The sequence below is a fragment of the Natrialba sp. INN-245 genome, assembly GCF_009807105.1.
Taxonomy (GTDB): domain Archaea; phylum Halobacteriota; class Halobacteria; order Halobacteriales; family Natrialbaceae; genus Natrarchaeobius; species Natrarchaeobius swarupiae.
Genome location: NZ_WUBV01000063.1, coordinates 1 through 112,194 on the forward strand (window position 1 = coordinate 1; position 112,194 = coordinate 112,194).

General features: G+C 64.8%; 113 protein-coding genes, 1 tRNA gene and 4 pseudogenes. 70 read left to right on the forward strand and 48 right to left on the reverse strand.

The window, feature by feature from the left end; all coding sequences use genetic code 11:
* Positions 1–178: 178 nt before the first annotated feature.
* The 3 genes and pseudogenes from GRS80_RS16515 to GRS80_RS16525 form a co-directional block, all read left to right on the forward strand.
* Positions 179–625, forward strand: a pseudogene (locus GRS80_RS16515) (CPBP family intramembrane glutamic endopeptidase); the annotation flags it as partial.
* 152 nt (positions 626–777) lie between these two features.
* Entirely contained in the window at positions 778–2,067 is a 1,290-nt protein-coding gene (locus tag GRS80_RS16520; protein WP_160048521.1) for an O-acetylhomoserine aminocarboxypropyltransferase/cysteine synthase family protein, read from the forward strand.
* Positions 2,068–2,165: 98 nt separating this feature from the next.
* Positions 2,166–2,555, forward strand: a complete 390-nt coding sequence (locus GRS80_RS16525) for a hypothetical protein (protein ID WP_149080642.1) — start codon at positions 2,166–2,168, stop codon at positions 2,553–2,555.
* A 111-nt stretch (positions 2,556–2,666) separates the two neighbouring features.
* Here the strand turns inward: GRS80_RS16525 and GRS80_RS20850 are convergent, their stop codons facing one another.
* Positions 2,667–2,939, reverse strand: coding sequence for a hypothetical protein (locus tag GRS80_RS20850; protein WP_160048522.1), 273 nt, complete (start codon positions 2,937–2,939; stop codon positions 2,667–2,669).
* Positions 2,940–3,116: 177 nt separating this feature from the next.
* Here GRS80_RS20850 and GRS80_RS16535 point away from each other — a divergent pair, with 177 nt between their 5' ends.
* A complete protein-coding gene (locus tag GRS80_RS16535) occupies positions 3,117–3,662 on the forward strand; it encodes a DUF5813 family protein (protein WP_160048523.1) in 546 nt (181 codons plus the stop codon).
* Positions 3,663–4,020: 358 nt separating this feature from the next.
* Here GRS80_RS16535 and GRS80_RS16540 read toward each other — a convergent pair whose 3' ends face one another.
* Together GRS80_RS16540 and GRS80_RS16545 are read right to left on the reverse strand one after the other, a co-directional pair.
* Positions 4,021–4,251 carry an Lrp/AsnC ligand binding domain-containing protein gene (locus GRS80_RS16540; protein ID WP_160048524.1) on the reverse strand — a complete coding sequence of 77 codons (231 nt, stop codon included), beginning with the start codon at positions 4,249–4,251 and terminating at the stop codon, positions 4,021–4,023.
* Positions 4,251–4,952, reverse strand: a complete 702-nt coding sequence (locus tag GRS80_RS16545; protein WP_160048525.1) for a TrkA family potassium uptake protein — start codon at positions 4,950–4,952, stop codon at positions 4,251–4,253. Before GRS80_RS16545 ends, GRS80_RS16540 begins: the two co-directional genes overlap by 1 nt.
* 111 nt (positions 4,953–5,063) lie before the next feature.
* On the opposite strand from GRS80_RS16545, the gene GRS80_RS16550 reads away from it, so the two are divergent.
* A complete protein-coding gene (locus GRS80_RS16550) occupies positions 5,064–5,294 on the forward strand; it encodes an Lrp/AsnC ligand binding domain-containing protein (protein ID WP_149080647.1) in 231 nt (76 codons plus the stop codon).
* Between the two features lie 20 nt (positions 5,295–5,314).
* On the opposite strand, the gene tmk is transcribed toward GRS80_RS16550, so the two are convergent.
* A complete protein-coding gene (gene tmk, locus GRS80_RS16555) occupies positions 5,315–5,929 on the reverse strand; it encodes a dTMP kinase (RefSeq protein WP_160048526.1) in 615 nt (204 codons plus the stop codon).
* Positions 5,930–6,074: 145 nt separating this feature from the next.
* Between tmk and GRS80_RS16560 the strand changes: the two genes are divergently transcribed.
* The 3 genes from GRS80_RS16560 (at position 6,075) to cofC (ending at position 9,387) form a co-directional block, all read left to right on the forward strand.
* A complete protein-coding gene (locus GRS80_RS16560; RefSeq protein ID WP_160048527.1) occupies positions 6,075–6,962 on the forward strand; it encodes a complex I NDUFA9 subunit family protein in 888 nt (295 codons plus the stop codon).
* A 239-nt stretch (positions 6,963–7,201) separates the two neighbouring features.
* Positions 7,202–8,380, forward strand: a complete 1,179-nt coding sequence (locus GRS80_RS16565; protein ID WP_149080650.1) for a tubulin/FtsZ family protein — start codon at positions 7,202–7,204, stop codon at positions 8,378–8,380.
* Between the two features lie 344 nt (positions 8,381–8,724).
* Entirely contained in the window at positions 8,725–9,387 is a 663-nt protein-coding gene (gene cofC / locus GRS80_RS16570; RefSeq protein WP_160048528.1) for a 2-phospho-L-lactate guanylyltransferase, read from the forward strand.
* An 18-nt stretch (positions 9,388–9,405) separates the two neighbouring features.
* On the opposite strand, the gene GRS80_RS16575 is transcribed toward cofC, so the two are convergent.
* The 4 genes from GRS80_RS16575 to GRS80_RS16590 form a co-directional block, all read right to left on the reverse strand.
* A complete protein-coding gene (locus tag GRS80_RS16575; RefSeq protein WP_160048529.1) occupies positions 9,406–10,446 on the reverse strand; it encodes a dipeptide epimerase in 1,041 nt (346 codons plus the stop codon).
* Positions 10,443–11,459 (reverse strand): DUF1611 domain-containing protein, encoded by a 1,017-nt coding sequence (locus GRS80_RS16580; RefSeq protein WP_160048530.1) that lies wholly within the window; start codon positions 11,457–11,459, stop codon positions 10,443–10,445. Before GRS80_RS16580 ends, GRS80_RS16575 begins: the two co-directional genes overlap by 4 nt.
* 93 nt (positions 11,460–11,552) lie before the next feature.
* Positions 11,553–12,488 (reverse strand): Vms1/Ankzf1 family peptidyl-tRNA hydrolase, encoded by a 936-nt coding sequence (locus GRS80_RS16585; RefSeq protein WP_160049048.1) that lies wholly within the window; start codon positions 12,486–12,488, stop codon positions 11,553–11,555.
* Positions 12,489–12,671: 183 nt separating this feature from the next.
* Entirely contained in the window at positions 12,672–13,061 is a 390-nt protein-coding gene (locus GRS80_RS16590; protein WP_160048531.1) for a DUF5802 family protein, read from the reverse strand.
* Positions 13,062–13,416: 355 nt separating this feature from the next.
* Here GRS80_RS16590 and GRS80_RS16595 point away from each other — a divergent pair, with 355 nt between their 5' ends.
* The 3 genes from GRS80_RS16595 (at position 13,417) to GRS80_RS16605 (ending at position 15,769) form a co-directional block, all read left to right on the forward strand.
* Positions 13,417–14,313: a hypothetical protein gene (locus GRS80_RS16595; protein WP_160048532.1), complete on the forward strand. Its 897-nt coding sequence runs from the start codon at positions 13,417–13,419 to the stop codon at positions 14,311–14,313.
* Between the two features lie 68 nt (positions 14,314–14,381).
* A complete protein-coding gene (locus GRS80_RS16600; RefSeq protein ID WP_160048533.1) occupies positions 14,382–15,041 on the forward strand; it encodes a metalloregulator ArsR/SmtB family transcription factor in 660 nt (219 codons plus the stop codon).
* 131 nt (positions 15,042–15,172) lie between these two features.
* Entirely contained in the window at positions 15,173–15,769 is a 597-nt protein-coding gene (locus tag GRS80_RS16605) for a DUF308 domain-containing protein (protein WP_160048534.1), read from the forward strand.
* 25 nt (positions 15,770–15,794) lie between these two features.
* On the opposite strand, the gene GRS80_RS16610 is transcribed toward GRS80_RS16605, so the two are convergent.
* Genes GRS80_RS16610 through GRS80_RS16630 form a run of 5 tightly spaced genes read right to left on the reverse strand, consistent with a single transcriptional unit; the run spans position 15,795 to position 20,725 of the window.
* Entirely contained in the window at positions 15,795–16,529 is a 735-nt protein-coding gene (locus GRS80_RS16610) for an ATP-binding cassette domain-containing protein (protein WP_149080658.1), read from the reverse strand.
* Entirely contained in the window at positions 16,526–17,299 is a 774-nt protein-coding gene (locus GRS80_RS16615; protein ID WP_160048535.1) for an ABC transporter ATP-binding protein, read from the reverse strand. Before GRS80_RS16615 ends, GRS80_RS16610 begins: the two co-directional genes overlap by 4 nt.
* Before the next feature lies 1 nt (position 17,300).
* Complete coding sequence (locus GRS80_RS16620) at positions 17,301–18,452, reverse strand: branched-chain amino acid ABC transporter permease (RefSeq protein ID WP_160048536.1); 1,152 nt, start codon at positions 18,450–18,452, stop codon at positions 17,301–17,303.
* Positions 18,449–19,381 carry a branched-chain amino acid ABC transporter permease gene (locus GRS80_RS16625; RefSeq protein ID WP_160048537.1) on the reverse strand — a complete coding sequence of 311 codons (933 nt, stop codon included), beginning with the start codon at positions 19,379–19,381 and terminating at the stop codon, positions 18,449–18,451. Before GRS80_RS16625 ends, GRS80_RS16620 begins: the two co-directional genes overlap by 4 nt.
* A 9-nt stretch (positions 19,382–19,390) precedes the next feature.
* A complete protein-coding gene (locus GRS80_RS16630; protein ID WP_235019775.1) occupies positions 19,391–20,725 on the reverse strand; it encodes an ABC transporter substrate-binding protein in 1,335 nt (444 codons plus the stop codon).
* 367 nt (positions 20,726–21,092) lie between these two features.
* Here GRS80_RS16630 and GRS80_RS16635 point away from each other — a divergent pair, with 367 nt between their 5' ends.
* The 3 genes from GRS80_RS16635 (at position 21,093) to GRS80_RS16645 (ending at position 26,264) form a co-directional block, all read left to right on the forward strand.
* A complete protein-coding gene (locus GRS80_RS16635; protein WP_160048538.1) occupies positions 21,093–21,395 on the forward strand; it encodes a hypothetical protein in 303 nt (100 codons plus the stop codon).
* Between the two features lie 137 nt (positions 21,396–21,532).
* Positions 21,533–25,105, forward strand: coding sequence for a chromosome segregation protein SMC (gene smc, locus GRS80_RS16640; protein WP_160048539.1), 3,573 nt, complete (start codon positions 21,533–21,535; stop codon positions 25,103–25,105).
* Positions 25,098–26,264 (forward strand): ScpA family protein, encoded by a 1,167-nt coding sequence (locus GRS80_RS16645; RefSeq protein WP_160048540.1) that lies wholly within the window; start codon positions 25,098–25,100, stop codon positions 26,262–26,264. The genes smc and GRS80_RS16645 overlap by 8 nt, the downstream gene beginning before the upstream one ends.
* Before the next feature lie 33 nt (positions 26,265–26,297).
* Here GRS80_RS16645 and GRS80_RS16650 read toward each other — a convergent pair whose 3' ends face one another.
* A complete protein-coding gene (locus tag GRS80_RS16650) occupies positions 26,298–26,846 on the reverse strand; it encodes a hypothetical protein (protein ID WP_160048541.1) in 549 nt (182 codons plus the stop codon).
* Between the two features lie 143 nt (positions 26,847–26,989).
* On the opposite strand from GRS80_RS16650, the gene GRS80_RS16655 reads away from it, so the two are divergent.
* From GRS80_RS16655 to GRS80_RS16665, 3 genes are all read left to right on the forward strand, one after another.
* The gene (locus GRS80_RS16655; RefSeq protein ID WP_160048542.1) at positions 26,990–27,610 is read left to right on the forward strand and encodes a hypothetical protein; all 621 of its coding nucleotides are present in this window, start codon (positions 26,990–26,992) and stop codon (positions 27,608–27,610) included.
* A gap of 148 nt (positions 27,611–27,758) precedes the next feature.
* Positions 27,759–29,201: an MATE family efflux transporter gene (locus GRS80_RS16660; RefSeq protein WP_160048543.1), complete on the forward strand. Its 1,443-nt coding sequence runs from the start codon at positions 27,759–27,761 to the stop codon at positions 29,199–29,201.
* A gap of 60 nt (positions 29,202–29,261) precedes the next feature.
* The gene (locus GRS80_RS16665; protein ID WP_343161615.1) at positions 29,262–31,841 is read left to right on the forward strand and encodes a cation-translocating P-type ATPase; all 2,580 of its coding nucleotides are present in this window, start codon (positions 29,262–29,264) and stop codon (positions 31,839–31,841) included.
* Between the two features lie 43 nt (positions 31,842–31,884).
* On the opposite strand, the gene GRS80_RS16670 is transcribed toward GRS80_RS16665, so the two are convergent.
* Positions 31,885–32,583 carry a phosphoribosyltransferase gene (locus GRS80_RS16670; RefSeq protein WP_343161616.1) on the reverse strand — a complete coding sequence of 233 codons (699 nt, stop codon included), beginning with the start codon at positions 32,581–32,583 and terminating at the stop codon, positions 31,885–31,887.
* Between the two features lie 204 nt (positions 32,584–32,787).
* On the opposite strand from GRS80_RS16670, the gene thiC reads away from it, so the two are divergent.
* From thiC to GRS80_RS16700, 6 genes and pseudogenes are all read left to right on the forward strand, one after another.
* The gene (gene thiC / locus GRS80_RS16675; RefSeq protein WP_160048544.1) at positions 32,788–34,242 is read left to right on the forward strand and encodes a phosphomethylpyrimidine synthase ThiC; all 1,455 of its coding nucleotides are present in this window, start codon (positions 32,788–32,790) and stop codon (positions 34,240–34,242) included.
* Positions 34,243–34,316: 74 nt separating this feature from the next.
* The gene (locus tag GRS80_RS16680; RefSeq protein ID WP_160048545.1) at positions 34,317–35,174 is read left to right on the forward strand and encodes a hypothetical protein; all 858 of its coding nucleotides are present in this window, start codon (positions 34,317–34,319) and stop codon (positions 35,172–35,174) included.
* 69 nt (positions 35,175–35,243) lie between these two features.
* Positions 35,244–36,143: a PhzF family phenazine biosynthesis protein gene (locus GRS80_RS16685; RefSeq protein WP_160048546.1), complete on the forward strand. Its 900-nt coding sequence runs from the start codon at positions 35,244–35,246 to the stop codon at positions 36,141–36,143.
* Positions 36,144–36,393: 250 nt separating this feature from the next.
* A pseudogene (locus GRS80_RS16690) lies at positions 36,394–36,606 on the forward strand (PH domain-containing protein); the annotation flags it as partial.
* Positions 36,607–36,632: 26 nt separating this feature from the next.
* Positions 36,633–37,007: a cyclophilin-like family protein gene (locus GRS80_RS16695; RefSeq protein ID WP_160048547.1), complete on the forward strand. Its 375-nt coding sequence runs from the start codon at positions 36,633–36,635 to the stop codon at positions 37,005–37,007.
* 167 nt (positions 37,008–37,174) lie between these two features.
* On the forward strand, positions 37,175–37,714 hold the full coding sequence (locus tag GRS80_RS16700; RefSeq protein WP_160048548.1) for a hypothetical protein: 540 nt from the start codon (positions 37,175–37,177) through the stop codon (positions 37,712–37,714).
* Between the two features lie 40 nt (positions 37,715–37,754).
* On the opposite strand, the gene infB is transcribed toward GRS80_RS16700, so the two are convergent.
* Positions 37,755–39,560, reverse strand: coding sequence for a translation initiation factor IF-2 (gene infB, locus GRS80_RS16705; RefSeq protein ID WP_160048549.1), 1,806 nt, complete (start codon positions 39,558–39,560; stop codon positions 37,755–37,757).
* Between the two features lie 385 nt (positions 39,561–39,945).
* Between infB and GRS80_RS16710 the strand changes: the two genes are divergently transcribed.
* Genes GRS80_RS16710 through GRS80_RS16720 form a run of 3 tightly spaced genes read left to right on the forward strand, consistent with a single transcriptional unit; the run spans position 39,946 to position 41,030 of the window.
* A complete protein-coding gene (locus GRS80_RS16710) occupies positions 39,946–40,191 on the forward strand; it encodes a PRC-barrel domain-containing protein (protein WP_160048550.1) in 246 nt (81 codons plus the stop codon).
* Positions 40,192–40,195: 4 nt separating this feature from the next.
* Positions 40,196–40,654, forward strand: coding sequence for an NOB1 family endonuclease (locus tag GRS80_RS16715; RefSeq protein WP_149080286.1), 459 nt, complete (start codon positions 40,196–40,198; stop codon positions 40,652–40,654).
* A gap of 58 nt (positions 40,655–40,712) precedes the next feature.
* Complete coding sequence (locus tag GRS80_RS16720; protein WP_160048551.1) at positions 40,713–41,030, forward strand: DNA-directed RNA polymerase subunit M; 318 nt, start codon at positions 40,713–40,715, stop codon at positions 41,028–41,030.
* A 53-nt stretch (positions 41,031–41,083) separates the two neighbouring features.
* Here GRS80_RS16720 and GRS80_RS16725 read toward each other — a convergent pair whose 3' ends face one another.
* A complete protein-coding gene (locus tag GRS80_RS16725; RefSeq protein ID WP_160048552.1) occupies positions 41,084–42,202 on the reverse strand; it encodes a type II CAAX endopeptidase family protein in 1,119 nt (372 codons plus the stop codon).
* Between the two features lie 187 nt (positions 42,203–42,389).
* Entirely contained in the window at positions 42,390–43,694 is a 1,305-nt protein-coding gene (locus GRS80_RS16730) for a glucose-6-phosphate isomerase (protein ID WP_160048553.1), read from the reverse strand.
* Positions 43,695–43,954: 260 nt separating this feature from the next.
* Between GRS80_RS16730 and GRS80_RS16735 the strand changes: the two genes are divergently transcribed.
* Positions 43,955–44,746, forward strand: a complete 792-nt coding sequence (locus tag GRS80_RS16735; RefSeq protein WP_160048554.1) for a helix-turn-helix domain-containing protein — start codon at positions 43,955–43,957, stop codon at positions 44,744–44,746.
* Between the two features lie 140 nt (positions 44,747–44,886).
* Positions 44,887–45,360, forward strand: coding sequence for a DUF5812 family protein (locus GRS80_RS16740; protein ID WP_160048555.1), 474 nt, complete (start codon positions 44,887–44,889; stop codon positions 45,358–45,360).
* Positions 45,361–45,387: 27 nt separating this feature from the next.
* On the opposite strand, the gene GRS80_RS16745 is transcribed toward GRS80_RS16740, so the two are convergent.
* Entirely contained in the window at positions 45,388–45,762 is a 375-nt protein-coding gene (locus tag GRS80_RS16745) for a hypothetical protein (RefSeq protein WP_160048556.1), read from the reverse strand.
* Between the two features lie 118 nt (positions 45,763–45,880).
* Between GRS80_RS16745 and secF the strand changes: the two genes are divergently transcribed.
* Both secF and GRS80_RS16755 read left to right on the forward strand, forming a co-directional pair.
* Positions 45,881–46,777 carry a protein translocase subunit SecF gene (gene secF, locus GRS80_RS16750; RefSeq protein WP_160048557.1) on the forward strand — a complete coding sequence of 299 codons (897 nt, stop codon included), beginning with the start codon at positions 45,881–45,883 and terminating at the stop codon, positions 46,775–46,777.
* Entirely contained in the window at positions 46,777–48,417 is a 1,641-nt protein-coding gene (locus GRS80_RS16755) for a preprotein translocase subunit SecD (RefSeq protein ID WP_160048558.1), read from the forward strand. The genes secF and GRS80_RS16755 overlap by 1 nt, the downstream gene beginning before the upstream one ends.
* Positions 48,418–48,521: 104 nt before the next feature.
* Here the strand turns inward: GRS80_RS16755 and GRS80_RS16760 are convergent, their stop codons facing one another.
* Complete coding sequence (locus GRS80_RS16760; protein WP_149080279.1) at positions 48,522–49,523, reverse strand: sodium:calcium antiporter; 1,002 nt, start codon at positions 49,521–49,523, stop codon at positions 48,522–48,524.
* An 84-nt stretch (positions 49,524–49,607) separates the two neighbouring features.
* Positions 49,608–50,306, reverse strand: a complete 699-nt coding sequence (gene rnhB / locus GRS80_RS16765; RefSeq protein WP_343161617.1) for a ribonuclease HII — start codon at positions 50,304–50,306, stop codon at positions 49,608–49,610.
* Between the two features lie 86 nt (positions 50,307–50,392).
* Here rnhB and GRS80_RS16770 point away from each other — a divergent pair, with 86 nt between their 5' ends.
* Together GRS80_RS16770 and GRS80_RS16775 are read left to right on the forward strand one after the other, a co-directional pair.
* The gene (locus GRS80_RS16770; RefSeq protein ID WP_160048559.1) at positions 50,393–50,695 is read left to right on the forward strand and encodes a hypothetical protein; all 303 of its coding nucleotides are present in this window, start codon (positions 50,393–50,395) and stop codon (positions 50,693–50,695) included.
* Positions 50,696–51,208 (forward strand): hypothetical protein, encoded by a 513-nt coding sequence (locus GRS80_RS16775; protein WP_160048560.1) that lies wholly within the window; start codon positions 50,696–50,698, stop codon positions 51,206–51,208.
* A 51-nt stretch (positions 51,209–51,259) separates the two neighbouring features.
* On the opposite strand, the gene GRS80_RS16780 is transcribed toward GRS80_RS16775, so the two are convergent.
* Positions 51,260–52,606, reverse strand: coding sequence for a tRNA pseudouridine(54/55) synthase Pus10 (locus GRS80_RS16780; protein WP_160048561.1), 1,347 nt, complete (start codon positions 52,604–52,606; stop codon positions 51,260–51,262).
* A gap of 151 nt (positions 52,607–52,757) precedes the next feature.
* Here GRS80_RS16780 and GRS80_RS16785 point away from each other — a divergent pair, with 151 nt between their 5' ends.
* From GRS80_RS16785 to GRS80_RS16805, 5 genes are all read left to right on the forward strand, one after another.
* Positions 52,758–53,864, forward strand: coding sequence for a trypsin-like peptidase domain-containing protein (locus GRS80_RS16785; RefSeq protein WP_160048562.1), 1,107 nt, complete (start codon positions 52,758–52,760; stop codon positions 53,862–53,864).
* Positions 53,865–54,168: 304 nt separating this feature from the next.
* Positions 54,169–54,363 carry a hypothetical protein gene (locus GRS80_RS16790; protein ID WP_160048563.1) on the forward strand — a complete coding sequence of 65 codons (195 nt, stop codon included), beginning with the start codon at positions 54,169–54,171 and terminating at the stop codon, positions 54,361–54,363.
* 8 nt (positions 54,364–54,371) lie between these two features.
* The gene (locus GRS80_RS16795; RefSeq protein ID WP_149080272.1) at positions 54,372–54,560 is read left to right on the forward strand and encodes a hypothetical protein; all 189 of its coding nucleotides are present in this window, start codon (positions 54,372–54,374) and stop codon (positions 54,558–54,560) included.
* Positions 54,561–54,728: 168 nt separating this feature from the next.
* Positions 54,729–55,685, forward strand: a complete 957-nt coding sequence (locus GRS80_RS16800) for a nucleotidyltransferase domain-containing protein (protein WP_160048564.1) — start codon at positions 54,729–54,731, stop codon at positions 55,683–55,685.
* 177 nt (positions 55,686–55,862) lie between these two features.
* On the forward strand, positions 55,863–56,639 hold the full coding sequence (locus GRS80_RS16805) for a DNA-directed RNA polymerase subunit epsilon (protein ID WP_160048565.1): 777 nt from the start codon (positions 55,863–55,865) through the stop codon (positions 56,637–56,639).
* 48 nt (positions 56,640–56,687) lie between these two features.
* Here the strand turns inward: GRS80_RS16805 and GRS80_RS16810 are convergent, their stop codons facing one another.
* Complete coding sequence (locus GRS80_RS16810; RefSeq protein ID WP_160048566.1) at positions 56,688–57,518, reverse strand: NAD(+)/NADH kinase; 831 nt, start codon at positions 57,516–57,518, stop codon at positions 56,688–56,690.
* A 231-nt stretch (positions 57,519–57,749) separates the two neighbouring features.
* Between GRS80_RS16810 and GRS80_RS16815 the strand changes: the two genes are divergently transcribed.
* From GRS80_RS16815 to GRS80_RS16835, 5 genes are all read left to right on the forward strand, one after another.
* Positions 57,750–58,895 carry a KaiC domain-containing protein gene (locus GRS80_RS16815; RefSeq protein WP_343161618.1) on the forward strand — a complete coding sequence of 382 codons (1,146 nt, stop codon included), beginning with the start codon at positions 57,750–57,752 and terminating at the stop codon, positions 58,893–58,895.
* Between the two features lie 87 nt (positions 58,896–58,982).
* The gene (locus GRS80_RS16820; protein ID WP_149080268.1) at positions 58,983–59,222 is read left to right on the forward strand and encodes an amphi-Trp domain-containing protein; all 240 of its coding nucleotides are present in this window, start codon (positions 58,983–58,985) and stop codon (positions 59,220–59,222) included.
* Between the two features lie 115 nt (positions 59,223–59,337).
* Positions 59,338–59,772, forward strand: coding sequence for a universal stress protein (locus tag GRS80_RS16825; protein ID WP_160048567.1), 435 nt, complete (start codon positions 59,338–59,340; stop codon positions 59,770–59,772).
* A gap of 173 nt (positions 59,773–59,945) precedes the next feature.
* Positions 59,946–61,364, forward strand: coding sequence for a hypothetical protein (locus GRS80_RS16830; RefSeq protein ID WP_160048568.1), 1,419 nt, complete (start codon positions 59,946–59,948; stop codon positions 61,362–61,364).
* Positions 61,365–61,965: 601 nt separating this feature from the next.
* The gene (locus GRS80_RS16835; protein WP_160048569.1) at positions 61,966–62,760 is read left to right on the forward strand and encodes an NAD+ synthase; all 795 of its coding nucleotides are present in this window, start codon (positions 61,966–61,968) and stop codon (positions 62,758–62,760) included.
* A 104-nt stretch (positions 62,761–62,864) separates the two neighbouring features.
* Here GRS80_RS16835 and GRS80_RS16840 read toward each other — a convergent pair whose 3' ends face one another.
* Together GRS80_RS16840 and GRS80_RS16845 are read right to left on the reverse strand one after the other, a co-directional pair.
* Positions 62,865–63,404 carry a GNAT family protein gene (locus GRS80_RS16840; protein WP_160048570.1) on the reverse strand — a complete coding sequence of 180 codons (540 nt, stop codon included), beginning with the start codon at positions 63,402–63,404 and terminating at the stop codon, positions 62,865–62,867.
* A 158-nt stretch (positions 63,405–63,562) separates the two neighbouring features.
* Positions 63,563–64,273, reverse strand: coding sequence for an enoyl-CoA hydratase/isomerase family protein (locus tag GRS80_RS16845; protein ID WP_160048571.1), 711 nt, complete (start codon positions 64,271–64,273; stop codon positions 63,563–63,565).
* Between the two features lie 60 nt (positions 64,274–64,333).
* On the opposite strand from GRS80_RS16845, the gene GRS80_RS16850 reads away from it, so the two are divergent.
* Both GRS80_RS16850 and GRS80_RS16855 read left to right on the forward strand, forming a co-directional pair.
* The gene (locus GRS80_RS16850; protein ID WP_160048572.1) at positions 64,334–65,077 is read left to right on the forward strand and encodes a hypothetical protein; all 744 of its coding nucleotides are present in this window, start codon (positions 64,334–64,336) and stop codon (positions 65,075–65,077) included.
* An 83-nt stretch (positions 65,078–65,160) separates the two neighbouring features.
* Positions 65,161–65,232, forward strand: a tRNA-Thr gene (locus GRS80_RS16855).
* 163 nt (positions 65,233–65,395) lie between these two features.
* Here GRS80_RS16855 and GRS80_RS16860 read toward each other — a convergent pair.
* Positions 65,396–65,671 carry a PadR family transcriptional regulator gene (locus GRS80_RS16860; RefSeq protein ID WP_149080254.1) on the reverse strand — a complete coding sequence of 92 codons (276 nt, stop codon included), beginning with the start codon at positions 65,669–65,671 and terminating at the stop codon, positions 65,396–65,398.
* 186 nt (positions 65,672–65,857) lie between these two features.
* On the opposite strand from GRS80_RS16860, the gene GRS80_RS16865 reads away from it, so the two are divergent.
* Positions 65,858–66,406, forward strand: coding sequence for an NUDIX hydrolase (locus GRS80_RS16865; RefSeq protein ID WP_160048573.1), 549 nt, complete (start codon positions 65,858–65,860; stop codon positions 66,404–66,406).
* A gap of 212 nt (positions 66,407–66,618) precedes the next feature.
* Here GRS80_RS16865 and GRS80_RS16870 read toward each other — a convergent pair whose 3' ends face one another.
* Positions 66,619–68,013 carry a hypothetical protein gene (locus GRS80_RS16870; protein ID WP_160048574.1) on the reverse strand — a complete coding sequence of 465 codons (1,395 nt, stop codon included), beginning with the start codon at positions 68,011–68,013 and terminating at the stop codon, positions 66,619–66,621.
* 322 nt (positions 68,014–68,335) lie between these two features.
* On the opposite strand from GRS80_RS16870, the gene tgtA reads away from it, so the two are divergent.
* Both tgtA and GRS80_RS16880 read left to right on the forward strand, forming a co-directional pair.
* Positions 68,336–69,817 carry a tRNA guanosine(15) transglycosylase TgtA gene (gene tgtA, locus GRS80_RS16875; protein ID WP_160048575.1) on the forward strand — a complete coding sequence of 494 codons (1,482 nt, stop codon included), beginning with the start codon at positions 68,336–68,338 and terminating at the stop codon, positions 69,815–69,817.
* Between the two features lie 93 nt (positions 69,818–69,910).
* Complete coding sequence (locus GRS80_RS16880; RefSeq protein ID WP_160048576.1) at positions 69,911–70,273, forward strand: RNA-binding protein; 363 nt, start codon at positions 69,911–69,913, stop codon at positions 70,271–70,273.
* Positions 70,274–70,311: 38 nt separating this feature from the next.
* Here the strand turns inward: GRS80_RS16880 and GRS80_RS16885 are convergent, their stop codons facing one another.
* Positions 70,312–71,226: a DMT family transporter gene (locus tag GRS80_RS16885; protein WP_160048577.1), complete on the reverse strand. Its 915-nt coding sequence runs from the start codon at positions 71,224–71,226 to the stop codon at positions 70,312–70,314.
* A gap of 209 nt (positions 71,227–71,435) precedes the next feature.
* Here GRS80_RS16885 and arcS point away from each other — a divergent pair, with 209 nt between their 5' ends.
* Both arcS and GRS80_RS16895 read left to right on the forward strand, forming a co-directional pair.
* A complete protein-coding gene (arcS, locus tag GRS80_RS16890) occupies positions 71,436–73,208 on the forward strand; it encodes an archaeosine synthase subunit alpha (protein ID WP_160048578.1) in 1,773 nt (590 codons plus the stop codon).
* Positions 73,209–73,324: 116 nt separating this feature from the next.
* A complete protein-coding gene (locus GRS80_RS16895; RefSeq protein ID WP_160048579.1) occupies positions 73,325–73,744 on the forward strand; it encodes a CBS domain-containing protein in 420 nt (139 codons plus the stop codon).
* 112 nt (positions 73,745–73,856) lie between these two features.
* On the opposite strand, the gene GRS80_RS16900 is transcribed toward GRS80_RS16895, so the two are convergent.
* The 4 genes from GRS80_RS16900 to GRS80_RS16915 all read right to left on the reverse strand — a co-directional run bounded on the left by GRS80_RS16900 (position 73,857) and on the right by GRS80_RS16915 (position 77,132).
* On the reverse strand, positions 73,857–74,633 hold the full coding sequence (locus tag GRS80_RS16900) for a methyltransferase domain-containing protein (RefSeq protein WP_160048580.1): 777 nt from the start codon (positions 74,631–74,633) through the stop codon (positions 73,857–73,859).
* Positions 74,626–75,252: an OsmC family protein gene (locus GRS80_RS16905; RefSeq protein ID WP_160048581.1), complete on the reverse strand. Its 627-nt coding sequence runs from the start codon at positions 75,250–75,252 to the stop codon at positions 74,626–74,628. The genes GRS80_RS16900 and GRS80_RS16905 overlap by 8 nt, the downstream gene beginning before the upstream one ends.
* A 191-nt stretch (positions 75,253–75,443) precedes the next feature.
* Entirely contained in the window at positions 75,444–76,253 is an 810-nt protein-coding gene (locus GRS80_RS16910; protein ID WP_160048582.1) for a MarR family transcriptional regulator, read from the reverse strand.
* Positions 76,254–76,487: 234 nt separating this feature from the next.
* Complete coding sequence (locus GRS80_RS16915; protein ID WP_160048583.1) at positions 76,488–77,132, reverse strand: DUF456 domain-containing protein; 645 nt, start codon at positions 77,130–77,132, stop codon at positions 76,488–76,490.
* 133 nt (positions 77,133–77,265) lie between these two features.
* Between GRS80_RS16915 and GRS80_RS16920 the strand changes: the two genes are divergently transcribed.
* The 3 genes from GRS80_RS16920 (at position 77,266) to GRS80_RS16930 (ending at position 79,865) form a co-directional block, all read left to right on the forward strand.
* Complete coding sequence (locus GRS80_RS16920; RefSeq protein ID WP_343161619.1) at positions 77,266–77,463, forward strand: hypothetical protein; 198 nt, start codon at positions 77,266–77,268, stop codon at positions 77,461–77,463.
* Positions 77,464–77,542: 79 nt separating this feature from the next.
* A complete protein-coding gene (gene gatD, locus GRS80_RS16925) occupies positions 77,543–78,814 on the forward strand; it encodes a Glu-tRNA(Gln) amidotransferase subunit GatD (protein ID WP_160048584.1) in 1,272 nt (423 codons plus the stop codon).
* 127 nt (positions 78,815–78,941) lie between these two features.
* A complete protein-coding gene (locus GRS80_RS16930) occupies positions 78,942–79,865 on the forward strand; it encodes a GNAT family N-acetyltransferase (protein WP_160048585.1) in 924 nt (307 codons plus the stop codon).
* A 9-nt stretch (positions 79,866–79,874) separates the two neighbouring features.
* Here GRS80_RS16930 and GRS80_RS16935 read toward each other — a convergent pair whose 3' ends face one another.
* Positions 79,875–80,156, reverse strand: a complete 282-nt coding sequence (locus GRS80_RS16935; protein WP_160048586.1) for a ubiquitin-like small modifier protein 1 — start codon at positions 80,154–80,156, stop codon at positions 79,875–79,877.
* 249 nt (positions 80,157–80,405) lie between these two features.
* Between GRS80_RS16935 and GRS80_RS16940 the strand changes: the two genes are divergently transcribed.
* From GRS80_RS16940 to GRS80_RS16955, 4 genes and pseudogenes are all read left to right on the forward strand, one after another.
* Positions 80,406–81,593 carry an NAD-binding protein gene (locus tag GRS80_RS16940; protein ID WP_160048587.1) on the forward strand — a complete coding sequence of 396 codons (1,188 nt, stop codon included), beginning with the start codon at positions 80,406–80,408 and terminating at the stop codon, positions 81,591–81,593.
* Positions 81,594–81,863: 270 nt separating this feature from the next.
* On the forward strand, positions 81,864–82,388 hold the full coding sequence (locus GRS80_RS16945; RefSeq protein WP_160048588.1) for a helix-turn-helix domain-containing protein: 525 nt from the start codon (positions 81,864–81,866) through the stop codon (positions 82,386–82,388).
* A gap of 167 nt (positions 82,389–82,555) precedes the next feature.
* Positions 82,556–83,400 (forward strand): annotated as a pseudogene (locus tag GRS80_RS16950) (AzlC family ABC transporter permease).
* Positions 83,393–83,710: an AzlD domain-containing protein gene (locus tag GRS80_RS16955; RefSeq protein WP_160048590.1), complete on the forward strand. Its 318-nt coding sequence runs from the start codon at positions 83,393–83,395 to the stop codon at positions 83,708–83,710. Before GRS80_RS16950 ends, GRS80_RS16955 begins: the two are co-directional and overlap by 8 nt.
* A 73-nt stretch (positions 83,711–83,783) precedes the next feature.
* Here GRS80_RS16955 and GRS80_RS16960 read toward each other — a convergent pair whose 3' ends face one another.
* Both GRS80_RS16960 and deoC read right to left on the reverse strand, forming a co-directional pair.
* On the reverse strand, positions 83,784–84,239 hold the full coding sequence (locus tag GRS80_RS16960) for a GNAT family N-acetyltransferase (RefSeq protein WP_160048591.1): 456 nt from the start codon (positions 84,237–84,239) through the stop codon (positions 83,784–83,786).
* A gap of 110 nt (positions 84,240–84,349) precedes the next feature.
* Entirely contained in the window at positions 84,350–84,994 is a 645-nt protein-coding gene (deoC, locus tag GRS80_RS16965) for a deoxyribose-phosphate aldolase (RefSeq protein WP_160048592.1), read from the reverse strand.
* A gap of 71 nt (positions 84,995–85,065) precedes the next feature.
* On the opposite strand from deoC, the gene GRS80_RS16970 reads away from it, so the two are divergent.
* The 5 genes from GRS80_RS16970 to GRS80_RS16990 all read left to right on the forward strand — a co-directional run bounded on the left by GRS80_RS16970 (position 85,066) and on the right by GRS80_RS16990 (position 89,358).
* A complete protein-coding gene (locus GRS80_RS16970; protein WP_160048593.1) occupies positions 85,066–86,094 on the forward strand; it encodes a ribose 1,5-bisphosphate isomerase in 1,029 nt (342 codons plus the stop codon).
* Positions 86,095–86,180: 86 nt separating this feature from the next.
* On the forward strand, positions 86,181–87,002 hold the full coding sequence (locus tag GRS80_RS16975; protein ID WP_160048594.1) for a DUF63 family protein: 822 nt from the start codon (positions 86,181–86,183) through the stop codon (positions 87,000–87,002).
* A gap of 143 nt (positions 87,003–87,145) precedes the next feature.
* Positions 87,146–88,027, forward strand: coding sequence for a PfkB family carbohydrate kinase (locus GRS80_RS16980; RefSeq protein WP_160048595.1), 882 nt, complete (start codon positions 87,146–87,148; stop codon positions 88,025–88,027).
* Between the two features lie 226 nt (positions 88,028–88,253).
* Positions 88,254–88,553, forward strand: coding sequence for a HalOD1 output domain-containing protein (locus GRS80_RS16985; protein WP_160048596.1), 300 nt, complete (start codon positions 88,254–88,256; stop codon positions 88,551–88,553).
* Positions 88,554–88,629: 76 nt separating this feature from the next.
* The gene (locus GRS80_RS16990) at positions 88,630–89,358 is read left to right on the forward strand and encodes a nucleoside phosphorylase (protein ID WP_160048597.1); all 729 of its coding nucleotides are present in this window, start codon (positions 88,630–88,632) and stop codon (positions 89,356–89,358) included.
* A gap of 44 nt (positions 89,359–89,402) precedes the next feature.
* Here GRS80_RS16990 and GRS80_RS16995 read toward each other — a convergent pair whose 3' ends face one another.
* Both GRS80_RS16995 and GRS80_RS17000 read right to left on the reverse strand, forming a co-directional pair.
* Positions 89,403–90,197: an HNH endonuclease gene (locus tag GRS80_RS16995; protein ID WP_343161620.1), complete on the reverse strand. Its 795-nt coding sequence runs from the start codon at positions 90,195–90,197 to the stop codon at positions 89,403–89,405.
* A 38-nt stretch (positions 90,198–90,235) separates the two neighbouring features.
* Positions 90,236–90,970 carry a DUF547 domain-containing protein gene (locus GRS80_RS17000; protein ID WP_160048599.1) on the reverse strand — a complete coding sequence of 245 codons (735 nt, stop codon included), beginning with the start codon at positions 90,968–90,970 and terminating at the stop codon, positions 90,236–90,238.
* A gap of 115 nt (positions 90,971–91,085) precedes the next feature.
* On the opposite strand from GRS80_RS17000, the gene GRS80_RS17005 reads away from it, so the two are divergent.
* Both GRS80_RS17005 and GRS80_RS17010 read left to right on the forward strand, forming a co-directional pair.
* A complete protein-coding gene (locus tag GRS80_RS17005; protein ID WP_343161621.1) occupies positions 91,086–92,105 on the forward strand; it encodes an AI-2E family transporter in 1,020 nt (339 codons plus the stop codon).
* A gap of 240 nt (positions 92,106–92,345) precedes the next feature.
* Positions 92,346–92,762, forward strand: coding sequence for a universal stress protein (locus GRS80_RS17010; protein WP_160048600.1), 417 nt, complete (start codon positions 92,346–92,348; stop codon positions 92,760–92,762).
* A gap of 1,076 nt (positions 92,763–93,838) precedes the next feature.
* On the opposite strand, the gene GRS80_RS20855 is transcribed toward GRS80_RS17010, so the two are convergent.
* On the reverse strand, positions 93,839–94,399 hold the full coding sequence (locus tag GRS80_RS20855) for a hypothetical protein (RefSeq protein ID WP_235019815.1): 561 nt from the start codon (positions 94,397–94,399) through the stop codon (positions 93,839–93,841).
* On the opposite strand from GRS80_RS20855, the gene GRS80_RS20860 reads away from it, so the two are divergent.
* Both GRS80_RS20860 and GRS80_RS17020 read left to right on the forward strand, forming a co-directional pair.
* Entirely contained in the window at positions 94,400–96,088 is a 1,689-nt protein-coding gene (locus GRS80_RS20860) for a PAS domain-containing protein (RefSeq protein ID WP_343161622.1), read from the forward strand.
* A 204-nt stretch (positions 96,089–96,292) separates the two neighbouring features.
* Positions 96,293–97,273, forward strand: coding sequence for a MoxR family ATPase (locus GRS80_RS17020; RefSeq protein ID WP_160048602.1), 981 nt, complete (start codon positions 96,293–96,295; stop codon positions 97,271–97,273).
* Positions 97,274–97,320: 47 nt separating this feature from the next.
* Here GRS80_RS17020 and GRS80_RS17025 read toward each other — a convergent pair whose 3' ends face one another.
* The 5 genes from GRS80_RS17025 to GRS80_RS17045 are packed head-to-tail and all read right to left on the reverse strand — an operon-like array spanning position 97,321 to position 103,538.
* Positions 97,321–98,697 (reverse strand): hypothetical protein, encoded by a 1,377-nt coding sequence (locus GRS80_RS17025; RefSeq protein ID WP_160048603.1) that lies wholly within the window; start codon positions 98,695–98,697, stop codon positions 97,321–97,323.
* Positions 98,694–100,040: a DUF58 domain-containing protein gene (locus tag GRS80_RS17030; RefSeq protein WP_343161623.1), complete on the reverse strand. Its 1,347-nt coding sequence runs from the start codon at positions 100,038–100,040 to the stop codon at positions 98,694–98,696. Before GRS80_RS17030 ends, GRS80_RS17025 begins: the two co-directional genes overlap by 4 nt.
* On the reverse strand, positions 100,037–100,813 hold the full coding sequence (locus GRS80_RS17035) for a hypothetical protein (protein WP_200840414.1): 777 nt from the start codon (positions 100,811–100,813) through the stop codon (positions 100,037–100,039). Before GRS80_RS17035 ends, GRS80_RS17030 begins: the two co-directional genes overlap by 4 nt.
* A complete protein-coding gene (locus GRS80_RS17040; RefSeq protein ID WP_343161624.1) occupies positions 100,810–102,447 on the reverse strand; it encodes a DUF4129 domain-containing protein in 1,638 nt (545 codons plus the stop codon). The genes GRS80_RS17035 and GRS80_RS17040 overlap by 4 nt, the downstream gene beginning before the upstream one ends.
* Positions 102,444–103,538, reverse strand: coding sequence for a M48 family metalloprotease (locus GRS80_RS17045; protein ID WP_160048604.1), 1,095 nt, complete (start codon positions 103,536–103,538; stop codon positions 102,444–102,446). Before GRS80_RS17045 ends, GRS80_RS17040 begins: the two co-directional genes overlap by 4 nt.
* Before the next feature lie 268 nt (positions 103,539–103,806).
* Between GRS80_RS17045 and GRS80_RS17050 the strand changes: the two genes are divergently transcribed.
* Positions 103,807–105,060, forward strand: a complete 1,254-nt coding sequence (locus GRS80_RS17050; RefSeq protein WP_160049057.1) for a tRNA (N(6)-L-threonylcarbamoyladenosine(37)-C(2))-methylthiotransferase — start codon at positions 103,807–103,809, stop codon at positions 105,058–105,060.
* On the opposite strand, the gene GRS80_RS17055 is transcribed toward GRS80_RS17050, so the two are convergent.
* The gene (locus GRS80_RS17055) at positions 105,057–105,617 is read right to left on the reverse strand and encodes an HIT domain-containing protein (RefSeq protein WP_160048605.1); all 561 of its coding nucleotides are present in this window, start codon (positions 105,615–105,617) and stop codon (positions 105,057–105,059) included. The two genes, GRS80_RS17050 and GRS80_RS17055, sit on opposite strands and share 4 nt — an antisense overlap.
* A gap of 262 nt (positions 105,618–105,879) precedes the next feature.
* Here GRS80_RS17055 and GRS80_RS17060 point away from each other — a divergent pair, with 262 nt between their 5' ends.
* Positions 105,880–106,080 (forward strand): hypothetical protein, encoded by a 201-nt coding sequence (locus GRS80_RS17060; protein WP_149080218.1) that lies wholly within the window; start codon positions 105,880–105,882, stop codon positions 106,078–106,080.
* A gap of 136 nt (positions 106,081–106,216) precedes the next feature.
* Here GRS80_RS17060 and map read toward each other — a convergent pair whose 3' ends face one another.
* Positions 106,217–107,113, reverse strand: a complete 897-nt coding sequence (gene map / locus GRS80_RS17065; protein WP_160048606.1) for a type II methionyl aminopeptidase — start codon at positions 107,111–107,113, stop codon at positions 106,217–106,219.
* A 316-nt stretch (positions 107,114–107,429) separates the two neighbouring features.
* Positions 107,430–108,341 carry an isoaspartyl peptidase/L-asparaginase family protein gene (locus tag GRS80_RS17070; RefSeq protein ID WP_160049058.1) on the reverse strand — a complete coding sequence of 304 codons (912 nt, stop codon included), beginning with the start codon at positions 108,339–108,341 and terminating at the stop codon, positions 107,430–107,432.
* Between the two features lie 126 nt (positions 108,342–108,467).
* Between GRS80_RS17070 and GRS80_RS20510 the strand changes: the two genes are divergently transcribed.
* Together GRS80_RS20510 and GRS80_RS17080 are read left to right on the forward strand one after the other, a co-directional pair.
* The gene (locus tag GRS80_RS20510; RefSeq protein ID WP_200840415.1) at positions 108,468–108,926 is read left to right on the forward strand and encodes a hypothetical protein; all 459 of its coding nucleotides are present in this window, start codon (positions 108,468–108,470) and stop codon (positions 108,924–108,926) included.
* A gap of 152 nt (positions 108,927–109,078) precedes the next feature.
* Positions 109,079–111,052 carry a DUF460 domain-containing protein gene (locus GRS80_RS17080; RefSeq protein ID WP_343161625.1) on the forward strand — a complete coding sequence of 658 codons (1,974 nt, stop codon included), beginning with the start codon at positions 109,079–109,081 and terminating at the stop codon, positions 111,050–111,052.
* Positions 111,053–111,076: 24 nt separating this feature from the next.
* Here GRS80_RS17080 and GRS80_RS17085 read toward each other — a convergent pair whose 3' ends face one another.
* Positions 111,077–111,331, reverse strand: a complete 255-nt coding sequence (locus GRS80_RS17085) for a hypothetical protein (RefSeq protein ID WP_160048607.1) — start codon at positions 111,329–111,331, stop codon at positions 111,077–111,079.
* A gap of 78 nt (positions 111,332–111,409) precedes the next feature.
* Entirely contained in the window at positions 111,410–111,589 is a 180-nt protein-coding gene (locus GRS80_RS17090; RefSeq protein WP_160048608.1) for a hypothetical protein, read from the reverse strand.
* 122 nt (positions 111,590–111,711) lie between these two features.
* Between GRS80_RS17090 and eif1A the strand changes: the two are divergent.
* Positions 111,712–112,005 (forward strand): annotated as a pseudogene (eif1A, locus tag GRS80_RS17095) (translation initiation factor eIF-1A); the annotation flags it as partial.
* Positions 112,006–112,194: the final 189 nt, after the last annotated feature.

Below are 112,194 nucleotides of genomic sequence, written 5' to 3' on the forward strand. Positions count from 1 at the left end.
AAGCGGGAGATTTGGGTCATGGACAACTCGACTCTCCCGCTTCAACTCCTTTGATTTAGCGACCTATCCCGATGCTGTCTCGTGATTCAACAGAGCCCTTCGAGCCGACAGTACCACTGGTACTGTATCTCGTGAATTTCCTCGTCGTGCTCTTTCTCGCTGGAGGCTCGAAGAGTTTGGGTGGCGCGGATTCGCTCAGTCCCGACTCCAGGAACGACACAGCGCAGTAGTCGTCACCGCTCTCGTCGGTATCCTCTGGGCGAGTTGGCACCTCCCGCTGTTCCTCTTGTACGACCTGCCTGCGTACGACCCAGCGACGCTTCACAGCTACTATCTGACGACGATTCTCTGGGCGATCGTTCTCGCTTGGTTGTACAACAGCACAGGTGGCGGGCTGTTGGTCGTGATGATCGCACACGCAGCAGGCAATCTTCCGCCGTTTCTCGCAGTTACCGGTGAAACACCTGAACTCGTGGCGACGCTACCGATTAGAGAACTAACCTACCTCGTGGTCGCTCTCGTGATCGTCCGCTATGCCGGATCTCGAACGCTTTCGCGTGACGGAGAACTCCCCCCGGTAGCTGGCCGGAAATCGACCGACTCCGACCGTTCGAGTTCGAGTTGAATTATCTGTATACGTCTACTGGTCAACTGATTCGATAGGTTATGCGTGGAATTACCGAACTAGTCCTCCGCAGACATCTCCTGTCAGTTGATTAAAACCTCCTCAGCGTCTCGCGATAACGTTTTATTACCTCCCGTGAGTGGAACACGAACATGAGTGACGATCCAGCAGATCACGAGTTCGCAACCGACAGCATCCACGCCGGACAAGAGCCCGACCCGACGACGGGCGCACGCGCCCCGCCGCTGTACCAGACGACCTCCTACGAGTTCGATGACACCGGTCACGCGGCTGCTCTGTTCGGATTAGAGGAGTTCGGCAACATCTACTCGCGGATCATGAACCCGACGAACGCGATGTTAGAGGAGCGCATCGCGACCCTCGAGGGCGGGGTCGGGGCCCTCGCGACCTCGTCGGGAATGGCGGCGTTCGACCTCGCGACCTTCATCCTCGCCGACGTGGGCGACAACATCGTCTCCTCGTCGTCGCTGTACGGCGGCACCTACACCTACCTCACCCACACCGTCGCCAAGCGGGGAATCGAGACCAAATTCGTCGACACGCTCGACTACGATGCCTACGCCGAAGCGATCGACGACGACACCGCGTTCGTCCACCTCGAGACGATCGGCAACCCTGCTCTGGTGACGCCCGATATCGAGCGCGTTGCCGATATCGCTCACGACCACGATGTCCCGCTGTTCGTCGACAACACGTTCGCGACACCGTATCTCTGTCGCCCGCTCGAACACGGCGCGGACCTGGTCTGGAACTCGACGACCAAGTGGATCCACGGCGCTGGATCGACCGTCGGCGGCATCCTCGTCGACGGGGGCTCGTTCCCCTGGCCCGACGGCGACTACCCCGAGATAACCGAGCCGAACCCGGCCTATCACGGTGTCAACTTCTATGAAACGTTCGGCGACATGGCCTTCTCCGTCGTCGCCCGAACCCGCGGGCTGCGTGATCTGGGCAACCAGCAGTCGCCGTTCGACGCCTGGGTCACCCTCCAGAAACTCGAGTCACTGCCGCTGCGAATGGAGAAACACTGCGAGAACGCGATGGCCGTCGCGGAGTACCTCGAGGACCACGACGAGGTCGCCTGGGTCAACTACCCCGGCCTCGAGAGCCACGAGACCCACGAGGAAGCAAGCGAGTACCTCGAGGGCGGCTACGGCGGCATGATTACGTTCGGCCTCGAGGGCGGCTACGACGCCGCCGAGACGGTCTGTAACGAGGTCGAACTGTTCAGTCTGCTGGCCAACGTCGGCGACGCGAAGTCGCTGATCATCCATCCCGCGAGTACGACCCACCAGCAGCTCACCGAGGAGGAGAAACTGGCGAGTGGAACCACCGACGACCTCGTTCGCATCTCCATCGGCATCGAGGACGTCGACGACGTGATCGCCGACCTCGAGCAGGCGATCGACGCTGCCAACTGAGACGGATTGCTGGCCCGACACCTCGGTGTCGTCCCCTCGTTCTTACACACCTGACATCTGCCCCCGGCGTTAAGGTCCCAGGGTTCGACCACTTCGATATGGCCACTGGGCTACTCACGTCAGCGGCAGCGGAGCAGATCGTCACGACCTGTCGGACGGCTATCGGCGACAGCCTCCGGTCGGTCACCTACTTCACTCGAGACGACTACGAGCAGGTCTATCTCCGGGAGGACCTCGAGCGCGATGCTGACCTCTCGACGTTTATCGGCCACGAGTGGCGCGGGTTCAAAACGGCCCAGACCGCCTACGAGGGCTCGGAACTCGGCGACTACAACTACACGATCCGCGTCTTCGACAACGGCTTTCTGATCCGGGTCACCTCCGAGAGCGACGGCGTCTTCGTCACGACCGACGGCCTCACCGTCAAGGACTTCGAGGAGGTCGCGACGGCGATCAGTTCGTTCCTCGAGAGCCGAGAGGTTTCGTAGCGACGCCGTTCTCTTGCCGGCGTAGTCAGCGTCTCCGGCGAGGGTCGCGTTTCGGTTCGCCCAGTTCTGATTCACTGGGTTCTCCTCTCGAGCCGGATTCGATCGCTCGTTTCAGTTCCGGTCCAGATTCTGTCCCGTGTAGCGCGTTCGACGCTGTGAACGCGACTGAGAATCTGGGCGGTCGTGGTTGGCGTCAGACAGAGCGTGGTCCTCACGAGGAGCGTTAGACAGATCCTCGTGAGAAATGTGTCGCCCGCCATCGCTCTTCGCGTCGCCGTCTCGACTCGAGACGTCTCCGATCGGAAGGCCGGAACCGAGTTCGTCGTCGGTTCCGAGGAGGCGTGCGAAGCGGCGACGTTCGGCGGCGTATCTATCGATGGACATGCCGACGGAAAACGTCGATATCTGTTGTAGTTATACGGGGCGTTTTCAGTGGAAACGAGTCACTGATCGTCGAAACGATCCGAAATGGAACCGTACTCGCCGTCCCCTCGGCCGATTACCTTCTCGAGTCGGCACGCAACGCAACATCCTTTTTCGTCACGACCGTTCGGACGGATGATGACATCCCTTCCGACGCCCGTCGAACGCGCACTCACGGACCACGACGCGTTCGCACCGTCCGACGACGGCTACGAACTCGAGACGACCGTCTTCGACGCTCACGTAACCGCCACGGCGACTGATGACGAACGCGACGCCCGTTTTTCCGTCGTCGTCACCTTCCCCACGCTCGACGCCGCCGTCGCGAACGAAACCGTCGCGCCCGTCGTCGAAGAGGGCTGGTTCGACCCCCTCGAGCGACGACTCGCGGACGCTTTCACCGTCGCCCACACGAGTGACCACGAGGATCCGATCGTCGAACGCGACGGCGACGACGTTCGCGTGACCCTCGAGTATACCTCTTGGAACGCCCGCGAAGGCGTCGAAGACGCCAAGGCGCTCGTCGAATACGTCGAGGGAACGTTCGCCCAGGGGATCGTCCCCGGCTACGAGTACCGGGGCGCGGCGGCGACGTTGCTCGAGAGCGCCCAGAGCCGCGGCCAGCAAGCGGCCGAAGGGGGCCCCGAGAACGGCAACGGCGGCAGCGGCGGGATGCCGATGTAGCTCGTCGGACGAGTTACGAGAACCCATTTTTCTGGCCGGGAGTGCGTCGCGAGCGTCGCGAGCGGCACACGACCCGGGGGAGGGCAGGGAATCGATCGAACCCCCCGCGAGCGAAGCCGCAGGCTGAGCGAGCGGGCCGACGACCGATGTGGAGAGCGCGCCGCGACGCGCCGCGGATAGGCGAACGGCCGAGGGCCGTGAACCGAGAAGAGTGAGGAGTGCTTTTGATCGAAACTGAGCGGAGCGCAGCTCGGCGATGTGCAAAAGACCGCTTGCGCTCTTTTGACGTTTTTGCCGAGGGACGTCGCGCTGTGCGACAAGCCGCCAGCGCGATAGACCGCAGCGCAAAAGTTCGTTCTTAGTCCATCGCGATGTACGTCTGGGTGTCCTCGATGCCGTCGACTCCCTGGATCTGAGTCGCCGCGATGTCCTTTACCTCCGCGGGGGTTCCCACCCGCGCTTTCGCGATGATATCGACATCGCCGGCGACGATGTGTGCCGACTCGACGCCGTCGATCGCTTCGATTTCCTCCCGTAGTCGATCCGCCTCGCCCGTGTTCGCTTTGATCATGACGAATGCTGTGACCATCAGTTGACACCTCCGGTTCCCGCGTTGGCCGTTGCACGCTCCGGACTCTCGCCGACGAGCAGCTGTCTGACGTCGCTCAACACGTCGAAATCCGCTAGCACGACGATTCTATCACCGTCCTCGAGCGACTCGTCGGCGGAGGGAATCTCGAGGTCGGCCCCTCGTTTGCCGAACGCGAGGATGGTCGCGTTGGCGGGGAGTTCCAGTTCGTCCATCGTGTAGCCGTTGACCGGCGCTGCGTCGCTGACGGTCACCTCGACGACCTGGAGGCTCGGCGCGACGTCAGCGACCGCGCGAATCGTTCCGCCGAGCAAGGCGTTTTTCGCGCCCAGAGCGCCGAGACGCTCGGGATAGATCACCTCGTCGACCTCGTCTGCGTACTTGCGGTAGATCTCCTCGCGATACCCCTCGTCGATGCGCATGACCGTCCGACAGCCGTAGTGTTTGGCGATCATACACGCGGTGAAGTTCACGTTCAGATCGGCCGTCAGCGCACCCAACACGTCGGCGTTCGCGACACCGGCGTCCTCGAGAACCGACTCTCGAGATCCGTCTCCGTCGACGACGGGAAACTCCTGATTACGAGCACGTCTGATCTTCGCTTCGTCGCGTTCGATCAGCGTTACCTCGTGGCCTTCCTCGCGCAGGACGCGTCCCGTCCGCAACCCAACCCGTCCAGCGCCGATAATCACGAACCGCATGGAAGGCGATACGCCGCCCCCCGTCAATAAGTTTGCCCCAGTGTGACACACCTGGCGACGTCTCTCGGGCAAAAGCTTTAGTCGTGTCAGAGAGTACCACACCAGCGACCGATGGTTCACGCGTTCATCATGGTGAAGACGGCCGCCGGAAAGTCCGAGGGACTTCTCGATGCGATCAGGGAGATCGAGGCCGTCTCCACAGCCCATATCGTCGCAGGCAACTACGACATCATCGCCGAGGTCGACGCCGACGAGATCTACGACGTTCTTCAGGCGGTCTCCTCGGGCATTCAGGGACTCGAGGGCGTGACCGACACGAAGACGTACATCGAGATGGGCTAACGCTGCTTGCGGGCGAGTATTTACTCCGTTTCGAGTGCTCCCTCGAGTGCGGTCACCACGCCCTCGAGGACGGCCTCAGGTGTGTCGTTCGCGTCGACCCGGACGAACCGATCCGGATCGCGCTCGAGTAGTCGTTCGTAGTTCTCCTGGACGGACGCGAGATACTCGGCGCGTTCGAACTTGTTCGTTGTCCCCGCTCGCTCGGCGGCCGTCTCGGGATCGAGCTCCAGGTAGATCGTCAGCTCCGGTACGATCGAGATCGGTTCGTGGACATCGACGACGTACTCGAGGGGATCTTCGAGTCCGCGCTCACCGGCGTCGTCGCTCCACGCCTCGAGCGTCGCGCCCTGGTAGGCAAAGCGAGAGTCGGAGTACCGGTCCGAGATCACGAGGTCGCCGCGCTCGAGGGCGGGCTCGACCACTCGGGAGAGGTGGTCGGCGTGGTCGGCGGTGTAGAGAAAGAGCTCCGCCAGCGGGTCGGCCTCGTCGTCTGCGATCGAGCGGTAGACGGCCTCGCCGTACCAGGAGTCGTCGGTCGGCTCCCGCGTAAACGTCGCCTCGGGATACCGGTCTTGCAGGGCCTCCCACACCGTCGTCTTCCCGCTGCCATCCAGCCCCTCGAGCGTGACGAGCATGCTGGCACCTCGTCGGGCCGGGTACATTATCGTACTGTTCCCGAGTTCCACACGTCGTTCGTGCTCACGTCTGTGGTGAGCTTTCTCGCGCTCTCTCGCGCGCTGCTCGATTACCTATTTATCGCTCGAGCGTCAGTTGACGTCTATGAACGTCCTCGTCGCCGGCGGCACCGGCTTCATCGGAACGAACCTGTGTGCGGAACTGAACGACCGGGGACACGAGGTGACGGCGCTCTCTCGAAACCCGGACCGAGGCGGTCTCCCGAGCGAGATCGACCTCGCGATGGGCGACGTCAGCGCCTACGACTCGATCGTCGACGTGGTCGCGGAACACGACGCGGTCGTCAACCTCGTCTCGCTGTCGCCGCTCTTTCAGCCACCCGCGGGGACAAGCCACGAGGAGGTCCACCTCGAGGGGACCGAACATCTCGTCCGCGCATCCGAGGAGAACGACGTCGAACGGTTCGTCCAGATGAGTGCACTCGACGCCGATCCAAACGGCGACACCGCCTACATTCGGGCGAAAGGACGCGCCGAGTCGGTCGTCAGGAACTCGGATCTGGCGTGGACGATTTTCCGTCCGTCGGTCGTCTTCGGCGACGGCGGCGAGTTCGTTGACTTTACGAAGAAACTAACGACGCCGTACGTGACCGGTCTTCCGGGCGGTGGGCGGACCCGGTTCCAGCCGATCTGGATCGACGACCTCGTCCCGATACTGGCCGACGGCCTCGAGGACGAGCACGTCGGCGAGATCTACGAGGTCGCCGGACCGCAGGTACTCACCCTTGCCGACGTAACCGAACTCGCGTACCATGCGGAGGGAACGTCCGTCACCGTACTCCCGATTCCGATGCCGGTCGCGAAGATCGGACTGGCGCTCGCGGATCCCCTCCCGTTCGTCCCGTTCGGTCCGGATCAGGCACGCTCGCTCGAGATGAACAACACCGTCGCGACCAACGACGTGACGGCCTTCGGCGTCGACGAGGCCGAGTTGACGACGCTTGGCTCGTATCTCGGAAGACTGCCTCGCTGACACTCCGTGGCCGTCGTGGCTGCCACCGCGGTCACGACCACCCCCTTCCGGCCGAAACAATAGTATAAAGAGCAGTACTCGGAGCAATATATTATATTTTACATATTGGAGGCGACGTCCGAAAATCGATGCAGTCACCCGATTTCGAGTAATATGGAATTATGCGAGAAATTCACATCATCAAAAGACTTATAGTCTTAATCGCACTGTTCCAATCCAACGGAGCCCCCTGACAAACAATGAAGCTGGCGATGATCGGATTCGGACAGGCCGGTGGCAAGATCGTCGATCGATTTCTCGATTACGACGATCGAACGAACAGCGGGATCGTCCGGGCTGCGATCGCGGTCAACTCCGCGAAAGCAGACCTGATGGGTCTCGAGCGTATCCCGCAGGACAATCGTGTACTGATCGGCCAGGCTCGCGTGAAGGGCCACGGCGTTGGTGCGGACAACGAGCTCGGCGCGGAAATCGCCGAGGAGGACATCGACGAGGTCCAGAACGCGATCGATCAGATCCCGACCCACGAGGTCGACGCGTTTCTGATCGTCGCCGGGATGGGCGGCGGAACGGGCTCCGGTGGCGCGCCGGTGCTCGCGAAACATCTGAAGCGAATCTATACGATTCCCGTCTACGGACTCGGCGTTCTTCCCGGAACGGACGAAGGGGGTATCTACACGCTCAACGCCGCCCGCTCGTTCCAGACGTTCGTCCGCGAGGTCGACAACCTGCTCGTCTTCGACAACGACTCCTGGCGACAGACCGGCGAATCCGTCGAGGGTGGCTACGAGCAGATCAACGAGGAGATCGTCCGTCGGTTCGGCATCCTCTTCGGCGCGGGTGAGGTAACCGGCGACCAGGAGGTAGCCGAGAGCGTCGTCGACTCCTCCGAGATCATCAACACGCTCTCGGGTGGTGGCGTCTCCACCGTCGGCTACGCGAGCGAAGGCGTCGAACTCACGAACGGTGGTGGTCTCCTGTCGCGATTTACGGCCGACGATGGGGGTGACGACGATCTGGACGCTGCGAACACGACCAACCGAATTACGAGCCTCGTTCGAAAGGCCGCACTCGGCCGGCTCACGTTACCGTGTGAGATCGAGGGAACCGAACGCGCGCTACTCGTCCTCGCCGGGCCGTCGGAGTATTTGAATCGGAAAGGAATTGAGCGCGGACGAAAGTGGCTCGAAGAAGAAACCGGGAGCATGGAGGTTCGTGGCGGGGACTACCCCCGTGGCGAACCGGAGGTCGCGGCGGCGATCTTGCTCTCGGGCGTTACGAACGTCCCGCGGATCAAGCGCCTCCAGCAGGTCGCAATCGAGGCACAGGACAACATCGAGGACATCCAGGCCGAAAGCGAGGAGAACCTGGAAGAACTCGTCGAAGACGACGAGGACGAACTCGAGCCGCTGTTCTGATACGGTCTGCTGTTATAGAGATTATCCGAGACGTTCATCACATTCCTGTGACGAATCGAGGGACAGCCACGACAGACGGGGGCGAAACCGTCGGTTGGCGACGATGATCCCTATCAGCCAGTACTGCCACGCCCTGGACCCGATCTCCGGATGCGGCGGTACACCGGTACCGCAATCGTACGACGCTGCGAACTTGTGGTCGCGTTCGTGTCGGGGGACACGATGCTGCGGTCGCTGTGGTGTGCTGTTTCAGACCCGTCTTCGACCGTGCGGTATCGATAACGAACACGTTTTCCGACGCGAGCCGACGCTCTTTTGAGCGCGTACGGGTAACCCCCGCCGAGATGCAGGTCGTCGTCCCGTTCGCCGCCGAAACACCAAAAACCCGCCTCGAGGGCGTACTCACGCGTTCAGAGCGCCTCCGATTCGCTCGAGCGATGCTCGCGGACGTTCTGGCGGCGATCGACGCGGCGGGCCACGAGCCGACGATCGTCTCTACTTCGCCGCTGTCGTTCGACGGCGAACTTGAGTCGGTTCCGTCGTCGGTTTCGGTCGAGATCGACGACCGTGCGCTGACGGACGCGGTCGACGCTCGACTTCCCGATCGAGGCGGTGACCCCGTCGCCGTCGTCATGGCCGACCTCGCGCTCGCGACTCCGGCCGCACTCGAGTCGCTGTTCGCGACCGACGCGGACGTCGCGATCGCACCGGGTCGGGGCGGTGGAACGAACGCGCTCGTCGTTCGCACCCCCGAGTTTCGGGTCGACTACCACGGAACGTCGTATCTCGATCACCGCGAAATCGCACGGGACGTGGGCGCATCGCTCGAGGCGGTCGACTCGTTCCGACTCGGGACCGACGTCGACGAACCGGACGATCTGGTCGAAGTCCTGATTCACGGGCCGGGGCGTGCACCCGACTGTCTCCGAACGTTCGGCTTCGCCCTCGAGTGCGACGGGGGCCGGGTCGGGGCCGAGCGACTCGAGAACGCGCTGAGCGAGACTTGATCGACGGCTCTCGTCCGATCACTCGATGACGGCAGCCGTTCCCGGCCGATCTAGTCCCTCGAGATCGATCCGGCCGTCGGGCATTCCGACTCCCTCGGCTGGGTCGTCGGCGAGCAAGAGCGCGCCGTCGAGGTCGGCGTAATCGAGCGCCGGCGCGAGATGACAGGCCGGGGCGATCGAGGCGTTCGACTCGAGCATACAGCCAAGCATCACCTCGAGACCGTGTGCGCGGGCGGCGTGGATCATCCGCCGTGCCTCCCGGAGGCCGCCACACTTCATCAGCTTCAGGTTCGCGACGTCACAGCGGTCTGCGATCCGCGGGATGTCCGCGACAGTTACGCAGGATTCGTCGGCCGCGATCGGAATCGGCGAGCGCTCGTAGACGAATCGCAACCCGTCAGGATTCTCGGCCGGGACGGGCTGTTCGACGAACGCGAGATCGAACTCCGCGAGGCGATCGATCGTCTCGACTGCCTCGCGGGGCGTCCACGCTTCGTTCGCGTCGACGAACAGCCGGGCGTCGGGCGCTGTCTCTCGGATCGCTCGAACGATCTCGACGTCGCGGTCGGTGCCGAGTTTGACCTTCAGCGTTCCGTACCCCGCATCGACGGCCGCTTCGGTTTTCTCCCGCATCGTCTCGGTGTCGTCGAGTCCAATCGTAAACGACGTCTCGAGCGTTTCCGCCGGATCAAGCCCCCAGTACCGGTACAGCGGGATCTCGAGGCGTTTCGCCACGAGATCGTGTACCGCGATGCTAACCGCCGTCCGCGCCGATGGGTTTCGGTTCACCCGCTCGCGCATTCGACGCTCGATCCGTGCGAGTTGGTGGGGGTCCCCGACGTCTTCGACCACCTCGAGCAGGTCGGGGAGGACTGCCTCGACCGTCGCCGCGGTCTCGCCGTAGTGTGAGGCCGGTGCGGCGGCACCGAGACCGACCGTCCCATCCTCGTCTACGATCTCGACGGTGACGATCTCGGTCTCGGTCGTCGTTCCCCGCGAGATGGTAAACGGACGGTCGAGTGGGAGTGACCGTCGCTTGAACGTGGTCTCGAGACTCATAGCAGGACCTCGAGCAGGTCCTCGGTTCCGAATCGGATCACGTCCGTCGCGGGCGCGTCGAGTTCGGCGGCGTACTCTTCGAGGGCGTCTCGAGCCGCATCGTCGTCGAGTCCGGCGGTGTTGAGTGCGCCGGCGACGATCCGCGCCTCGCTGACCGGCGCGGCGAGGTTCTCGTAGAGGTCGACGTAGCTCCGGATCGGGGGGAGCGGGAACGACTCGTAGCCGTGGATCGCCTCGCGGCCGGCGTCGTGACAGAGGACGAGTCGGTCGGGCATCGCGCCGTGGAGGATACCACAGGTGACAGCCGAGTACGCCGGGTGGACGATACTCCCCTGACCCTCGACGAAGAGGTAGTCGTACTCGTCGCCTTTCTCTACGATCATCTCCTCGACCGCCCCCGCGGTGAAGTCACTGACGACCCGGTCGACCGGATTCCCCCACCCCTCGATCATGATCCCGGTCTGTCCGGTCGGGATTACGGCGGCGTCGTACCCCGCCTCGCGAGCGTCGCGAGCCAGCTCCATCGTCGTCGTCATCTTGCCGACCGAGCAGTCGGTGCCGACGGTCAGGACGACCTCGGCGTCGACGTCGCCAGCGACGCCGTCGCTCACCGACAGACCGTCCGGCGGCCGACGCACGTCTCGCAGTTCACAGTCGCTTTCCGCGGCCAGCCGGGCGAACTCCTCGTCCTCCGCGAGGAAGTAGTGGAGTCCGGAGACGACGTCGCAGCCGTACTCGAGGGCGGTCCTGACGTCCGCACGCCAGCTTTCGTCGAAGCCGCCGCCGATGGGCGCGATACCGATCAGGAGCGTCTCGACCTCGTCGGGCTCGAGGGCGTCCATTCCGGCGACGACAGGCGCGTCCTGAACGTCCGGAACGAACTCCGAGACCCGCGTTCCCGGATTCTCTCGGTCCAGAACCGCGACGACGTCGTCGTCGGCGTACCGGAGGACGCCGAGGGCGGTCTTGGCGCGGTCGGGAAACTGTTCGTGGGCCAAAATTGCAACGCGCATACCCCTCGGTACAGACGGAGCGATCATAAAGAACCAGCAAACCCGGCCAAACCCCTTGTCTGCCTCACACGACCGGTGACCCACTCGTCCGGATTACAGAACCAGCAGATCCGTCGTCCAGAACGAATCCACGGCGTCCTCGAGGGCGGAGTTCGGATCGCCGGTCGCGTCGACGGCGGCGGTTGCGTCGGGTTCGAGGCCCGACTCGTCGACGAGCGTCTCGACGACGCCGCGCTGGCCGACCAGATACAGCGGCTCCTCGGCCGAGGGCTCCCCGACGTACTCCGCGAGGGTTTTCCGACAGCGCTCGAGATGATCGTCGATCTGATCGTCGCGGATTCGTTCGAACCGCGCCTGCGAGAAGCCTCCTTTCGAGTGGCTCCCCTTGACGTCGCTCTCGAACCCCCGGTACTCGACTCGTTCGTCGCCGTCGTAAACGCCGAGGGCGAACAGGTCGGCTCGAACGAGCGCCAGGGTGTGCCGTTCGGTCGGCAGGAACCACTCGCGCTCGAGGCTGAACCGATCGTTCCAGCCCGGTTCGATCGTCGGTTCGACGGGCGGTTTCAGGGCGACCGAGACGAGGCCGGCGTCGTCGACACAGTACAGACACGGCGTGGCGTCCTCCAGAAGGGCGATGCGCTCGCCGAGACGACCCTCCAGATCGAGATCGAGGTCACGAACCGGCTCATCGCCGCCGAGCGTGGCCGTCAGCGCACCTTCCGGTTCGGTTCGAAACGACGAGAGTCGATCGACGACACCGGCGAGTTCCGTCCCACCGATCCGGTCGCGACGTCGAAACTCGAGGCCGCGGTCGTCCTCCCCGGCCTGGTCGAGTTCCCCTTCCAGCTGTGCGATCCGGTCTTCGAGACGATTGATCCGCTCTTCGGCGTCCTGTCTCGCCGTCGTTGCCTCCGCACGGCGGTCGGACTCGGCCTCGTAGCGCTTTCGCAGTCGCTCGTTTTCATCCTCGAGTTCGTCGATGCGCTCTCTGAGCGATGCGCGTCCGAGCAACTCGTCGACGTCGAACATCCGGGCGAAGACGCGAAGCGGAGCTACTTTTAGGTTCCGGGGAGCGAGCGAAGCCGTCCCCGTCCTGCGGAGCATCGCCCGTCACCCGGCTCGAACGTAGACGGGGTCCGATCGCGCCGGTCTCTCGTGTGGGGCCTTCGGGGGGCGTGATGCCCTCCCGTCTCGGGCCCCGAACGCCACGCGTTAGCCCGCAGTCCCGTCGTCGACGTGCGACGAATCGTCTCCGCCCGGCTGCCATCCCCCGGCGAACTCGAGTAGCTGTCGGGCACGCTCTCGGCGGGCGAGAAACACCTCCCGTAGCGAGGGCGGGTTCCGGATCCGCGTCCCCTCGAGCATCGACTCCGGGACGGCGAGCGTGTTCGACGGAACGGCCTCGTCGCCGTGAACCGGGAAGTGTGTGGACTCGAGTTTCATCACGAGCGGTGCATCGAGCCGTTCGACGCCGTCGCCGGTCGCATACACTTCTTGGTTGATGCGTTCGTGTTGCGCTCGGTGCATGACCGCACACTCTCCGTCGGTGGGAGTCACGTACAACCGTCCGAGATAGTAGCTTCCGGAGAACACCTCGAACATGCTAGCTAGACACATGGTCTGGCGCGGGATAACTATTTGTGGATAGATTTAAACAGTATCGCTATCAATGTACTTGTCTTGAAACTCGTCGACCAGATTAGTACCTAATCTGCCACTCGAGTCGACTATTCATGTCGTTCATTAGATCTCTTGATGGAGGATACGGTCGGGTTTTGACGGTCGATCGACCGGTGACGGTCCCGACCTAGTTAAATATTTCTTAAATTTATAGAGTGAGTGAAAAAGAGAGAGCGGAGTATAAACGCTTTTGAATACGCTCGTTTGTCGTCACGTTCGCGTAAACGGTTCGAACGACTCTCGCTCTTTTTACGTCGTTCGGGTGGACGTATCGTCGATGAGATCCACTCGGCTGGTCGTCTTCCTCACGATCGCCGTGATGTTCGGGCTGACGGCCGCACCAGCCGCCGCCGGAGATGTCACGACCCCGTCCCTCGACTCGCAATCGAACGAGAGCACTCAATCCGGCGGAAACCTCACCGTCTCGTCGTTCATGCAATCGAGCGCCGCTGACGCGGAGAGTTCGGTCGAATCCGGGCTGTTCGAGACGAAATACGAGAGCGCCGACGACGATAAGCGAGCGGCGCTCGTCGACGATCGTACGGCCGCCCTCGAGACACGACTCGAGGCGCTCGAAGCCGAGCGAGAGCTACTCGAAGAAGTCGACGGGAACGTCTCCACCGGTGAGTACCGGGCGCGATCGGCGAAACTCGCGATCGGAATCGTCGCCCTCGAGCGCTCACTCGAGCGAACCATTCCGCGAGCGAACGAAACGGGTGTCGACCGGGATCGCCTCGACGATCTCCGATCGAACGCGTCCGATCTCTCGGGCTCGGCGGTTGCGTCCGAGGCGCGCGGAATCGCCGGCCTCGAACAGTTCGACGGTGGTCCACCGGCTCTCGACGAGGACGGAAACTGGACGGCACCCGGTCAGAACGACTCGGTTCTCGACGGGGACGGAAACTGGACGGCACCCGGTCAGAACGACTCGGTTCTCGATGAGGACGGAAACTGGACACCACCAGCGCAGGACGAGAACGCCGCGGCGACTGAGATCGACCTCGACGCCGCCGTCGCCGAGAGCGACGACGACCACCCGGCCAATCGGTCGGGCGATGGCTCGAGTTCGACCGCCACCGGTACCGACTCGAGTCCAGCCGACGATGCCGGTCCGCCGGACCAATCCGGTGGAAACGAGGGACAGGGTCCCGACCTCGGATCCGACGACACGTAGTGTGTTCCGACCGATCGACTTCGCTCGAGCAGACACCCTTTTCAGCGCCGACACCATACGCTCGGTCGATGGACTCCGCCGCGTTGCTGGATTTACTGGGAAACGAAAACCGCAGACGGATCCTTCGACTGCTCGCCCGAAAACCCTGTTATGTGACCGAAATTTCCGACTATCTTGGCGTGAGTCCCAAGGCGGTCATCGAGCACCTTCGAAAGCTCGAGGAGGCGGGTCTCGTCGAGAGCCGGGTCGACGATCAGCGTCGGAAGTACTTTCATATCGCTCGAAACGTTCGACTCGAGGTCAACGTCTCCCCGTACGGGTTCGCAAGCAAGAGCGCTTACCCCGAAAACAGTAGCTTCGACATCACCACCTGTCGACACCTCTCGCTCGACGTCTCCTGGGACAACGCGGGCGAACTTGACGACCTGTTACGCACACTCGAGGACTTAGAACAGCTCGAAAACGAACTCTCACTCGCCCAGCGGTGGGTCCAGGGACGACTCTGTGACGTCCTGGACGACATCTCCGAGACGGTCGGCGCTGGGCCGGAGAGTCGAATCTACGCGGATCTCCTGGCGAGCGTCCGATCGGAGCCAAAGTCCGTCGGCGAACTCAGCGGAGACATCGGTGCCTCTCGCGAGGTCGTCGCCGAACTACTCGAGCGGATGGCCGACGAGGGAATCGTTCGTCGAACGGAACGCGGCTGGGAACTGACGGTGGATTCCTGACCGTTCATAATCCTGATTCGGGTTTCACCACGTTGTTCCCGATGTTTTGGACCGATCAATCGGTCAGACCTACTATAAATTCGCAAAATAGGTTTATCTATTGACAGGCCGTATGTGGTATCGGTGTTCTTATGAACGCAGTTACAGCAACCGACGAATCGTACGGCTACTCCCTCGAGCGTGGATGGCGGACCCTCGCGATCGCTGGCGGCGTGGTTGGCCTCATCGGCCTCCTCGCGGTCGCGTTTCCGCTGGTAACGGGTCTCTCGGTAACGATCGGCCTCGGCATGCTCCTCATCCTCGGCGGGATCGTCCACGGCGCACACGCGTTTACCGCACGCGGGTGGAGCGGATCGCTCTGGCAGGTCGCCCTCGGCGTCGTCTCGGTCCTCGCAGGGGTAATCTTGCTCGTGAACCCGGTGGTCGGACTCGTGACCCTCACGGCTCTGGCGATCGCGTATCTGTTGGTCGACGCCGTCGCCGAACTGTGGATGGCGATGCGAATGGACGACCAGCCCGGCCGAGCGTCGGTCGCAGTCAGCGGACTGCTCTCACTCGTCCTCGCCGGCCTCCTCTGGTTTGGATTTCCCGCCGACGCGGCCTGGGCGATCGGCGTTCTCGTCGGTGTCGGCCTCCTCGCGACCGGTCTCTCGATGGTCGTCGTCGCGATTACCGGCCGAAACGCGGCGCAAACGGCATCCACCGCGGCCGAACCACGGAGTACGTGATCTTCGTTTTTCATCGTCGACCGCGTTACTCACCGCCGCCTTGCATCAGTAGCTGAATCTCCTCGTTCTCGGCGAGTACCTCGGGATCACCGCTATCGACGATCTCGCCGCGTTCGATCACGTACATCCGGTCGACGATTTCGGGGACGTGACTCGCGTTCGACTCCGCAACCAACACCGAGATCTCCCTGTCGATGATCTCCCGAATGTAGCGTTTGAGGTTCTCGACGACGACGGGGGCCAGTCCCTCGAGCGGCTCGTCGAGCAAGAGCAGATCCGGCTGGAGCGCCAGCGCACGGCCGATCGCAGTCATCTTCCCTTGCCCGCCGCTCAAGTTCTGCACTTCGGCGTTACGTCGGTTCTCGAGTTCGGTAAAGAGGTCGAAGACGTCCTCGACGACGGCCTCCTCGTCCTCGATGTCGCGGGCGTCGCCGGAGGTCCAGATCGGGAGCCGGAAGTTCTCCTCGACGGTCATCCCCGTAAAGAGATCACGGTTTTCCGGCTGGTAGCCGATGCCGCGTTTCGGAATCAGTTCCGCACGGCGGTCGATCAGTTCCTCCCCTTTGAACCGGACCGACCCGTTCGCGACGGGCGTCAGACCCATGATCGAGCGAAACGTCGACGTCTTGCCCGCACCGTTTCGTCCGACCAGTGCGACCGCCTCGCCCTCGCGAACCTCAAGATCGATACCGTGGGTCACCTCGAACCCCTCGACTAACGCCGAGAGATTCGACACCTCGAGGAGGGGATCGGACGTCATTCGTCCACCCCCAGGAGGACCCGCCGGAGGTCGGGATCGGTCTCGAGCAGGTCGGGATCGCCCTCCCTGAAAATCTGTCCGTCGTGGAGCACGACGAGCCGGTCTGCGTACTCCTTGACGAGATCCATGTCGTGTTCGATAGTGACCGTCGTGACGCTCTCGGCTTCGCTGGCCTCGACGATCGTCTCGATCACGTACTCTTTCTCCTGGGTGGCCACCCCCGACGTCGGCTCGTCGAGCAACAGGTACTGTGGATCGAGCGCGAACGACATCGCGACGTCGAGCAGCTTCCGATCGCCGTGGGGGAGCGTCTCGGCGATCTCGTCTTCGATCCCCTCGAGGCGAAAGTCCGCCAGGAGGTCGTCGACCTGTCGCTCGACGTCTTCGTGTCCGTCGTCGCGAGAGCGCATGCTCAGCGTCTTCCCGTGACGAGAGAGTGCTGCGGTGCGGACGTTCTCTCTGACCGTCATCTCCTCGAAGACGTGAACGATCTGGAAGCTCCTGACCAGCCCGGCTTTGACCCGCTTCTCGGGAGCCATCCCGGTAATATCGCGTTCGACCGTCGAGCCGTTCTGCTCGCGGTGGACGACGACTTCGCCCCGATCGGGCTCGAGCAGCCCGGTCAAGAGGTTCACGAGCGTGGTCTTCCCAGCACCGTTCGGGCCGACGATGAAGACCCGTTCGCCCTCCGTTTCGCCGAACCGAACCGAGACGTCGTCGGTGGCGCGCAGTTCGCCGAACTCCTTTCGTAACTCGCGTGCTTCGAGCATCTCATTTCACCCCGAATACGATGATTCGAACCGTCGTCGTAGCGCGGTCGACGCCCTCTCGAACGGCCGCTGTGGCGCTGTGGACGTCCTCCTGTAACCGTCCCGGCTCCCGAACTCTGCCGGCGACCCAGGCGTTGAAATCCGGGAGCGAGCCGACGATCCCCTTCGGCATGAAGAAGACGATCGCCAGCAAGACGAGGCCGGTCAGCGCGTGGTAGTACTCGACCCAGAACCGGGCGGCCTCGAGCAGGTAGACGAGGATGATGCCGCCGATCAGCGGCCCGACGAGCGTCGTGAAGCCGCCGAGGATTGCCATGAACAGGATCTCGCCGGAGACGAAGACGTACAGCGTCGGCTCGGGCTGGACGTGAAGCCGAAGCAAAGCGTAGACGCCGCCGGCGAACGCGCCGTACAGTCCGGAGATGGTAAACGAGAGCCAGACGTACTTCTCGACGGGAATGCCGATGAATCTGGCTCGCGTCCGATCCTGTCCGATCGCGTCGAGCGCCCGGCCGAACGGCGAGTTGATCAGCTTCCACATCGCCAGTAGCATGACGAGCATGAGCACGATCGTCGTGTAGTAGAGCACGAGATCGTAGCCGAGCGTCGTCCACTCGAGGAAGAACAACGTGGGCCTGTCGCCACCGATCCGGACCTGGAGGCCGTCGTTGTAGTTGAAGAAGCCGCTCCGGAAGACGGTGGCGAACAGTACCTGGTTGAACGCGAGCGTCAGCAGGGCGAAGTAGATGTCGACGTAGCCGGCGACGAAGTAGCCGATGACGACGGCGAGCGTCGTGCCGACGATCACCGCCCTGAGGAGCAACAACAGCCCCTCGGAGACGTTGTAGTGGGCGGCCAGCACGGCGACGCCGTAGGCGCCGCCGCCGAAGAAGGCAGCGTGGCCGAACGAGACGAGTTCGGTGTGGCGCAACAACAGATTGAGACCGACGGCCGCGAGGCCGAACAAGATCCCCCGGAACAGCCGTTCCCAGGAGAGGCCGACGAGACCGGCCAGGAAGGGAAGGGCAAACAGACCCACGAGACCGAGGAACGCGAACACCGTCTGGAGCGGCGTCAGGCCGAGCCCGCGCGTCAGCGGAATCCGAACCACGGTCTGACCGTCGCGGTCCTCGACCAGCGGGAAGCGACTCATTCGATCTCACCCCACGTTCCGAACAGCCCTTCCGGTTTGACCAACAGAATCGCGAGCATCACCGCGAACGGCGCGGCCAACTCGACGGGCGGATACTGCCAGATCGCCCACCGGCTGATGACGCCGACGAGCAACGCGCCGACGAACGCCCCCTTCAGACTCCCGAGACCGCCGATGACGATGACGACGAACGACAGCACCAGAGGGTCCAGCCCCATCTCGAGGAAGGCGGTGCCGGGGCCGATCGAGACCATCGCGCCGCCGAAGCCCGCGAAGAACGCGCCCATCGCGAAGACGAGCGTGAACGTGCGGTCCGTGCTGACGCCGATCGCGGTCGCCATGTCGCGGTTGATCGCGGTCGCACGGACGATGCGACCCGTCTTCGACCGGTCGAAGAACCAGACGAGCCAGAGAAACACGGCGAGGCCGACGACCATCACGACGACGTTGTAGCTGGGGTAGCCGAATCCCACCAGTTCGGTCGTCGGAACCCGATTGAGCGCGCTGTAGACGCCCGGATCGACCGGCGTCGCGCCCCAGCCGAGCTTCATCACGTCGACGAAGATCAACAGCAACGCGTAGGTCAACAGGAGCTGATAGACTTCGTCGCGCTCGTAGATCGGCCGCACGAACACCGACTCGACGATCGCCCCGACCGGCAAGAGGACGGCGGCGGCCGCGAGTGAGCCGAGCAGGACGACCACCGCGAAGACGAGCGCCGAGACCGGGCCAGCGGGGCTCGCGACGAGCCCGGTGAGGTAGCCGACGATCGTGAACGTCACGAACGCACCGAGCGCGTAGAGTTCGCCATGGGCGAGGTTGAGGACCCCTAACACGCCGAAGATGATCGTCAGCCCCGACGCGATCATAAACAGGATGAACCCGTAGTAGAGCCCGTTGAGCGTGTGGGTGACGAACGATTCGATCATCTGTCACGATCACCAGCTCTCGATCCAGTCCAGGGAGGTCTGTCCCTGCGGCGGCGAGACGTTCTTGGCCGCGTAGACGTTGACGTCCTCGATGACTGCGGCGTCGTACTCGTCGGACCACGCGAGTTCGCCGAAGTGGGCGTTCGAGTATCCCTGGTGGTCCGGGCCGATGGTGTGGTAGCCTGCCGGCGTGAAGAAGCCGTGATTGGTGAGTATCTCGGCGAGTTCGTCCTGCTCGGGCCAGCGACCGAGCAGCCTGACGGCTTTCTCGGCCGCGGTCGCCCACGCGGTCACCGCGCCGTAGCCGCTCATGAAGTGGGCCGTCGGAAGGACGCCGTACTCGTCCTGTACCTCCTCGAGTAGTTCCTCACCGGGACTCCAGCGCTCCGTGTCCGGCTGGTCCCAGTAGAAGTTCCGCGATCCGGCCCGAATCGGTCCGTCCGTGAGGTCCTCGCTCAGGTCGTTCGCCGATCCGTACAGCACCGGACCGACCAGTAACTCCACGTTGTCGAACATCCCGGCACCGTGGCCCTGTTCGAGCAGGAGCGTCGCGTCGCCACCCCAGCAACTCGAGAACAACACGTCCGGCTCCTCGCTGTTGACCTCCTCGATGTGTGTCGACATGTCGTCGGTCCCGAGGTCCGGAAAGCCCTCATAGGCCAGCTCCGCACCAGCTAACTGTTCGATTCCGGCGGCGAAGATCTCCTGTTCGTCGAACCCGAAGGCGTAGCCCGGGTTGATCCCCGCGTACGTATCTATCTCGTCTTCGCCGAGCAACTCGACCGCCTCGATCGCCGCGGCCAGCGCCTCCATCACGTCGTGGTTCTGGAACCGAAACGAGTACTGGTTGTCCTCGGGCGGGTGGTCCTCCTCGTACAGCGTCGTCACCGTTCCGTCGGTCGCGACGTTGATCACCCCCTGGTCGTTGATCTCCGGCACCATCGCCTCGTGGTTCCCACTCGAGATCGGGCCGAACGTGACGTCCATGCCGTCGTCGACGAACTGCTGGTAGTTCTCCAGCGCTTCTTCCCCTTCCTCGACGACCTCGAGGTCGACCTGGCGGTCCGCGATCCCGCCGTTGTCGTTGATCCGCCGAACGGCGGTTTCGGCACCGTACTGGGCTTGCACGCCGAGAACCGCCGGCGCTCCCTCGAGAAAGGTCTGGAGACCCGCCTCGATCGGCTCGTCGGGAACCTCGGCGTCCTCGATCGGATCGTCCTCCTCCTGAAGGAGGTCACTACAGCCCGCGAGCGCAACGGCAAGCGCAGTGCCACCGACTGCTTTCATCACCGTTCGTCTGTCCATACCCCCTTCCGTCGAACCTGCGGTTGGATCAGTCGTCATAGCCAGATTGCACCGTCCTGTGGCTCGTTCGCCATATCTATGGTACAGATTCACACTGCAAATAGGCAGATGTGTACATGTTAACGCCACCAGATCCACCCTCCGTGCGGGCTACGCCCTTCCGCAGGTTCGCCGACGGGACGGACGCGACAGCGCTAACGGCTGGCGCCAAGAACGTCCCCAGGCTGGCGCCAAGAACGTCCCCATCGTTGCTACGTCGTCGACAGGAATGTCCCCGTCGTTGCTACGTCGTCGCCAGGAGGGTCCAGATCGGTACCACGCCGTCGACAGGAACGTCCTCGTTATTGCCAGCACGACTAGCTGTGTCTGACGTACGTTTATGTGTCAGGGTACGTCCCTAGAGCATATGTCGAACAACCGCGTCGAGCAGCTCGAATCGACGGTCGCGGAACTCGAGTCGACGGTAGACGGTCTGACGAACGAGCTCATCGAAGCGAAAGAACGCATCCGCGTTCTCGAGGCAGAGCTCGATACCGAGACGCCGACCCGCGTCCCGGATCGACGAGACAGCGAATCGGAGGAGTCGACCGACGAGTCAACGCCCGAGGCCGAACCCGACGACGTCGCGGCCGCGACGGCCGACGCCGACGACGGAGTACCCGGTGACGAAGCGGAAGACTCAGGTAGCGACGACATAATTGTCGCGTAACCGCATGCTCGGCCGTCGGGTGCGTGACCGGTGTACTGTCGGTCGCGGACGCTCACACGGCCGACGAACCACCGCGTCACGGACGTCCGTGGCCGACGAACCGCCGTGAGCGTTCCGACGGAGGTCTCGAGGAGGAAATGTACATCAAAGCAGTCGTTCTGGACAAGTTCAAGAGCTTCGGCCGGAAGACGAAGATTCCGTTCTACGAGGACTTTACGGTCGTCACCGGCCCAAACGGCTCCGGCAAGTCGAACATCATCGACGCCGTCCTCTTCGCGCTCGGACTCGCCCGCACCCGCGGAATCCGCGCCGAGAAACTGACCGACCTCATCTACAACCCCGGTCACGAGGACGGCGAGCGAAGCGGTGGCCCACGCGAAGCGACCGTTGAGGTCGTCCTCGACAACGAAGACGAGACGCTCACCCGCTCGCAGGTCGTCAACGCCGCCGGCAGCGAGGACGTCGGCGACGTCGACGAGATTCGCATCCGCCGGCGGGTCAAAGAGACCGAGGACAACTACTACTCTTACTACTACCTGAACGACCGCTCGGTCAACCTCTCTGACATCCAGGACCTGCTCGCACAGGCTGGCGTCACTCCCGAAGGGTACAACGTCGTCATGCAGGGCGACGTCACCGAGATCATCAACATGACCCCCCACGCTCGTCGGGGGATCATCGACGAAATCGCCGGCGTCGCCGAGTTCGACGCCAAAAAAGAGGACGCCTTCGAGGAACTCGAGGTCGTCGAGGAGCGCATCGACGAGGCCGAACTTCGGATCGAGGAGAAACGCGACCGCCTCGGCCAACTCGAAGACGAGCGTCGGATTGCCCTCCGGTATCGCCGGCTTCGCGACGAGAAAGCCGAGTACGAGGGATACAAAAAGGCCAGCGAACTCGAGGAGAAACGAGAGGAACTCGAGGCCGCCGAAGGCCGCGTCGAGAGCCTCGAGGACGACCTCGAGGATCTGCAACGGGAACTCGACGAGCGCCAGGGCACGCTCGTCCGCCTCCAGGAAGACCTCGAGGATTTAAACGCCGAAATCGAGCGAAAAGGCGAGGACGAACAGCTCCGGATCAAAAGCGAGATCGAGGAGATCAAAGGCGACATCTCCCGGCTTGAGGACCGGATCGAGGCCAGCGAGGAACAGATCGAGGAAGCCGAGTCGAACCGCCGTGAGGCGTTCGTCCAGATCGATCGCAAACAAGAGGAGATCACCGACCTCGAGGACGAGATCCGTGAGCACAAACTCGAGAAAGCCTCCATCAAGACCGAAATCGCCGAACGCGAGACGAAACGCGAGGAACTCGAAGCCGAGATCGACTCCGTCGACACCGAGTTCGACGAACTCAAAGCGGATCTCGCCGACCGCAAGTCCGACCTCGAGGAGGCCAAAACCGAGAAGAACGACCTCCAGCGCGAACAGGACCGCCTGCTCGACGAAGCCCGCCGTCGCTCGAACGCCATCAGCGAGAACGAGGGGACGATCGAGAACCGCCGCGAGGAACTTCCGGAACTCGAGAGCCAACGCGGTGACTTAGAACGCGAACTCGAGAAAGCAGAGAAGAACCGCGAGAGCATCGCGAGCGTCGTCGAGGATTTGAAAGGCGAAAAGCGCGGCCTCCAGGGAGACCTCGACGAGATCGACGACGAGCTCCAGGCGAAACAACAGGAGTACGCCGAGCTCGAGGCAAACGCCAGTGAGAGCGGCGACTCCTCGTTCGGTCGTGCGGTGACGACGATCCTCAACTCGGGGATCAACGGGGTCCACGGCGCGGTCGCGCAACTGGGCACCGTCTCCGGCGAGTACGCCGTCGCCTGCGAGACCGCCGCGGGCGGTCGGCTCGCGAACGTCGTCGTCGACGACGACGTCATCGGCCAGCAGTGTATCGAACACCTCAAATCGCGCAACGCCGGGCGGGCGACGTTCCTCCCGCTGACCGACATGCGCGAGCGCGGCCTCCCGAACGCGCCGACCGACCCCGGCGTCGTCGGCTTCGCGTACGACCTGGTCGAGTTCGACCCAGAGTACTCGGGGGTCTTCTCGTACGTTCTCGGTGATACGTTGGTCGTCGAGGACTTAGAGACCGCTCGAGCGTACATGGGAGAGTACCGGATGGTCACCCTAGACGGCGACCTGGTCGAGAAAAGCGGCGCGATGACGGGTGGCTCCGGCGGCGGGTCGCGCTATTCGTTCACCGGTGGCGGCGAGGGCCAACTCGAACGCGTCGCAAAACAGATCACCGAACTCCAGGACGAACGCGACTCGCTACGCGAGGAGCTCCGAGGCGTCGAGGAGCGCCTCGACGACGCCCGCGACCGGAAGACCGACGCCGCCGACGAGGTTCGCTCGATCGAAGCCGAGATCGAGAAACTCGACGATCGGCGCGAATCGATCGAAACGGAGATCGAGACCCTCGAGGCCGACCTCGAGGAGAAACGCGAGGAACGCGAGTCGGTCGACGAGCGGATGAACGAGATCTCGACTGCGATCGAAGAGCAGACGGCCGAGATCGAAGAGATCGAGGCCGACATCGACGATCTCGAGGCAGAGCTCGCCGACTCGAAGATTCCCGAACTCACCGCCGAAATCGACGACCTCGAGGCCGAAATCGACGAGCGTGAGGGCCGGATCGACGAGATCGACGGGACGTTGAACGAACTGGGCCTCGAGAAGGAGTACGCCGAAGACGCGATCGAGGACCTCCACGACGACATCGAGACCGCCCAAAACCGGGTGGCAGAACACGAAGAACGGATCGACGACTGCGAGAAGGCTATCGACGACAAACGCGACCTCCTCGAGGAAAAACGCGAGGCTGTCGCGGGTCTCGAGGAGGAACTCACCGAGTTGAAAGCCGACCGAAGCGAGTTGAAAGACGAACTCGCGGACGCGAGGACGGCCCGTGACCAGCAACAGGACCGGGTAAACGCCGTCGAGAGCAAACTCGGGGACAAGCGCACGCGCGTCTCCGACCTCGAGTGGGAGATCGAGAGTCTCGAGGGCGAGGTCGGCGACTACGACCCCGAAGACGTGCCGGATCACGACACCGTCCTCGAGATGATCGAGTTGCTCGAGGCGGACATGGAGACACTGGAGCCGGTCAACATGCTCGCGATCGACGAGTACGACGAGGTGCGCTCAGATCTCGGCGATCTCGAGGAGGGTCGCGACACCTTAGTCGAGGAAGCCGACGGCATTCGAGACCGGATCGACCGGTACGAGTCCCAGAAGAAGCGGACGTTCATGGACGCCTACGACGCGATCTCGGCACACTTCACGGAGATATTCGAGAAGCTCTCGGAGGGGACCGGAACCCTCCATCTCGAGGACGACGACGATCCGTTCGAGGGCGGGCTGACGATGAAAGCCCAGCCGGGCGACAAGCCGATCCAGCGTCTGGATGCGATGTCCGGCGGGGAGAAGTCCCTGACTGCTCTCGCCTTTATCTTCGCGATCCAGCGACACAACCCCGCGCCGTTCTACGCGTTAGACGAAGTCGACGCCTTCCTCGATGCCGTCAACGCCGAGCGGATCGGCGAGATGGTCGAGGAACTGGCCGATCAGGCGCAGTTCGTCGTCGTCTCCCACCGCTCGGCGATGCTCGAGCGCTCCCAGCGGGCGATCGGGGTGACGATGCAACAGGACAACGTGAGCGCGGTCACCGGCATCGACCTGAGTAGTGAGGAGGTGCCGGCTGATGACTAGCGAGGAGAGCGAGGCGCGAAGCGTTCGAGAATCGCAAAGCGATTCTCGCAGCCCATCAGAAGTGCTTCGCACTTCTGAGGACGCCTCGAAAAAGGCGAACGGGGAGCAAAGCGACCCGCGAGAGAGCGAGGCGAGCCACGAGCAGTTCTACCGCGAGGTCCGAACCGATGGCGGCGACGACGACATCCCGCTGAACATCGTCGGCCACGGAGACCGGGAACGTCCGTCGAGTGACTCCGAGCCGTCGAACGACGACGGCACCGTCCTCGAGTTCTCGGAGGGCGACGTCGGCGGCGATTCCGACGACGACACAGCCGACGCGGGTGACGATTCCGACGACGGCGACGAGGAGGTCGAACCCGTCGAACTCCTCGTCCAACTCGCGAAAGACGGCGAGATCGATCCGTGGGACATCGACGTCGTACAGGTCACCGACAAGTTCCTCGAGGCGCTAGACGACGCAGATCTGCGGACCTCGGGACGGGCGCTGTTCTACGCGAGCGTGCTCCTGCGGATGAAAAGCGACGAACTGTTCGCGCCCGACGAACCCGAGGAGGAGGAACTGCCGCCGTGGGAGGCACCGTTCGCCGACGACGCGGGTGGACCGATGGACGGTGGTGAAGACGGGGACCATCCGCCGGGGTTCGACCCCGTCGAGAACCTCGAGGCGGAGATGGAACGCCGCCTCGAGCGCAAACACGCCCGCGGGAAACCCGAGACGCTCGACGAACTCGTCCGCGAACTCAGAAACGCCGAACGTGGCACCTGGTGGAAGGAGTCCCGGAGTTACGACACGAGCGACTCGCCGCGGGGGTACGACCGCGGCGTCCAGGAGCTGTCCTACCACGCCGAAGACGAGTTCCGCGTCGACGACGAGCCGACGAGCGACGACGTCACGCACACGACCCACGAGGAGGACATCGAGACCGTCATCGACCGCGTCGACGCCGCGCTCGAAGAACAGTACGAGAACGGACGCGCCGAAGTGCTGTACGCCGAGATCGACGAGGTCGGCGGCTCGCGCGTGATGACCTACCTCGCGTTGCTCTTTCTCGCCCACCGCGGCCGAATCGAACTCGAGCAAGACGAACTGTTCGGCGATCTCTGGATCCAGCGGCCGACGCTCGAGGCCGAGGCCGGAGAGGCGGTCGCGGACTGAACGGCTTTTCCGTAGGGATCGTCAGCTGTCGACTCACCCACTCCAGGAGCGGTAGAGCCGTCTCGCGACGACACCGATCCCGACGTAGCCGACGATCGTCGTGATCAACTCGCCGAGGACGGGTATCGCGGACACGATGGCGAGGACGAGGGCCCCGACCAGTGCCGTTCCGGCACCGACCGCTCCGTGGCCGCCGGTCAAGAGATCACCGACCCAGACGACCGCCACCGCGAGGCCGACGACGCCGACGCAGAAGAGGACGATCAGCCCAGGGATCGTGACGATCAACCCGATGATCGTGATCGCGAACAAAAAGAGCACGATCGGGCCGCCGATCCCAGCCAGCAGTCCCCAGAGGAGACCGCGAATCGGCTCCTCGTGGAGTTCGGTAACGGTCTCGCGGGCGTAGCGCGGTCCGATTCCGACCAGCGCGACGCCGAGAATCGCGTAGATAACTAGCGAAACGAGAAACTGGAGCGCGAACTCGAGGGCAGGCTCGGACGTTCCCTGGGCGCTCACGCCGGCGGGGAACACCGCGAGCGCGAGGAAGCCACTGACGGCGAGCGTACGGAGGGAGGGCATCGGTCGGTTCTCGAACCGATGGCACAAAGTGATTTCGTCACGGCTCGACTCCTGTACGCTCGCGAAACCGGGGAGGGCGAGCCGGTCAGGGCGTCGTCGGAACTATTATCTCTCGCGGCGCGGTCGTATCGAGTGATACAGCGATGACACGGCCGGGCCGACAGCCGAGCGCAGGGGAAGGGCTTCGCCGCCTCGCGAATCAGATCGGGTTCGCGCTACTGTGGTGTTGGATCCTCGTCTCCGTGCTGTTCGTGCCGGGATTTTTCGGTTACCCGTGGGTCGGCGGACTCCTGTTTCTCGTCGGGCTGGTCGTCTGCTGGCAGGCCGCGACGGCCTCGAGCGACCCCGTGTACACGATCGGGACGAAACGGGCGGTCCGGACGGGCCGCGTCAACGCCCCGGACGTCGCCTGCGACGAGTGCGGAGAGCCCGCCGACGGGGGAGAGTACCGCCGGTACGAAAAACGGCGCGTCCTGTTCGGGTCGACGATCGCCGTCCTGGAATCGGGCGAGAACGTCTACTGTGAGGGGTGTGCGGTCGATCCACGCGATCGGTTCGCGGACGCGGGTTCTACCGACGTCATCCACGAGAACTCCGCGGCCGATGGTCGGTCGCGGCCCGGTGATCGGTCGTCGGACGCCAACGGTCACGCGCCACGATTCGGTGACGGCCCACCACACTCCGACGACGCACCACCGCGCTCCGAAACCGGTCCAGACCACGGATCGACGGCACCGCCCGACCGCGAGTTCGACCAGTCGTGACCCTCGGACGGGGCGCTGTGGCGATCCACGAGCCGAATCGATCCGGTGGGACTCGAGTAGAATCGAGCATAGTGTTCGAAGTCGGCCTCGACGAGTGTGATATCACATCTCACGAGATGTCAAGTGCATCCAGTGATACTGCTGAGATATGTCCTCCGGTGCGGAGTCGGCCGAGAGCAATCTCACGGAGGGATCGCTCGTCCGGCCGATGTTCATGCTGGCCTGGCCGCTCGTCGTGATTCAGTTGCTGCAAGTGGCCTACAACGTCGGCGACACGTTCTGGCTGGGCGCGCTCTCGCCCGACGCTGTCGGGGCGATCAGCCTCGCGTTTCCGCTTCTGTTCTTGATGATCGCACTCGGTGGCGGCTTTACGACCGCAGGGGCGATCCTCATCGCCCAGCATACGGGTGCCGAGAGCGGCGACGACGGCTTGATCGCCGGCCAGACGCTCTCGTTCGTCTCGCTGGTCGCGATCGGTCTCGGCATCGTCGGCTTCGTCGCGACCGATCCGATGCTCGCGCTCCTGCCGGCACAGGGCGACACGGAGGCCGCGATCGTTCCCCTCGCCGCCGACTACCTTCGGATCTTCTTCCTCGGACTCCCGTTCGTCTTCGGCTTTTTCGTCTTCGTCTCGCTCATGCGCGGCTTCGGCAACACTCGCGCGCCGATGCGCGTGATGGCCGTCAGCGTCGTCATCAACCTCGTCATCGACCCGATTCTGATCTTCGGCGTCGGTCCGGTCCCCCGCCTCGAGGTCGCCGGCGCGGCGGTCGCGACCGTCATCTCCAGGGGCGTCGCGACGGGGATCGGCTTCTACCTGCTGTACTACACCGACGTCGGCCCCGACATCCAGCCCGAGCACCTCAAGCCGCGCCTCGAGTACGTCAGCAAAATCACGCACCTTGGCGTGCCGACGTCGATCGAGCAGTCGATGACGGCGCTCGCGCTGGTCGCGATGACGGCGATCGTCGTGACGTTCCCGCCGGCCGTCGTGGCGGCCTACGGGCTGGGCAATCGGCTGATCTCGCTTGCGTTCCTGCCGGCGATGGGGATGGGCCAGGCGATGGACTCGATCGTCGGCCAGAACCTCGGTGCGGACAGACCCGAGCGAGCGGAGCGAGCCACGTGGCTCGGGGCGGCCGTGGTCGGTGCCATCATGGCCGTCGCGGGGCTCGTGGCCTTCCTCTTCCCGGAGCCGTTCGTCTCGGTGTTCATGACGGCCGACGAAGCCGGCCGCGCGGAGACGATCGCCCACGGCGTCGACTACCTCCGGATCGCCGCGTTCGCGTTCGTCTTCATGGGCGTCCTCCAGGTGATCCTGGGTGCGTTCCGTGGCGCGGGGAACACGAAGACGGCACTGGTTTTCGCCGTGCTCGGGCTGTGGATCGTCCGGCTCCCGATCACCGCCTACCTCGTCTTCGTCGCCGGCTGGGGGGAGACCGGCATCTGGCTCGGCGTCGTCGTCGGCGACCTCGTGGGTGCGCTCACCGCGACCGCCTGGTTCACCCGCGGCACGTGGAAAAGCTCGATACTCGAGGACGGCGACCGCGGCGAGCCCGCCACACCCGACGGCGAGTCGATCGCGGAGTAATCCACCTCGATTTCGGTGGGTGACGGTCACGGTTATTGCCCTCGAGCGCGGACGTCCGACGTGGACGACCGCCAGCCAGAACGACGATGTTCGCTCTGTCGAGCGCCGCTTTCCGACTCGACGACCGCAGTCGAGACAGCGGCAGGCACGCGATTCTGTTCGACCGGTTGTCTGGCCGTCGACGACGCGCTCCCGGCACGTTCGGACGAGCGAGCGGCGTCGACGACCGTCGGGGACGACGAGAGTACGCGAGATGACCACCTCGAGCGAACACACCTTCGGATCGACGGGATGCACTCGGCGACCTGCGAGACGTACCTCGAGTCGGTCGCCGAAGGGATCGAGAGCGTCGAACGCGCCGAAGCGAGCTACGTCGCGGAAGCACTCTACGTCGACCACGACCCCGACCGGATCTCCGAGACCGAACTCGAGCGCGCGGTGAGTCGACTGGGGTACACCGCCTACCGGCGTGAAGAGGCAAACCCCGAAGATCGGGAGGCAAGCGGTGGCGGTGTCGTCGGCGAATCGACCGGCGGAACCCGGCGATCACGCGAGATGAGCGGCGTCCGAAAGCGCCGGAGCGACGACATTCTCGAGATGCGGTACGTCGCTGGCGTCGTCTTCGGTACGTTCCTGCTGGTCCCGTACGCGGCGGTGTTCTACCCCGTCTACCTCTCGGCGTACTCGAGTCGGGGCGTGCTGGCTCACTACCAGGACGCGTTCACGTCCCTCGAAGGGGGCGTGTTTCTCCCGGTGTTGTTCGTGCTGACCGGCGCGGTGTTGCTGTTAACCGGCTGGCCCCTCCTTCGCGGGGCGTACGTCGGCCTGAAGCTGCGCCAGCCGAACGCCCACCTGCTCGCCGCGCTCACCATCCTCGCTGCGTACGCCTACGGCACGCTCTCGCTCGCGTTCGGACGGATCGACGTCTACTACGACCTGACGATCGTCGTCGCCGCGCTGGTGATGGCCGCCGTCTTCGCCGACGCGATGGTCAAACGACGCGCGATGGATCGACTCGTCGATCTGACTATTTCCCAGGTCGACGAGGCGCGGCGACTCGAGGCGGACGGATCGATGCGATCGGTTCCGGTCGGGGAACTCGAGCCCGGCGACCGGGTCCTCGTCCGCGAAGGCGAACGAATTCCAGTCGACGGCGTCCTGCTCGAGAGTGAGTGTACCGTCGACGAAGCGGTCGTCACGGGGGAGTCCTTACCGGTGGCAGTGGAACCGGGTGAGACGGTGGTCGGCGGCTCGCTCGTCGTCGACGGGAGTGCAGTGATCGACGTGGGCGGAGAACCGACGAGCCGACTCGAGCAGCTCACGGAGACCGTCTGGAACGTCCAGAGTGCGACACACGGGATGACACGCCACGGCAACGCGCTCGCAGCGAAGGTCGCACCAGCCGTCATCGGCGTGGCGATCCTCGCGGGCGTCGTCGGCTACGGGGTCGGCGGGGGTGCGACCGGCGCCACGGCGGCGGTGCTCCTGACGGTCGTCGCCGCGAGCCCGTGGGCGCTCGCACTCGCAACACCGGTCTCCGTCGCCGCAAGCGTCCACGAGGCGCTCGAACGGGGGATCGTCGTCTTCGACGAGACCGTCTTCGAACGGATTCGAGACGTCGACGTCGTCGTCTTCGACAAGACGGGGACGCTGACGACCGGCGAGATGACCGTCCGCGAAACCGACCTGTCGGACGACCTCCTCGTTGGGGCGGCGGCGCTCGAGCGACACTCGTCGCACCCGGTGGCCGAAGCGATCGTCGACGCTGCCGACGACGGGCCAGGCCCACGAGACGGACGGAGCCGGCGAGCAGCGACCGAATCGCCGCGATCGGACGGCGGCTCGAGCGAGGAATCCGACGCGGCGGCACCCGGTGTGGGCGACGGGAAGCCGGCGACGGACGTTCGCGAGTTTCGGAGCCACGCGACCGGCGTCGAAGGGATCGTCGCAGGCGACCGAGTCGTCGTCGGTCACCCCGACCTCGTGGGAGAACGGACGGGCGGGCTCGAGCCCGCCCTGGAAGAGCGGATCGAACGAGAGCGCGAAAACGGCGGACTACCGGTGGTCGTCGGCCGCGACGGTCGCGTCGAGGGGCTGATCGTCGTCGGCGACGAGCCGCGAGCGGACTGGGAGCGGACGGTCACGAGTCTCCACGAACGCGGCGTCGACGTCGTCGTGTTGACCGGAGACGCCGAGACGGCGGCCGGACACTTCGTGGACCACCCCTGCGTCGATCACGTCTTTGCGGCCGTTCCGCCGGGCGGAAAGACGGCTGCGGTCGAACGGCTCAAAGGAGAGGGACGGGTCGCGATGGTCGGCGACGGAACGAACGACGCCCCGGCGCTGGCCGAGGCGGACCTCGGCGTCTCGCTCGGCAGCGGAACCGCACTGGCGTCCGACGCCGCCGATCTCGCGATCGTCGACGAGGAACTCGCGGGCGTCGAGCGCGCCTTCGATCTCGCGACCGCTGCGCGCGGTCGGCTCAGACAAAATCTTGGGTTGGCGCTCCTCTACAACGCCATCGCGATCCCGATCGCGGTCGCTGGCCTGTTAAACCCGCTGTTCGCGACGGCCGCAGCAGTCGTGACCGCCGCGTTCGTCGCCGCTAACGCGTCCAGATCGCTCGTCGGCGGCGCGTGAGACGCCAGGTCGTCCGTCCGGTCGCTCACGATACCGGCGGTGTTTACCCCTCGAGTAACGCCCACTCGTCGGGGCGTCGCATCTCGACGAGATCACGCCGTTCCATCTCCGAGAGGACCTCCGGGACCCGGTTTGGCTGGGCGATCTCCATCTCGATGCGCTCGATACTGTGATACTCGGCGAGGAAGTGACGGATCTCCTCCTGGGAGAACGTCTCCTGGTCGGCCCGCTCCATCGCCCCGATGATCAGATCGATCATGTCCTCGATGAAGTTCCACGGGTAGACGATCCACGTCCACTCCTCTAACCGTTCGCCGACGTAGTCGGGCTCGAACTCGCTCGTCTGGAGGAGTTGAAGCGTCGCGGTGCGGACTTCCTCGGCGCCGCGGTCGTCGACGTACTCGTAGGCGCGCTCGATCGAGCCGCCGGTGTCGGCGATATCGTCGATGATGAGGACGTCTTTTCCCTCGACGCTGCCCTCCGGCATGGGATAGCGGACTGTCGGTTCGCCGGTCTTCTCGGCGGTACCGACGTAGTGTTCCATCTTCAGGCTCGTCAGGTCGTCGAGCCCCAGGAAATCACAGAGACACCGGCCCGCGAACCACCCGCCGCGTGCGAGGGCAACGACGACGTCCGGCTCGAACTCGTCGTGACGAACCTCGTCGCTGACGTCCCGACAGAGGCTGTAAATGTACTCCCAGTTCGTGATCGTACAGTCGAAATCGTCCGGTAACTCGGACACTGGTGGCCACCTATTCGAGTGAGGGGTCGCGATCGATATAAGTGGGCTGAATACGCGCCGTTTCTCGACCCGGCGATACCGGATAACTACCGCTGCTCGAACGGAACCGACACGACGATTGTCCGGGGGTGATCGAGCGTCCTCGTTTTCGCCTCGAGACGACGAGATAACTATTTATAACTCGATCATACAACCTAGTTATCGATGGCGAACACGCAGATCGCAGCGGCTCGAGACGGAATCGTTACCGAGGAGATCCAACGCGTCGCGGAACGCGAGAACCGCGATCCGGAGTTCGTCCGTGAACAGGTCGCCCAGGGGCAGGCCGTTATCCCGGCGAACCGGAACCACGACGCGCTGGACGCGATGATCATCGGCCGGGAGTTCGCGACGAAGGTCAACGCCAACATCGGCAACAGCGAGACCACGAGCGACCTCGAGACCGAGCTAGAAAAGCTCCACACGGCGGTCCACTACGGCGCGGACACGGTGATGGATCTCGGGACGGGCAGCGACTTGGACGAGATTCGCGAGGCACACGTCGAGCACTCGCCGGTCCCGCTCGGGACGGTGCCGCTGTACGAGGCCGTCAAGCAGGCGGGGAGTCCCGAGGATATCACGACGGAGCTGTTACTCGAGGTGATCGAGAAGCAGGCCGAACAGGGGGTCGACTACATGACGATCCACGCCGGCATTCTCGCCGAACACCTCCCGCTGACCGACGGCCGGAAGACGGGCATCGTCTCGCGGGGCGGCTCGATCATGGCGAAGTGGATGGAAGAACACGGCGAGCAGAACCCGCTGTTCCAGGTCTACGACGAAATCTGTGCGATCTTCGCCGAACACGACGTCACCTTCAGCCTCGGGGACAGCCTGCGGCCGGGGTCGCTGGCCGACGCCTGCGACGAGGCCCAGTACGCCGAACTCGACACGCTCGGGGAACTCACGCGCCGCGCGTGGGAGTACGACGTCCAGGTGATGGTCGAGGGGCCGGGCCACGTCCCGATGCACAAGGTCGCCGAGAACGTCGAGCGCCAGCAGGAGGTCTGTGACGGTGCGCCCTTTTACGTCCTCGGCCCGCTCGTGACCGACGTCGCGCCCGGCTACGACCACATCACGAGCGCGATCGGCGCCGCGATGGCCGCCCAGGCCGGCGCGGCGATGCTCTGTTACGTGACCCCGAAAGAACACCTCGGTCTGCCCGACGAGGCGGACGTCCGCGACGGCCTCGCAGCGTACCGGATCGCCGCCCATGCCGGCGACGTGGCCAACGGTCTGCCGGGCGCTCGAGACTGGGACGACGCGCTCTCGGAGGCCCGCTACGAGTTCGACTGGCGCGAGCAGTTCCGCCTCGCGCTCGACCCCGACCGCGCCCGGGAGTATCACGACCAGACCTTGCCCGGAGACAACTACAAGGAGGCGCGCTTTTGCTCGATGTGCGGCGTCGAGTTCTGTTCGATGCGGATCGACCAAGACGCCCGTGACGTCGCGGATGGCGAGATGAAACACCTCGAGACGACGACGGATCTCGAGGCGTCGCCCGCGGCGGAGGTGAATCTGCCGCCAGTTGGCACGCACGACACGAGTACGACGCCGGAGGGCGGTTTGGACGACGACCCGAACGAAGACGTCCCACTCGAGAGTCCGAGCGACGACTGATCGCACCCGCAACCCGTCTCGTCGTCACCTGAACGTGAGAAAACGTTAACAGGAGTCCGCCTCGAGAAGTCGATATGCAACGGCGCGCCCTCCACGCCGCCATCGCGGTCGCCGTCGGAATCGCTCACGCCGCCCTCGTCGTCGGCGTCGCACTCAGACTGGGGTACGACACCGGCCCGACGCTCGCCGCACCGCTCGAGTCGGCCGTTCGTTACGGCGGCCTGATCGCGCTCGGCGCGGTCCCGATCTGGCTCGCCCTCGAGGATCGGCTCGTCGTCCCCCTGCTCGTCGTCGGTCTGCTGGCGGGACTCGCACTCTACTGGGAACTCACGCCGCCCGCACCGACGTTTCAGGACGTCGCGGAGATCGAGCCCGCGATCGACGAACCGACCGGCCACACCGTCGTCAGCGACGGACTGTACCTCACCCGCTACACGTCCGCCTGGTACGCGTGGCTCGCGGGCGTCGTCCTCGCCGGATTCTGGGAACACGTCGTTCGCGCACGGACTGCGTGGCTTCCCGATCCGCGCCGCGACCTCCCGATCCCGAGCGATCGGCGTGGGGCAGCAGCGCTCGCCGTGGCCGCCGGTGTCGTCCACGTCCTCGCGTCGCTGGGAATCGCCAGTCAGTGGGGAATGACCGGCCCATCCGGGGTATACGTCTGGGGCGCAGTCGGCGGCGTCGTCGTCCTTGCCGTCCCTGTGTACCTGCTCCTTCGTTACGATCTAGTCCTGCCGATGGCCGCCGCAGTCGTCCTGTTCGTCAACAGCGTCCACTCCCAGCAGTACGTGGGCGGGCCGGGCGACCCCCACGTCCTGTACGTCGGGGCGTGGTTCGTCTTCCTGGGAATCACCCTGTTCGTCAGCACGCTCGAGTACGGCGTGGGCCGCCTGTGGACGCGCCGATCCGGCGGCTCGAGCGCGACGACGTAGCCATCCGCCGTCGCCCGGGGAGGTCCACGAAGTGAAAAGAGCGAAGGGCGTTCCGTCTCATCACCGCGTATGCACACGACTCGGATCGTCCAGGTCGACGCGTTCACCGACGAGCCGTGTACCGGCAATCCCGCGGGCGTCGTCCCCGACGCGGACGGCCTCTCCGAAAGCCAGATGCAGGCGATCGCCAACGAGATGGCCGTTAGCGAGACCGCCTTCCTGCGGGAGAGCGACGACGCCGACCGTCGGATCCGGTATTTCACGCCGAGCCAGGAGGTCGACCTTTGCGGGCACGCGACGATCGGCTCGTTCGCCCACCTCCACGAGGATGGCCTCGAGCCGGGGACGACCACGCTCGAGACCAACGTCGGCGTCCTCGAGATCGACGTCGCCGTGGACGGCACGGTCTGGATGACCCAGGACGCGCCGGCCGTCCACGAGGTCGACGTCGGCTACGGCCGGGTCGCCGACGCGCTCGGGGTCGGCCGGGCCGCGCTCGAGGGCGCAAGCGCCGACCTCCCGCTGGCGGTGGCGTCGACCGGACTCCCCTTCCTGATTGCACCGATCACGTACCTCTCGGACGTCGGGAGTGCGCGACCGGATATGGCCGCACTCGCGGAACTCGCCGACGACGTCGATGCCGCCGGCGTCTACCTCTTCTCGTTCGACGCACTCGAGGCCGAGTCGACGCTCCACGGGCGGATGTTCGCACCCGGTGCCGGCGTTCCGGAGGATCCCGTGACGGGAACGGCAAGCGGCGCAGTCTGTGCGTATCTCGACCACTTCGGCGCGTTCGACGACGACACGCCCGAGGAGATGCGCCTCGAGCAAGGCCACTACGTCGACCGACCCGGGATCGTCCGCGTCCGCCTCGAGTCGAAAGTACGCGTGGGTGGTCGTGGCGTCACCGTCCTCGACGGCTCGCTGGTCGTCCCCGAGGATGACGAAGACGAGATACTCGAGGCGTGAGACGGACCGCGATGAGTCGGTACCGGTCGATCGCAGACCGGGTGCAATCGGCCGGGAATCAGTCATCGCAGACCGTATGAGACGGTCTACTAGACGGCGGTTTCGGTGGATCGTGGCCCGAACGACAGCCCCTCCGGGACACGGGGTCATAGGGATTATCGTAGGAGTTCATCGTTTCCCAGTGAAGAACCGAGAGACAGTGCCGAAAGAGAGGATTCGAAACCGGTGGTTGGCTACGATAATCCCTATCAGTAGCTCACTCGTTCCCTGGGAACGGGTCGACGACGTTGGGCTGACCGACGACGAGCTCGTCCTCGAGCAACGTCTGTGGCCGAGTCTGCGGTGCGATCGCTCGGTGATCGACGATCCCGAGGCCGTCCTCGAGGGGATCGACCGCGCCCGCGAGCGAGCGCGGACGACTTCGCCCGCGGATCCGGCTACGGAACCCGACCGCCGGCGTTGAAGTAACTCGCGTTCGTCGGCCCCGCTATGGCCGATCTTCGCGTCACCGTCGACGAACTCGAACTCGAGGCAAACTGGACCGACGACGCGCCCGAGACGCGACGGGCGGTCGAGGACGCGATCCCGCTTTCCGGGGATGCCGTCCGCTGGGGTGAGGAACTCTACTTCGACGTCCCGGTCGACGCTCCGGCGGAGAACGCCAGGGAGGCAGTTCCGGAGGGAACGATCGCCTACTGGCCGCTCGGGAGCAAGCTGTGTCTGTTCTGGGGCGAGACGCCCGCGAGCGTGGATGGCGAGCCCCGTGCGGCCTCGCCGGTCAACGTCGTCGCCCGACTCTCAGATACGTCGGCGCTCGAGGAACTCGACGGCGGGGCACGGGTTCGACTCGAGCAGCTTGGGTGACGGAGACCTGTCCACCGGCCAGGCCGACGGACAACGCGACGCGGCCGGAAACCCGTCGCCGAATCGACCGGTCCGTCGACCCGAGCGTCGGAACGAGCGCCGACTCTCATAGTGCGTGGACAATTGCATCCAGGTGTGTTTACTCCGCCGTAACAGTATCTTACCTGATGAATCGGCGGAGGTTTTTGGCCGTTTCCGGTGCCGGATTGCTTACGGCCGGCGGGGTCGCCCACGTCGCATCACCGTCGTCGGTTCGAACGACGACGGCGCGTCTCTCCTACGAGCAGTTGGACGACTACGTACCACAATCGCTCGCCGTCTGTACGCCGTCGGAGGCTGGGTATATCGGCGTGCTCGAGATGTCCCCGGCGGACGCGATCGCCGAGTTCAAACGGCGGGGGTTCTCCGAATACTACCTGTCGTACCTTCACGCGTACGAGCGACACGACGAGATCGTCTACGAACGCGGCAACCTCGTTCGGCTATCCGACGACGGGGACTGGCAGTTACACGCGCGACTGTTTCCACGCGGCGGGCGGACGGAAGTCCGCGGTCACTGGGAACCCAGCGTCCGGAACCGACCGCGAGCGCACGTCGCCGGCGACGATGTCGATCACGAGACAGGGGAAGCGATGATCCGAGCGGAGTTCGACGTGATCGACGAACCGTTTTCCGGCGATCTGTCGATGGACGATCGATGCGGCTGAATTCCACGGGGACCGTTCCACAACACGCTCGAGCGACCGCTTACTTACCCCAGAACGGGTCCCGCTTGCGCTGTTTCTCGAGGTACATGTTCAGCGCCTCGAGTTCGTCACCGGGGATCTCGTCGGTGAGTTCCTGCTCGAGAATTTTCGCGTGTTTCTCGGGGAGACCGGTCCAGAGTTCGTCGTCTTCCTCGATGCCGCGGCCGACCGTTGGGCCGTCGATCGCGACCGAGACTCGATTGCCGGCACGTGCTTCGTCGACGTCCTCTCCCTGTTCCTGGATGCCTTTGACCTGGCCGACGCGTTCCGGATCGTTTCCGTCGAATTTGACGACATTGGTGTTGTTCTGGAGCGTTCCCGAGTTCACTTCGACGCCGACGACGGCCGGATCGTTCTGTCGGAACGTGTGATCGGGCAGGATCCTGAATCGGGCCGGTCGGACGATGTTCTCGAGGATCGTATCCTGCTGGGCGCGCTCGAGTTCGTCGACGAACTCCTCGTACTCCTCGATGAGCTGGTAGATAACCTCGTCGGCGAAGATCCGGACGTCATCTATCTCGGCACGGTCGTGAGCATCGTCGAGAACGTCGACGTTGAAGCCGAGGATAACCTGCTGTTTCTGGTCTTCGGCCGTCGAGGCGACCGAGACGTCCCGCGGGGCGACATCGCCGACCTCTGCGCGGACGATCGGCAACTCGGCTTCGTCCAGCGCATCGGCCATCGCCTCTAAGCTGCCGAGCGTGTCGGCTTTGACGACGACGCCCTGTTCGGCGGTGTCGACGGCGATGTCCGCGAGTTCGGCCTCGACTTCGGTGACGACCTCCGCGAGGTCGCGGTTGCGGACGACCCGGACAGGCGCGCCGGCCATCGCGTCCTCGAGATCGGGTGCGGCGACTTTGATCCCGGCCGCCGCGGAGACCTCGTCGACTTTCTCGAATCGGCTCTCGGTTCGGATCTCCGCGAGCGGTCGGGGCTGCAAGAGCGCCCGAACGTCGGTGACGATCGGGTCGTTCTGGCCACCGACGACGAGTTGGTCGTCCGCGCGAACGGTTCCGTCGTAGAGGACGGTATCGATCGTCGTCCCGAAGCCTTTCTCCTCTTTGACCTCGAGGACGGTGCCGACGCCGGGGCCGGCGACGTCGATCTCCATCTCTTCTTTCATGTAGCGCTGGGAGAGTCCCATCATCACCGCAAGCAGGTCCGGGACGCCCTCGCCGGTCATCGCCGAGACGGGGACGACACCGACGTTTCGCTGGAAGTTTTGGACTCGCCAGTAGAGGTCCGCGGAGAAGCCCTCGTCGGAGAGGTTGCCGATGATCTCGTAGAGGCTCTCGTCGAGGCGGGAACTGACGCGGTCAGACTGGGCTTCGTAGGTCGCGTTGATCGGCGAGTCCTCGTTTACGTTCCAGCCGGGGACAGTGTCGATCTTGTTCGCCGCGACGATAAACGGCGTCTCCGACCGCTTGAGAATGTCCAGCGCCTCGAGGGTCTGTGGCTGGAAGCCGTCGTTGACGTCGACGACGAGGATCGCGATGTCGGCGAGCGCACCGCCGCGGGACCGAAGCGTCGTAAACGAGTGGTGTCCGGGCGTATCGATAAAGAGGAGCCCAGGGAGGTCGAAGTCGTCCGGGTTGACGAGATCACCGGCGATCGTCGAGACGATATCGAGTGGGACTGCGGTGGCTCCGATATGCTGGGTGATCGCGCCTGCTTCGCCCTCGATGACCGCGGAGCCGCGGATCTTGTCGAGGAGACTGGTCTTGCCGTGATCGACGTGCCCGAGGACGGCGACGATCGGCGTTCTGAGGGATGTGGGATCGAGAGTGTCTGCGTCGGGTTCCGACATGGTAAACCACCAGAGAAGGTCTTGTCTAGTTCCTCCGCAGGGCGATAGTTAAACCCATCGTCACGGCGGCGGGAGAAACTCACCACTCGACGCCGACGGGCGATCCGCCAGGCGGTGTCGATGGTCGAACGCGACGGCGAACCAGCGATTCGGTTCGGTCGGCGCGAGTTATACGGTCTGCTGTGAGTCATTTCCGGTGCGACCGCGACCCGTCCTGCGGTCGCACCGGTAAATCGTTACAGCAAACCGTATCAGACGATCGTCGGACGATCCCCGCCTCGAATCGGAGGAGGCGTCGACCGAGGCGAAAACGACCTGTGTGCTGTATACTGATTGATGCGACGCTCCCCCTGTTTTTAATACCGATTAGTAAATACGAGTATACATGAGCGATATACTCGCTGAAAACCTCTCGGGCAAGTCCGTCATGGGATCCGACGGCACCGAGCTTGGACTGCTCTACAACATCACGATGGACCTCAAGACCGGCGGGCTCCACGACCTCATCGTCGAACCCGACGAAGACGTTCCGGCCCAGCGGATCGACTTCGATATCGACGACACCGGCCGATTTCTGGTCCCCGTCAACCGCGTTCAGGCGGTAAAAGACTACATCGTCGTCAAGCGCTAACGGTATGTACGTTCTCGACTCTTCGGCTTTTATTCACGACTTTCATACAACAGAACAGACTGCGACGATTCCGCTCGTCCGCGAGGAACTCGAGGACGAGAGTGCCTATCGCTACGATGCGATGGAAGGCTCCGGGATGCACATTCACATCCCGAACGAGGACACCACGGAGAAGGTCAGACGGGCGGCCAAAGAGTCCGGCGACCTCGAGGTGCTCTCCGATACTGACGTTCGTCTCGTCGCCGCGAGTTTCGAACTCGACGGAACGCTCGTCACCGACGACTACGCGATGCAAAACGTCGCGGAGAAGCTAAACGTCGACGTCGAGGTGATCGCCCGCGAGGGGATCGACGAACAGCGCCACTGGCACTTCCAGTGTCAGGGGTGTGGCCGGGAGTACGACGAGGAGAAAGATCGGTGCCCGATCTGTGGCTCGGCGCTCGCGCGGAAGAACCCGAACTGAACTCCACAACGGATCGGAGGTTAACACATATATCCGACAACCGGTATTCCTCCGTTATATGCAATTCTGTGACGAGTGTGGTTCGATGATGCACACGGAGGGCGACACGTGGGTGTGTCGCTCCTGTGAAAACGAGGAGCCGCGGGACTCGCACGCAGAAGCGGCGATGGCAATCGAGGATGGACAGCGGGACGACGGGGCACCCGCCGTGGCCGACGCGACCCAGGGCACCACCGAGACGACGCAGGAGCCCTGTCCGGCGGACGACTGCGACAGCGACCGGGCCTACTCCGAGTTGATGCCGAAGCCGGGCGGCTCCTACGAGGTTCGGTTGTTCACCTGCGTCGAGTGCGGCGATAAGTGGCGCGAGTCCTGACGGCGTATCTCGCGCTCTGTGTCAACCGAGAGCGCTCGAGTCGATCCAACGTCTCACGCGTAGCCAAGATAGAGGTTCGTAAAGAGGATGGCGTTGTAGACGCCGTGGATGAGCGCTGGAACGACCAGGTTTTCGGTGCGCTCGTAGATCACGCCGAGGACGATCGAGAGTCCGAACACGACGGCGAGGCTCGCGACGAGCTGGCCGGTTCCGGCGGTCCAGTACGCCTGGGTGTGGACGAGCGCGAAGATGACGCTTCCGACGACGACCGCACCAAAGCGGGAAAACGGTGCGTACAACGCCTTCTGAATCACGTTTCGGTAGAGCAGTTCCTCGAAAGGGCCGATGACGAGCAGCGATGCAGGAATCAAGATGAGGAGGATTTCGGGATTCTCCTGGGCCTGCTGGGCCGTGCCGTGATCGGAGCTTTCGACCCCGGTCGTGTAGAACACTGCCGAGATCGCAAACAGCGCGCCGAAAATGACGAGAACGCCGCCGACGGTCCAGAGGACGTCACGCTTGGTTGGCAACCGAACGTCGATGTACGACAGATCGTAGCCCCGAAACACGAGGTAGGCGACGGCGACGGTTCCGGTTCCGACGGCCATTCCGAGCTGGCTGAGCGCGACGGCCTGCGTGAGCGAAAGCGACCCGAAGAGGAGTATGATCGGGATCACCAACAGGACCAGTACCACCTCGATACTGAACAGGCCGACGACACCGACGCCCATCATTCCCGCCGTGTATCCACTCCGGACGAGGAGACCAACGGGATCGACGTCGGCGTAGGAGGCCGCACCGAGACCGATACCCAGACCCGCGGTGACGAACGCGCCGAAGAGCAACGGGAACGAAACCGGGAGCGGATCGAGCGGGACCGGGACGGCGTGTCCCTGGTTCATCGCGTACCCGACGAGGAGGAGAACGCCCACGCTCGAGGAGAGGGCGATCCCGCCGCCGATTCGCCGGTCGACGTCGTCGTGGACGCCGACGAGAAACGCGAGCGTGGCGACACCTGCGAGGGCGAGGGCGGCCCAGATTGCCGGATCCTCGAGACCGCGTTGGACCGGGACGAGCAGGGCGATCAGCGTCACGAGCGAGAGTGCGGCCCCGATTCCCGGGACGACCGCCGACGGAACGGACGTCCCATCGGGTCGTGCAGTCTCGGTCATACGTTTGGGTTCGAGCGAAAGAACATAGGACCTCCGCAACCGGACGCGAACGCCGACTCGTACGAGCGCCGCCTCGAGCCGATCACCGTTTCAGGCCGAACCGCCTCGAGCCAATCACTGTTTCCAACCGATCACCCCTTCGAGCCGATCACAGTCTCCAACCGAGCGCCGCCTCGTGACTGCCCGATTACCGTTCGACGCGAAGCTCCGTCTTCTCGGCGACCGCCTCGGCCTCCGCGAACTCCTCGCCACCGAGTAGTCCGCGCGTCGCCTTTTTCGCCCACTCGACGGCGGGCTGGTTGAAGGCGTTCACCTCGTACAGTTCGCCACCGAGCACACAGGCGGCTTCCATTCCGTACAACAGGCCGCCGAGTTCGTACTCGTCGACGCGCTCGAGTTCGAGGCGGACGTTCGGGCGTCCCGCGGCGGCGAGACTCGCTTCCGTCGCCGCGAACTCGGCCTCGAGTAACTCGCCGAGGGTCGCGTCGCCGAGATACGAGAGATCGTCGACGTCCGTCGCGGGGATCGGCCGGTCTTCGGTCTCTCGCGGTCGGACGAACGTGACGAGCGTCTCCCGCGGCCCGGCCCGGTACAGCTGAAGCTGTGAGTGCTGGTCGGTGACGCCGAGTGCGCGAACCGGCGTCTGTCCGAGCTCGTCTTTCCCGAGGCTCTCGGCCCACAGCTGGGCGAACCACTCCGCGTACGTCTCGAGGGACTCCGCGTAGGGCATCATCGCGTTCGTGCCGATACCGCGTTGATCCAGCGCATACGCCGTCGCGCCGTAGGCGTAGGCCGGACACTCGAACAGCGAGCCCGAAAGCGATTCGGCCTCCGCTTGAGCGCCCGCGAGCACCGCCTCGAGGTCGTGACCACAGACAGCCGCGGCGACCAGTCCGACCGCCGACAGCGCGGAAAAACGACCGGGAACGCCGTCGGGAACCCGAAGCGAGGGTAGGTCGTGGCGATCGGCGAGGTCACGCAGCGGACCGGCGTCGCCGGTCGTGACGATCGTCCGCTCGGTCCAGTCGACGCCGGCCGACTCGAACGCCTCCCGGACGACGAGGAAGTTCGCGAGCGTCTCCGCCGTCGTTCCCGACCGCGAGACGACGTTGATCGCCGTCTCCGCGAGAGGAAGTCCCTCGAGTCGGCGCGAGACCCACACGGGGTCGACGTTGTCGAGGAAGACGGTCTCCGTCCCATCGCCCTCGTTCTCGAGGGCGTCGACGATGGTCGCCGCGCCGAGGGCGCTGCCGCCGATGCCGATCGTGATCAGCGCCTCGGCGTCCGCGACGGGGTCGACGGTCGATCGGATCTCGCCGGGATCCGTCCGCTCGGGGAGGTTCAACGCAGCGTAGCCGTGTTCGCCGTCTGCTCGGCCGGCCTCGATTCGTTCGTGTGCGTTCGCCACCCGCTCGTCCAGTCGCTCGAGGGAGTCTCTCGAGACGCCCGGCGAGGAGACCGACGCGAGCGCGTTACCGATGTCGACGTTCATGGACGGAACACCACTGGCCTGGATTAAAGTCGTTCCGTCACGCGATCCGTCCGGCCCGGTATCGACGTATCGGGGCGGTCCGAACTCGACCGCACTGCGTTCGAGGCGTCCGCTGTCTGAGACGGATGCTGTCCCGACGTTCCGGTGGGCACGTCCCACGGGTTGCGGGTGCGCCGGGAGAGCGAGACACCAGCCTCCGAACGAACCGGATTCGCGGGCCGATGGGAACGCCTTTGGCAGCGAACCGACAACGGGTTTTCATGACCGAACTCGAGGAACTCGGACTCTCGAGCTACGAGGAGAGCGCCTACCGGGCGTTACTCGCCAGCGGCGCGGCGACCGCACGGACGGTCTCGGAGACCAGCGGCGTGCCGACGGGGCGGATCTACGACGTGTTGAACGGACTCGAGGCCCGCGGGATCGTCAACGCCCACCCCGGCGATCCGCGGCGGTACGTCGCGGTCGATCCCGACGAGGCCGTCGATCGGCTGCTGGCGGAACGGACACGCACGCTCGAGCGCGAGGAGAGGCGCTACCGGAAACTCGCGGACGCGATTCGGTCGGATCTCGCGCCGACGCCGCCGACCGACGGGAACTTCTGGCCGGCACCGCTGGGCAGCGAGGACGCGATCACCACGCTTCGAGAGCAGGTCAGGACCGCCGAGGAACGCATCTTCGCCGTCGTCGGTTCGCCGTACGAGAACGCGCCGTGGGAGCGCTACCGGGCGGAACTCGAGGCGTTTTTCGACGGGATAAACGGGGACCTCGAGGTCCAGTTCCTGGTAAGCGACACGTTGGCCGAGACGCTTCCAGCGGCCGCGTTCGAACTGGCGACGAATCAGGACGCCACCGTCGAGGTCAGACGGACGAGCGAGGGATACGTCTCGCTCGATATCGTCGACGGGACCAGCGTCGCCATCGACATCCCACACCCCAGTTTCGACGACGAGCGCATCGGCGTCGTCGACATTCGTGACGAAGAGTTCGCCGCGCGACTCGAGTGTCAGTTCGAGTCGGTGTGGGCCGACGCCGATCCTGTGCTTTCCCAGTAGCACGTTCTTTTCCTCGTTCTCCCGCAGCTCTTCCCCAACCCGCGAAGAGAGCCAGGTCGATGCGACGGGCTCGAGTCGGGATGTCGAACCGACGGTGACGAGACGAAACCTCGAAAACCGTCCTCCGCCTACGGGGGGGCATGAGCGAGAAGACCGGGACGTTCGTCGTCACCCACGCCGAGGCGGAGTCGGCCGTCGTCCGCGACGTCGAGACTGCACAGGTACACACGCTGGCTTCGAACCCAGGGCTCGAGGTCCACGACGTTCTCGAGGCGACGGTCGCACCCGATCCGCCCCTCGAGGTGACCTGGCAGGTGATCGAGGTCGACGGCCGTCGATCGATCGAACTGGTCGACAGCGATCTCGAGCCGACCAGGCACGAAACGGAAATCGCAGCAGAGGCGGCCGTCGGGGACGTCGTCCGGGAGGAACGGGCCGGAACCGGAGAGATCCACGTTCTCCGTGTCCCGGAAGACGAGATCGAATCCGCCGCACAGGACGTCATCGACGACGAGGAGACGATCGCGCGAGCGGCACGGCTCGAGGCGGTTCGCGTCGAAGTCCGTCGGTCGGCCGACGACGGCGTGGTGAGCGTCCGGTATCTGCCGGACTGATCGCCGCCGTCTCCCGACGAACCGTCGTCAGGAGTGACTCGGCCCCTCCTTGCTCTGGACGCTCCAGGATCCCTCGACGCCGCAGGCGTCGCGAACCTCGTACTCGATCGCCGTCTCCGCGTCGATTCGACTGCCGCCGTCGGTTCGCTCGACCCGAAGCGGGACGTCGAGTGTGTTCCCACAGCAGCCGACGCCGACGAACTCCTCCCAGACGTTGCCATCGCGCGCGGTCTCCCTCGTCTTCCGGAGAAACGCACGGAACGAAGATTTCTCGACCTGAAACCGGCCCCAGTCGGAGAGGTCCGCGGGATACGAAACCACGACCCGGTCGGCCGACTTTGATTCTTCGGCTGACGCTGGGTCGTCGGGTCGGTCGCCCTGAGGCTCGCGAGTGTCGGTCATACGCCGACGTACGGCCTCGAGCGGCTTCAGTGTGCGGAATATTTCGATTTCGACTGTCCAGAAACATGCTGCAGAAATTGAGAAGGCTTACTTCGGCTGACTTCCAGTGGTCCGATACATGGGGTATTTCGACGTACCGGAGATAGAGTACTCCCGGTACAGCAACCGCCAGCTCGCGGCGGTGCCGCTCGCGCTTCTCGCGGTTGCACTGCTCGTCCTCAGCGGTTCGTTTCTCGTGACCGGAGCGCCGGTCCAGCTGGGGATGGACTTCGCCGGCGGCGCGGAACTGACGGTCCAGACGACCTCCTCGGAGGCGGAGATCGAATCGGCGTTCGATCGCGAACCCGACTCGATCACGACCATCCAGGCGCCGGGGGTCGACAACCAGTACACGGTTCAGTTCGCCGGCGTGGAGGACCAGGAGACGATCCAGGGACTGTCCGATCAGGCCGAGGCGAACCTCGAGGCCGACGGCGACGCGTCGATCGTTCAGTCCGAGACGACGGCGTCTGCGAGTTTCGCCCAGCAGGCCCAACAGACCGCCCTGCTCGGAATCGCCGTCGCGTTCCTCGGCATGAGTGTCCTCGCGTTCTTGCTCTTTCGGACGTTCGTTCCGTCGATCGCGATCGTCCTCTCGGCGTTCTCGGACATCGTGATCCCGCTCGCGTTCATGTCGCTTGCGGGTATCCAGCTCTCGCTCGGAACGGTCGCCGCACTCCTGATGTTGATCGGGTACTCGGTCGACTCCGACATCCTGTTGAACAATCACATCCTCCGGCGGAGCGGTGACTTCTACGAGAGCACCCACCGCGCATCCCGGACCGGGATCACGATGACCGTGACGTCGATGATGGCGATGCTCGTCATGGGGATCGCCGCGTCGCTGTTCGGCGTCGAGTTGCTCGCATCGATCGGCATCATCCTCTTCGTCGGTCTCGCGGCAGACCTGATGAACACCTACATGTTAAACGTCAGCCTGCTTCGGTGGTACAAGTTCCACGGGGTGAGATCGTAATGGGGCCGAAAGCGTTCGTCATGGAGTACTGGCGACTGATCCTCATCGTCGCCTTCGTCGGCGGCGCGCTCGTCGCCCTCTTTATCCCCGGTGGCATCGTCGCGGACGACTCGCTGGCCGGCGAGGAAGCCGAGGTCGAAGACCGGGCGACGAACATCGAGTACGGACTCGGTCTCGACGGCGGAACGCGGGTGAGCGCACCGCCCGTCGGAATGACCGCCGACAACCTCGAGATCGAACACGACGAGCAACGCCAGCTCACGGAGGCCTTACTGGCGTACGAGTACGACGACGCCGATCTCGAGTCGGCCGACGTCCGGGTGCGCTACCACGAAAACGACGACCGTTACACCGCGGAGCTCTTCTCTAACGAGGTGAGCCACGCCGAGTTCGCCGACGCGCTGAATTCGGCTGACCTCGGCCTCGAGGTCACCGAAGACGACGTCGAGGACGGCGTCACCCAGCAGACCCGCGACTCGATCATCCAGACGATCGAGCTACGGATCAACGAGGCTGGACTCTCCGGCGGGAACGCCTACGAGGAGGCGACGCTCGGTGGCCAGTACTACATCGTCACCGAAGTGCCGGGCATGGAACCGGACGAGCTTCGTGAGCTTCTGAGCGACCGGGGTGACGTTCGTATCGTCGCATTCCATCCCGACGGCGACGGTGGCCAGGCGAACCAGACGGTCCTCGAGGGTCAGGAGATCGCCGAGCCCGGCGTCGCCTCCTACGACGATCAGCGCGACCAACACTACGTCCCGGTGACCGTCGACGGTACCGAAGACGAGGACGGCAACAGTCCCGCCTCGGAGTACCAGAACTCGATGAACGAACTCGGATTTACGGGCGAAGGGCAAGGCCGCTGTCACATTCAGGATCGCCAGGCCGGCGAGTTCGACTTCGACCCCGACGATCCCCAGTGGTGTCTGCTCACCGTCGTCGACGGCGACGTGGTCGACGCTCACAGTATGGGCGGCGACCTCGGCAACAATATGGCGGCGGGAACCTGGGTGAACGATCCGACGTTCCGGATGATCGTGCCGACCCAGCAAGACGCCCACCACCTCGCAGTGAACCTCCAGTCGGGTGCACTCGAGGCACCGCTGGATTTCAGTCAGGAACAGACGTTTACCGTCCAGCCCTCCCAGGCCGAGCAGTTCCAGCTCTACTCGCTGCTCATCGGCGGGCTCGCGGTGGTGACCGTCTGTGGGATGATCTTCCTGCGCTACCGGAACCCGAAGGTCGCAGCGCCGATGTTCCTCACGGCGATGGCCGAGGTGGTGATCCTGCTCGGGTTCGCCGCGGCGATACGGATGCCACTCGACCTCTCGCACGTCGCCGGGTTCATCGCCGTCGTCGGGACGGGGGTGGACGACCTCGTCATCATCGCCGACGAGGTGATGGACGACGGCGACGTCAGCTCGAGTCGGGTGTTCGAATCCCGGTTCCGGAAAGCGTTCTGGATCATCGGGGCCGCGGCGGCGACGACGATCATCGCGCTCTCGCCGCTTGCCGTGCTCAGCCTCGGCGACCTGCGCGGGTTCGCCATCATCACGATCCTGGGCGTGCTCATCGGGGTGCTAATCACCCGTCCGGCCTACGGGGACATCCTCCAGCGTCTGCTGACGGACAAGTAACGCCGCCCCGACGAGCCGTTTTTTCCCGCTGAATCACGCTCCGCGAGCGACGACGAGCATCGAGTGACGGCGCTTCGATCGAGGTTGGCGAGAGCCGACCGACCTCAGCTCGGGACGACGTTCGTCGTACCGACGCTCTCGAGGATCAGCCAGCCGACAAAAACGCCGTAGAGGACGAGCAACGTCCAGGCCTCGCGTCTCGTGAGGAGCATGTCGGTTCGCACGATCGCGAAGAAGACGACCGTCGCGAGGATCAGAAACCCCATCATCGGGACGACGTGTGGGAACGCGATCTCGAGCGAGCCGGCGACGAGAACGCCCGCGGGAATCGCCACCAGGAGATCGAACACGTTGCTCCCGAGGACGTTCGCGAGGCTCACGCTCGCACGACCCTCCCGGGCGGCGACGACGCTGACGAACGCGTCCGGGACGCTCGAACCGGCGGCGACGACGATCATCCCCCAGAGGAACGCCGGCGTGGCGAACGCGTCGCCGAGTCCGATCGCAGCCAGAACCAGTCCCTCGACGCCGACGACGATGACGACCAGCCCGACGGCGAACCACCCCCAGGTTCCCGCGCCGACGTCCTTGCGGACGGCGTCGTGATCGGCGACGTCGAGAAACTGGACGAACAGGTACAGAACGTACAGTCCGAGCGGGAGTAACGCGAGTGGCCGCGTCATCGTCCCTGCGAGGGCGTTCTCGGAACCGGGGTAGTAGATGACCGCGAGCGAGAACGTCAACAGGAGGACGGCGACCGCGAGCATGTAGAACAGCGCTTCCTTGTAGACGAGATCGCGGTTCGTATCCATCCGACCGCCGACCAGTACCGACACACCGGGGATAACGAGCAGGTTGAACACCGCAGAGCCGACGATCGCACCGACGCCAAGCTCGAACTCGCCGTGACGGAGCGTCGCGAGGAGAACGCTCGCCAGTTCCGGCATACTCGAGCCGACGGCGGCGATCACTGCGCCCTGGACAACGCCCGGGACGCCGTAGCCAGCCGCGAGGTCGTTGGCCGCGCGCTCGAGCCACTCGCTTCCCTTCCAGACGACCGCCGTCGCAGCGGCGGCGAGCGCCAAAAGCGACAGAACCTCGAGCACGGTCGTTCTTGCACCGACCGACCGCTTAAACCTTCGATGGGTCCGTCACAATTCGTCGGTGTTCACCGGTTTTCGAACTGCTCGCTATCCAAACCGCTCGAGTCCGGTCTGCTGGGCGGCCACGAGGACGTCCTGGCAGGTCGACCACGACTCGCGAGCGAACGGCGGCAGTTCGCCGCGGTCGGCGACGTAGGACTCGAGAAACTCGCGAGTCGTCGGATCGCTCGGATAGCCGCTGCCGACCTCGCCGTACTCCTCGGCGATGGTGGCAACGTGGGCGTCGCGTTCGACTTTCGCGATCACGCTCGCCGCCCCCACGAGCGCCGAGTCGTCGTCGGCACCGTGACGGGCGTCGATCTCGAGCGGGCGATCGATCTCGGGTGAACACGCCTCGGTCACCCGTCGGGCGAACCGGTCGGCGTCGGTGTCGCAGGCGTCGCACAGCCCCTCGATCGGACCCGTGGGGGTCGCCCCGTCGATCGACTCGAGGTCGTCGACCCCCTCGAGCGCGTCCGCGATCGCCATCGCGTGAGCACTGACGGCGAGTGAGTTCATGTCCGTCTCCGGATCGTCGATCGTCGCCGGCGTGATCTCGGCGACGCCGACGCGGATCCGGTCGTCCGCTCGAAGCGTCGCCGCCAGTTCGTCGCGGCGCGCGGGTGCGAGTCGCTTCGAGTCCGCGATTCCGTCGGGGAGGGCGGCGGGCTCTTCGAGGTACACCGCCGCGGCGAACATCGACCCCAGTGCGGGACCTTTTCCGGCTTCGTCGACGCCGAATTGCACGTCTCGAGGTGATCGATTGCAGACGGTTAAGTCGTTCGCTGTCGAGTACACAACGCCTATAGCAGCAGGCGTACAATGTACACATCATGAGTTCCGAGAAGAAACGAGTACAGTTTCGTGCCCCCCATCGGCTCATCGACCGGGCGGACGCGCTCGCGACGGTACTCGGCTCGGATCGAACTGACGTCCTCGTGACGGCACTTCGCGAGTACCTCCGCGAAGCAGCACACGACGACGAACTCAAACAGGAGATCGCCGCCGCCTACTACGACGACGAGATCACGTTCGATGAACTCGCCGATCTCGTCGGTCGGGAGGAAGCGGCGAATTTCCGCGTACTCAAGCGGCAACTCGACGACGAGTACGTCGACGAAATCGCCGATCTATAGATGGCGGAGGTAGTTGCGGATACGTCCGCCCTCGTCAGTCTCGGAATCGTCGACGAGGCGGACCGTTCCCCGTTTCGGCTACTGGAGGCAGAATACGCGCTACTCGTTCCGAACGCCGTCTATCGAGAACTCGAGGAAGTCGCATCGTTCGACGACAAACACGGCCGAGCAGCGACGAGCGTCCTCGATCGGCTCACGGAGGACCAACTGCGTGAGGCGGACCTCGACGAGGCGTTTCCGCTCGACGAGGGAGAAAACGCGGCCGTGAGTTTGGCGAACAAACGGGCAAGCGATCTCCTCCTGTGCGACGAGTTCAACAGCCTCGGATTGATCCACGCCTCGTTGGCGGACACGCGTCTCGTAACGACCCCGACGCTCCTCTCGTCGTTTATCCGACGAGGAACGTGTTCTGCCGACGAAGCGGTCGCCTTCCTCGATTCGATCGCGGCGGTTCGAAGCTGGGACGGGAACACCTACGTCAAGCGAGCTCGGTCCCGCCTCGAGACGGAGTGATCCGGGACGGCCGTAGCTCGAGCGTCGGAATCGACGGCGTCTCCGCTCGAGCTACGAGCGCGGTTCGTCTCGGAAGTACGCCTCGAGTTCGAACGGCTCGTCCTCGCCTTCGACACCGGTCACGTCGAGGGCCGTCACCTCGGCGTCGGTCTCGAGCAACCCGGCGAGACTCGGCTCCGTCCGTCCGTCGTCGCTGCTGATGAGTTCTTTGACGTAGAGCCCGCCAGCGCCGTGGATCCGAACCTCGGCCTCGGTCGGCTCCGTCAACTCGCCGTCGATCTCGTAGACCGTCCGCTCACGGGTGAGATTCGCCCGCCGGTGGTCGACTCGCTGTGGCGTGTACTGTTCGACGGTCGTTCCCGAGAGTTCGGCGAGTGCGGCCTCGAACTCGTCTCGCTCGACGGAGTCGGCGAACGCGACGTCGGCCCGATAGCGCTTGCTCGCGTCGTGTTCTTTGACCCGTTCGACCATCTCGTACGTTGCGAGTCGGAGCCCGTCGACCTCGACTGCGCCCTCGGCGGCCTCGTTGATCTCGGCCTCGAGTTCGGCTGGGTCCGGATCCCGCACGCGGGGCCGTTTCACCTCGAGGACGAACGGTCGTCCCCCCTCGAGCATCCGGGCGTCGACGTCCTCGCGGCCGGCTCCGTGGAAGGTGCCTTCGTCGCCGTCCATCGCGCAGACGACGTGGGGGCGGACGACCTGCTCGACGCTCGTGTCGTACATGTAGCCCGAACCGCCGCAGTGCTCGCAGGGTTCCTCGCCGTCGTCGCCGAGTTGGACGCCGCTGCCGCCACACTCTCGGCAGGGCCACTCGGTCTGTGGAATGTCCCGCTCGAGTTTACGGTAGCGGCCGTAGACGAACGCCGGATTCACCTGGACGTCGACTGCGTGACTCGTCACCTCGCCGGACTCGATGGCCTCGAGCGGATCGAATCCGGCGAGGTCGATCACGGCGAGGACGTCGGGGCGGTCGAAGTCGACGTCGGTTCCCGTCTCCGCGCCGACGCGGCGGCCGACCTCTCGATTGACTTCGCGTTTCATCGACTCGCCGACGTCCGGCTCGAGACCGGCGTCCTCGCGGAGGAGCCGCTCGTTTTCTTCGACGAGCGGCGGCACTTGCGTTCCAACCTGATAGGTCTCGAACTCGACGCCTGAGAGGGCGTCGACGACCGTCTCGGCGATCGCGTCGAACGTGCCACAGTGCCCCTCACAGACCCAGCAGGTGTCGGGGTCGGTCGGTTCGAAGTCCTCGTCGTCGGCGAGTGCGACCGTCGTTCGGAGCGCCCGACCGCGTTCGGCGTTGGTCAGCCCGAAGCTCCTGTCGGCGAACGGGCGGCCGAGACAGGAGTCACAGACCGCTCCCGTCGCCAACAGCGCGCGGGCGTCGTCGATGATCATGTCCCGAGCGTGGGGGGCCGTGCGTAACACGTTTTCTGTTCCCCGATACTCGGGCCATCCCCGAGGTCCGGTCGGAGCCAGGGGTTTCCAGTACTCGAGGGGGTGTTCCGTTTCCCCGGTGTTCAAATGGGTGTGGTCCTAGCCGTGGCGTATGCAAAATCCCGAATTGAGTCGCCGCGGCCTCCTCGCTGCCGCTGGCGGCGGTCTCGTCGGTTCCCTCGCCGGCTGTGCGGAACCCCAGCGCGACAGCGCCGTCGAGGGCGGCTTGTCGGCGGAGATCGACCGCGACGATCACGCCGAGGGATCGACGTACACCGACGTCTACGACGCGATCATCGACTCCGTGACCCAGGTCCGCGTCTTCGGCGTCGAGGATCCGCTCACCCAGACCGAAGGTCGCGGTCAGGGATCCGGCTTTCTCTACGATGACCGCCACCTCGTGACCAACGAACACGTCGTCGCCGACGGCGAGGAAGTCGACCTCCAGTACATCAACGGCGACTGGACGGCGACGAAGCTCGTCGGCGTCGACCGCTTTAGCGATCTTGCCGTCCTCGAGGCCGACCACGTTCCCGACGCCGCGACGCCGCTTTCGCTGACCGAACAACGGCCCGTCGTCGGACAACAGGTGCTCGCGATCGGCAACCCCTACGGCCTCGAGGGATCGATGTCGGCTGGCGTCGTCAGCGGCGTCAACCGGACCCTCGACGCGCCGGGGCGGCGCTTTTCGTTCCCGAACGTGGTCCAGACCGATGCGGCCGTCAATCCGGGCAACAGCGGCGGGCCGCTCGTCGACCTCGAGGGGAACGTCGTCGGCGTCGTCAACGCAGGCGGCGGCAACAACATCGGCTTCGCCATCTCGGCCGCTCTGACCGAGCGTGTGGTACCGGCGCTCATCGAAGACGGCGAGTTCGAACACCCATTCATGGGGATCACGCTGGCGACGGTCGATCGGCTGATCGCCGAGGAGAACGACCTCTCGAAGGCGGGAGGGGTTATCGTCGTCGACGTCCTGCCCGACGGCCCCGCCACCGGCGTCCTCGAGGGCTCGGATCGAACGACTACCCGCCGAAACGAGGAGATCCCGGTCGGCGGCGACGTCATCCTCGAGATGAACGGCGAGCCGATCCCCGACAGGCACGCACTCTCGACGTTTCTCGCCCTCGAGACCAGCCCCGGCGACGAACTCGAGTTGTTGCTCCGACGCGGTAGCTCCGAGACGGTCGAAACGATGACGCTCGCGGCCCGCCCGGAGTAGTCGTCGCTCCCACCGGCGAGAGCGTACTCACACCCCCATCCCGTACCGAGCGATCCGTGGGTGTTGGCGATCGCCGCGAGTGCGTCCGAAATCCGATATTACTCGAGCGTAACGGGTAACTACCGTTACAGTCGATCCCTAAGACCGCCGGACACGTCACGCAAAGACGAACTCACTGACGTGGAAACGGCGGTCACGATCGACGCCGGGCGTACGAGCGGCATCGTCGTCCAGTCCGGTAATCGATCGATAACAATGGGGTCCAATCGGGTAAATTCGATCGGCGCACCTCGCCTGTTACCATATGACATACGATGTCGAATCACGGACCGACGAACTCGACGACTCGAGTGCAGCCCTCGATCACGTCGTCGTCGAAAACGACGACGCGCCGAACGAATGTGCGATCTTCCCGAAGGCGGCGAGCGAGGATCGACTGCTGACCAACTGGCTTACGGCTCACGGGGACTCGTTCGTCTCGCTCGAGTCGATGCGATAGGCCGCAGTATGCACATCGGCGACTCCGCGACCGCTGCAGGCTTCTGGATCAGCACGCTCCTTCCCGTCGCCTACGTTCCCGTCCTCGTCGCCGGGATCGACTCCGTCGGGAGACTGTCGCTGTTCCTCGGACTGCTCGCGGTTCACGCCCTCGCACTCGTCGTCGGGCACGACTACCCGAAGTCGCGCCCGCAGTGAGCGTCTCTCCTCGTCTTTCGTCTTCGGCCAGGCCGAAGAGCGCGGACTCGAGTCGGCAACCGAAGGTCGTCTCCCCAACCGCTCGTCCTTTAAGTGTCTCTGGTCACAAGATGAAGATATAGTAGGGAAACGCCGTCTACGACGGCGGCGTTCCAGTTCGTTCTTCCGATGACATCCGTTCCAGCGGCCGTGATCGACGCCACCGACGAAGAACTCTCGGCTCTCGAGTCGGATCACGACGTCGACGTCGTGCTGGCGGCCGCCCGGGGTAGTCACGCGTGGGGCGCGGCCGGCCCCGAAAGCGATTACGACGTCGGGTTCGTCTTCGTCCAGTCGGACCTCCGCCGGTACGCCCACGTTCGCCAACCGCCGACGACGATAACGTCGGAAGCCGATCGCACGGACGTCGACCTCGAGTTCCAGGGGTGGGACGTCCGCACGTTCGCCCGGTTGCTCGCCGACTCGAACGACGGCGCGATCGATCTCCTTCGGAGTCCGATCCGCTACCGGAGCGCGTACGACCCCGACGAACTGGCGGCGTACGTCGAACGGACGGTTGATCCGATGGACCTCTATCACGCCTGGCGCGGGATCGCGACGAACAACTACCGGAAGTACGTCTCCCACCACCTCGTGCGAAACGACGACGAGACGGTTCCCATCCTCGAGACGACCGACGACGGCTACGTGGTCGAGGCAGGCGACGGGACGACGACGGTTCCGGCCGACGACGAACGATACGCGGAGACGCAGACGCGACCGACCGTCAAACGAAACCTGACGATCACCCGGGCGGCGATGTACGCACGCTACCTGTGGGCGACCGGCGAGCGCGGCGAGCACGAGCTCCCCGAACTCGAGTTCGATCGCTTCCTGTCCGAGCAGGCCCCGACGGTGTTCGACGCCGAGCGGATCGACCGCGCTCACACGTTGCTCGAACGAAAGCGCCGGGGCGAGGGCACGGAGACGATCGGCGACGCGGTCGGGCGCGCGTTCGCACACCCACCCGTCGAGATCGATCCCGGAAGGCACGCACGCGACGGACCGGAGACGGACCGACTCGATGCGTTCGTCGACGGGATGATCGCGGCGGCTCACGGAACCGGGGATCGCTCGGTTCTTTAAGTGCTTCTGGTCACAAGGTAAAGCTACGAAGGGATTCTCGCCGGGGCCAAACGCGAGAGCGTCAGATATCGTCGATCCGCTCGTAGCCGGATCGTATCATCGACGCTACTGGTCCGGTCCACACCGTTGCGAAACGAGCGAGCATTTTTCACTCTCCCCCGCCGAACCACCGACGAGATGAGAGACGACGGTGTCGATCCCCGATCCAACCCGGAAGGGGGCGTCGCACTCGAGCGCCCTCGAACGCCCGAACGCGAGCGTCGCCTCGAGACGCGCCCTGGCTCCGGATCGCTCTCCCGGGCGGACGTCCAGCGTGACTCGACGGTCCGCCGGTGGGGCGTCGTCACGCCGAGTGCGACCGTCATCGGCCGCGCGGAGTCACCCGACGGCGATCTCTCGGAGAACGTTCGCCGCCTCCACGACGAACAACACGCGGCGACGCCGGGCTACAGCGAGCGCGCACACCACCTCGACCGACTGCGCACGACGCAGGCGCTGTGTAACGCCCTCGAGGTAACGCCGTGGCAACGCGACCTCGCGCTCGGCGTGATGGACGAGATCGACCTCACCGAGTTCGGAAGTCAGCGCGCGATCGAGAAGGTCGCGCTGGTGGTCATCAGACACGTCGTCGACGTCGACCGGCGGACGTACTTCGGCCTCGACGACGTCGACGTCGGATCGCTGTCGGCCGACCGAATGGACGACCTGTTCGGTCGTTACCGCGCCCACGACATCACCGACGAATCGGCGTTTACGCGGCTGGCCGCCCAGTACGGCCTCGACAAAACGAATCTCAACCGGCTTCGGCGGGTGTTGAAGAGTCAACTCGACGACGAGCTACCCGCGTACGGCCGGAACCCCTACCGTGATCCCAACCTGCCCGAGTCGTCCACAACCGACCCCGAGACCGACTCCGACAGCACGACCGGAAGAGACGACGACCGACGTCCGTAGTTCACGGAGTTCTCCGGAACAGCCTCGCTGAGTCGACGGCCAGGTCGGTCACTCGAGTTTCTCGAGGCCGTCGAAGAAGTTCGTTCTCGGACCGACGAGGGTGACGGGGTCGGCCGCAAGCGAGACCGAGACCGTCGCAGGCGACTCGAGTCGGTGGCGATTTCGCCCGTCGCTGATCGCATACGCCGTCTCGGCCCCCGTGACGGTTAGTTCGAGTTCTGCGCCGGGATCGACGACGAGCGGCGGCATCGAGTCTTCAGCCGCCATCTGCGTGACGACGAGGGCGTCGGCCGTCGGGTGGACGAGTGGCCCGCCCTCGCTCAGATTGTACGCCGTCGAACCCGTCGGCGTCGCGACGAGGACGCCGTCGGCGTGGCCGTCCGCGTACCGCGTGCCGTCGACGCGAATCTCGATCGTCGCTCCGCCACCGTGGCCCCGTCGGGGCCCGTGGACGACGATCTCGTTGAGCGCGGGTTCGAGCGTCCATCCGTCCCCACGCGCCCGGAGTCGCTCGAGGGTTCGTCTCTCGAGTGGATCACCCCCCCGGAGTCGGTCGACGAGATCGGTGACGACGTCGACCGCATCGGCTGGTGAGACGGCATTTAGAAAGCCGACCTCGCCGAGGTTTACTCCGAGGATCGGCGTCGATCCGACCTCACGGGCGACGAACAGCAGCGTTCCGTCGCCGCCGATGCTCACGACGAGGTCGGAGTCGGCCATCTCGGTCACCGGAACGGACACCACGTCGATCGCGTCGCCGGTTTCCTCGTCGACGGCGACCGCGACCGAATCAGATTCGAGCACGTCGAGAAGCGCTTCGGTGAGTTGCTGTGCCCGCTCGTTGCCACGTTGGGCGACGATTCCGACGTCGACGTCCATCGTCGGCGGATACCCGTTCCGGGGTCAAAAAGCCACGCCTCTCGAGCGCCACGGCCGGAAACGACATTACGCCGGCTGAACACATTTTAGACGAGTGAACGATTCGTCACGGACGGTCACCGTCTCCCGTACGCTCCGCGCTCGGACGGAGACGCTCGAGGCGCGGACAGCTGTCGGTCAGCAGCGCGCGTACGTCACGTGCACGGACGCGACAACTGCCGGAGGCTGCCCGTGACCGACCACGACGACTGGTTCGAGCGGGCGCTCGCCACAGAAGGCGACGATGACGACGTGGCTGACGGCGATACGGGCGACGCAGACACTACCGCGGAGACGGGCGATCGGGAGGAGACAACCGGTGAACACGACCGCGGGGACGAATCGCACGGCACCGAGATCGACCTCGAGTTCGTCGACGGGAGCCACGGAAGCGGTCCCGAGACCGGTGACAGAGGCCACGGCGGGAAACGCAGCGAGGACGACAAGAGACGCGAGACAGACAGCGACGAATCCGACAGTAACGATAGCGACACCCTGTTCGACGAGGACTTCGGCTCGGCACTCGAGAACGCACCAGCCGCCACCGGTGGTGGCCAGAGCGGTTCACCCGCCGGGTTTTCGGATATCGACTTCGAGCTCGGCGGTGACGACCCCGACTTCGAGGAGGACCCCGACACGGATCTGCCGCGGATCGATCTCGGCGTCGACGGTCTCGACCGGATGATCCAGGGTGGCGTCCCGGAGCGATCGCTCATGGTGGCCATCGGGAGCGCCGGTACGGGGAAGACGACGTTCGGGCTCCAGTTTCTCGAGTGCGGCCTCCAACAGGGCGAACGGGCGGTGTTCATCGCCTTAGAGGAGAGTCGGGAGCGCGTGATCAACAGCGCGACGGAAAAGGGGTTCGCCTTCGACGAACACGTCGAGGATGGTCGCCTCGCGATCGTCGACTTGAATCCCGTCGAGTTGGCTCATAGCCTCGGATCGATCGGGTCCGAACTGCCGACGCTCATCGAAGAGTTCGGTGCTTCACGACTCGTCCTCGACTCGGTGTCGTTGCTCGAGATGATGTACGACGACCAGGCGAAACGCCGAAACGAGATCTTCAGCTTCGCTAAGAGCCTGAAAGACGCCGGCGTCACGTCGCTGTTGACGAGTGAGGCCGCAGACGACAATCCCTACGCCTCCCGCCACGGGATCGTCGAGTACCTCACCGACGGCGTCTTCGTCCTGCAGTACGTCCGCCCGAACGACTTCCGGGAGACGCGACTCGCGATCGAGATCCAGAAGATCCGCGACGCGAACCACTCGCGGGAGAAAAAGCCCTACGAGATCACCGGTGAGGGGATCTCCGTCTATCAGCAGGGAAACCTGTTCTGAACGATACTCGGCGCGAGCGATCGGTAACGTTCGATTGTCAGCCGTTCGCACCCCATACTTTTTTAGAGCCGTTTGCCACACCAAACCATGGCCCAACGGACGACGGCCGACGAGACGCTCACGCGCGAGGAGGTCGCAACGTACTTCGAACACCTCGCTACGGCGTTCGGCGGGGACGAGGGAACGGTCCGCATCAGAGTCGGAAACAAGACGGTCGACCTCGAGCCGCCGGACGGTGTCGACCTCTCGGTCGACGTGATCGAACGCTCGACGATGTTTCGCGGGAAACGCGAGAGCGTCTCGATCGAACTGAGTTGGAAACCCTGACCTGTCGGCGTTCCTCGTCGGAACGATTCACCCCACTCGCAGGGTCGACACTCGTTCCCAGCGAGTCGAGTCGATAGCGAAGTTCTTGTCCCTTCGCGCGAGTAGTGGCACCTAGATGTACGATACGATCCTCTTTGCCACGGACGGGAGCGACCACGCCGAAACCGTCACAACTCACGCGATCGACGCTGCGACCACCCGAGACGCGACGTTACACGTCCTCTCCGTCGTCGACGACCGCGCGTTCCTCGTCCTGGGTGACGACCGCGTCGAGGCCGTCCGCGACGACCTCCGTGCGAACGCACTCGAGGCGACCGACGAGGCGGCGACCCGCGCCGACGAGGCGGGTCTTGAAGTGGAGACAGCGATCGACACGGGCCACCCCGCCGAGTGTATCGTCGACTACGCCGACGAGATCGGTGCCGACCTGATCGTCATGGGAACGAGCGGCGACGACTACGAGAACAACGTCGTTGGCAGCGTCTCCCAGCGCGTCGTCCGAACCGCGTCGGTCCCGGTGACAACCGTCGGACCGGACGTCGACGCCTGAAACGGCTCGCTTCTGGGGTTACCGGCAGTCGGGTTTTCCGGCACTGGCTACAACGCGAGGCGCGGCCACGCCGGTCCCTGACGTACGTCGGACCGCAGACGTCTCGAGAGAGCGAAACGACGGCGCTATCGTTTCGATCAAATTGATATGTAAGGCGTCGCTAGTGCGAGTGCATGCGCCGCTCGATCGTGATCGCGACGGCTCTGCTGGCGGTCGCGTTTCTGCTTGTCGGTGGTCCCTCGCTTCTGTTCTCGCCGTCGACGGAGGAGATCACACCGGAAGAAAAAGAGCGAGCCGAACCGGAGATCGTCTCGTTCGAGGACAGCGATAGCGGCTTCTGGCCGTATCTCAATGCCCAGGAGGCTCACGAGAAACGAAGCCCGCTCAACGTCGTCGTCCGCGGCGACACCGACCGCGTCGTCCGCTTGTTGGCACGACACGGCGAGGGCGACTGGGAAGAAGCCGAACACGACCACTTCGAAGCGGAAGAGCTCTTCGAGCCCGGTGGCCCCGAGAACGGTTCCGCGATGGATCCCGACGGCGAAGGAGAGGCGAACACGACCGTCGACGAGATTCGTCCCGTCTCCCCGACTGACATTCCGTGGTCCGAAGCGGACGGAACGACCCGATACGCCTACGTCGATCCCGGCCCCGACGAGGACACGTACTGGACGACCGAAACCACGCAACTCGAGGACGGCGAGTACTACGGCTACCGGTATCACATTCGCCTCTACGAGAGTCCGAACCCCGACGACCGATGGGTCGTCATGCAAACTCACTCCGAACACTTCGACTGGTTCACCCTCCGCCACCGGGTCGACGGCGTCGAAGACGCCCAGTCGCGACTCGAGGCCGACCTGATGGCGATCCCGAGCGTCGACATCCAGGAAGACGTCCAGCGAATCTACCTCGACAACGCCGGCCCCTCTGACGCCGACGGCTGGGCTACCAAGGTCGACCTCGCCGCGATGGCGCTCACACCGGTCGCGGTCGGACTCGCTGCACGTCGGAGACGCGATTCTCGCACCGCTCGAGCGGGATCCCCACTACAGACCGAGCGAGCCGGCGTCCTCGAGCGGGCCGAACACGAGGTCGACGGAACACTGAGCGACTCCGACCGCGCCCGTCTGGCGGCCGCCTACGCCCGCCTCGAGGCGCGACACCTGATCCTCGCGGGAACGATCCTGACGATCGTCCTCGGCGTCCGAATCGCCGGGATCGCCCTCGATCGCTCCGCCGGCTTCCTCTCCGTCCACGCGATCGCCGCGTTGCTGTACCCCGTGATCGCACTCGGACTCCCCATCGCGACCTACGCCATCGCCGGCGGACTCGAGCGCCGACTCGACGCCGCGCTGGCAGCATCGACCTCGCTCGCGGTCGCGATCTGGCTCGACTACGGCCTCCTCGGCGTCGACGTCCTCCCGATCGACGTCGTCTTCCAGCGGGCGCTCGTCGTCGTCGCACTCGGGCTAATCGCCGGCGGCGCGGCCAAACGCGCGACTCGCGACTCGAGGCTGAACGATATGGTCGTCGTCGGCGTCGCCACGTGGACGTTCGTCCTGGTCGGGACGCTGTTGGGCTACCTGTAGTCACAGTGGCGCGTATCGGAAACGGTTCGCGTTGATTTCGAAACCGATCAGTTCGGGCGATACACCGTTGTTCGGGCGTTACACGGGTAGGATTTTTTGATGGCGCGCTGGACTGTGGTGAGTCACCGACGAACCGCAGACCAACTTCGCGAGGGATGAGCGAGGGAACGACGTGACCGAGCGAATCGGCTGGGGAGGGTGTGGTTACTCCTCGTTGCCACGCGAGTCGAACGCTCTTTCCGCCCTCGTTATAGCGTGCTCTCATAATCTCACGCGCCAGCTTCCAGCTCTCGGACGAGTTACCTGTTGCAGAAAAACGGATGCGCCGGCCGGGCTCACTCTGTTCGTCTATCGACCTTCGCCTCGCTTCGCTCGGCTCACCACCGGCGCGCTCGTCATATCTTCCTCGCGCGCCGAGGATCGCAACTCCATTGGATTTGCTCACCACCGGCGCGTGTAGTATTCGAATTTACTGCATCGACACAGTTCAACGTAGTGCTCTCGAGCGGTCCCCGGACGAACCGGGATGATAGATTTACGTTCGCCCACTTTTTTCCGGAGACACGAGCCTATTAGGACAGGCAGACCGTATCGATGGTCGATGATCGACCTTCGCTTCTCGGAGGAGGAACTGGAACGACGACGCGAACACATCCTCGAGTTCGTCCGCGACAGCACCGACGCAGCGGGTGCCGACGGGGCCGTCCTCGGTCTCTCGGGCGGAATCGACAGCACGCTCACCGGCTACCTCACCGTCGAGGCACTCGGGGCAGAGAACGTCCACGGACTCGTCCTTCCGGCGACGGTCAGCAGCGACGAGAACATGAGCGACGCCGAACGGGTCGCCCAAGACCTCGAGATCGGCTACGACGTAATCGAGATCGAGCCGATCGTCGACTCGCTGCTCTCGGTCTACCCCGAAGCCGAGGGCGACCACGTGGCCACCGGGAACGCGAGAGCCCGGATTCGAGGCGTGCTGAACTACCTCGTCGCCAACCACGAGAACCGACTCGTCGTCGGTACCGGAAACCGCAGCGAGGCCGCCGTCGGCTACTTCACCAAGTACGGCGACGGCGCAGTCGACTGTCATCCAATCGGAAACCTCTACAAACAGCAGGTCCGTCAACTCGCCCGCCACGTCGGCGTCGCCGAAGATCTCGCCGCGAAAACCGCCACCGCCGAACTCTGGGCCGACCAGACCGACGAGGACGAACTCGGGGTCGCGTACGACACCCTCGACGCCATCCTCGCGACCCACGTCGACGGCCCGCTGTCGGTCGACGCCACCGCCCGCGAACTCGAGGTCGACGCCGAGACCGTCGAGATGGTCCGCGGACTGTACGAGCGGAGCGAACACAAACGCAACGCCCCGCCGGCACCCGAACCACTCGAGTGAGACGGACCGCTGGTCGGGCGATCGAACACTATCGACGACTCCACAGTGCGTTCACCGACGGCTCTGCTGTAGTCAGTACTCGAGCGAGAGGGCGTCGAAGACCGCTACTTCCGACCGTTCCGCCACTCGTCGGCGAGTAAGCCGTACCAGTACGTATCCTGATGCTCGCCGTCGGCGAACCACGCGTCGCGATGGACGCCCTCCCTCGAGAAGCCGATCGACTCGAGCAGTCGCTGTGAGGGCTCGTTGAACTCGAAGACGCGAGCCTCGATCCGGTGGAATCCGAGTTGGTCGAAGCCGTAGGCGACGACCAGTTCGACGGCCTCCGTGCCGTAGCCCTGGTCGTGGTGGTCGGGCGCGAGCCAGTAGCCGATCTCCGCGCGCCGTGCCTGCCAGACGATCGAATTGAAGCCGACGATCCCGACGCGCGTTCCGTCGACGTCGACGAGAAAGTCGATCGTCTCGTCCCCGCAGACGACCTCCTCGAAGAACTCCCGTTCTTGTGCCTGGTTGACCGGCGTCTGTCGGCCGATCGCCCGCCAGATCCGCGGGTCGTTGATCCACTCCTGGAGGAACTCGAGGTCCTCTTCCTCGATCGGACGGAGGGTGACGCGGTCGTCGGAGAGAAACGCGGGCGTGGTCATAATCGTCCATTCCTCGAGTCGTACAAGAGGGTTCGTGTGCTATGCCACCATTCGACAATATCTGGTCCGCCGACAGGATAACGGTCGTTCCAGCGGACATATTGGTTCCTCTGCGTTTACTGGAGGGGGAAACCCCGGGCCAGTCACAGCGGACCGTCTCACTCGAACATCGTGTCGATATCGTCCGCGTGAGTTGCCACGAGATCACCGAACGCCTCGGCCTCGCGTCGTTCCTGCGTCTCGCGGTCGCCGTCGTCCCGAATCCGACGTTTCAGTACCGCACAGGCGTCGGGGGCGTTGTCGGCGATCTCGAGTGCCACCGTCCGGGGATCGCTCTCGAGCCGCGAGATCAGCCCGAGTCGCAGGGCCTCTTCGGCGTCGACGACTCTCCCCGTGAGTGCGAACTCGAGAGCGTTTCCCTCGCCGACCAGTCGAGGGAGGCGGACCGTCCCGCCCCAGGCACCGAACAGTCCGAAGGTGACGCCGGGTTCGCCGTAGGTCGACTCCGGCGTGCCGACCCGAACGTCACAGGCGAGTGCGAGTTCCAGCCCGCCGCCGCGGACGGGGCCGTCGATCCCGGCGACGACGACCGCCGGCGACGCCTCGATCGCGCGAGCGACCCGCTGGCCGAGACGAGCGAACTCGATCGCAGCTTCGCGGTCGCCCTCGAGGGCGGCAACGGCCTCGAGATCCGCCCCCGCACAGAACGCCGGGCCACGCCCGCGGAGGACGACCACTGACTCGTCGGCGTCGGCGATCGACCGCTCGAGTGCCTCGAGGCCGTCGACGGTCAAGGCGTTTCTCGCGGCGGGACGGTCGAGCGTGACGGTGCGGATCGATCGGTCGGCGTCGACCTCGGCGTCGATCATGACTCGAGTCGATCGAGCGTTTCCAAAGGTCTTTGCTTCCCCCCTCGTAAGATCCCGCTAATGGAAGAGGCCGACGACTGTCGGCGTGCCGCCGTCGAAGCCGTTGCGGACGTCGAACCACCGCGGTTGCACGATCTCGTCGAAACCATCCTCGAAGACGCGTCGATGGTCCCCGGCGTGCTCACGATCGAGAGCGCCGGTGTCGCCACTCGCGAGACGACCGCCGGAATCGAGACGCGATCGGACAGCGAGGACGGTGTCCGCACCGATTCGAGCACGGAAGGTGTACTCACTCACGCCGCCGGCGTCCAACTCATCTACGAGGGGCTACGGCTGACCCGAACGCTCGCCCACGAGGAGCCCTGGCACGATGACGGCGAACCCCACGACGACGGAAACGGGGACCTCGAGATCCTCGCCGCCGACATCCTCGTCGCCCGCGGGTTCTACCTGCTCGCCCGCACAGACGCCGCCGGAAAGGCCGTCCGAACGGTCCAGGCGTTCGGCCGCGATCAAACCGAACGTGACGACCTCATCCGCGCCGACGGACCCGGCGGCGATCCCGCCGACCTCGACGCGAACTTAGAGCGCGACGTCCTCGAACTCGCCGTGCTCACCGGCGCGGCCGCCGCAGACGAGACGCCCTCGCCGCGATTGCTCTCGACCGCCGACGATCTGGCCGACGACTTCGCGCCGTCGTTCCCACCGGTCGAGAAGTGCCGCGGCGCGTTCGCCCGTTTGCCCTCCGAGCGCTCGCTCGAGGACCACACCACCGACAGAGCCACTTCCGCGACGGATCCGTGAGCGACTCGAGCAAGCGAACCGTCCCCACGCCCGGCGGCGAATCGAAACCCATAAAGACGACTCGAGTCAACGAACAGTTGCGCGCCTGGGTAGCTTAGCGGTAAAGCGCGTCCTTGGTAAGGACGAGAGCCCGGGTTCAAATCCCGGCCTAGGCTCTTCTCGTGAACTCACGCTCGGACCGGGAGGTTTGGCGTGGCATCCGCGCTGCCATGAGAACCAGCAAGATACCCTCGAGAGAGTACGATACTCGCTCGTGTGTCGGTGTACACGACGCAATTCTATCACGTGTGAAGGAGTGACAGTCGATACGGGAAGGTGTTAGACGTCGACGTATTGATCGACCCACTCCTGTCGGCGCTGTAAGACCCGTTGACCTTTCGGCGTCAACGCGTAGTAGTTCGTCCGCCGGTCCAGTTGACCTTTCTCGACGAGTTCTTTCTCGACGAGTGTGTCGAGATTTGGGTACAGTCGGCCATGCGTGACCGGTTGGTCGATATACCGGTTGATGTCGTCGAGAATTTCCTGTCCAGACGGCCGGTCTTTTCCTGCGATCACGTACAGCAAGTCGCGCTGAAATCCAGTTAGCTGATCCATGGATCGTCCTCTGAATACCGACGTTCACCGATCTGTGGTTTTGTTATAGAGCAGGTACACCACCGATCGTGTCCGAAACGGGTGCCGGAGAATCGTACACCGGCGCATTCCCTGCCGGTAGCTGGTGCGTTTCCGACCCGCCCACGTGACGGGACGCTTTTGAGGATCATCAGCGTACGGACTCCTATGACGGCAGATCCGCTCGCCTGGGAGACCCTCGAGAGCCGGGTAGCGTACAGTTGTCCTGGCTTCGATATCGTTAACGAATCCGTTCAGCTTCCCGACGGGACCGAGACCGAGTTCGACTATCTCTCCGAACCGCCGAGCGTCTGCGTGCTCCCGCTTACCCCCGACGGCGACGTCGTCTGTATCGAAGAGTGGCGACAGGCCGTCGACCGAGTCAACCGCGGACTCCCCGCCGGCGGCACCGAACCCGGCGACGACGATCTCGAGGCAGCGGCTCGTCGCGAACTCGCCGAGGAGACGGGCTACGAGGCCGATCGGCTCGAGTCGCTAGTCACGGTCGAACCGGCGAACGGAATCGCCGACGCCGTTTTACACGTCTTCGTCGCCCACGGCTGTCGTCCGACGGCCGAACAGCAACTCGACGACGACGAGAGTATCCGGGTTACTGCAATACCGTTCGACGAACTCCTCGGTTCCCTCCTCGAGGGTGATATCCGCGACGGTCGGACGGTTCTCGCGCTCTCCTACTATCGTCTGTCCACCGAGTGAGTTCGCCGTCGAGACGATCGAAGCACGGTACCGATCACTCGGGGTTCGAGCCGGGGGTGAACGAACGGGTCGGACCTCCGATCGTCCGGAGGCAGGGAACGCGTCAGGAACCGCCTGCCGCCGACAGCGGCTGCTGGTTGCCGATCGTACCGTACTGACCCAAAATAGTGGATGTCGGTCGATGGTGAACTGGCGATACGTCCCCGCGTCGATCAGTTCAGGATGGCGATCGACTGTTGTTCGTCGTTGTCGTCGTCATCGATGGCGTTGTCGTCGTTGTCGTCGTCATCGATGGCGTTGTCGTCGTCATCGACGCCGTTGTCGTCTTCCTCGACATCGTCAGTAACCTCCTCTAAGTCCTGCATGTCACCGATAGTCACGGTGTCTGCGTTCATGTCGTCGATCGACATCGACGTTGCGGTGGCTTGTGTGACGGTTTCGGTCGTCGTGTCGTCCTCGTCGTCGACGCCGTTGTCGTTAACACCGTTATCTTCGTCGTCGACGTCGTTCTCGTTCGTCATGGCGTCGTTATCTTCGACGCCGTTGTCGTCAACACCGTTATCTTCGTCGTCGGCGTCGTTGTCGTTCGTCATGGCATCGTTATCCTCGTCGTCGGCTTCGTCGTCGACATCGTTCTCGTCGACCTCGTCATCGTCCGCTTCCTGGAGGGTATCGATGGTCATCGTGTCGACCGAGACGTCGTCGATGTCGAACTGCTCGATGGTGAGATCATCGATCTCCTGCGTGGTGGTTTCGTCGTTCTCGTCTTCGTCGTCGACGACGCCGTCGTTCTCGCCGTTCTGCTGGTCGTCCTCGTCAGCCGCAGCGTCGCCCTGGTCGTTCTCGTCGTCCTCGTCACCGTCAAACAGCCCCTCGAACCAGCCGGTGATCCGATCGAGGACACCTTCACCCTCGACCGTCAGGTCGTCGATGACTAGGTTCTCGGTGTTCATCTCTTCGATAGTGAGGTCCTGGACGACGAGTTCGTCAGCGTCCTCGTCGATGAGGTCCTGACCGTTGGTTTCGTCGCCGACTCCGTTGTCGTCCTCGTCAACGTCGTTCTCGTCATCGACGCCGTTATCATCGTTGTCGACGCCGTTGTCGTCAACTCCGTCATCTTCGTTATCGACACCGTTCTCCTCGTCAGCGTCGTTGTCGTCCTCGTCGACGTCGTCTACCTCGTCTTCCTCGAGGTCGAGGTCAGTGAACGAGACGTTCTCGAGTTCGAGCTGGTCGATCTCCATGTCGGAGATCGTCACGTCCTCTGCCTGCTCGAGGTCGTCAGCGCCGTTCTCGTCGTTCGCATCGTCTTGCTGATCCGCGGTTTCGTCGTCCGCGTCAGCCTCGATGTCGTCGTTCTCTGCCAGTTCCTCCTCGAGTTCCTCGGAATCGAACTCCAAGGTATCGGCGTTCAGTTCCTCGATCGTCGCGTTCTCGACGGTGACGTCGTCGAGGTCGAGTTCGCCGACCTGTACGTTCTCGAGTGTCGCGCTCGTGTCTCCGGTGTCGCTCGCGCCAGCCGTCGCACCGGCGAGGGCAGGACCCCCCGCAAGTGCAACCAGCAGGGCGACGAACACCACACCGATTGCGTGCGTTCGTGAAGCCATTGCGCTCCGGTCTACAGCTCATTTCGGGCTAAAACATCCCGACTGTTGCGAGATTATCCCGGAGAAAAGCGGTATTTGAAACCGAGCGCAGATTCGTAATCCCGGTTTCCACGTTCAGGAATACCGAACCCTCTCGAAACCGAAACGCACCGGACTGGACAAACGGTCCTATCCCTTGTGCTTGCGTTCCCCACGACGTATCCCGGTATCGGTGAACGCTCTCCTTACACCGCTATCCGGACGAGCGTGACGAGCAGCGGGCTCCGGACGACCCGATCGGAAACCTTCACTGACTTACGTCGGACACACCAACTGACGACCGATGCGCGAGTGCTTCGAAATCCGGGATACCGACGCAGGTGGGCGAATCGGTCGGCTCGCCGTACCACGAGCCGACGTCACCGTCGAGACGCCCGCACTGCTCCCGGTGATCAACCCGAACCTGGACACGATCAGTCCCCGCCGGCTCGCCGAGGAGTTCGGCGCCGAGATCCTCATCACGAACTCCTATATCGTCTACGGCACCGACGACGTCCGCGAGCGCGCACTCGCCGACGGCCTCCACGAGCTGCTCGACTTTCCCGGCGCGATCATGACCGACTCCGGTTCCTTTCAGCTTGCAGAGTACGGCGAGATCGACGTCACCACCGAGGAGATCCTCGAGTTCCAGTACGAGATCGGCTCCGACATCGGAACCCCGGTCGACATCCCGACACCGCCGGACGTCTCTCGCGAGCGCGCCGAGAGCGAACTCGAGACCACCCAAGAGCGCCTCGAGATCGCCGAGACGGTCGACACCGGCGAGATGCTGGTCAACGCGCCCGTCCAGGGCTCGACTTATCCCGACCTCCGCGAGGCGGCGGGTCGCCACGCCGACGCGACGAATCTCGACGTCTTCCCCGTCGGGGCGGTGGTCCCGCTGATGAACGACTACCGCTACGACGACGTGGTCGACGTGGTTGCGGGCGCAAAACGAGGGCTAGGGTCCGACGCGCCAGTCCACCTCTTCGGTGCCGGCCACCCCATGATGTTCGCGCTGGGCGTCGCCATGGGCTGTGACCTGTTCGACTCCGCGGCGTACGCGCTGTACGCCCGAGACGATCGGTACCTGACCGTCAGCGGCACCCACCACCTCGAGGACCTGGACTATCTCCCCTGTTCGTGTCCCGTCTGTACGGAGTACTCCCCCGAGGAACTCCGCGCACTCGACGACGAGCGCCGCGAGGAGGAACTCGCCGCCCACAACCTCCACGTCACCTTCGCGGAGATCCGCCGGATCAAGCAGGCGATCCGCGCCGGAAACCTGCTCGAACTCGTCGAGGAGCGCGCTCGCGCCCACCCGACGATGCTCGACGGCTACCGGACGCTGCTCGACCACGCCGATCAACTCGAGCGGTCCGACCCCGTCTCGAAGGGCTCGTTTTTCTACGTCTCCCACGAGAGCGCCCGCCGACCCGAAGTGGTGCGCCACCATCGCCGACTCGAGCGTCTCTCCGTCCCGGACTCGGTGTTTCTGACCGAGGGTGGTCCAGCCCGCGGCGACGAGTTCGACGACTCCTGGCGCGTCGAACCGCCGTTCGGGCCGTTCCCGCGGGCGCTCTCGAAGAGCTACCCGCTGACGGCGGAGGTGCCCGATCGAACGGACCGGTCGGCGCTTCGGGCCGCCGCCGACGGAATCCGGCGACTCGTCGAGGCGAATCCGGAGACCGAGTTCACGCTCGGCCACCGCGGGTGGCCCGAGGACGTCCTCGAGTCGGTTCCCGAACGCGTAGACCGGATCGATTTCGAAGCCGGTGACGAGTGACATAGCGAGTTGGTCGCGGTCGCCCGAACCGGCGGAGCGCCGTCGGATACCGATACCAGAACAGCAAAGAGGCGAGCGACGCCCACGTTCTGTATGCTCGGCGCAGCGTCGCTGATACTCGGGGCGATCGTAACCGTCGTCTTCGGATCCTGGCTGATCAGGCGGTTCCGAGGCGGAAGCCGGTCGGCAGACGAACGCGAGTCCTGGGACCACCACCGGAAGGCACAGGAGCGTGAGCCACCGGTCGAGGTCGGCGACGTCCACGAGTCCGCGGTCTACGAGTTCTCCGACCATCACTCGGGGGAACGCAACGCGGTCTGCAAGGTCGAAGGGTTCGTCGTCTTCGTCGAGGACCTCCCGCCGGGGATCGAGGCGACCGACGTGATCCGGTTCAAGGTCCTCTCGTTCAACCGGGGCCACACGTCCGCGACGGCGACGTACGTCGAACGCGCGTAGTCGCTCGTTATCAGGCCAGCAGTATTTTCAGTGTATCCTTACCCCGACAGCGAGACGGCCGTCGCACCGACCACGACGACGAACGCCGACGCGCCGACGCGCCAGGTCACCCGCTCGAGCCGTCTGGGGAGGAAAACGACGGAGAGGCCCGCGACGAGCAGTGGCGTCAGCTGTAACAGCGGCATGACGAGGACGACCGGCGCGACCTCGAGGGCGGCGAAGTAGGCGACGAAGCCGATCGTCGTGGAGACGCCAGCGGCGACGTACCACGCCGTCGACGCGCTCCGGAGGGAGATCCGGCGTACCGATCGCGTGACCACGAGGTACGCGGCGAAGCCGACGGTCGCCGTTCCGGCCATCACCGTCAGTCCGGGAAGGACCGCGGTCCCCGCCGCCAGCCCGGTCGAGACGAATATCGGCTCGAGGCCGATACAGACGGCGGCGGCGAGGGGCAACGCGAGCGGTGCGCCGGCCTCGCGGATCGACTGGCTTGTGTTCGTCGACGCGGCGGTCTCCCAGGAGACGACCGCCAGGCCGACGACGATCAGCACGATGCCGGCGAAGTGAACCGCGGTCAGTCGCTCGTCGAGCAGCGCGACCGCGAAGATCGTCGCGAAGAGGACGTTCGAGGCGATCACTGGCGAGGTCAGGCTCGCACCGATACGCTGGATGCTCTCGAACATCAACAGCCGCGCGACGAACATTCCCAGGATGCCGGCCGCCGCAAACGACGCGAACGAGGTGGGAGTAAACAGCGCGGAGTACGGCGGCGAGTACAAAATCACCGTCGGCGCGGCCACGAGTGCGACGTTACACAACAAGACGATCAATACGGCGTTCCCGACCTCACCCTCGTCGGTTCCCAGGCGGACGAAGAGAAACTGACCCGCGAACGCCAGCGCGCCGACTATCGCCAGACCGACGCCGAGAAGGGAGTCAGAGACCTCGAGCATACCCCCGATTTCGATCGAGAGCCGATAACGGCTCTGGAACCGCTCGCAAACTGCCGGAAGTTCGTCGAGTCTCCGGGACCGGCCTCGAGTCGAAGTCCGTGGGTACTGCCGTGTCGGGTGTGCGTTTCGCCTCGGCGAGGGCGGAGCCACGCGGCAGTGATGCGGACCGCGACCGATAGTCTCTTTCGCGCTCCCCGGTCATACTCGGTATGACCGATTACTTCGAGGTCCACGAGCGCGACGGGGCCGCTCGCGTGGGCGAACTTCGCCTCGAGTCGCCGCGGACGACGCCTGCCCTCGTCGACGACGTCGTAGCGGACGCCGGATCGCTGTGGAGCGCGGATCGAGAGGTGCCCGAGGGCGACGAGTCGCAACTCACCGTCCTGCCCCATCGAGGGTTTCCCGGGGGCACCGCCGAGGAGGTCCGGGAGTCGTTCGCCGTCGAGTACCCCGACGTCGACTACCCGAGCGTCGCGGTGATCTCGAGTGAGGGTCCAGCGGATCACGGAACCGACGCCTACGCCGTCTCGGACGTCCAGTCGATCACCGGCCACGGCGCGGCGCTCGTCGAGGCCGTCGTCTCCGTCCGAGAGGGGACCCCAGCCGACACCGCCCTCCTCTTTTCGGGCGTCGCGACGCCACGGAACGTCGCTCTGCTCGCCTACGCCGGCGTCGATCTGTTCGACGAGACTGCCGCCGTTGTGAAGGGAACCCAGGGGCGGTATCTGACGACCGACGAGGCGTACTTCTTAGAGGACTTGGAGGAACTGCCGTGTTCGTGTCCCGCGTGCCAGAAACCGCGCGAGGAGTTCACCCGCGAGGACTGTGCCGAGCACAACGCCAACGCGCTCGAGGCCGAACTGGGGATCGTCCGCCGGCGGATTCGTGACGGTCGACTCCGGGACTATCTCGAAGGGCAGGCCCGCCACGACCAGTGGCTCACGGCCGCGATGCGCGAACTCGACTCGCAGTGGGGCTATCTCGAGGAACGCACCCCGATCCTCCGGGACGCCCAGATCTCGGCGGCGAGCGAGGACACCCTCCGGCGGGTGGAGATCCAGCGCTACGCCGATCGCGTCACCTCGCGCTATCGTAACCGATTCAAGAACCCGCTCGTGTTGGTTCCCTGTTCCGCCGCGAAACCCTACAGCGAGTCACAGAGCCACCGGCAGTTCCACGACGCCATCCAGTGGCGTGGCCACCTCGTCTCGATGACCAGTCCGATCGGCGTCGTTCCCCAGGAACTCGAGACGACCTACCCGGCCCAGCACTACGACACCGTGGTGACGGGCCGGTGGTCCGAAGACGAGACGGAGTTCGTCGCGAAGGTGCTTCGCCGGTACCTCGAGCGCAACGCCGACACCTACCCGTACGTGGTTGCCCACGTTCCCGACGAGGGCTACCGCGACATCGTCGAGCGCGTCGAAGACGGGTGGGAGGGCGAGGGCCTCGATATCACCTACACCGTCCCGCGGGGCGGCCATCCGACGGACGAAACCTCGCTTTCGAATCTCGCGGAGGCGCTGTCGGGCGAACTCAAGTACTCCAAACGAGAGCGCGAGCACAACACCGTCCGGGCCATCGCGGACTACCTGCTCGGCGACGGCGCGGGCGACGACCTCTTCGAGGATATCCGGACGACCAGTCGGTATCCGAAGATCCAGGTCCGCGACAGCGAGGAGACCCAACTCGCGACGATGGTGCCCCAGTACGGGACGCTCTCCTTTACGCTCGAGGGCGCAAAGCGGTGGATCGAAAGCGACGCCCCGGTGCGGCGGGTCGAGATCGACGGCTTCGTCCCCCACGGCAGCGTGCTCGCGCCGGGGGTCGTCGACGCCGACGAGGACATTCGAGTGGGCGACGAGGTCGTCGTCAAGGGGCCGAAGGCGTTCGGCGTCGGTCGCGCGGAGATGTTCGGCCGGGAGATGGCCGGGAGCACGCGCGGTATCGCCTGCGAGATCCGCCACGTCGAAGAGAAGTGACTCGAGGGATGGGGTGTTCGGGCGCTGCTCGAGCGGTCGTTTTCGGATCGTCAGCACCACGCCTGCGAGCGTAACGCTGGACAAGAACCATTATGCCGTGATCGCAACGTCGAGTCATGTGCGCCCAGATTCAGGACGTGATGACCGAGGACGTCATCTCGTGTGAAAACACCACGTCGCTCCAGCGGGTCGCGGAGCTGATGATTCGCCACGACGTCGGGAGCGTCGTGATCACGACTGACGGCGATCCCTACGGCATCGTCACCGAATCGGATCTCATCGAGGCTGGCTACAAGTCGGGGAAACCGTTCGCGGAGATACCGACGCGAGCAGTCGCGAGTCATCCACTCGAGACGGTCGACCCGACCCGCGGGATTCGGTTTGCCGTCAAACGAATGCAAGAAGAGCGTATCAAGAAGCTCGTCGTGGTAGAGGAACTCGACGTCTGCGGTATCGTGACGGTGCAGGATCTCCTCGATCACTACGGGACGTTGAACCAGGATTTGCGGAAAATTCACGAGCTACGGGATCGATGATCGGGTGGGCGCTAACGTCCTCCGTGTAACCTGTCGTACCGACCGAATACACGATTCATCGTCCGCCGTCGTGATCGGACCTCCCGAAAAACGACCGGTGTACCGGTTGGAGTCACTCGAGCGGTTTGCTGGCACGCAGCGAGACGCTCATCACGCCGTACTTCTGGCAGGCGTTCGCCGCCCGCTCGGAGATGAACTCGTACTGGGTGTTCTCCCGAATCTCGTCGAGGTCGAAGCCAGGGGCTTCGACGAGCGACGCGTAGCTGTCGACCTGTTCGGCACCGCCGATGCAGGCCGCCCAGAGATCCGCGTCGGTTTTGATGCCCTCGGGCAGCTGGTGCTCGCTGACGATGTCGGAGAGTGTGATCCGTCCACCCGGCCGCAGTACGCGGTACGCCTCCTCGAAGACTCGACGCTTTTCGGCCGAGAGGTTGATCACGCCGTTCGAGAGTACGGCGTCGAACGATTCGTCCTCGAACGGCAGGTCCTCGATGTACCCCTGATGGAAGTTGACGGTGTGAAACCCGTTGTCTGCGGCGAGTTCGTTGGCCTTCGCGACCTGCTCGGGCGTCATGTCGACGCCCGTGACGGACCCGGTTTCGGTGACGTTCATCGCGGCGTAGAAGGCGTCCATTCCGGAACCGCTGCCGAGGTCGAGTACGTCCTCACGCGGATCGAGATCTGCGAACTCGAAGTAGTAACCGACGCCTGCGAACGAGTCGATCGCCTCGTCGGGAACGTAGGTGAGGGTGTCCGGTTCGTAGCCGAGACGCTCGGCGAGGTCTCGACCCGTCTCGAAGTGGAACTCGGCGTCGGCGGACTCCGCGACGTCACAGTACATCGACTTGACCTCCCGCTCGAGTTTGTCCGTATCGAGCGTCTTACTCATCGGCGCTCACCAGTGAGTCCTCGCCCGCGACCTTGGCGGGCCCGTTGATGGTCATATCGACGTCCTGAGCGTGAGAGACGAAGGTGTAGACGGGTGCCCGTCGCGCCCATTCGTCGATCAGGTCCTGATCGAGATCTTCGCCGTCGATCTCGACCTCGGCGGTGAGGTTCTCGAAAACCGAGTCGGCTTCGTCGAGGCCCTCGAGGCTGAACAGAACCGCTGGATCGAAATCGGTCCGGACGCGTGTCTCGAGGTGGTCGATGTCCACACCGCTGGCGGCGGCGTTGATCGTAATACCGACGTTGATACAGGCAGCCAACGCGGAGAGCGCCGCTTCTATCGGCTCGAGTCGGTCGGTCCCGCCGACCCACCCACCGGCGTCCAGCACTTCCTTCCAGGCGCCGTAGGGGATCGTGTACTCGCGCGTTTCACGAGCGATCGTCTCGCCTCCCAGTTCGTAGCTATCGACTCGCGCCAGACTGTGTGCGGCCGTCCCCTCGTAGGTCGCGGACGCCCCGAGCCCGAACTGGACGGCTTCGGGATCGTCGGCCGCGTGTTCGGCGAACCCCTCGAGTGTCTCGAGGTCGATTCCGTGTGCGGTCTGCTTGTCGGTTGACATTCTCACATCACTCCTCGGCTAGACGCAACGGAACCGGAGATATTGTAGCTAATTTGTGGCATTTCGGCAGCTCCTGGCGGTCCCGCAGTCGCTGCACACGTCTCACCGACCGCCACAGAGCGGTGGCCGTGGTCCACTCGCGTGGTACTTAGGTGGCTACGACGACAGACCGGATACCGTCCTCAAACTCGTCACTCGACGGTCGACTGCGGGTCGAAGGGGTGGGCATCGGCCGTGTACCGCTCGTAGATCGACTGCGCCCACTCGTGGACCGACGGGACGTCAGTATCGACCAGCGCCCGAACCGTCCCGCTGCCTTGTTCGTAACAGCTGATGATCACGCGCTCGTCGAGGAGTCCGATCCCGTACGGCGGAAGGTCGTCGTACTCGAGAACGGTAAAGTTGTCCCGTTGTAGTAGCTCTCGGTTGTGTTCCGGGTAGTTCGAGTAAAAGTACGCGTTGCAGTTCGGGCGGCCAATTACCGTTACGTCTACGCCGTCGTTGATCCGTTGGCGGAGGGCGTCGAAGCAGGGGTCCATCAGGGCGATCTCGGCGCGTAGGTATCGTACCGCGGTCGCCTCCCGGAGAAGGAACTCGAATCGGTTCACCGGCCTGTACGGGGAGTCTGGATCGGCGACGGTGACGGTCAGATTGGTCCACATCTCGACCGGGAACTCGCCGACTTCGTCGGGGAGCCAGTGCCAGACGTCACGTAGCTTTCGCGCTGTTTCGACCCGTTCGATCAGCTCTTCCATCCCCGAAGCGATCACCTCACCCAGCCGTGTTGCCGTATACTGGTAACCGTCTTTGCGGATCCAGATCTGGTCTTCGAACTCGTCCAGCGTTCGTCGTATCGTCGAGTCCGAAACGCCGGTCAACTCGCACAGTTCGGAACGGCTTCGAGGACGCTCCGTCAGTGCGACGAGTGCGGGAATTCGGTGTCGAGATCGCGCGAGATACGCGATGTCACCAGTCGGTGAATCGGCTCGGAAATGTTGCATGTTATCATCCACCATTATAGGCGTACGCGAACGAGTGTGAAAACGATTCGGTCCACTCGGTGTGTGATCGAGAAATCGATCGAAGGAACTGCTCCGTACATCGACTCCGTCGCTCCAACTACGTGGCTGCAATCGGTTTCTGCGGGATCGCCGACCCGCGTTCGAGGAGCCGATACGGACCATCTTGCGATCTCGAGCACACCGTGGTCAGGTGCTCCCGCGGGGTGCGTTTGCCTACTCGATATCCCGCGAGAGGCCGTCACGGAGGTCGCGGCCGAAGTAGTATCCGAGAACCGAGACGACGAGCCCCGCGGCCGCGCCGGCAGCAAGCAGCGTCCGTCCCGAGCCGGCGATGGCGAGTGGGAGATCGAACAGTACAGTCGTCAGCCCGCCAGCAGCCGTCCCCGCGACCGATAGCTCGAGATACCGCCGTTTCGACGTGAGCAAGCCAAAGAGGAAGGTGACCGCCACCAGACCGACGAACCGACCGAGCGCGCCGATCGGGAGGAGCGTTCCGCCGGCGAACAACCCAACGGACACGAGCGCCAGCACGGCGAGAAACGCCTTCGGTGAGAAGTACTCGCCGAGCGAGCGACTCGGTCCGAGCCTCGAGAGGCGTCCGGAAGCCGAGTCGCTCGTACGTGCGGCCTCGCTCGAGTCGCCCCTCGAGAACGGCCACCACGAGCGCGATCCGTCGGCGTCAGCGGTCGACGCCTCGGCTGACGGTGATCCGGAGTCGGTCGGTCGCCCCTCGCCGTCGACCGGCGCGGGCTCGCCGCCCGTCTCGGAGAGCAACTGCTCGGTCTCCTCGAGGAGGTCGTCGGTAGACGGAGCGTCCGCGTCGCGACTCTCGGTCAGTTCGTCCGAACGCTCACCCATGTTCGAACGGTGGTCGGCGAGCATCATGGAGCTTTCCCATACCCGCTCGGTCCTCGAGGGACGGTTCCGAGCGCTCGTTCTGCCCGTGAAGATGTGAACACGTTTTTTTACGGATCGGCTGGTACGGTGATGAGTGAACGTCGAACTGGTCGCGTTCGGGGCGATCGCCCTCGCCGCCGGCGCGGGATTGCTCTACGCCGCGCGTCAGCTCTATCCAAGACTCGATCTCAGTGACGACGCACTCGCGTCGATCCGGCTGTTGACGGCACTCATCGTCGGGGTACTCCTTCTGGGTGGGGCCGGACTGGTTCTCGTTGGGATCCTCGCGTGACGGACGGTCCTCGGACGGAGACGTCGCTGCCCGAGGACGAAAGCGTGGCTTCAAGTCCAACGGCGCGCAACGCCCACGCATGAATCCAGGCGACCGCGTTCGCGTCGACCGCGCAGAGCGCACGTACGAGGGCGTGTTGCTCCCCTCGAGTACGGACGATCACCTCGTGGTGAAACTCGAGGGTGGCTACAACGTCGGCGTCGACCGCGCCGAAGCCGACGTCGAGGTGCTCGCGGAGGACGTCTACGAGATCGACGGGACCGATTCGGTAGGCGACAGCGACGAGGCCTCCGAGATCGCGTTCGACGACGACCTCCCGACGATTTCGCTGATCTCGACCGGCGGAACGATCGCCTCGACGGTCGACTACCGTACGGGTGCCGTCACGGCTCAGTTCGACGCCGAGGACGTCCTCCGGGCGGTCCCGGATCTCGCCGGCCGGGCGAACTACCGCGGGCGCGTCGTCGCGAACATCCTCTCTGAGAACATGGAGCCGCCGATCTGGCGGGATCTCGCCGAGGCGGTCTACGAGGAGATCGAGGCCGGTGCCGACGGCGTCGTCGTCATGCACGGCACCGACACGATGCAGTACTCCGCGTCGGTCCTCTCCTTTGCCCTCGAGACGCCGGTGCCGATCGTTTTCACCGGGAGCCAGCGTTCCGCCGATCGACCGTCGTCGGACAACGTGATGAACGCCGTCTGCGCCGTCGAGGCCGCAAAGAGCGGCTGCGCGGAGGTGCTGGTCTGTATGCACGCCTCCGAGTCCGACGACGTCTGTGCGCTCCACCGCGGGACCCGCGTCCGGAAGAACCACACCTCTCGCCGAGATGCCTTCGAGACCGTCGGCGCGGAACCACTGGGAGCGGTCGACTACGACGCACTCTCCGACGACGGGAGCGACGCGATCGAGTTTCGCCGTGAGCACAGAAAGCGCGGCGAGGCGGATCTCGCCATCGACGCCGACCTCGAGAGCGACGTCGAACTGCTGAAGTTCACGCCCGGAATGAATCCCGCCTTCCTCGACGTCGTCGAGGGGTCGGCGGGCCTCGTACTCGAGGGAACGGGACTCGGACACGTCCACACCGACCTCATCCCACGGATCGAAGACCTGATCGAGGGCGGGACGACGGTCGTGATGACTAGTCAGTGTCTCGAGGGTCGGGTCTGCGACCGGGTCTACGACACCGGCCGCGACCTCCTCGAGGCGGGCGTAATCGAGGCCGGCGACACCCTCCCCGGAACGGCGAAAGTCAAACTCATGTGGGCACTCGCGAACGCCGAGGACGTCGAAGAAGCCATGCAAACCTCGCTGGCCGGCGAGATTCAGGAGCGGTCCGTTCCCTGGGAGTAGACACGAGCGAATCGGGGATCGAACTCGAGTGCAACTGTGCGCTCGAGTTTCGTGATCGCGTTCTCGAACACTGATCGTTCGACCACCCGCCACGATACCGATCGCTCGACCACAAACCATCTCATCGATGAACATCAGGCGAGCGACACACGACGATTACGAGGCCGTCGTCGAGATGACGAGCGATATCTGGGCGCATCGCGGCGGTGACTACCTCCCCGACATCTACCACGACTGGCTCGAGGACGAGGACGACCCCGAGACGAAGACGTTTCTCGCGACGATCGACGGCGACGCGGCCGGGATCGTCCAGGCGAGGTTGCTCTCGCCCGAGGAAGCCTGGTTCCAGAGCCTGCGGGTCGACCCCGACTACCGTCGGCGAGGGGTGGCCCGCCGACTCACCGAGGCCTGTTTCGAGTGGGCGCGCGACCGCGATGCCCGTGTCGGCCGAGCGATAATCTTCTCGTGGAACGTCGCCTCGCTCTCGATGGCGCGTGCGATCGGCTTCGAGCCGGTGACGGAGTTCCGGTTCGCCTTCTCCGAACCGGACCGCGATGCGTCGGGCCCGGGAGAACACGCCGTCTCGAGCGATCCGACGGCGGCGTGGCGCTACTGGATCCGAAGCGACGCGTGCGAGCACCTGCGGGGACTCGGACTCGCCCCCGAAGAATCGTGGGCGATGCGCGAGATAACGTCCGCCGATTTCGATCGGTTCGCCGACGAGAGTGCCGTCCTCGTCGTCGAAGACCCGAACGGGACCGTAGGAACCGCCTACCGGTCCCGAACGTTTGATCGACGGACCGACCGGGGCGAGGAAGAAACCGTCGCCGAGTACGGCGTCGGCGCCTGGGACGACGTCGACGCGGCGCGTTCGTTGTTCGCCGCGATGGCTCGAGACGCCGCGACACTCGAGGCGGACCGAATGCGGATCGCGATCCCCGAGACGGCTCGGTTCGTCAGCGACGCGGCAGCCGCTGGCGCCGAACTCGACGAGGAGCCGGATTTCGTCCTCGGAATCGACCTCACGGAGCGGTCGCCGATGGACCGATAACGGAGCGCCTCAACCGCCGCTGACCGGCGGGAACAGCGCTAGCTCGTCCCCGTCGCCGAGTTCGGTCTCGAGCCCGTCTTCCTCGACGAGGACGTTCGTTCCGTTGCGCAAGACGTTGACCTGCGATCGGAGTTCGCCGTCCTCGAGCACCCGGTCTGCGAGTTCGGGACGGCCGTCGAGCAACTGCTCGAGGGCGTCCCCGACGGTGTCTCCGGCCGACGCCTCGACCGTAACGTGTCTGTCGCCCGCGTGTTCGGCGAGGTCGGCGAACAGTTTCCACTCGGTGGACATAGGTGGCGGTATCGGTGCCGGAGGCAAGTAGCTACCGCTCCTCGAGCCGTGATACGGATTGCTGTAACGGTTTACCGGTGAAACCACAGACGGCTCGTGGTTTCGCCGGTAACGATTTACAGCAGACCGTATGAGACAGGTCGCCTCGGTTCGCGTCGGCCGCGGACGCCTCGACTCCCGGTGAGAAACGCGCCGAATTCGGTGAGGAAAACGGCGAATCTTAACTGGTGGGGCGACCCAACGGGTCGTATGGTCGTGGCCGAGACACTCCGAAGCCGGCTGCCCGAGAACTGGCAGCGGGTGCTCACGACACGAGCGGCGATCGCGCTGGCACTCGCGGTCGCCTTGCTCTCGGTCGCGACGGCACTGTTCAACATCGGCGTCGCACCCCCCTACGAGCCCCTCGATCCGTACATTCCGGATGTCGTCCAGCAGACGGCCCGGTTTACCGGTGCGGTGACCGGGTTCATGATGGTCGTCGGCGCGCTCGCGCTCAGACGCGGACTGCGCGTCGGCTGGTGGATGACGATCCTCTTGCTTCCCCTGACCGCCGCTCAAGGATTTCTCCAGGTGAGCCAGTACTCGGTGCCGCTGATCGTCCTCTCGCTCGTGTCGATTCCGATACTGTGGCTCACCCGCGACCGCTTTAGCAAAACCCTCTCCTTGAGTACGACGCAGATCGCGGCCGGCGCTGCACTCGTCGGCGTCCAGGCGTACGGAACCATCGGTGCGTACGCGCTCCGCGACGATTTCGAGGGAATCGAGACCCCCCTCGACGCCTTCTACTTCACGCTGATTACCTCGAGTACGGTCGGCTACGGCGACATCACGCCGAACCTCGGGTCGATCGACGCGCGGCTGTTCACGATGTCCGTCCTGGTCCTCGGCGTGTCCAGTTTCGGCCTGGCGGCCGGGGTTCTCCTCGGTCCGGCGATTCAGGCGCGGATCACGAAAACACTCGGAATCATGACCGAATCGGAACTCGAACTGCTGAGCGACCACGTTCTGGTGCTCGGCTACGGCGAACTGACCGAACCGATCGTCGACGAGCTCGCGGACAACGACCGGGAGTTCGTCGTCGTAACTGCCGACAACGACGCGACCGACGCGCTCTCTAGACACGACATCCCGGTCATCATGGCTGACCCTAGCGACGAGGATCCACTCCACCGCGCCAAGATCGAGCAGGCATCCGCAGTTCTGGTCGCGACGAACGAGGACGCACAGGACGCACTGACGATCCTCACGGCCAGACAGCTCGCCCCCGACACGCACATCGTCGCCGCTGCGACCGACCGCGAGAACACGAAGAAACTCGAGCGGGCGGGCGCCGATACGGTCATCAGCCCGGCACTGATCGGCGGTCACCTTCTCGTCCGATCGGTGCTCGGCGGCGACGATTCCGAGTTGATCGATCGGATCCTCAACGAGGAGTAGCGCGCCGGCTGATACGGATTGCTGTCCCGGTGTACCGGCGAATCCGCGACCAGTCTGCGGGTTCGGCGGTACTAACTGACAGGAAACCGTATGATAGGGATACCGTCGCCGACTTTCGGGTCCTCGACTCAGCCGCCGGAACTGACGGGCAGTAATCCGTACTAGAGCCGTGCGTCGAGGTACTCCGCCATGATCCGGTAGGCGCGAATCGAGCGTCGACACCGGAACGGAGGGAAGGATTTTACTCGAGTCGAAAGAATGAGACGAGCGATGGCGATCCCGACGTGGCTGTGGCCGACGAACACCGAACTCGAGCGGGGAGAGACGAGTCCACCGGACGCCTCGGCGTCCGCCGGTTCGAGTTTGGGATCGTCTCGACCCACATCACGGTCTCCACCCGCGTCGCCCCGGCCGCCGTCGCGAACCACCGGGCCCGAGACCACGCCCGTCATCGAACGCGAACCCGAACCCGATCACGAATCTGAACCTGGTTTCTGGTGTGCCACCGAAGACGACCTCGAGAACGGTTCCGAACCCGACCTCGAGCGCGCTTCCGAGGAGTTCGAACTGCTCGCGAGCCCGGTTCGACTCGAGATCCTGACCGCGCTCGCCGACCGCGACCGGCCGCTCCGGTACTCCGAACTGCGAGCGCGCCTCTCGATCCGGGACAACGGCAAACTCAACTATCATCTGCGAACGCTCGAGGAGCTGGTCGACGGGAGTGACGACGGCTACGCGCTGACCGAGCGGGGCCGACGGCTGCTCGAGGGAGTTTCGATCCCCGATCGCTCCTGACCGCCCAATCGCAGTAGGGAACCCGCCGACGCGCCGACGAACGGCTATCCACCGATGCGCCGACGAACGGGGACCCGCCGAGGCGTTGGCGAACGTTTCGATCACATTAGAGAACGGCTCTTCTCCGAGATATTAGGTGTCTCGAGGCTCCTGTGACGGACGGTAGGATGGAGTCTCGAGGCGAACGCGAGCGAACGATCGACGAAGCGTCGGAGCGGGTCACGTTCACCCCCGCCGGCGCGCGCGAGGGATTTCTCGAGTGTCTGCCGACGCGGTCGGCGTCGCGAGCTACGGCGTCGTCTTCGGCGTTCTCGCCGTCCAGGCGGGGTTGAGCGTCGCCGAGGCGACGCTGATGAGCGCGACCGTCCTCGCGGGTGCGGCGCAGTTGATCGCCGTCGACCTCTGGGCGGACGCGGCCGCCGTTCCCGTCGTCGCGGTCCTCCTCACGACGGTGCTCGTGAATCTGCGGTACCTGCTGATGGGAGCGGCGCTCCGGCCCTGGTTCGGGACGCTGTCGCCGCCCGCGGCCTACGGGAGCGTCTTCTTCACCGCCGACGAGAACTGGGCGCTGACGATGGGCGCACTCGCCGAGGACGCCGACGGCTCGAGGGCTGTCCGCGGGGCGTACCTCCTCGGGAGCGGGTTCGCCATCTGGCTCCTGTGGGTCGCGGCGACGGTCGTCGGCGGCGTCGCAGGCGACGGCATCGGCGACCCCTCGCGGTACGCCCTGGATTTCGTCTTCGCCGCGGTGTTCGTCGCCACCGCCGTCGAACTCTGGGACGGTTCCGGTGACCTCCGTCCGTGGGCCGCGGCGTTCGCCGTCACGCTGGCGAGCGCCGCCGTCCTTCCTGGCTACTGGTACGTGCTCCTCGGTGCCTGCGCAGGTTGTGTCGCGGGAATCGCAGGCGGTGCAGACGGAGGTGATGCGGACGGAGGTAGTGCAGGTGGAGGTGGTGCGGGGGGAGGTGGTGCGGACGACGAGTGTGCGGGGGGAGGTGGTGCGAATGAGTGAGTCCCCGCTGGCGCTCGAGCCGCTGGTCGTCGCGACGATTCTCGCGATGGCGCTTCTGACGTACGCCACGAAAGCCGGCGGCCTCTGGCTCGTGGGACGGATCGACCTCCCCGAGCGGGCCGAGACCGGGTTCGAACTCCTGCCCGACGTGATCGTCGTCTCCATCGTCGCCGCCGAGTTGCTCGAGGGCGGGCCGGCGGAGTGGCTCGGCGGGGCCGTCGTCGCGCTCGTCGCCTGGAAGACCGAGAACCTCCTGCTCGCGCTGCTCGCAGGAGTGGCAACGGTGCTCGTGGCCCGGCACGTCGGGTGACCGCCGAGAGGCTGGGCGACCACCGAGAACGGCTCCACGTCGACAGTACCACACTCGAGCGACTCTGGTCGCGTTACCGGTCGAGGCGTCGACTCAGTAACACGGTGCGATCGTCGAGGTCGAACCCCCGTTTCTCGTAGAACGCGTGAGCGGGGGTATCACGGAGGGTCAACAGGTAGATGGAGTCGACGCCCGCCCGACGAAGCGCCTCGGCGAGGTGGTCCATCAACGCCGTGGCGACGCCCCGTCGCTGGTGAGCGGGGTCGACACACAGCTCCCTGACGTAGAACTTCGACCCGTCGTCCCACCACTCTTCCGTTCCGACCACCAGCCCGGCGAGGTCGTCCTCGAGCCGGGCGGCGTAGCCGCGAGCACCCGGCGTCTCGAGGAGCTGTGAGAGCCGCGTTCGTGCCGTCTCGAGCGTCCACTCGTCGTCCCACGGTGGCTCGTTGAACGCGTCGCGATAGAGTCGCGCTCCATCCGCCAAATCCGCCGACTCGCCCGGAAACGCCTCGATCGTGGGTGTCATCGGACGTTCTTGGAAGCCGGCCACTAAAATCGTCGGGATGGTGTGGGTTCACGACGCACACCGAACGGCAGATTCGACGGCGAAGACGAACGAACTACCGAACCGACGTCCTACGCCGACGGATCGGGCGCACCCTCGAGGATCTCGACGCCGCTCGAGGCACCGATCCGTTCGGCACCGGCCTCGAGCATGGCGACCGCCTCCTCGTAGCTGCCGACGCCACCGCTGGCTTTGACGGGGAGGTACTCGCTCATCAGTTCGACGTCCTCGAGGGTCGCGCCGCCGTCGGAAAAGCCGGTCGAGGTCTTGACCATCGCGGCGTCGGCGGCGACGGCGGCTTCGCAGGCTCGGTGTTTCTCTTCCTCGGAAAGCAGTGCGGTCTCGATGATCACCTTCACCGGGATCGGAACCGCGGCGACGACCTCCGCGAGTTCCGCGCGGATCACGTCGTCCTCGCCGGCTTTCAGCCGGCCGACGTTGATCACGACGTCGAGTTCGTCCGCGCCGGCCTTCCAGGCCAGAACGCCTTCGCGGCGTTTCACGTCGTGGTCGTTCTGGCCGTGGGGAAAGCCGACCACCGTCGCGAGGGTGACTTCCGGCGCGTAATCGGTCGCCTCCTCGATCGCGTACGGCGGGATACAGGCGTTCATCCCGTACGTGTCGGCGTCGTCGAGGACGGCCCTGACGTCGGCGGTCGTTGTCTCGGGTCCGAGGACGGTGTGGTCGATCAGGGGGGCGAGTTCGGTTCGGTCCATAGCGGACCGACTCGCCGAACCATCAAAAATCCGCCCGGTCGCTTTTGTCCCACGGAGTGCAAAGGGTCGACATGGAAGACGACCCGCCCGGCGTCGACCCCGTCGTCGACGCCACCGCAACCGACATCGCGGAGATGCGGATCCGCGGGGCCGCAACGATCGCCGACGCGGCCGCCGAGGCGCTTGCGACCCACGCCGAACGATCGGAGGCCTCGAGTCCGGAAGCGTTCCGCGCGGGGATGCGCGCCGCCGCCAGACGGCTCTATGAGACGCGGCCGACCGCCGTCAGTCTCCCCAACGCACTACGGTACGTCCTCCAGGGGATGGACGGCGAGACCGTCGCCGACCTTCGATCGTCGACGATCGCCAGAGCCGAGGCGTTTCGCCGGGATCTCGAGCAAGCCCAGGCCAAACTCGGCGAGATCGGCGCGAACCGGCTGCGGGACGGCGACGTGGTGATGACTCACTGTCACTCGACGGACGCGCTGTCGTGTATCGAAGCTGCCCTCGAGGACGGCAAACACGTCGAGGCGATCGTCAAGGAGACCCGGCCGCGAAAGCAGGGTCACATCACGGCCGAGCAGTTACGCGAGTGGGATGTCCCCGTGACGCTGATCGTCGACAACGCGGCCCGTCGGTACCTCGATGACGCGGATCACGTCCTCGTGGGGGCCGATAGCATCGCCGCCGACGGGAGCGTCATCAACAAGATCGGCACCAGCGGCCTCGCAGTCAACGCCCGCGAACGTGGCGTGCCCGTGATGGTCGCGGCCCAGACGATCAAACTCCACCCCGACACGATGACCGGCCACACGGTCGCGATCGAGATGCGCGACGAGAACGAAGTCCTCTCGACGGACGAGCGATCGGAGATTACGGGACTCGAGGAAACCGACGGGCGGTCGCTCGAGGATGCCAACGACCGGGGACTCGAGGAGGTCGACGACGGACTGATCGTCGAGAACCCCGCCTTCGACGTCACGCCGCCGCGACACGTCGACGCGATCGTGACCGAACGAGGGCAGTTCCCGCCGGAGAGCATCGTGACGCTCATGCGGGAACTGTTCGGGGAGACGATCGGGGAGCCTTGGGAAGCCTGACGCCGCCGTTCGACCCGCTGGCCCCACGGAATCGGCGACCGTTGCGGATCGGAACATGTTAGTCTCTGGCACGTTCCTCTCATCGTATGGTGCTTCCAGAGGGGTTCGTGCTCCCGCCGTGGTACCTCCTCGTCCCGCTTTTGGCCGTGCTCTTCGGCGTCGTTGCGCTCCTGTGGTCGCTCGAGCCGCCGGTGACTGATCGAACCGTCCTCGCGTTCGCGCCGTGGATGATGGTGGGCGCGACGCTTCACGTCTTCTATCGCCGCGAGATGTACCCGGACGTCGTCGCCGTGTTGTTCGCCACGCCGAGTGTCTACCTGGTGACGGCCACCGTCGCAGGGTTGCTCTGGATCGTCGGACTCTTCCTCCAGGCGGGCGGAATATGGAAGACTTCCGACAGGTTTCTGGGCGGGATCGGCGCGGGGGTCTTCGTCGCGGCCGTGTCGATACTCGTCGCGACGAGCGTCGGGACCGGAACGTTTCGGCCGCTCTGGCTCATCGTCATCGTCGTCCTCACGGTCGTTGTCACCGCACTGACGTGGTTCGGACTGAGCATCTGGTTTACCGACGTCGCCGCGGTCACGGGGGCAACGGGCGCTCTCGTCGTCTTCGGACATACGCTCGACGGCATCTCGACGGCCGTCGGCTACGACTTCCTCGGCGCCAGAGAGGAAGTGCCAGCCTCGCGGCTGATCCTCGAGGCCGGGGGGGCGCTTCCGACGGCGGAGTTCATCGGTGCCGGCTGGCTGTTCGTCCTGGTGAAAGTGGCGCTCGCAGCGGTCATCCTCGGGCTGTTCCGGGAGTACGTCGAAGTCGAGCCGAAACGGGCACGACTCGTCCTCGCGTTCATCGCGGCGATCGGTCTCGGGCCGGGCGTCCACAACGTCTTACTGTTCATGGTCGGCTGATACGGATTGCTGTACCGATGTACCAGCGAAACCGCAGACGGGTCGCGGGTTCGGCGGTAACGACGTACAGTAAACCGTATGAAGGGAGCCGTTCACGGTCGCCTAGACTTTTCTCACACGCCGTCGTTTGTGCCGACAACCGAATGGTCGATGTGCTCACTGCCGGTCACGTCAACTGGGACGTGACGCTTCGCGTCGATAGGCTCCCCGAACCCGACGGCGAGTCGGCGATCCGATCACAACGACAGTCCGGCGGCGGCAGCGCCGCAAACGTCGCCACAGCCCTCTCCGGTCTCGGTCTCGAGGCCGGTCTCGTCGGGAGCGTCGGCGACGACGACAACGGACTGCTCGCCCGCCGAGAGCTCGAGGACGCCGGCGTCTCACTGGACGGGCTTCGCGTCGTCCCCGACGCGGACACCGTCGTCAAGTACCTGCTGGTCGACGACGGCGGCGAGGTCGCAGTGTTAGGCAACGACGGTGTCAACGAGGCGGTCGGTCCCGAGGATCTCGACGAGTCCCGGATTCGAGACGCCGATCACGTCCACCTCACGAGCCAGCGACCCGAGACGGCGGCCCGAATCGCGACGGTCGCGAGCGAAGCCGGTTCGACGATCAGTTTCGATCCCGGACGTCGGCTCGCAGACCGCGACTACGGCGAGACGCTCGCAGCCGCCGACGTCCTCTTTGCAAACGACAGGGAGGTCGCGGCGCTTCTCGAGGACGAGTACGTCGGCTCCGCGTTCGGCGACCGCGTCCTCGTCGTCAAACACGGCTCGGACGGAGCGAAGGTCCACACGCCCGACGGGTCCTACGATCACCCAGGGTTCGACGTCGACACGGTCGACACCGCGGGAGCCGGCGACGCCTTCGCCGCCGGCTTCATCGCGAGCACGTTCGCACACGACGACGTCGAACGCGCCCTCGAGTACGCAAACGCCTGTGGCGCGCTCACGGCGAGACGGGAGGGAGCTCGGAGCGCGCCGACGGCCGAGGCGGTTGCGGCGTTTCTCGGCGATCGGTACTGATACGGATTGCTGTCCCGGTGGACCGGCGAACCCGCAGACGGGTCGCGGGTTCGGCGGTACCGACTGACAGTAACCCGTATGACAGGGCGTATCGTCGCCAACCGAACGTGACCCGACAGCTGTGACACTATCACACGCTCTCTCAGCACGTGCCGTCTGACGATATCTATATGCGTCGGGCCGTTGGCCACTCGAGTAGACAGTCACGGAAACGTGACGGAGAGACATGACCGAACGAACGATACGCGAGTCGAATGGCCGTGCGGTTGGTCGGCGCGTCCAGTACGAGTACGAAGCGGACGAACCGCCGAGCATCGCCGTGACGATGGCGTTGGCACAGTATCGGGGCGAGGATGCGACGCAGATGTCGACTCACCTCTACGATTACGTCGACCCGGAGGCGCTCGACGCGATCGTCGACGGCTCCGGGGAGGGCAATCGATCGGCACGGCGTGTCGAGTTCGCAGTCGGCGAAACGACGGTCGTCGTGAGACCGTCCCGCGTCGAAGTGTTCACGACCGAGTGATCGACCCGCCCGACCGTCGGTAACCGAACGCCTCGGCTCTCGAACCTTTTTTCTCGCCGCCCGGAGAACGCGAGATATGGCAACGCAACCGCACCTGCTGGTCGAGGAGGGAGAGCTCACCGACGTCGCGCTCGTTCCGGGCGATCCCGGACGCGTCGATCGGATCGCAGACCACTGCAACGAGGCGGAGACAGTCTCGCAAAACCGCGAGTACAAGGTCGTCAACGCGAGCTACGACGGCCGCGAACTGACGATCTGTTCGACGGGGATCGGCTGTCCGTCGGCTGCGATCGCGGTCGAAGAACTCGCGAACGTGGGCGTCGAGACGGTTCTCCGCGTGGGGACGACCGGCGCGCTCCAGTCGGGAATCGAGATCGGCGACATGATCGTTGCCACCGGCGCCGCGAAAAACGAGGGGACGTCGAAACGCTACGAGGACGTCGAGTACCCTGCCGTCCCCGACTACGAGGTCCTCTCGGCGCTGGTCGACACCGCTGAGGCCAGAGACGAGGACGTTCACGTCGGCCCTATCGCCTCCGACGACGCCTACTACGCCGAAACCGACGCGTACGTCGCCGACTGGGAAGCCGCCGGCCTGCTTTCAGTCGAGATGGAAGCCGCCGCGCTCTTTACGCTCGCCCGACGCCGCGGTCTGCGCGCCGGCGCGATCTGTACCGTCGACGGCAACCTCGTCGAGGGCACCCAGAAGGGAACCGACACCGAAGACGACGAACTCCCCGAGAAGGCCAAGAACAACGTCGGCCGCGCCATCGACATCGCGCTTGATGCGACGACGACGCTGTAGCTCGGTTTCGCCGGAACGCCTCGAGAAGCGCCGGCCGTCGAAGCTTAGCCTCGGAGCGCTTCGGCGACCGCCGTCGTCCGTCCCGTCAGCGATTCGGTCGTCCCGGAGGCCGCCTGTAGGGCCTCGTTGATTGCCTCGAACAGTCGGTGAAAGGCGACGTCCTCGCCGGGTTCGGGCCGCCAGTCGTCGGCGTCGCGATACTCGAGGCCGCAGGTCGGACACTGCGATTCGCCGTCGACGATCGGGTCGAAACAGCCGTGACAGCGCCCGACGCCGGCCGCCACGGACTCACCGAGCGCGACGATGCCACGCAGTTCCGACTGGAGTTTGGTTCCGCCGCCCCGGAACGCGGCCAGTGGCTCGGCGACCGTGGGTTCGAGATCGGCGTCGTCGACGGCGTGGAGGTGATCGAGTCGGGAGTCGACGGAATCGATGGCGAGGAGGACCTCACGGCGGGCCTGGACGTACTCGGATCCCAGGTCGTCCCCTTGCTCGCTGATCTCGAGTTCGCTCGGAAGTTCGGTGGCGAGCGAGGCGAAAGCGGCGACCGCCGAGACCGTCACGCCCTGGCGTTCGGTCGTCTGTCGGACAAGGTCGAACAGGGCGTCGTCGTCGAGTTCAACGTCTTCGTCCGGGTCGGACTCGAGGGAGAGGAGACAGGGCGAGCAGACGGTGACGAGCGCGCTCTCGTGGACTGGTCCCGTTTCCGGGACGTCACCGACGGGGTACAGCGCCAGCCCGTTGGGGTCCTCGTCGGCACCGGTCTCACAGCGACGACAGACGCGTTCGTCGCGTTCGAACACGGCGTCGGGATCGCCGTGTCGGCTGGAAGTGGTCACGAGCGAGCGAAGACGGGGAACTGACAAAAGTACTCCGGCTACGGTCGCAACTCGTCGTGCTCGAGATCGAGGTCGAACTCCGGTTCCCGATTCGATCGAACGTATCTGAGCGACGGCGACGCCCCCGCCGGAACGGCGTTGTACTCCCGGAGGAAGGAGACGATCCCGCGTCTACCGCCGAAGTCCCCCCGGTATCGCCGGAAGAGCCGCGGGATCGTCGCGACCTCCTCGTCGGGGTCGTACTCGGTGTTTTCCTCCAAGTACCACTCGACGGCGATATCGAGTTCCTCGTCGACGTTTTCCGGGGAGTAGACCGTGATCGGCGGGCAGTTCTCTCCCCCTCGACCGAGCGCGAAGTGGATCCGCGGGTCACACTCCTCGAGTCGAAACTGTCGCTCGAACGACGAGGGGAACGGCTGCGGCAGGTAGCCAAGCCCCCACGGCAGTTTCGAGCGACGGAGGAGTCCGTGTTCGATATCGTTGAGGCTCAGCCAGACGCCGCTGACGGGGACCCGATCGCGGGCGAAGAACTTCCAGCGGTCGATGACACCGCCAGACAGCAGCGAGGACTCCTCTTCGAGCAACAACTGGCCGTAGGCGTTGTAACAGTTGAGCCAGAACGAGAGCTTCTGCTCGCGACCGGCGAGCCCCCGTTCGAGTCGGGGTCGCTCGAGCGTCGCGAGGTGCTCTCGGAGCCAGTCGGTCTCGCCCTCAGTTTTGACCGTATAGAGGAGGTCGCCCGCAAGCGAGAGCGGATCGAGCTGGGTCGACATTCGATGTAGAATTCGCGAACCAGACCCTTGAAGGAGTGTGGCGACTGAATACGACAGTCTCGTCTTCGAACAAATTACGCCCGGTTTTATCGTCCCGAACGTTGTCGGTTCCCGCGTGAACCGCAGCAAGGGCGTTCTCCTCGCAGTCGTCGTGATCTTCGCATATCTCTCCTGGCAACTCGTCGTTCCCTTTCTCCAGTACGTCCTCGGTGCAGTTCTAATCGCGTTCGTCCTCTACCCGCTCCAGGAGCGACTCGAGCGGGTGAGTTCGCCCGGAATCGCGGCGTTCGTCCTCGTCGTCCTCGCGATCGTCGGCTTCATCGTTCCGTTCGTGCTGGTCGCGCTCGTGGTCGCCGACGACGCCGCCGACATGGTCACATCGGTCGATCCACAGGACCTACAGATCGCCGACCTCGAGGAGTGGATCGCGTCGGAAACCGGGATCGAGGTCGACGTGACCGAAACGGTCGCGGACTCCGGCGAGCAGATCGGGTCGATTCTCGTCGATCAGACGACGGCGTGGATCAGCACGATCACGCATACGCTGATCGGATTCGGCCTGACTCTCTTTTTGCTCTACTACCTGCTCAAGGAGGGGGATCGACTGATGGCGTGGATCCGAGATCGAACGCCGCTGCCGTCGGACGTCCAGGAGGACTTCTACGGCGAACTCGACGAGGTGATGTGGGCCGTCCTCGCAGGCCACGTACTGATCGCGATCGTCGAAGGCGCTATCGCGGGCCTGGGGCTGTTCGCGACCGGGATTCCGAACGCCGCGTTCTGGACGTTCGTCATGATCGTCCTCTCGCTCGTGCCGCTGATCGGTGCCTTTCTGGTGTGGGGCCCCGCGGTCCTCTATCTGTTCGCGACCGGCGAACCGCTGTTGGCGATCGCGCTCGCCGTCTACAGCGCGATCGTCGTCGGCGTCGCAGACGACTATCTCCGGCCGATCGTCGTCGACCGGTACGCCGACCTCAGCCCGGCGATCATCATTCTCGGCGTCCTCGGCGGTATCTACGCGTTCGGTATCATGGGGCTGTTCTTCGGCCCCGTCGTCATCGGCGCGCTGATCGCGACGGTCGACGTCGTCGACGAACACTACTGGCGACTCGAGGGTGACGCGGAGGGAACGTAGCGCCAGCTGATACGGGTTCCTGTTCCGATGTTCCGCGCACCCGCTCCGGGTCGCGGGTGCATCGACACTGGCCGACAGGAAACCGTATGACACCGACAGCGCCACGGTGGACTCGCCCGTCGGCGGATAGTAGAACCGAATCCCGTGGCGACCGCGACTCGCCCCGCGATCTCACCGGCAAACAGGTACGACATCCCGTATGACACCACAGATTATAGTACTCGGGATCAAACGATCGGTATGGAGATTCTAGTTCCACTCGACGACTCCGAACCGGCGAGAGAGGCCCTCGAGTTCGCCGCTCGAGAACACCCCGACGCGACGATCGTCGCCGTACACATCATCGATCCTGGAACGATGGCCTACGGCGAAGGCTCGGTCTACGCCTACGACGCGTTGCTCGAGGCCCAGCAAGAACAGGCGGCAAAACTGTTCGAAGAGGCAGCCGACCTCGCCTCGGCCCACGACGTGAGCCTCGAGACGGAGACCACCGTCGGGCGACCGGGTCGGGAAATCGTCGCGTTCGCCGACGAACGCGACGTCGATCGGATCGTGATCGGCAGCCACGGCCGGTCGGGTGCCTCACGCGTCCTGCTCGGTAGCGTCGCCGAACACGTCGCTCGCCGGTCGCCGGTACCGGTGACGATCGTCCGGTGAGACGCGATCCGTCGGTCACGGTCGACGGTGATCTGACCGGGACCGACCGACTGCACGAGACGGGGCGTACGCCGCCCCCGCGAGGAGACCGACGCCGACGGCTGCTAAGGATTAGCAGGGAAAATCATCGTTTTGCTTCAGTTCTCTCAAGAGACTGATAGAGATACGGTGATGAATACAAGGCGCGTATGCAGCACTGTGGCGGTTAGTGGTAGTGAACCACGTAGTGGCTGTGGGAGTTAATTATTGAATACTGTGCTATCTTCCACAATGAACGGGGCTTTTCACCCAAGTAGTCCAGAATTACTAACTGTCGGCATGTCTTTTGTATCCACAAGAAGAACACGATGGACGGGGATTCTAACGCAGATACTACAAGGGGTTTTCAAGCGATTGGTGGTGAGTCGAAGAGTGTCTACGAAGTAATCGTCCGCGAAATGGAGGATGCTGTCTTTTTGATCGATGTTGAGCAGATGGACGATGACTACACGTTCACGTTCCGACGAAACAACGCCTCACACCAAGAGGTGACGGGTCTTTCCGAAGACGAATTACGTGGACAAACACCACGGGAACTGCTTGGCGACGAACAGGGCGCGACCGTCGCAGCGAACTATCGCCGCTGTGCCGAACAGGGGGAGACGATCCAGTATGAAGAGACGCTCGAATTCCCAGCTGGAAGGAGTCACTGGCAGACGAAACTCACCCCGATCACCGATGGCGAGCAAGTAACCCAGATCGTCGGCGTCGCTAGGGACATCACAGAGCAAAAAGAACAACAACAGAAGCTACAACAACTCGACCGTCAGTTCCAAACCGTCCTTGAAACCATGTCTGCGGCGGTATTTCTGAAAGATGCCGACGGCCAGTACCTGCTGATGAATCGGGCGTGCCGGGACCTGTTCAACGTAGACGACGAGGAGATCGCCGGGCTCACGGATGACGATCTCTTCCCGCCAGAGATAGCCGAAAAGGCGAGAAAAGACGACCGGCAGGTTATTGAGAACGGTGAGATGATCGAACTCGAAGAGGAACTCCCAACGGCCACAGGGAACACTGTCCGACTCACTCGAAAATCACCAGTGTATGCCGAAAACGGAGAGATCGTGGGACTTTGTGGCGTCTCGACAGACATCACCGAGCAGAAACAACGGGAACGAGAGATTACTCGTTTTAAAGAACGGTTCGAACTTGCTGTCGAGGGCGCGAACCTCGGGGTCTGGGACTGGGACATGACTACCGACAAGGTCGAGTTCAACGAACAGTGGGCTCGGATGCTCGGACATTCCCTCGACGAGATTGAACCACATCTCGAGGAGTGGGAACAGCGCGTCCATCCCGACGACCTTGATGCCGTCGAGGAGGCGCTGGACGAACATATCGCAGGCGAAACGGATCTGTACGACACGGAACACCGGATGCGGACCGCCGACGGCGACTGGAAGTGGATTCGAGATATCGGAAAAATAGCCGAACGCGACGAAGATGGCGAACCGGTCCGGGCCGTTGGCATCCACCTCGACATCGATGACCGGAAGACATACGAGCGCCAGCTCGCAGAGAAGCGGGAGATGTTCACGCAAGGTCCTGCGGTCGTCTTCAAGTGGCGGGAAGCAGAGGGCTGGCCGGTCGAACACGTGTCCGAGAACGTCGAAGAGGTACTGGGCTACACGGCAGACGAATTACAATCAGGTGCGGTGCAGTTTTCCGAGATCATTCACGAGGAGGACCGCGAGCGCGTGATGCAGGAGATCGCCGACAACAGCACCGAGGGAACCGAACAGTTCAGCCACGAACCCTACCGGATCGTCACCCCCGACGGGGCCGTGCGATGGGTGCTCGATCACACCCGGAACATCTGGAAGGATGGCGAGATAATCAATCGTCTGGGCTATCTCGTCGACATTACGGAGCACCGGCAGAACGAGATCTATCTCCAGAACGCACAGAAGGTCGCCGATATCGGGTGGTGGCGAAAGGAGATCCCGTCCGACGAAATCTACTGGTCCGAGCACGTCTACGACATGTGGGAAGCTGACGGTGAAATCGGCTATCTCGACCACGAGCGGTTCCTCGATTTCATCCACCCCGAGGACACAGACCGGGTTGACCAAGCTTGGCAGGCCGCACTCGACGGTGAACCGTACGACATCGAACACCGGATTGTGACCGGTGACGGCGAGGTCAAATGGATGCGGGAGGTCGCTGAATTCACACGCGATGAGACCGATGACCCGATTGAGGCAGTCGGCATCGTTCAGGACATCACCGAACGAAAAGAGCGTGAACGTGAACTCGAATACTACGAACGGGTAATTAACACGTTCGGTGATATAGCGACTGTGATTGATTCCGAGGGAGAGATCACGTATGTAAGCCCCTCAGTGGAACGAGTGCTCGGATACGACCCCGAAGACCTCGTCGGCCAGAATGGATTCGAATATCAGCCATCGGAGACTGTAAAGGCCGTCGAGGAAGCAATCGAATACGTCATTGAGTATCCCGACGAGTCCCAAACTGTCCAGACCAAGTTCCGCCGGGCGGATGGCTCATGGTGCTGGATCGAGGCAACAATACAAAACCAGCTTGAGGACGACCTCATCGAAGGGCTACTCGTGAACAGCCGCGACATTACCGAACGCAAAGAATACGAACAAACTCTGGAAGAACAGCGTGACAATCTGGAGATACTCAACCAGATTGTCCGTCACGATGTCCGTAACCAACTCCAGCTCGTGCTCGCGTACGGCGACATGCTCGAAGACTACGTCGAAGACGACGGTGAGGAGTATCTTCGACATGTTCTCAAGGCCGGTCGTGAAGCTGTCGGAATCACCCAAACCGCTGGCGAAATCACCGAGGCAATGCTCAGCTCGGAGACCGATCCGACTCCGGTGAATCTCCGCCCGGTTCTCGAAGCCCAGATCGAGCACGTGCGAGAGAACCACGAACGTGCCGTTGTCTCCACAGAAGGATCACTCCCGGATGTAGCGGTGCTGGCTGACGATATGCTAGAGTCGGTGTTCCGGAATTTGCTGAACAACGCTATCGTTCACAACGACAAGGAGCTTCCCGAAGTCACCGTTTCGGCGACGACTCACGAGGAGGTGATTCGGGTTCGTATAGCAGACAACGGGCCGGGGATTCCTGACCAGCAGAAAGACCAAATCTTCAACCAAGGTGAGAAGGGCCTCGACAGTGAGGGGACTGGAATCGGGCTGTACCTTGTCCAGACACTCGTTGACCGCTACGGAGGGGCTGTCTGGGTTGAGGACAACGATCCCGAAGGCAGCGTGTTCATCGTTGAACTACGCCGTGAACAGTAGGCGTAATACTTATTAGATATCTAGCAATTGGCGATCAGAATGTTCGTTCTTCTACTGCTGCATACACGCTCTATATTCATCACGCCGGGGAAAACGTATCAGTGGCCTGCCACACCGAAACGTACGAGACTCGACGCTACCCACCTATGAATTTTCCGCTCGAGTAGCGGGAAATATAAGTCAGCACAGGTACGGGTTGACCGTATGTCAGTCCCCGATGCCGCGTCGACGGCCGAGGCAGTCGTCGACGAGGTTCTCTCCGCCGTCGTCGCCGACCGGACCGTCCTCGAGGAGATCACTGCCGGGGTGCTCGCCCGCGGGCACGTGTTACTCGAGGACGTCCCCGGCACCGGGAAGACGCTTACGGCCCGGTCGTTCGCGACCGCACTCGGCCTCGAGTTCTCCCGAATTCAGTTCACGCCGGATCTGATGCCCTCCGACGTCACCGGATCCTACGTCTTCGAGGAGGACACCGGCGAGTTCCGCTTTACTCCCGGCCCGGTGTTCGCGAACGTCGTGCTCGCAGACGAGATCAACCGCGCCCCGCCGAAGACCCAGTCCGCCCTGCTCGAGGCGATGGAGGAAGGACAGGTGACCGTCGACGGGGAGACACACGACCTTCCCGATCCGTTCGTCGTGATCGCGACGCAGAACCCCGTCGAACAGGAGGGGACGTTCGAACTGCCCGAAGCCCAGCGCGACCGGTTCATGATCAAGACCTCGCTTGGCTACCCCGACGCCGACGGCACGCGCGAGTTGATCGACCGCCGGGCCGACCGCGACCGGCCCGACCCCACGGTCGAACCGGTCGTCGGCCGCGAGGACGTCCGCGAGTTACAGGCCGTCCCCGAGTCGGTCACCGTCGAGGGCCAGATCCGCGATTACCTGGGCGAACTCTGTCGAGCCACCCGCGAGGACGGCCGCGTCGACGTCGGTGTCTCCCCGCGGGGCGTCCAGCGGTTGTTCGAGGTAAGTCGCGCACGTGCCGTCCTCGACGGCCGGGAGTACGTCGTCCCCGACGACGTCAGACGCATCGCGAAGCCGGCGCTCGCCCACCGACTCGTGTTGAACCCGGAAACGAGCGTCCACGGAACGTCCCGGCGGGCGGTCGTCGACGCCGTCCTCGAGACCGTCGAGGTGCCGGCGATGGAGCCACCCGAGGGGTCGGCGTCGCCGCCCCAGTAGGTCCCGTCGACCCGTTTTACTGTGTATTCACCACTCTCGACCCGTTCTCATCGCCACAGCACCCACGCGCCGACCCCGACTGCGGCGAGTCCGGCGAAGACGCCGATCGTCGCGGGAACCGACAGCGTCGGCGCGAGCACCGTCGCGATCCAGAGTCCGGCCACGCCGACGGGAACCGCGACGACGCCGAGCGCGCCGCTCCAGGCGATTCGGACGAGTTGGGGGCGACGATCGACGCCCGTCGATCCGATCTCGAGGGCGATCGTTCGCCCGTACCGGCCGACGTCGTAGACGAAACACGCCGCGGTGAGCGCGAGGAGAGCAGCGACGCCGACGAGGAACGCGGTGGCCTCGGCGGTCGCCGCGACAACGACAGCGCCGAGGACGAGCGAACCGGCGAGCAACGCCGTCGGCCCGACGGGCCCGTCGGCGCGTACCACTTCGCCGTACCACGGGGCGACGATCAGCGTCGCACCGAGGACGAGCGCCGTCACGCCGTACAGCGCGGTGAGTTCGGTCGCCGTGACGACGGTCTCTCCGACCGCGAGGGCAACCAGAAACGGGGTGACGGTGCCGACACCGGTTCCGGCGAGGATCGCGACGGTCGCGTCACTCCGGGCCGACGCCTGGGACCAGGCGCGACGGACGACGAACCCGAGACACGCCACCCCAGCGCCGACGACCGTCACGAGGAGACACAGCGCGCGAACGAGGGAACTGCCCACGAGGACCTCGAGGAGAAGCGAGGCGAGCGGTGTGAGAGCGGTGAGCATCGCCACCACGAGCACCGCGGCCACTGTGACGGCCGTCGCGATGGCGATGGATGCGACGAACGACCGCCGGACCGTGACGTAGCGCTCGCGGCGCTGCGGGACGGTACACATCGCCGGCGGGACGGCGATCACCGCGAGCGCGGCCGCGAGGCCGGCGAGGAGAATCGAACTGACGAGTCCCGTGACGGTCGGCTCGGCGACCCACAGCGCGCTCGAGAGCGCGGTGCCGACGCCGCCCGCGAGTTCGACGCCGAGTGCGACGGGGACCAGCCCGGCCGTGAGAGCCCCCGTTACGAACGCGGCCAGCCCGGCCCGTCTCCGCGCGGACGGCTCGGGCGGCCCGGCGAGTGCGCCACAGAGGCCGATGCCGATCACGACGCCGACGGCCATCGTCCCGATCGCGATCGGGTCGCCGACGGCTCCAGCCGTCGCGACGGTTCCGAGAACGACCACCGCCACCAGCGCCGAGCGGACGACGACGTGACGGTGAGACCGGCCGAATCCGAGGAGCGTCGCGGCGAGAACGCCGCCGGCGAGCGTCCCCACCGCGGTCGTCGGCTCGACCAGCGACAGCGCGACCGTGCCGACCACCGCCGCGAGCGCGACCGCACCGGCCGTCTCCGTCGGCAACCGCTCGCTCGGCGGCGTCATCTGACGCCCGCCTCCCCGACCGCGTCCGACAGCACCAGTCCGAACGAGCGCTCGAGGTCCCAGTCGACGACCCGGGCACCGGTCGCACGCGCCCGAGCCAACCGGGTTCGACGGTCGAGCCCCTCGAGTCGCGTCTCGAGGGCGTCCGGGCCCGCCGTCACGTCCGGCGAGACGACGCGGACGGCGTAGCCGTGGGTCCGGAGTCGTTCGAGGAGTTCCACCGGCTCGTCGTCGACGAACGAGGAGAACAGGTAGACCTGCGCCTCGCCGGGGAGCGTCCGGGGGACCTCGTCGACGGGATCGCCGTAGGCGGTTCGCGTCCCCTCCTCGCCGGTGAACTCGGCCCGACGTGCGGCCTCGAGCAGGTCGCGGATCCGGCGACGCGTGGTGGTGTCGCCGTCGGGTGGCACCGTCGTGATCCGCCGGTCGGCGATGCCGACGACGCCCGTCGGGTGACCCTCGTCCAGGAGCGTGTCGGCCGTCCGTCGGGCCGCCTCCGCGGAGAGTTCGGCGGCCGGCGGGCGCTCGGTGGTCGCGGCGCGAAACTGACTCGAGCGGACGTCGACGACGCAGACGATCCGCGTGGCGCGTTCGGCCCGGTACTCGACGGTCGCGAGTTCCCGCGTCCCGGCGTACCGACGCCAGTCGATCGAGCCGACCGGGTCGCCGGGCTCGTACTCCCGGACGGAGTAGAACTCGACGCCGCTTCCCCCCTCGTCGGTCGGTACCTCGCCCGCGTAGTCGTTCGTTCCCTCGCCGAGCGGGACGGTCTCGGCCGTGGGAAGACACCGAATCTCGTCGTCGCCGCCGACGCCGTCGCTCCAGGTCTCCGCGACCGTTCCCGTCACGTTTCGCGCCCGAACCGTGAGGTCCCCGAACGTGTGTTCGCCGCGGTGAACCGCGAGTTCGTACTCGAGGACGGCCTCGTCACCGGGCTCGAGCGTCTCACAGCGCCGGGAGGTTCCGGAGACGACGGAGAGCGCGTCGGGGACGTCGTCGACGACCCGGAGGTCGACGATCGTCTCGGCGCCGGTGTTTCGGACGGTCGTCCGCACGGCAACGGTGTCGCCGGGATCTGCCGAGACGAACCCGGCGTCGGCGCCGTCCTCACGGACCCGCGGCTCGTCCGCTGCGTCGCCAGATCGCCGGGTGACGGTTCGCCGGCTGCTGATCCGGACGTCGGGCGGAGTCCCGAAGCCGGCGGAGACGCCGTACCACAGCGGAATCGTCGCGCCGACGACGAGGATCGGGCTGGCGACGGCGACCCCGAGCCCGGCCAGCAACAGCGACGCGACGAACGCCCACTCGCCGTCGTCGACGCGCTCGAGCCGGCGGTCTGTCACCGTGACACCTCCGCGGCCGACGGCGGGGTCGTTTCAGGCGAGCCGTCTGACGGTTCGCGCGATCGGCGATCCTCGGACGGTTCGCGCGAACGACGATCCTCCGCTGACGGCGCCGTGTCGAACCGCTCGATCGCCTCGATCGCCTCGAGCGTCCGTCGAATCCGACGGTCGTAGGCCCCGCCCGGATCGACGGCTGCCCGAAGCCGTTCGCCCACCGGCTGGGGGACGTCGTCTGCGAGGAACGCAGCCGCGACCGGGTCGTCGGTCCAGCGTCCGGTTCGGAGGGCGTCGCCGGCTGCCTCGGTAGTGAGGCCGCGTCTCGTCTGCACCGTGCGTAACGCGCTCTCGGCGAGGCGGTTGCGGATCTCCGCCGCCGACTCGTTGTGCTGACACCGGTACCAGCCGTTCGCGGCGTGGTCGAGCGTCCACTTGGTCTCCCGGCCGACCCGAGCCGACGTCCGGGTGATTCCTTCCTCCGGCGGTTCGCCGTCGACGAGCGGCGACACGTCTTCGCTGCCATCTACGACCACTGGACGGAGCGCGAGAAGCGCGAGAACGACGCCGAAGACGGGGAGCAGCGTCGCGAGCAGGTAGAGTGACCCGATCAGAAACTGACCGAACGACGGCACGAAACCGCCGAGGACGACCGAGGCGACCGCCAGGACGGCGCCGGCGGCGACCACCACGACCGCGAGGCGCTCGGACTCCGCCTCGACGACGCGCGCGAGGACCGCCCACCACGACTCCTCGATTTCGCGGCGTCGTCGACTCATTCATCTCCCTCCTCGTCCGGTTCGTGTGCGAGCAGTTCCGTCGCCGTCGCCCGTGCGTCGGCGACCCGTTCCGGGGAGGGGTCTCGACCGCCGTACTCGACGTCGCGGACGATCGAGACGAGCCTGCGGACGCTCGAGGGCGGGAAGCCGGCGCTGAGGGCCTCACGAGCGGCCTGTCCGGGCGTCCGCGTCTCGCGGTTCTCGACGCCGACGCGGTCGAGGACGGCGTGCCAGGTCGCGCGGATCTCGGCACGGGGTCCTCGCGGCCCGAACGGTTCGTCGGCCAGCGTGGGGCCGGTATCGTCGTCCGCCACGCCGGGTTCGTCGTCGCCGAATCCGAGCGTATCGCTCACCATCGACCGGATACCCCGGCGCGACCCGGAACTCGACGACCGGGTGACCGAGCCGAGCGACGGACGCGAGTAGCTCGGGAACGAAAACGAGGGTAGCGACGGCCACCCGAGCGACGGCCCGCCCCCGAACTCGAACGACGGGAGCGAGTACCGCGGGAGCGAAACGCTCGGGAGCCGAACCCCGGCGATCCAATCGGAGAACGCGGCGAGTGCGTCCGCGAGCGCGACCAGCAGACTGGTTCGTCCGTGCCAGCGACTGCGCTCTGCGGTCGCGACCAACCGGAGGTAGGTCACCGCCGCGCCGATAACGAGTCCGGGGACCAGGACGACGACGGCCGTCAGCCGGAGGTAGAGGTTGCCGACGGTCGTCGTCGCGGTTTCGGCACCGACCTCGGCCGTCACGGTCGCCTCGTCCGCGACGGGCAACCACACCCACGCGCGCCCGTCGTCACCGGTCGTCGTCTCCTCGTCGCCGACCGACACCGTCGCTCCGTCGATCCCGTCGCCGTCGGCCGACACCAGAACGACCGCGGGGGATCCCGGGAACAGGAGCGGGTGGGCGAACTCGACGTCCGGTTCTTGAACGTCGATCGTCCGGTCGCCCTCGACCGCACCGCGTTCGACGGAGACGTCCGCCGGGCCGGCCGTCTCGGGCAACGCCACGGTCGCTTTCCCCGCCTCGTCGGTCGTCGCGACCGGGTCGCCCTCGAGCGAGACCGTCGCATCCGAAACCGGGGTCGAGCCGACCGCAGCCGCGACCTCGAGGTCGGTGCCAGGCGCCGCCCCGTCGCCGGGTTCGATCGCCGCGTCGGTCGGGACGTCGAACGTCCGCGATTGGCCCGAGTCGACGATCGTGACGTTCATCTCCTCCTCGTAGGGAACGGTGATCTCCGCCCGGCCGAACGGACCCGTCGACGCGACTTCCTCGCCGTTGACCGCGATGGCACTCGAGGACGTCGTGCTCCGCTCCGTCTCGACTCGAACCTCGTTTCCTGGCTCGATCGCGCCGCTGACCTCGAATCCGGGCGGGGCCGGCTCGGAGTCGGCTGTCTCGCCCGAGTCGTCAGTCGCGTCCTCCGCGTCGTCCGACGAATCGGGTTCCGTCACCTCCTCGACGGGGTCCGTCGGGTTGGCGACCGACTCCCAGTCGCCGGGAGCGGAGTCACCCTGTGGCGCACCCGGCGCGTCGAGACGCGGATCCGCGGCGGGGAGGGCGCTTGCGACCGCGAGCAAACAGACGACACAGCCGAGGACCAACAGGATTCGGCGCCGTCCGCTCACGGCGTTCCCCCCAGTTCCTGCTCGGCGGCGATTCCCTGTAATCGTTCCAGCCTGCGCTCGAGTGGCGGGTGCGTCCCGACCGCGTCGGTATCGGTCGGGTTCGACGGCGTTGCCCCTGCGAGCCAGGCCGAAACCCGCTCACGGCGGGCTGGCTCGTCGTCGGGGCGATCGATCGTCGGAATCGCGTCGGTTTCGTCTCCGGCGACGAGATCTGATGGGACGACACAGAGCGCACGGGTTTTCGCGGTTCGGAGGTCCGTCCCCGGCGAGGGGGAGGCGTCGGCCAGCGAGAGGAGCGCGGTCGCGAGCGCCATCGGGTTTCCGGTGATCCGGGCTGCTGCCGCGTCGGCCGCGAACTCGCGGGTGTGTGAGAGCGTCCGGGTCGTCCGGTCGGCGACCGCGGGGAACGCCCACAGAAGCGGCGAGACGAAGACGTACGTCAGCGCGACCAGCGGGAGAAACCACAGGAGGGCCATCCGTCCGCGCGTCGAGAGTTCGTCCGGATCGGAAAGCGCCCGGCGAACGAGTTGGGTCGCGTGGTAGGCCCGGTCGGCGACCTCGAGAAACAGCGTCGCGATCGTCATCAGCGTGACGTCGCGGTTGGCGACGTGGGCGATCTCGTGGGCGAGGACGGCCTCGAGTTCGGCGGCGTCGAGGCGATCGATCAGCCCCGTCGTGACCACGATCGTCGCGTCGGTGAGCCGGCCAACGGTGTAACAGCTCGCACGCTCGTCCTCGACGACGCGCACGTCGGGGTTCGGAACGTCGGCCGTCATCGCGAGTCGGCGGACGATCCGGGCGACGCCGTGGTCCGTGTCGCCGGCGGAACCGGTCGTTCCGGAGAGAACCCGACGGTAGCCGTAGGAGAGCTGTGCCACGAGGAAGGCAGCGACGAGCGCGAGATAGAGTCCCGGAGAAACCGGCGACTGCAAGAGGGAGATGCCGACTTCGCCGTGCTGGAGGAACGTAACCGTCCCGCCGACGACCGCCGGCAACAGGACGCCGTACGCCCACAGGAGGACGAAGACGAACAGGGCGTTGACGGCGACGAACACGCCGAGGACGGCGCAGATTCGCAACCTGAGAGTCATGGAGGGCGTCGAGTTCGCATTTCGAGTCAGCGATCAAAAATGTTCTGTGAGCAGTCCGGTCGAGAACGACCGCGAGCGCCAGTTGCGACCTCGAGCGACCAGTCGTGACGAACACTCGAGTTCCGATCGGATCGTCAGTGTGACCGACGGGTCGCCGTCGTACCGGAACAGCAGACAGGCTCATCGCGGTCCGTCTCACACCGATTCCGAGAGTGGGCGTGATCCGTCGGGCTTTTGGCTGCTCGCGCCCGACGATGGTGTAACACGGATGGCCCGGTATCACATCGAAACGTACGGCTGTACGTCGAATCGCGGGGAGAGCCGCGAGATCGAGCGGCGGCTTCGCGATGCGGGCCACTACCGGGTCGACGGTCTCGACGAGGCCGACGTCGCCATCCTCAACACCTGCACGGTCGTCGAGAAGACCGAACGGAACATGTTGCGGCGGGCCGAGGAGTTAGCCGACGAGACCGCGGACCTCTACATCACCGGCTGTATGGCCCTCGCCCAGGGCGAGGAGTTTCGCGAGGCCGAGATCGACGGCGACGTCCTCCACTGGGACGAGGTCCCCCAGGCGGTCACCAACGGCGAGTGTCCGACGACGACCCCAGACGCCGATCCCGTCCTGGACGGCGTCGTCGGCATCCTCCCCATCGCCCGCGGCTGTATGTCCGACTGTTCGTACTGTATCACGAAGCACGCGACGGGTAAGATCGACTCGCCGCCGATCGAGGAGAACGTTCGCAAGGCCGAGGCGCTGGTCCACGCCGGCGCGAAGGAGATCCGCATCACGGGACAGGACACCGGCGTCTACGGCTGGGACGAGGGTGAACGAAAGCTCCATGAACTGCTCGAGGAAATCTGCGCGATCGACGGCGACTTTCGCGTCCGCGTGGGGATGGCCAACCCGAAGGGCGTCCACGGCATCCGCGAGGAGTTAGCAGAGGTCTTCGCCGCAAACGAGAAACTGTACGACTTCTTGCACGCGCCCGTCCAGTCGGGCTCCGACGACGTCCTGGGTGATATGCGCCGCCAGCACCAGGTCGCCGAGTATCTCGAGGTGATCGAGACGTTCGACGAGGCACTCGAGTACTGGACGCTCTCGACGGACTTCATCGTCGGCTTTCCGACTGAGACCGACCACGACCACGCCCAGTCGATGGCCTTGCTCCGCGAGACTCGCCCGGAGAAGGTCAACGTCACCCGCTTCTCGAAGCGCCCCGGCACGGACGCCGCGAAGATGAAAGGCCTCGGCGGGACGATCAAGAAGGAGCGTTCGACGGAGATGAGCGCCGCGAAACGCGAGATCGTCGGCGAGGCCTACGAGGCGATGGTCGGCGAGACCCGCGAGGACTGTCTCGTCGTCGAGGAGGGGACCGCCGACTCCGTGAAGTGTCGGGACTCGGCGTACCGACAGATCATCGTCCAGAACGCGAGTGAGCACGGACTCGAGCCCGGCGACTTCGTCGACCTCGAGGTGACGGCCCACGAGACGATGTACGCCTTCGGCGAGCCCGTTTAGGAGTTCTCTGTGATTTCCTCGAGGACGACGGCCGAGTCTTCGTCCGGAACGGTCGCGCCCTCCTGGGCAGCGAACGCCTCGTGGAGCCTGTCGTAGGTGTCCTCGAGTGCCTCGACGATCACCGACGTCTCGCCGATGACGGGCATGAAGTTGGTGTCGCCGTGCCACCGGGGAACCACGTGCGTGTGGAGGTGGTCCCCGATGGAGCCGCCGGCCGCGCCCGAACCCAGGTTCAACCCAGCGTTGAACCCGTCGGGCTCGAGGGCGACCTCGAGGGCCTCGAACGTCCGCTGTTTGAGGCGAGCGTGATCGAGTAGTTGTTCGTCGCTCAACTCGGCGTAGTCGCCGGTGTGTTCGCGGGGGATGACCATCACGTGGCCGGGGTTGTACGGGTAGTTGTTCAGGAGCACGAACGAGTGCTCGCTTCGGGCGACGAGCAGGTTCTCCCGGTCGTCGTCGCGTTCGGGCAATTCACAGAAGACACAGCTTTCGACGTCGGCGTTTTTCTCCTCGCGTCTGATCCACTCGATGCGCCACGGGGCGAACACCTGGTCCATACCCGATACCACTCGAGCGTCGCCAAAAGACGTTCGGCGCACACCGACCCAGAGCCGCCGCCGGTGTGGCTATCAAACATGTCGGGTGGTAACGCACCCGCGCCTCGTTACCAGAATTGAAAATGGGGCGTTAGCGGACAGGATAAACGGTGTCGAACCGTTTTGGGAAGCGATAGCTGGCGAAATCCGCCATCTCGCGTCCCGACTCACGTTTCGATATGAAGCGTGGGTTTAAGACAATACTATCGGAACTAACCCGTCAATGGCAACGACAGACGACTCATTCAACGGGATGACCGAACACTGTGACCACTGCGATCTGGAAACACTCCACGAAGTCTCGGTGCAGATTCGGACCGAGAGTATGAAAGAGGAGAACTCACAGTTCTCCCGCGAACCCTACCGCGTGAGCGAGTGCCAGCAGTGCGGTCACCGGACGAGCCAGCGGATGAACAACGCCTGATCGGAAGACGAGCCCCCAAGACTACGCGAGGTCACAGCGGTCACCCGTTTTCTGCGGCCGACGCTCTCCTTCGGCGTTCGACGGCGATACCGTCGAGTCAGCGGCTGGCGAGCACCCAGCGAAGTCTCGAGTCGAATTAACGAGTGGTCACTTCACAGCCGTTCTCGGTGACGATGAGCGTGTGCTCTTTCTGGCTGACGAGATAGCCGTCGTCCTCTTTGAGAACGGGGTAGCCGTGGACATTGTCGTTTCGCTTCAGCCGTCGAAGCGCCATCTCCGCGCGATCCGTCTCGAGCCACCGGGTCGCAAACGGGAGCGTTCGGAACTCTTCGGTGATCTGTGACAGTGCCTCGCGAGCCTGGCGATTCCGGACGTTGCCCTCCCGCTCGAGCGAGAAGATCTCCTCGCTTGCACCCTCCGAGACTTTGCCGCCGCCGTCGGTCGCGAACGGTTCGATCGCGACGACGTCGCCGACCTCGAGGGTCGTCCCCTGGGAGACTGCCCGGTTGGGAATGTTGGGGCTGGTGTGTTGTTCCCAGTGGCCAAGGCCGTGACCAGTGAGGTTGACGACGGGGTTGAAGCCGTAGCCGTCGATGACGTCCTCGATCTCCGCGCCGATCTCGCCGGTCTCGATGCCCGGCTCGATTACGTCGATCGCGGCCTCGAGTGCTTGTTCGGATGCTTCCGCCAGTTCCGGATTCCCGGAGAGGTCGACCGTAATCGCCGTGTCGGCGAGCCAGCCGTCGATGTGAACCCCGATGTCCAGGTTGATCATCTCCTCGCCGAACGTCGACTCGTCGTCGATCGAAGGCGTCGCGTGGGCGGCCTCCTCGTCGATCGAGATATTGACCGGGAATGCGGGTTTCCCGCCGAGTTCGCGGATGCGGTCCTCGGCGTATTCGGCGACCTCGAGGTGGCTTGCACCGACCTCGACGCGCTCGGCTGTCTCTTCGCGCACCTGGGCGAGGATCTCGCCCGCCTCGCGGTGTTTCTCGTATTGCACGGACTCTAAGTCCACCTCGGATTCGGCCATGCACCGGGGTTAGATCGGTCGACAAAAAGAGGTTCCGCTCCCGCATGTCGAACGACTGGCGTGCGAAACCGAACTCACAGGACCGAGGTCATCCGTCACCGGACTCGAGGAGAATCGAACGATCGGTCGTTCGTCGTCAGTCTCGGTCGGCGTCGGTCCACTCGCAGTCGAGACAGGTGTCGACCCCCTGTACGTTCGATACGATCGCCTCACAGCGAGGACACCGCGTGGCGGCGTGATACCGTGGTTTCAGCATACTCGCAACCACGAAGTCGACAATTATAAAGATAGGGTAACGACGATCGTCGAATTTTACTCAGGTCGACCGGGTTGCTCGAGCGGTCTGCATCGCCTGGCTGTTGAACGCCAATCCCGCGTTCCCACGGGCGTCGAGGACGATCACGCCGGCGGTCGAGCCGGTTAGCTCCGCGAACTCCTCGATCGCGAGGTCGGCCGCTGCCTGTGCCTCGAGACCGCCTTCGGCGTGGCTGGCGACGCGACGAGAGAGGGTGACGCGGGCGATGTCCTCGCCGGCGCCGGTCGCGCTGACGGCAGCGGCCGGCGAACAGTAGAAGCCACAGCCGACCTGCGGGACGTCGCCGACGCGTCCGGCGAGTGCAAGCCAGCGCCCGCCGGTCGACGTCGCGGCGGCCAGTCCGTCGCCATCGAGGGCGACTGCGCCGACCGTGTCGTGATCGAGGTCGCCCGCTCGACCGTCGTTTCGACGACCGTCGGGATCGGCGCGTCCGTACCGGTCGCGAATCCACTCGAGTTCGTCTCCGGGTGCGCCGTCGTTCGCCGGACACTCGAGGTCCCCCCACCGATCGCGTGTCCGGTCCGACCAGAGGTCGACGCCGGTCTCGATCCCGTATCGATCGGCGAGCGCGACCGCGTGCTCGCCCGAGACGAACCCGTGGGGCGTCTCTTCCATGACCACCCGCGCGACGGCGAGTGCGTGCTCGACGTTCGGCATCGAACACACCGCACCGACGGCCCGGTCGTCGGTCATGATCCCCGCGTCGGTGCGGATCTCTCCATCGCTCTGGACCGCGCTCCCGACGCCGGCATTGAACCGCGGCGACGACTCGAGGATCGACACGGCCGCCTCGACCGCGTCGACCGGATCCGAGCGCTCGGAACCGGCGTCGGCCGCTCGCTCGAGCACCGCCTGTCTCGGTTCGGGTTCGTTCGGCACGCCGCCGGCACCGCCGTGAACCAGCACCTGCATGAACGCCCATCCGCCCGAGAGTTCCATAATGGTTGTCGTGACGGAAACGGTTCGGGCGACTGTCGTCGCGAGACCGACGGCGAAACCTGTACACTTACGACGACGGGTTGTGAATCGTTGTCGACGATGGCACCAGTCGCGATGCTCGTCGGCTTCTGTGTCGTGATGACGGTGATCGCAGTCGTCCGGCTGGTGATCGACGACGATCGAGACCTCGTCGACGTCGGAACGACGTCGATCGTCGTTGCGATCACGGCGCTCGCGTCCTGGTGGGTCGCCCTCGAGGAGGGGTGGCTAATGCCCATCGAACGAACGGCGTTGCTCGCGGCCACAATCGCTTTCGGCGGGATCGGTGTCGTGCTCGTCGTCCGGTACTGGAACCGGACGGACGTCACGGCGAACACCGACAGAATTCCAGCGCGGGACACGGCGAGCACGGCTGAAAACGGATCGAACGGGGCGACCGAAACCGATCGGCCGGACTCGCCGTACCAGCCATCCACCGATCGTCCGTCGGCCGATCGCCCCGCCTCGGACCGAAGCGCCACGGACCGTAGCAACGACGACCGCTCGAGCGAACGGTGAGCGAGATCAGCGGACTGTGCGATCGGTCGTGACTATCTTCGTCGTGGGTCGCACGAACTCTCGGTTCCGTCGTCGATCCGAACCCTGTTTCCGTCGCCGGCCACACGAACCCCCGCGCCGGATTTATACCCGACTCGTCCTTACACTCCCCCGTGAGCACGCGAACCAGTGCGCTCGATGCAGTCGTCTTCGGAGTCGACGTCCAGAGCGGTGACGTGCGCGGCGACGCCCCCTCCTACGCGCTGGTCGAGTACGACGGCGAGGAGGTCGATCGCGACGTCGTCTCCCACCGGAAACTCCGGCGACTGATCGACGACGAGGAGCCGGCGATCGTCGCGACGGATAACATGTACGAGCTGGCCGCGGACAAAGACCAGCTCGTCCACTTTCTGGGCACGCTCCCGACGGGAACGAAACTCGTCCAGGTGACCGGCGACGAACAGCCGGAACCGCTCTCCCGCGTCGCCAAACGCCACGGTATCCCCTACGGCAAGGAGCCGATGAAAGAGGCCGAGGCAGCCGCCAGACTCGCCGCCCACAACGTCGGCTACGAAGTCTCTGCCTTTACCGACACCACGGAGGTCAAAGTCTCGAGGGGCCGCTCGACCGGCAGCGGCGGCTGGAGCGAGGACCGCTACACCCGCCGGATTCACGGCTCGGTCAAACGCCGATCCCGCGAGGTCGAGTCCGACCTCGAGGACGCCAACCTCGAGTACGAGAAGGAGGTTCGGGAGTCTTACGGCGGCTACGCCAACGCCATCTTCACTGTCGAGGGGAAACCGAGCGAGATCCCCGTCTCGCGGAACCGGTCGGGTGACGTTCGCGTCGAGATCGAACGGGAACGCCGGGACGGCATCGAGTTTCGCCCGCTCGCCAAGCGACGGGATCACGTCATCGTCGGCATCGACCCCGGGACGACGACCGCCGTCGCCATCGTCGGCCTCGAGGGGGAGGTGTTAGACGTCTGGAGTTCCCGAACCAGCGACACCGCCGAGGTGATCGAGTGGATCGTCGAGCGCGGTCGGCCGATCGTCGTCGCGGCGGACGTGACGCCGATACCCGAGACGGTCGAGAAGTTCCGCCGGAGCTTCGACGCCGCGGGCTGGACGCCCGAGACGGACCTCCCGATCGACGAGAAACAACACCGGACCCGCGAACATCCATACGACGACGACCATCAGCGTGACGCGATGGCCGCCGCGCTGTACGCCTTCGACGACCACGAGGACCAGTTCGAGCGAATCGCCCGAAAGCTCCCGCCAGGGGTCGACCGCGACGAAGTCACCGCCCGCGTCGTCGCCGGCGAAGAGAGCGTCGAGGCAGTTCTCACGGATCTCGAGGACGACGACGAGGCCGACGAGGAGTCCACCGAACACGAGCCCCGAGAGCTCACCGAGGAAGAAAAACGGATCAAGGACCTAGAGCGACAGGTCGACCGCCTCCAGTCACACGTCGGCACGCTCGAGGACCGCCTCGAGGAACGCGACGACCGGATCGAGGACCTCGAGGCGGAACTCACCGTCTCCAAACGCGAGGAGCGAAAGAAGGTCAGAAAGGACCGCGAGGTGAGCCGCCTCGAGCGCAAGGCGAACCGACTCGAGCGCGAACGCGACGAGGCCCGCGAAGAGATCGAAGCGCTCGAGGATAAAGTCGAACGGATGAAAGCGCTCTGGAAGCTCGATCACTCGAACTTCAGCGACGTCTCCGCCGAAAAAGAGGGGCTCGTCCCGGTGAAAGTTGTCGAGAAGTTTACGAAAGGTGCGATTCGCGAGGCCGACAACCAGTACGGCATCGCGGCCGGCGACGTCGTCTACCTGCGAGACGCCAGCGGCGCGGGCCGGTCGACCGCCGACCTGCTCGCGGAGTTCGACCCTCGCGTCGTTCTGAAAGAGGGCGGACTCTCGGAGGTCGCCGACGAAATTCTGTTCGAAGCCGAGATTCCGGTCGGGCCGGCGGGCGACGTCGCGATGCAGGAAGTCGACGAACTCGCCGTGGCTCGAGAAGAAGACGTCGACGCCGTCATCGACGACTGGCACGAACTCGCTCGAGAGCGCGAACTCGACCGGAAGGCGGCGATGGTCGACCAGCTCATCAGCGAGCACCGCGCCGGCGACAACGAGGTGTAGCGACTATCGATCGTTCGACCGCCGTTACTCGACCGACTCCACCGGCGAGAGTACCCGCGGCACCTCCTCGAGTTTGACCTCCTCGGTCAGATCCTCGGGTTCGTCGACGGGGCCGTTGACGAACAGTGCGTGGCCGATGAACGCGAGCGCGACGCCCCCGAAGACGGCGACGGCGAACTCGAGCGCGAGCGGGGTCGCGTAGCCGACGACGCCTCCAGTGGCGAGACTCCCGGCGATACAGACCAACACGAGATCGTAGTAGTGAAGCGTATAGTCCATACGAAACGTAGACGGCGAGGCGACAAAGTGGTTGGGCCTCGGATCGTTGGGTTCCGATTTGATTGGTGCCCGTCGACGTCAGAACATCCCGAAGCTCTGGAGCATCCCCGTGATCAGCGACTTCACGATCAGCCCCATGCCGGCGAGTATCAACGCCAGTCCCGCGGCGATGACGAGATCGACGTACGCGACGAGTCCGATTCCGGCCAGCAGGACCACGATCCCCACGATTCCGAGCGGCCCCAGATTACCGAGCATATCCGACGACTCGAGGCGAGGAAGGTAAAACGCGTGGTTTCGTCGATCCGGACTGTGTCAGAGACGGGACGTTCTCGGCGGGAAATCGATAAAGGGTTAAACGGCTCCGACGCAAATCTCGAGCCATGAGCGACGACGGCGAGGGCGGTCGGAAGAACCTCCGGATGCCGGAAGACGACGAGGTCTTCGCGACCGTCACCAACATGCTCGGGGCGAATCGGGTCACGGTACGGTGTGCCGACGGGAAGGAGCGAACCGCGCGTATTCCTGGCAAGATGCAAAAGCGCATCTGGATCCGCGAGGACGACGTCGTCCTCGTCGAGCCGTGGGACTGGCAGGACGAGAAAGCCGACATCACCTGGCGCTACGAGAAGAGCGAGGCCGACCAGTTACGCCGCGAAGGCCACATTCAGTAACTCGAACTGTTACTCCGTCGTTCGACAGAGCCGGAGTGTCTTCTGTGACCGAGAGGAGACGCTGTACCGACGTCCTGACGTGGGACAGGGCAGCCACGTTCGCACGGAACCGACGAGATCGACCGTGTGAACGGCGGACACTCTGTGAGGCCCGTGAGACGAACGTCGGCAGTCGAGGGAGACGCCGAC

Coding starts and splice junctions, on each gene's coding strand:
- GRS80_RS16730 (WP_160048553.1), bottom strand. CDS start 43,694: ATGAACGTCGACATCGGTAACGCGCTCGCGTCGGTCTCCTCGCCGGGC.
- GRS80_RS16840 (WP_160048570.1), bottom strand. CDS start 63,404: ATGACCACGCCCGCGTTTCTCTCCGACGACCGCGTCACCCTCCGTCCG.
- GRS80_RS16980 (WP_160048595.1), top strand. CDS start 87,146: ATGGTCGATGTGCTCACTGCCGGTCACGTCAACTGGGACGTGACGCTT.
- gatD (WP_160048584.1), top strand. CDS start 77,543: ATGAATCCAGGCGACCGCGTTCGCGTCGACCGCGCAGAGCGCACGTAC.
- map (WP_160048606.1), bottom strand. CDS start 107,113: ATGGCCGAATCCGAGGTGGACTTAGAGTCCGTGCAATACGAGAAACAC.
- tgtA (WP_160048575.1), top strand. CDS start 68,336: ATGCGCGAGTGCTTCGAAATCCGGGATACCGACGCAGGTGGGCGAATC.
- GRS80_RS17045 (WP_160048604.1), bottom strand. CDS start 103,538: ATGACTCTCAGGTTGCGAATCTGCGCCGTCCTCGGCGTGTTCGTCGCC.
- GRS80_RS16990 (WP_160048597.1), top strand. CDS start 88,630: ATGGCAACGCAACCGCACCTGCTGGTCGAGGAGGGAGAGCTCACCGAC.
- GRS80_RS16900 (WP_160048580.1), bottom strand. CDS start 74,633: ATGAGTAAGACGCTCGATACGGACAAACTCGAGCGGGAGGTCAAGTCG.
- GRS80_RS16635 (WP_160048538.1), top strand. CDS start 21,093: ATGTCGAACAACCGCGTCGAGCAGCTCGAATCGACGGTCGCGGAACTC.
- GRS80_RS17060 (WP_149080218.1), top strand. CDS start 105,880: ATGGCAACGACAGACGACTCATTCAACGGGATGACCGAACACTGTGAC.
- GRS80_RS16585 (WP_160049048.1), bottom strand. CDS start 12,488: ATGTTCGACGTCGACGAGTTGCTCGGACGCGCATCGCTCAGAGAGCGC.
- GRS80_RS16810 (WP_160048566.1), bottom strand. CDS start 57,518: ATGGACGTCGACGTCGGAATCGTCGCCCAACGTGGCAACGAGCGGGCA.
- GRS80_RS16895 (WP_160048579.1), top strand. CDS start 73,325: ATGTGCGCCCAGATTCAGGACGTGATGACCGAGGACGTCATCTCGTGT.
- GRS80_RS16660 (WP_160048543.1), top strand. CDS start 27,759: ATGTCCTCCGGTGCGGAGTCGGCCGAGAGCAATCTCACGGAGGGATCG.
- GRS80_RS20850 (WP_160048522.1), bottom strand. CDS start 2,939: ATGTCCATCGATAGATACGCCGCCGAACGTCGCCGCTTCGCACGCCTC.
- GRS80_RS17070 (WP_160049058.1), bottom strand. CDS start 108,341: ATGCAGGTGCTGGTTCACGGCGGTGCCGGCGGCGTGCCGAACGAACCC.
- GRS80_RS16860 (WP_149080254.1), bottom strand. CDS start 65,671: ATGGATCAGCTAACTGGATTTCAGCGCGACTTGCTGTACGTGATCGCA.
- GRS80_RS16835 (WP_160048569.1), top strand. CDS start 61,966: ATGATCGACCTTCGCTTCTCGGAGGAGGAACTGGAACGACGACGCGAA.
- GRS80_RS17035 (WP_200840414.1), bottom strand. CDS start 100,813: ATGAGTCGACGACGCCGCGAAATCGAGGAGTCGTGGTGGGCGGTCCTC.
- GRS80_RS16940 (WP_160048587.1), top strand. CDS start 80,406: ATGGTCGTGGCCGAGACACTCCGAAGCCGGCTGCCCGAGAACTGGCAG.
- GRS80_RS16740 (WP_160048555.1), top strand. CDS start 44,887: ATGAGCGAGAAGACCGGGACGTTCGTCGTCACCCACGCCGAGGCGGAG.
- GRS80_RS16805 (WP_160048565.1), top strand. CDS start 55,863: ATGAGAGACGACGGTGTCGATCCCCGATCCAACCCGGAAGGGGGCGTC.
- GRS80_RS16715 (WP_149080286.1), top strand. CDS start 40,196: ATGTACGTTCTCGACTCTTCGGCTTTTATTCACGACTTTCATACAACA.
- GRS80_RS16725 (WP_160048552.1), bottom strand. CDS start 42,202: ATGACCGAGACTGCACGACCCGATGGGACGTCCGTTCCGTCGGCGGTC.
- GRS80_RS16880 (WP_160048576.1), top strand. CDS start 69,911: ATGCTCGGCGCAGCGTCGCTGATACTCGGGGCGATCGTAACCGTCGTC.
- GRS80_RS16600 (WP_160048533.1), top strand. CDS start 14,382: ATGGACTCCGCCGCGTTGCTGGATTTACTGGGAAACGAAAACCGCAGA.
- GRS80_RS16790 (WP_160048563.1), top strand. CDS start 54,169: ATGACATACGATGTCGAATCACGGACCGACGAACTCGACGACTCGAGT.
- GRS80_RS16945 (WP_160048588.1), top strand. CDS start 81,864: ATGGCGATCCCGACGTGGCTGTGGCCGACGAACACCGAACTCGAGCGG.
- GRS80_RS16720 (WP_160048551.1), top strand. CDS start 40,713: ATGCAATTCTGTGACGAGTGTGGTTCGATGATGCACACGGAGGGCGAC.
- GRS80_RS16865 (WP_160048573.1), top strand. CDS start 65,858: ATGACGGCAGATCCGCTCGCCTGGGAGACCCTCGAGAGCCGGGTAGCG.
- GRS80_RS16620 (WP_160048536.1), bottom strand. CDS start 18,452: ATGAGTCGCTTCCCGCTGGTCGAGGACCGCGACGGTCAGACCGTGGTT.
- GRS80_RS16930 (WP_160048585.1), top strand. CDS start 78,942: ATGAACATCAGGCGAGCGACACACGACGATTACGAGGCCGTCGTCGAG.
- GRS80_RS17055 (WP_160048605.1), bottom strand. CDS start 105,617: ATGGACCAGGTGTTCGCCCCGTGGCGCATCGAGTGGATCAGACGCGAG.
- GRS80_RS16540 (WP_160048524.1), bottom strand. CDS start 4,251: ATGGTCACAGCATTCGTCATGATCAAAGCGAACACGGGCGAGGCGGAT.
- GRS80_RS16985 (WP_160048596.1), top strand. CDS start 88,254: ATGACCGAACGAACGATACGCGAGTCGAATGGCCGTGCGGTTGGTCGG.
- GRS80_RS16560 (WP_160048527.1), top strand. CDS start 6,075: ATGAACGTCCTCGTCGCCGGCGGCACCGGCTTCATCGGAACGAACCTG.
- GRS80_RS20510 (WP_200840415.1), top strand. CDS start 108,468: ATGGCACCAGTCGCGATGCTCGTCGGCTTCTGTGTCGTGATGACGGTG.
- GRS80_RS16625 (WP_160048537.1), bottom strand. CDS start 19,381: ATGATCGAATCGTTCGTCACCCACACGCTCAACGGGCTCTACTACGGG.
- smc (WP_160048539.1), top strand. CDS start 21,533: ATGTACATCAAAGCAGTCGTTCTGGACAAGTTCAAGAGCTTCGGCCGG.
- GRS80_RS16645 (WP_160048540.1), top strand. CDS start 25,098: ATGACTAGCGAGGAGAGCGAGGCGCGAAGCGTTCGAGAATCGCAAAGC.
- GRS80_RS16910 (WP_160048582.1), bottom strand. CDS start 76,253: ATGCAACATTTCCGAGCCGATTCACCGACTGGTGACATCGCGTATCTC.
- GRS80_RS17000 (WP_160048599.1), bottom strand. CDS start 90,970: ATGTCGACCCAGCTCGATCCGCTCTCGCTTGCGGGCGACCTCCTCTAT.
- GRS80_RS16905 (WP_160048581.1), bottom strand. CDS start 75,252: ATGTCAACCGACAAGCAGACCGCACACGGAATCGACCTCGAGACACTC.
- GRS80_RS16825 (WP_160048567.1), top strand. CDS start 59,338: ATGTACGATACGATCCTCTTTGCCACGGACGGGAGCGACCACGCCGAA.
- GRS80_RS16565 (WP_149080650.1), top strand. CDS start 7,202: ATGAAGCTGGCGATGATCGGATTCGGACAGGCCGGTGGCAAGATCGTC.
- GRS80_RS16700 (WP_160048548.1), top strand. CDS start 37,175: ATGAATCGGCGGAGGTTTTTGGCCGTTTCCGGTGCCGGATTGCTTACG.
- thiC (WP_160048544.1), top strand. CDS start 32,788: ATGGCGAACACGCAGATCGCAGCGGCTCGAGACGGAATCGTTACCGAG.
- GRS80_RS16770 (WP_160048559.1), top strand. CDS start 50,393: ATGAGTTCCGAGAAGAAACGAGTACAGTTTCGTGCCCCCCATCGGCTC.
- GRS80_RS16870 (WP_160048574.1), bottom strand. CDS start 68,013: ATGGCTTCACGAACGCACGCAATCGGTGTGGTGTTCGTCGCCCTGCTG.
- infB (WP_160048549.1), bottom strand. CDS start 39,560: ATGTCGGAACCCGACGCAGACACTCTCGATCCCACATCCCTCAGAACG.
- GRS80_RS16970 (WP_160048593.1), top strand. CDS start 85,066: ATGGAAGACGACCCGCCCGGCGTCGACCCCGTCGTCGACGCCACCGCA.
- deoC (WP_160048592.1), bottom strand. CDS start 84,994: ATGGACCGAACCGAACTCGCCCCCCTGATCGACCACACCGTCCTCGGA.
- secF (WP_160048557.1), top strand. CDS start 45,881: ATGGGGTATTTCGACGTACCGGAGATAGAGTACTCCCGGTACAGCAAC.
- GRS80_RS16780 (WP_160048561.1), bottom strand. CDS start 52,606: ATGATCATCGACGACGCCCGCGCGCTGTTGGCGACGGGAGCGGTCTGT.
- GRS80_RS16615 (WP_160048535.1), bottom strand. CDS start 17,299: ATGCTCGAAGCACGCGAGTTACGAAAGGAGTTCGGCGAACTGCGCGCC.
- GRS80_RS17050 (WP_160049057.1), top strand. CDS start 103,807: ATGGCCCGGTATCACATCGAAACGTACGGCTGTACGTCGAATCGCGGG.
- GRS80_RS16680 (WP_160048545.1), top strand. CDS start 34,317: ATGCAACGGCGCGCCCTCCACGCCGCCATCGCGGTCGCCGTCGGAATC.
- GRS80_RS16975 (WP_160048594.1), top strand. CDS start 86,181: ATGGTGCTTCCAGAGGGGTTCGTGCTCCCGCCGTGGTACCTCCTCGTC.
- GRS80_RS16605 (WP_160048534.1), top strand. CDS start 15,173: ATGAACGCAGTTACAGCAACCGACGAATCGTACGGCTACTCCCTCGAG.
- GRS80_RS16735 (WP_160048554.1), top strand. CDS start 43,955: ATGACCGAACTCGAGGAACTCGGACTCTCGAGCTACGAGGAGAGCGCC.
- GRS80_RS16795 (WP_149080272.1), top strand. CDS start 54,372: ATGCACATCGGCGACTCCGCGACCGCTGCAGGCTTCTGGATCAGCACG.
- GRS80_RS16955 (WP_160048590.1), top strand. CDS start 83,393: ATGAGTGAGTCCCCGCTGGCGCTCGAGCCGCTGGTCGTCGCGACGATT.
- GRS80_RS16685 (WP_160048546.1), top strand. CDS start 35,244: ATGCACACGACTCGGATCGTCCAGGTCGACGCGTTCACCGACGAGCCG.
- GRS80_RS16550 (WP_149080647.1), top strand. CDS start 5,064: ATGGTTCACGCGTTCATCATGGTGAAGACGGCCGCCGGAAAGTCCGAG.
- GRS80_RS16885 (WP_160048577.1), bottom strand. CDS start 71,226: ATGCTCGAGGTCTCTGACTCCCTTCTCGGCGTCGGTCTGGCGATAGTC.
- arcS (WP_160048578.1), top strand. CDS start 71,436: ATGACCGATTACTTCGAGGTCCACGAGCGCGACGGGGCCGCTCGCGTG.
- GRS80_RS17090 (WP_160048608.1), bottom strand. CDS start 111,589: ATGCTCGGTAATCTGGGGCCGCTCGGAATCGTGGGGATCGTGGTCCTG.
- GRS80_RS16695 (WP_160048547.1), top strand. CDS start 36,633: ATGGCCGATCTTCGCGTCACCGTCGACGAACTCGAACTCGAGGCAAAC.
- GRS80_RS16525 (WP_149080642.1), top strand. CDS start 2,166: ATGGCCACTGGGCTACTCACGTCAGCGGCAGCGGAGCAGATCGTCACG.
- GRS80_RS16575 (WP_160048529.1), bottom strand. CDS start 10,446: ATGAGTCTCGAGACCACGTTCAAGCGACGGTCACTCCCACTCGACCGT.
- GRS80_RS16655 (WP_160048542.1), top strand. CDS start 26,990: ATGACACGGCCGGGCCGACAGCCGAGCGCAGGGGAAGGGCTTCGCCGC.
- GRS80_RS16520 (WP_160048521.1), top strand. CDS start 778: ATGAGTGACGATCCAGCAGATCACGAGTTCGCAACCGACAGCATCCAC.
- GRS80_RS16850 (WP_160048572.1), top strand. CDS start 64,334: ATGGAAGAGGCCGACGACTGTCGGCGTGCCGCCGTCGAAGCCGTTGCG.
- GRS80_RS16595 (WP_160048532.1), top strand. CDS start 13,417: ATGAGATCCACTCGGCTGGTCGTCTTCCTCACGATCGCCGTGATGTTC.
- GRS80_RS17085 (WP_160048607.1), bottom strand. CDS start 111,331: ATGGACTATACGCTTCACTACTACGATCTCGTGTTGGTCTGTATCGCC.
- GRS80_RS16830 (WP_160048568.1), top strand. CDS start 59,946: ATGCGCCGCTCGATCGTGATCGCGACGGCTCTGCTGGCGGTCGCGTTT.
- GRS80_RS16710 (WP_160048550.1), top strand. CDS start 39,946: ATGAGCGATATACTCGCTGAAAACCTCTCGGGCAAGTCCGTCATGGGA.
- GRS80_RS16800 (WP_160048564.1), top strand. CDS start 54,729: ATGACATCCGTTCCAGCGGCCGTGATCGACGCCACCGACGAAGAACTC.
- GRS80_RS16935 (WP_160048586.1), bottom strand. CDS start 80,156: ATGTCCACCGAGTGGAAACTGTTCGCCGACCTCGCCGAACACGCGGGC.
- GRS80_RS16845 (WP_160048571.1), bottom strand. CDS start 64,273: ATGATCGACGCCGAGGTCGACGCCGACCGATCGATCCGCACCGTCACG.
- cofC (WP_160048528.1), top strand. CDS start 8,725: ATGCAGGTCGTCGTCCCGTTCGCCGCCGAAACACCAAAAACCCGCCTC.
- GRS80_RS16545 (WP_160048525.1), bottom strand. CDS start 4,952: ATGCGGTTCGTGATTATCGGCGCTGGACGGGTTGGGTTGCGGACGGGA.
- tmk (WP_160048526.1), bottom strand. CDS start 5,929: ATGCTCGTCACGCTCGAGGGGCTGGATGGCAGCGGGAAGACGACGGTG.
- GRS80_RS16960 (WP_160048591.1), bottom strand. CDS start 84,239: ATGACACCCACGATCGAGGCGTTTCCGGGCGAGTCGGCGGATTTGGCG.
- GRS80_RS16580 (WP_160048530.1), bottom strand. CDS start 11,459: ATGCGCGTTGCAATTTTGGCCCACGAACAGTTTCCCGACCGCGCCAAG.
- GRS80_RS16630 (WP_235019775.1), bottom strand. CDS start 20,725: ATGACGACTGATCCAACCGCAGGTTCGACGGAAGGGGGTATGGACAGA.
- GRS80_RS16785 (WP_160048562.1), top strand. CDS start 52,758: ATGCAAAATCCCGAATTGAGTCGCCGCGGCCTCCTCGCTGCCGCTGGC.
- GRS80_RS16590 (WP_160048531.1), bottom strand. CDS start 13,061: ATGTTCGAGGTGTTCTCCGGAAGCTACTATCTCGGACGGTTGTACGTG.
- GRS80_RS17010 (WP_160048600.1), top strand. CDS start 92,346: ATGGAGATTCTAGTTCCACTCGACGACTCCGAACCGGCGAGAGAGGCC.
- GRS80_RS16820 (WP_149080268.1), top strand. CDS start 58,983: ATGGCCCAACGGACGACGGCCGACGAGACGCTCACGCGCGAGGAGGTC.
- GRS80_RS16650 (WP_160048541.1), bottom strand. CDS start 26,846: ATGCCCTCCCTCCGTACGCTCGCCGTCAGTGGCTTCCTCGCGCTCGCG.
- GRS80_RS16535 (WP_160048523.1), top strand. CDS start 3,117: ATGACATCCCTTCCGACGCCCGTCGAACGCGCACTCACGGACCACGAC.
- GRS80_RS16610 (WP_149080658.1), bottom strand. CDS start 16,529: ATGACGTCCGATCCCCTCCTCGAGGTGTCGAATCTCTCGGCGTTAGTC.
- GRS80_RS16755 (WP_160048558.1), top strand. CDS start 46,777: ATGGGGCCGAAAGCGTTCGTCATGGAGTACTGGCGACTGATCCTCATC.
- GRS80_RS16745 (WP_160048556.1), bottom strand. CDS start 45,762: ATGACCGACACTCGCGAGCCTCAGGGCGACCGACCCGACGACCCAGCG.
- GRS80_RS16775 (WP_160048560.1), top strand. CDS start 50,696: ATGGCGGAGGTAGTTGCGGATACGTCCGCCCTCGTCAGTCTCGGAATC.
- GRS80_RS17025 (WP_160048603.1), bottom strand. CDS start 98,697: ATGACGCCGCCGAGCGAGCGGTTGCCGACGGAGACGGCCGGTGCGGTC.
- GRS80_RS16915 (WP_160048583.1), bottom strand. CDS start 77,132: ATGGGTGAGCGTTCGGACGAACTGACCGAGAGTCGCGACGCGGACGCT.
- GRS80_RS17020 (WP_160048602.1), top strand. CDS start 96,293: ATGTCAGTCCCCGATGCCGCGTCGACGGCCGAGGCAGTCGTCGACGAG.